The sequence below is a fragment of the Brevundimonas sp. FV2ps16 genome (genome assembly GCF_058681075.1).
The window spans coordinates 1,964,039-2,072,317 of record NZ_CM178728.1; the positions used below are offsets into that span (position 1 = coordinate 1,964,039).

Consider the following 108,279-nt stretch of genomic DNA (forward strand, 5'->3'; position numbering starts at 1 on the left):
TGCCTGGTCCGCCTGGACCAACGCCGTCAAGGCCGAGACCGGCGCCAAGGGCAAGTCGCTGTTCATGCCGTTGCGTCTAGCGTTGACGGGTCAGGCGCATGGCCCCGACATGGCGGCCATGGCGCCGCTGATCGGCCGTGAAACCATCCAGCGGCGTCTGAAAGGCGAGGCGGCCTAAGCCGCCTCGACCTGGATCAACCGTTGCAGACGGCCAGTTCTTCGGCGCGGAGTTCGACGCCCTTGTAGGAGAAGGCCGTCACGCGGCCGAACTTCTGCACCACGCGACGGCAGGCGCGCGTCGCCGGCTGTTCCGTCCCGCCGGCGGCGGTGCAGGTCGCGCCTTCGCAGGACCAGCGCGCGCCGTCGATGATGGTGGCGCGAGCGGGCGCGGTGGCGGCGTCAGCCAGGGTCAGGCGGGTGGCGGCGGGGGCTTCGGCCATCGCGGGGGCGGCGGCGAACAGGGCTGCGGCGACGAGCAGGACGCGCATGATAACTCTCCGGATTGAAGAACGGCGTCGTGCCGTCGCGGCCAATGTCAGTTTTCGATAAAAACTGTCAACCCGACCTGAAAAATATTTATGAGCGGCGATAACCTATCGACGATCATATTTCCTTTCGGTTGCGGTGTCATTGGCCTGGATCTGAACCATCGCCTCCTCGACCGTATCGGCGACGGTCCAGGCGTCCAGGAAGGCGGCGGGGGTCATGCCCTCTTCGACACTGTGGCGCATCAGGGCGAAGAAGCCATCCCAGAAGCCGTTCAGATTGAGGAAAACGACTGGCTTCTGATGCAGGTCCAGCCGCTTCCAAGACAGAAGCTCAACGACCTCTTCCAGGGTGCCGATGCCGCCGGGCGCGACCACGAAGGCGTCGGATTGATCGTACATCAGCTGTTTGCGCTCGTGCATCGAGGTGACCACGACGGTCTCGACCTCGTCGAACAGGCGTTCGCGGCTGCGCAGGAAGGCGGGCATGATGCCGACCACGCGGCCGCCGGCCTCGTGCGCGCCGCGCGCCGAGGCGCCCATCAGTCCGACCCCGCCGCCGCCATAGACCAGTCGCCAACCCGCTTGCGCCGTCGCCCTGCCGAAGGCGTGCGCGGCCTCTGTGTAGGCGGGGTCGGCGCGGTCGGAAGAGCCGCAGAACAGGCAGACGGACGGGCCGTCGAAGGGAAGGAACGAAACGGGTGGCAGGGACATGGAGCCTCGGACTGAACGATTGCGCGGTCGACCCATGGCCAAACCGGCGGCGGGCGGGGTAACAGATTCCCGAGCCGCTTGGCTGTCAGCCATATATCGTTGAGGCCCAGGATGAAACGCCGGATCACAGCCACGGTCGTCTTGGCCGCGACCCTGGTCGCGGCGGTGACCGCCTGCTCCAGACAGGGCGAAGGCGCAGCCACGGCCGTGGACGAGCCGACGGCGTCCGTCTGGGTCCAGCCGCCCCAGGTCGATGCGGCGATGCGGGATGGGACCGGCGTCGTCGTGCGCGGGCGGGCCGGGCCGGACGCCCGCGTCGTCTTGCGCGGAGGCGACGGCGCCGCCGTGGCCGTCGCCGCCGATGCGGCGGGGCGTTTCGAACTGCGCGTTCCGGCAGGGACGGGCGATATTCGCCTGACGCCCGAGGTTCAGGTGGGCGAGGACGCCGCGCCATCTCCGGAGACGCTTGTGCTTATTGGGGGCGGAGCCGGCCCGCTGTTACTGATCGCGTCAGGCGAACCGACGCGGCGTCTGGACGGCCTGGGCGTTCTGGATGCTGTCGATTCGGACGGGGCGGCCGTCATTCTGTCGGGGCGAACCGCCGGTGATCTGCCGAGTGTATCGATCGACGGGGCGCGCACCTCTGTCATGCGGGGGCCTGCGGGCGCCTGGCGCGCCATGGCGCCGGGCGGCGGCGCAGCCGTCATCGAAGTGAACGGCGCCCGGTTCGCCTTTCCCGGTTTCGGGTCGCAGTCGGACTATGCGCCGGTCCGCGCCGGCGACGGCTGGCGGCTGACCTGGCCCACCGGCCCGAGCGGCCGTCAGACCGTCTGGCTGCCGGATCGACGTTCGTAAGACATTGTTAACCGAAGCGCCCAATGAAGGAACTGTCCCTTTTTGGGACGCACCATCACCGAACCTTTTCAAAACCCGGCGTTCGCGTCGGGTCTTTTTTTGACCCGTTCAGACGCCCATGTTGTCGATCAGCCGGGTCTTGCCCAGCCAGGCGGCGGCCAGAATTCGCGCGGGGGCGTCAACGACGCCGTCGCGGAACGGCGACAGATCCTCGGCGTGGCGAACCGCCACATAATCGATCCGCTCGAACCCGGCTTTGAGGATGGCGGAATAGGCGTCCCGTTCCACGCCGGGCAGGGGACGGCCGGCGGCTGCGGCCGCGGCGGCCTCGGCCAGAATCTGGTTCAGGCGGCGCGCGACGCCCAACTCGGTCTGGGACAGATAGTCGTTGCGTGAAGACAGGGCGAGGCCCGTCTCGTCCCGTTCGGTCGGGGCGGCCACGATCTCGACCGGCAGGTCCAAGTCCCGGACGAAACGCCGAATGACCATCAGCTGCTGGTAGTCTTTCTCGCCAAACACGGCGAGGTCCGGCTGAACCTGGTTGAACAGCTTGGTCACGACCAGAGCGACCCCGCCGAACATCTGAGGCCGGAAATCGCCTTCCAGCCCAAGCGCCGGCCCGGCCATGGCGATGCTGGTGGCGAAGCCCTCCGGATACATTTCCTCCGGCGTCGGGGCGAACATCAGATGGCAGCCCGCCCCGGACAGCAGACGGGCGTCCTCCTCCTGGCGGCGGGGATAGCGACCCAGGTCCTCGTGGGCGGCGAACTGGGTGGGATTGACGAAGTTGGAGGCCACCACGCGGTCCGCCCGGCGGCCGGCCTCGCGCACCAGAGTCAGATGCCCTTCGTGCAGCGCCCCCATGGTCGGAACCATGCCGACGGTCAGGCCTTGTCTTTTCCAGTCGCGCACGACGGCGCGCAGATCCGCCACGGTGCGGACGACGGGGAGGGACGCAGGCTCGGTCATGGTGAAGCGGTTAACCCTTCAGCTTAAGCGTGTTGATGCACCAGACCTCAAACCCTGGCGGCTAGGGTCGTGCTTATGACGCCAGCACGAGCGACCCGTCCAGTTCTGATCACGCTCGCCCTCGCCCTTGCAGGATGCGGGGCCGGTGAAGGCGCGCCACAGAGCTTCCGCGCCATGGCCGAGCACGTCGCCGCCATCGACATTCCGATGGATCCTCAAGCCGCGAAGTCGGGCGGCGCACGCCGTCCCACGCGCGAGGAACAGGGGCTGCGACAGGTCAAATTCTCTCCCGCCCATGTCGCCGTGATGACGCCTCATGAAATGTGGGACGCCCGCGACGCGCTCAGCGGCGGGACCCCCATAATCTCGACCGATTCCGACGGTGATGGGCTTCGCAACGCCGTGGTGCGGATGGCCCGACCGGCAGTCGAAACCGCTGTGCAAGCGGCCCCTGCTGTCGTGACTAAGGCGGTCGCCGAACGCGGGGGGGGCGCTGAAACGCCCCGGCTTCGTCCCGCCGTGGTTCGGACCGAGCCTCGCCCTGTCGGAAGAATGATCCAGCTGGGCGCCTTTTCTACCCCCGCCGGGGCTCAGGCGGCCTGGACCCGGCTGAAGGCCAGGGCCGACCTGTCCAATCTGTCGCCGGTGTTCGAGCGTGTTGACGTCGACGGCCGCAGCCTGACCCGTCTGAAGGTCGGCCCGATCCCGACCGAGGCGGCCTCTGCTCTGTGCGCCGCCGCCCAGGTGGCGGACCCCTGGTGCCGCCGCGCCGGTTAAGCCGCCGGACCGAAGTCCACAGATACGCGTTAACGCCTCGTTGACCTTTGGCCTTGGTGGGCCGACTCTGACCCGTCCAAGGGCCGCGCTGTGTTGAGTCGCGTCGGTCGCCAAAGAGGGTTTCCTCCATGACGCAGCCTCACGTGATCGTCCTCGGCAACGAAAAGGGCGGGGCAGGCAAGTCCACCCTGGCGATTCACATCGTCACGGGCCTGCTGCATGCGGGCCGGACGGTGGCGATTATCGACCTGGATCTGCGCCAGCGGTCGATGCAACGGTTCTTCACCAATCGCCTGGCTTGGCTGGCCGCTAACAATCAGCAACTGCCCCAGCCGTTCATGCCTGACATGGGCGACGGCAAGGCCTTGGCCAAGGGCGGGACGGCCGAGCAGATCGCCGCCTTCGAACGCGCCTTCGACGAGGCCGTGGCGGCGGGCGTGGACGCGATCCTGATCGACACCCCCGGCGGAGACACCGCCGTGTCAAACGCCGCTCACGCCCGCGCCGACCAGATCGTCACGCCGATGAACGACAGTTTCGTCGACTTCGACCTGCTGGGCGAGGTCGATCCGGTGACCCTGGATCTGCTGAAACCCTCGATCTATTCCGAAAGCGTCTGGGAGGCGCGCAAGGTCCGGGCGATCAGCCAGGGCCGGAACGCCACCATCGACTGGCTGGTGGTGACCAACCGCCTGGCCGTCGCCGAGGCGCGCAACCGCAAACGCCTGGAAGAGCGGATGAACAAGCTGGCCAAACGGGTCGGTTTCCGCGTCGGGCCGGGCCTGCGCGACCGGGTCATCTATCGCGAGCTGTTCCCGTTCGGCTTGACGGTGGCGGATCTGTCTAACGAAATTCGTCCGGTGGCGGTGTCACTGGCGCACGTCGCGGCGCGCCAGGAGATGCGCAATCTGATGAAGGCCATGGGTCTGGAGCAGGCTTTGGCTCCGCTGGACGTGGCGGCCTGAAAGCCCGGATGATCTCGTGGGTCTGATCGGACTGGCCCTGGCGGCCATCGCCGTCTGGGCCCTGGTGCGGCTGGGCCGTCAGACGGAGCGGCGAGGCCGGGCCCACTGGCGCGTCACCGCGACCCTTCTGGGATCGGTGCTGCTCGCCGGGGGCGCCCTTGCGGCCTTCAGGGGCGCCTGGCTGTGGGCGGCGGTCCTCGCGGCGACGGGCCTCTATCTGGCCTGGTCGTCACGCATACGGACGCAAATTCGATCCGAGCCGATCAGCGAGGTGGACGCCCGCGCCGTGCTGGGCGTCGGCCGCAATGCGACCGAGGCCGAAATCCGCGCCGCCTGGAAAAAGGCCATGGGTCGCGCCCACCCCGATCAAGGCGGCACCGAAGGCCTGGCGACCCGCGTCAACGCGGCGCGCGACCGGTTGCTGAAGAAGCCCTGACCGAACCGGCGCTGTGTGGCGTCAGCGCCCGGTTATAGCCCGCCCAAAGCTCTTCCAGCTCAGCTTGACGTCCGACAGGGCTCCGGCGCGGAAGGCCCGCCCGGCGATCCAGACCATGAAGCCTGCGGTGGCGAACATGCCGACCAGGGTCAGGACGATCTCGATCAGCGGCGGATCGCTGGGCGCCCGGGCGCTCATCAGGAAGGGCGTGAAGAAGGGGATCCAGGACAGAACCTTGACCGCCGGCGCATCGGGGCTGGTCAGGGCCATCTGCATGACGATGATCGGCACGACCAGAACCATCATGATCGGCCCCATCAGGGTCTGGGCGTCGCGGGGCGTCTCGCAGAAGGCTCCGATGGCCGCGAACAGTACAGCGTACATCAGATAGCCGCCGACCATATAGGCGATGAAATAGAAGACCAGGCCGTCATCCAGCAGGACCTGGCCCACGGTCGCCGCCGTCTCGGGCGAGGCGGACACCAGGCCGAATGTCCCGATCCCGCCCCAGACCACCAGCACGCTCAGGGTCAGCATCGCCACCCCCAGCACCTTGCCGGTCAGGATCTCGGTCGCCGAGGCCGAGGACAGAAGCACCTCCAGGATCTTGTTCGACTTCTCCTCCATCACGCTGTTCAGCAGGATGGAGGCCCCGGTGATGACCAGGGACCACAATAGGAAACCGGCCCCGAGGCCGATGAAGGAGGGGATGCGGTCGCGCATCGAGATCTCTCCCCCGCTGGCGGCGTTGGGCGAGAAGGCCTTCACCTCGGGGCGGAAATTCTGCACCTCCTGGGCCACGGCGGGCGCGACCCCGGCGGCGGTCAGCAGTTCTGTCCGTCGGGCGTCGCGCAGTGCGCCGCGGACGAAGCCGGCCACGTCCCCGTCATTGGCGCGGCTGGTCCAGACCTGGGCCGTAGGCTTGCCGTCGACGCGGCTCAGGAAGACGACGGCGTCCAGGCGGCGGTCTTTCGGCGTCTCCTTGTCCAGCGCCGTCTTGATGGCTGCGTCGCGCGCCGGGCCGGTCGCCTCGGCGATGGCGGGCGGCGGGGCGACCAGACGGATCTTGGGGCCGCTGATGGAGGCGACGGCGCGGCCCGCGCCGGCCTGTCCCTTTTCGGCGGCTTCTCGTAACCGGTCGTTCTGGCGGTCCAGATCGGATTGCAGCGAGGCGCGCACGGCGGCGGCCAGGCCAGTGGCGGCCGGACCTTCCTCGATCACAGCTACGACCTTGATGGGTTCGGCCGAGCGGATCAGCAGCGGAATGCCGCCGCCGAGCACGGCGAACAGCGGAAAGGCCAGCAGCGACAGCCAGAAGCCCACGGTCTTGGCATAGGCGACATATTCACGCCGGGCGATCAGCAGGGTGCGTTTCATTGACTCGCCTCCGAAGGGGTGGCCGGTTGATCGGGATGGTCCCCGGTCAGGCCGATGAAGGCGTCGTGCAGCGTGGGCTCCTTCAGGGCGAAGCCGCGCACGTCCAATCCGTTCAGGAAGGCCGCCTTCAGCGTCTCCTGACCGCCCGCGCCGGCCGCCAGGGCGATCTTCAGCCGCCGCACCCCGTTCGTGTCGGACAGGGTCTCGACTCCAGCCACGCCGGGCAAGGCCGCCGCCGCTTCGGGCGTGATGGCGCCGTCCAGATCAAGAAAGCGCGGCGAGGTGGCCTTGGCCTCGTCGACCGACCCCTCGAACGCCTTCTTGCCCCGCGCTAGCAGCACGACCTTGTCGCACAGCCGCTCGGCGTGTTGCATCACATGGGTCGAGAACAGGACCGTGGCCCCGTCCGCCGCCAGCCCCCGGATCATTTCTTCCAGACCCTGCTGGTTCATCGGGTCCAGGCCGGAGAAGGGCTCGTCCAGAATGACGAACTCGGGCTTGTGGACCACGGCCGCGATCAACTGGACCTTCTGGGCCATCCCCTTGGACAGCTCCTTCATCTTCTTCTTCTGCGCCGCGCCAAGGCCCTGCTGCTCCAGCAGCAGTTTCGCGCGCTTCTTGCCCTCGTGCGTCGGCACGCCCTTCAAGGCGCCGAAGAAGGCGATGGCCTCGACCGGGGTCATCTTCTTGTAGAGGCCGCGCTCCTCGGGCAGGAAGCCGATCCGATCCCGCACCGACCGTCCATTGGGCGCGCCGAGAATATCGATCCGCCCCGCCGTCGCCTCCTGCAGCCCCAGGATCATCCGCAGGGTTGAGGTCTTGCCCGCCCCGTTCGGCCCCAGGAAGCCGCAGATCGACCCCTTGGGCACCTGGAAGCTCAGATCGCGCACGGCGTCGAACCCGCCGTACCGCTTGCTCACGCCCTCAAGCGTCAACGCAGCCGTCATCTCGTCTCCCCCCACAGTTGCGGCCAGCCTAGCAAGGCCGAAGCGGTTCAGGCCAGCCGCTTCGGCGTCGCGCCCCTATTTCAGGACGGGTAGGTCGATATAGGAGGCGTCCTCGCCCGCGTGGTGGATGGCGTTGTCGGCGATCACACCCTGGGTTTCCGTCTCGTTCGGGCCGCCCGTGTTCAGGTTACGCACGAATTTCGGGAAGTTGGAGCTGGTCACTTCCACACGGATGCGGTGGCCGGGTTGGAAGGTGTTGCTGACCGTCATCGGCGTGGGCTGCACCGTCGCCACCTGGCCGGGGACCAGGGGCATCGGCCGCGCATAGCCGTCGCGGTATCGGGCCCGCATGATGGTGTCGCCCAGGATATAGGCCGTCCCGTCCGGGGCCACGTCCACCAGCTTGACCGCGAAGTCCGTGTCCTGCGCCGACGACGACACCTTCAGCACCGCATCGATGAAGCCGGTAACCTGCATGGGCGCCGTCAGCGGCTCGGACGTATAGACCAGCACGTCATTGCGCGCCTCGATGGGCCTCTGATCGAAGGCGCCGGCTGTGACCAGGCCGCCGTTGCAGCAGTCGCCGCCGCCGATGGTCTGGACCGGGTTCATCGGATCATAGCGATAGCGGTCGGCCGCTTCTCCGGCCGGCGGCGCCTCCAGGCTGAGGCGGCCGTCGCCGTTCAGGCTGTTGGCCGCGCCGGCCGAGCGCAGGTACATGCGCACCGTCTCGACCCCCTGCGGCGGCCACTGGGCGGCGGTGCGCCACTTGTTCTCGCCCATGTTGAAATACTGGACGTGCGGGGTGGTGGCGGGGAAGGCGCGCGCCTCGCCCTTCAGCCAGCGGTCGAACCAGGCGGCGACCAGGGCGTCGCTGTCGAAACTGGCGTCGCCCAGCGGCCGGTCGCCGGAGCGGAAGTTCGGCCCCAGGCCGCCGAAGGCGCAGTGGTTGTTCGGTCCGACCACCACATACTGGTTCTCGGCCGCCTCGCGGTCCTGGGTGGTGGAACGGGCGTGGTTGAACAGCTCCATGTTCGGGCCGATGGAGACGTCATACCAGCTGTTGAACCACAGCGACGGCACGCCCCAGCCCATGTCGTCGTGATACAGGCCTCCTTCGCGCCAGGCCGGATCGTCCGGCGTCCGCGCGATCAACTCCTCGAAGGTCGCCGGCGGCTCGCCCAGATTCTTCAGCAACTCGTTGACGGGCAGGTGACGGATCTGTCGGGGCCAGTTTACGTCCGGCTTCTTGGCGTCCAGATCGTTGTAGCGGACCAGCCGGGCGCGGGTTTCCTGATCGACGTCGCCAGGGATCTGGGCCCGCTGCGGATTGTCGACGCCATACAGCCAGATGAAGAACAGGTTGCGGGGCACGCCGCCGGTGTACCAGTTGCCCTGTTCCTGGAACCGGCCGACCTTGCCGATGCCCGCGCCGGACGCCTGGGGGACCATGGCGGCGTGGGCCGGGTGGTTCTGGGCGGCCAGTGCCAGCTGCCACTCTGCGGAGGAGGAACAGCCCAGGGTGCCGACCTTGCCGTTCGACCAGGGCTGGGCCGCGATCCAGGTCAGGGCGTCGTAGCCGTCTTCCTGGGGATAGCCCAGGATCTCGTAGTCGCCCTGCGAGAAGTACCGACCGCGTTCGTTCTGCATCACCAGGGCATAGCCTCGGCTGACCCAGGTCAGGGCGCTACGCGTCGTGCGCGCGTTGTAGGCTAGCTCGTTATAGGGCGTCCTGACGAAGACGGTGGGGAGGGGGCCCTTGGCGCCCTTGGGCCGATAGATGTTGGTGGCCAGGCCCACGCCGTCCCGCATCGGAACCATCACGGCCATGTCGACATCGGCGATGCGCGACAGTTCGGTCTGGGCCGCCGCGTCGCTGTAGCGGTTGTAGTTCTGCGCCGAGGCGGCCATCGGCGCAGCCGCAAGAATCCCCGCGACGACGGCGGCGACAAATCTGTTCATGCTTGGGTCCCTCCCGAAGGCGGAAGGTTAGGCCGACCCCGGCCTCTGTCGCAACACGTGTTTGGCTTCAGGTCGCCGTTTTGACCGCGACGGCGAAATGCCGACCCAGGACCTTGGTCGGATTGACCTGGCCGTCGCCGCGCCGGACTTCGAAATGCAGGTGGGGGCCGGTGGAATAGCCGGTAGAGCCGACCAGTCCGATCCGTTGGCCGTGCGCCACCGCATCGCCACTGGCGACGTCGATCCGGCTGAGATGGCCATAGACGGTGCTCAGTCCGTTGGGGTGGCGCACCTCGATGAAATTGCCATATCCGCCGGCGTCATAGCCGGTGCGAATGACCCGGCCCTCGGCTGCCGAGAAGACGGACGTTCCCTGGGGGGCGGCTATATCGACGCCCTTATGCGCGCGGGCGCGGGCCTCGATCGCCAGCTTGCGCAGGCCGAAGGGCGAGTTGATCGCATAGCCGCGTACCGGCGCCGAGAACGCGATCTGACGCATCACCGGACCGGCGGCCTCAACCTCGGCCTTGACGGGCGGGGCGACGGGGGCGGCGGCCAGGGCGGGCGGTGGAGTTTCGCGCGTTACGGCGGGCGCGGCGGCGGCGGCCAGCAAGGCCACGGCGGCGAAGGCGGCCGTCTGGCCGGAGTGGATCAAAAGGGTCTTGCAACGCGCCAGGGGCGCATCGGTCAGCACGCGTCGCATTCGGCGGCGTCTCCAGCGTGTTCACGCTCTGGAATGGCGGGAGACGGCGACCGAAGCCTGCCGGGCGTCCCGAGAGAGACCGGCTTATGCCTACAGGCTGGGGCGAGTTTTAGGCCGCTATCCGGCCATGGAGGGCCATATTTGTCAGGCCGCCGGCCGGCGCGCGATCAGATCGATCAGCGCCGACATGCCGTGATGCCCCGAACCTTCGTTCAGTTCCGCGTCATAGGCGTCCAGGGTCAGGACGTCGAAATCGCCGAAGCGCGCGTCCAGCAGTTCGGCGGTATAGAGTTGATCGACCTGCGGCGGCCCGCCCGTGCCGTACTCCAGCTGGCGCGGCGTATAGCCGTGCAGCAGGATCAACCCGCCCGGCTTCACCGCCCGCTTAATGCCGTCAAAGATCGCGTCGCGAAACGCCGGTTCCGCGAACTGAATGAAGATCGCCGCGACGACGTCATACTCCGCCTGCGGCCAGTCCCAGCCCTGCAGATCCTGGATCCTGAAGTCGACCTCCACCCCCGCGTCGTGGGCCAGTCGCCGCGCCTTGTCCTGACCGGAAGGAGAAATGTCGGTCGCCACGACCTGGTGGCCCAGAGACGCCAGATAGACGGAGTTCCGGCCTTCTCCATCGGCCGGCGCCAGAATCCGGCTGCCCGCCGGCAGGATCTTCGCGTGGTTCAGCAGGAAACGGCTCGGCGCCGTGCCGAACACATAATCCTGCGTCGCCGCGTAGCGCGCATCCCAGCCTGTGCCCGGCGTCGCCATATCGCTTCTCCCATTTTGCGAACCGCTATCAGTTGGGCTGACGCGCTTCAAGCCAAGAGAGGATTCAGGCGATGATGTCCGGCAGGATCTGGTCTTCGATCTTCACGATCTCGTCCTTGATCGCCAGCTTCTTACGCTTCAGCCGGGCGATCATCAGCTGATCGGGAATGGCGGCTTCGGACAGGGCCTCGATAGAGGCCGCGAGGTCGGCGTGCTCTAGGCGCAGCAGCTTGAGCCGAGCCTGAAGGATCGCCTCTTCCTTGCTGATTTCCGGTGCGTCGTCATTCATTGTGCAGTCCCCGGCGCGCTTATAGCCACCCGCGCCTCAGGCCGGAAGGGCGTCGGCGAGACGGATCAGCGCGGGACGCGGCGTCACCTGGGCCCACACCCGCGCAGTCCCGACCAGCGCCTCTACGAAGGGGCGGGGCGTTCCGGCGGTCTGTGGTGCGCCATCGGATGAAACCAGGGCCTCCAGCGCCTCCAGCAGATGGCGTTCCGCTTCCAGCTCCAGCGCCTTGACATGGTCCCGCACCGCTTGGCGCGGGCCGTCGTCGATGTCGGGGATCGGCGCCTTCAGGGTGCGACGGACCGCGCGCAGCGGCGCGACGACGACGCTGTCCCAGGCGCGGGCGGTGTCGCACGCCGCCTCGATTGTCTCGGCGTCCGGCTTCAAGCCGACGGCGGCGGTCCAGGCGGACCAAAGCAGCAGCGGCACGTTCTGCTCGTGGTTGTCCTGCAAGGCCACGCAGGCGTCCCCGACGCCGGGCGCGCCATAGGCCGCGACCGCCCAATCCCAGAGCCGGGTCATTTCAGGCCTTCCCACCGTCGCACTCCGCTCCAGTCCAGACCGAACAGATCCAGGGTCCGGCCGACCGACTGGTCCACCATCTCCATGATCGAATCCGGCCGGGCGTAGAAGGCGGGCAGGGGCGGGGCGATGGTCGCCCCCATCTCGGCCAGGGCGGTCATCGTCCGCAGATGCCCCAGGTGGAAGGGCGTCTCGCGCACCATCAACACCAGGGGGCGACGTTCCTTCAGCGTCACGTCGGCGGCCCGGGTCAGCAGGGACGAGGTCACGCCGGTGGCGATCTCGCTCATCGTCTTGACGGAGCAGGGGGCCACAATCATGCCCAGGGTCTTGAACGAGCCGGAGGCGATGGTCGCGCCGACGTCGGCCAGTTTGTGGACCACCGACGCCTTGGCGGTCAGGTCGGCGGGCGACAGATCCGTCTCCTGCGACAATGTGAGCAGGGCCGCCTTGGTGACGACGAGATGGCTCTCGACCCCCAGGTCCTTCAGTGCGTCCAGTACTCGCGCGCCGTAGATCGCTCCGGAAGCCCCTGAAATTCCGACCACCATTCGATAGGGAGGCTTGCGTATGGCTCCGTTCACATCATCGACCATTTTTGGGGTCAGCCTCCGTCGGGTTCGGCCAGGCGGGCCGTCACCGGAATGTGATTCCACAGCCCGCCAAACCGGGCGCTCACTCTACTGGTCCCTAACCTGAGGAGGCGCAAGCCATGACCATCGAGGCTCGTATTCGCGAACTGGGTAATCGTCATCGCATGCTGGATCAGACGATCCAGAGAGAACTCACCCGTCCGTCCGTGGACACGTTGCAGGTCAGGGAGCTGAAGCAGAAGAAGCTCCGGCTGAAGGAAGAAATCACCAGTCTGGAGGCGCGGGCCCACTAGGGCGCACGACCTCCCGAAATGACGACGGCCCCGGAGATCGCTCTCCGGGGCCGTTTTTATAAGTCGTCATCCTCGGGCTTGACCCGAGGACCGGGTCATCCGCCGCTCCTGCGAGGACGCAGTCGCACAGCCCGATCCGCACTCGGCCCTCGGGTCAAGCCCGAGGGGGACGGATAGAGATCAGTCCTTGGTGCCGAACACCGACTCTGCCGTCGGTTCCGCGCCGGGGCGTTGGCGGGCTTCCGGCACGAACTCGGGTTCGGCCTCAACCTCCTCGACGGGCTGCAGCACGCCGCCGCCCTTCTTCAGGTCGTCCTTGGTCTTCTTGTCGGCGGCCTTCTTGACAATCTCGTCCAACGCCAGCTGACCGACCAGGCCCAGGGTCACGGGATCGACCGGCTTGATGTTGGCGCTGTTCCAGTGGGTGCGGTTGCGCACGCTCTCGATGGTGGACTTGGTCGTGCCCAGCATCTTGGCGATCTGGGCGTCGGTCACCTCGGGGTGATTGCGCACGAACCAGGCGATGGCGTCCGGGCGGTCCTGACGACGCGAGACCGGGGTGTACTTCGGCGCCGGCTTGGCCGACTTCATCAGTTCGGCGTGACGGCTGACGATGGCCTTCAGACGATAGTTCTCGTTGGCCTGCGCCTTGTCCAGCTCTTCGCGGGTCAGCTGACCGCCGGTGACGGGATCGACGCCGCGGATGTCGCGGGCCACGTCGCCGTCGGCGATGCCGCGCACTTCCAGCGGGTGAAGACCGCAGAAGTCCGCGATCTGCTCAAAGCTGAGGGAGGTGTTGTCGACCAGCCAGACCGCAGTGGCCTTCGGCATCAGAATGTCGCTCATGGGGCGTTCGTCCCGGAATGGTGGGGCCGCCGAATAGGGGTTCGGCTGGCGTTGGATACGACGGCGCCCGGCCTTTCGACCGGGCGCTTATGGTTTCGATATAGGCCTATTCGCCCGAAAAGAAAACGCCGCCGAACAATCACGTACAGCCAAGGTTCATGTGAGCTGGGGCAACCTTCGCGCTAATAGAGGCTTTCGCCTTTGGGAGAGGAGAAACATCATGTCCATTCTGCTTGGGGCCGCCATGGCCGCAGCCCTGGCTTCGGGCCAGGATATCACCGCCCAGCGTGTCGCGCCGCGTGGCAGCTACGCCCGGTCCTGCACCGAGGCCTATACCCATCGCGGTCGCCTCTACGCGGATTGCCGCGACATGCGGGGGCAGATTCGCGGCACCTCCATCGAGCTTGCGCGCTGCGGCAATGAAGAGATCAACAATGACAACGGCCTGCTGGTCTGCGGTCGGTTCCGCGGCGACTATGAAGACCGCCAGCCGGGACGTCCGGGCAACGGCGGTGGTTGGGGCCCCGGCAACGGCAATGGCCCCGGCAATGGCAACGGCGGTGGTTGGGACAATGGCGGCGGCTGGGGTCGGTCCTCGATCATCGTCTACGAGAACTCGAGCTATCGCGGCGCCTCGCGCGAGTTCACCAGCGAGGACCGCAATCTGGGCAACACCCCGTTCAACGACCGGATCAGCTCGATCCGCGTGCGTGGCCGTTGGGAGATCTGCACCGACGCCGAGTTCGGCGGTCGTTGCCGGATCATCGACGGCGACGTCCGCAACCTGAACAGCACGGGCTTCAACGACAATATCTCGTCGCTGCGTCCGGTGCGGGGCGGCGGCCGCTACTAGGCCGTCAGTACGAACTTGCCGACGTGGTCGCCCGCCTCCAGCGCGCGATGCGCGTCGGCGGCGCGCGCCAGCGGGAAGGTCGCCTGCATCGGCGGCCGGACCGCGCCAGACGCGACCCAGGGCCAGACCGTCGCCTCCACGGCGGCGGTCAACCTGGCCTTCTCGTCCGCCGGGCGGCTCCGCAGGGTCGAACCGGTCAGCACCAACCGCTTCAGCATGATCCGCATCAGATCCACCTCGACCTTCGACCCCGACAGCGAGGCGATGACCACCCACCGCCCGCCGGGGTTCAGCGCCTTCAGGTTCAGATCGGCGTAGTCGCGCCCCACCATGTCCAGCAGCACGTCGGCGCCGCCCGCCTCGGCGATGGCGGCGGCCATATCGTCCGTCTTGGCGTCCAGGCTGATATCGGCCCCCAACGCCTTGGCCGCTGCGGCCTTCTCAGGCCCGCGCGAGGTGGCGATCACCTTGGCGCCCGCCGCCTTGGCCATCTGGATCGCCGTCACCCCGATCCCACTGGTCGCCCCATGGATCAGTAGCGTCTGACCCGCCTTCAGCTCGCCCGCCTCGAACACATTGGCGAAAACGGTGAAGACCGTCTCGGGCAGGACCGCCGCCTGAGCGTAGTCCAGACCCTCGGGAATCGGCAGCACATGCCGGGCGTCCACTACGACCCGCTCGGCATAACCGCCCCCGCCCAGCAGGGCGCAGACCCGATCGCCGACGGCCCACCGCGTCACGCCTTCGCCCACGGTCTCGATCTCGCCGGCGACCTCCAGCCCGAGTATGTCCGACGCCCCGGGGGGCGGGGGATAGCCCCCGTTTCGCTGCAACAGATCCGGTCGGTTGATCCCCGCCGCGTGAACCCGGATCGTAACCTGCCCTGCGCCGGCTGCGGGGTCCGGCCGTTCTGTGATCCGCAGCGCCTCGGCCGGTCCTGAACCGCCCTCGATCTCGATGACCCGCATAGTCGCCTCCGCTTGCAATCGTCCGTATCCGGGCGTTCAGATAGGCGTCCCGGCCGCGCGCGGCCATGACTTGACGCAGAAAGGCGATGACGATGTTCGAGGACCTCGAGCCCCGCCCCCGGCGCGGAGACGCCCTGACCGCCCTGGGCCGCGAAGATCTGGACGCCTATTCGATCGAGGATTTGCAGGAACGGATTCAGGCCCTGGAAGACGAAATCCGCCGCGCCCGCGCCGCCATAGACTCCAAGACGGCCAAGAAGAGCGCCGCCGACGCCCTGTTCAACTTCCGCTCATGAATCGCGCCCGCGCCAAATCCATGGCATGACGGTTGCAGTCGGCACGACAAAGGCCGCGTCTTGGCCCAAAGTCGTAACGAGCGTCCAATTCTCATGATGATGTCCACCATGACCCTGAGCGACAACCAGAGCACGGGCTCCACGCCTGACAGGGCCCGCGTCGTTCGGGACTTTTCCCGCTCGGAGCTGTTCGACCGCACCTTCCGTGAGGGCATGGACCTTGTCGAGGAAACCGCCGCCTATCTGGACGGCGAAGGCCGCCGCGATTCCAAGATGCTGTCCCGCAGCGCCGCCCTGGCCTATGCGGCCGAGAGCATGAAGCTGACCACGCGCCTGATGCAGATCGCGTCCTGGCTTTTGGTCCAGCGGGCCGTGCGCGAGGACGACATGACGCCGGAAGCCGCCTGCGAGCCGCGCTATCGCCTGAACGACCGCAAGATCGAGAGCGAGCCCAGCCACGCCGAACTGCCCATCGCCCTGGTCGAATATCTGGTCCGGTCCGAGAAACTGTTCGACCGCACCCTGTACCTGGACCGCCGCATGTACCTGGACGCCCAGGAGGAGCAGCCGCAGAACCCGGTGCTCAGCCAGCACGGCCTGCTGGAAGCCGCCTTCAAAAGCTGAATCGACCAACTTCTCCCTCCCCCGCAGGGGGAGGGAGAAGATTGTCCCCCTACGGCCCGACGTCGTTGGCGTCGCGGCGTCCGTCGTCAACCGGCTTGGGCAGGCTGACGGCGATGCCCAGGGCCTGGGCCAGCTTGTCGTCGCGGCCATAGATGTCCTCGCGGAAGGCCACCCGGCCGTGTCCATCGACAAAGGCCGTCCAGTACAGCAGCCGCACCGAAATCTCGCGACCCGTCGTCACCCGCGTTGTTTCGCGGCTGTCCTGGGCCATGTCGAACTCGGCCAGTTTGACCGGGTCGGGCGACAGCAGCAGCCGGGCGAACTCCACCGCATTCTGCACCCGCACACAGCCATGGCTGCGCTGGCGCATCGACAGATTGAAGGCGGCCTTCGACGGGGTGTCGTGCAGGAAGATGGCATAGCTGTCGCGCAGCTCGAACTTCACATAGCCCAGGGCCGACTTGGGCCCCGCCCGCTGAATGACCGTGCCGTCTCGCACGAACATGTCGTTGGCGGCCAGATAGGCGGGGCCCTTGGGCAGGATCTCGCGGCGCGCAATCCCGGCCGGCACATACCAAGGCGGATTGGCGACCACCGAGGCGAAGGGCTTCTCCAGGCTGGGGGTCTGGTTCTCGGCCGATCCGACCACCACGCGGTTGGAGTGGACCGGCTTGCCGTCCTTCCAGTAGACCATGATGGCGGCGGCGGTGTTGACCTCGATCCGTTCCGGCGCGACGTCGCGCTTCAGCCAGCGACGCCGTTCCAGGTTCAGCGCGATCTGGCGGGCGCGATCCTCGGCCGAGGCCGACAGCGACCGCTGGGTGCCTGTGCCGATCCGGGCGTCGGCGCCCAGGCCGTGCCGGACCTGGAAGCCCTGAACCGCCCGTTGCAGCTCCGTCCCATAGGTCAGGCCCTGGGCCTTCAGCCGCGCGCCGTCCGCCGCCGTCAGGTCGCCTTCGGCCGTCAGACGGTCGATCAGCGCCGGTATGCGGCGATCGCTCATATCCGGTTCGATGGTGGGACCAGCCGGGAAGGGCGGCCAACCGCCCTGGGCCGCCAGGCGACGATAGCGGACATAGCCCGCCGACAGGTTCTGATAGCCGATGTCGGTCGGCGCCAGGCCCTCGAACCAGTCCAGCAGGACATTGCGCGCCAGGGCGTCGCTCATGCCGCGCGGCAGGTCCACGCGGTTCTTCTGCATCTCCCACAGATCTTCGACCGTCTCGGGCCGAACCTTGCCCTCGGCCAGGATCCGCCCATAGGCCAGGGCCGCGGCCGTGGCGCGCAGGTCCGACGAGGCGGGATCGGCGGCCAGGCCGACGAAGTCGAAATAGTCGCCGGCCGACAGGCCGTGGCGCTCGGCCCGGCCCGCGACGGCGTTCAGCGCCCGCATCCGCTCGGCGTTCCACACCGGACGCCAGCCGTTCATTTCATAGAAGGCGCGGACATCGGCCTGCTGGGTCTCGGGCAGGCGGGAAATCTGGTCGTTGAAACTGTTATAGAAGGCGGTGGCCTGCGGTGCGCGCTGCACGGTCACCTGCTGTGCGTGCGCTGTTGAGGCGAGGGCCATGGCCGCCGTCGCGACGCCCAGACCCATTTCCCGTCTATTCATAACCTGTCCGCTTCTCGATGGGTCGATCCCCGTGAATCGACGCCGGTACTGCCGTATCCGAACGCCGGCTACGTTACCGACGTTCCGGGCAAACAAAAAGCGCCGGTCATCCGACCGGCGCTCTTCGTGATCCGATTGCCGCGATGTGTCGCAGCCAGGACGCGCTTACTTCTTGATGAAGCCGGCGAACTTGTTGTTGAAGCGCGAAACGCGGCCGCCGCGGTCCATCAGATGGGCGTTGCCGCCCGTCCAGGCCGGGTGGGTGGTCGGATCGATATCCAGGTTCAGCGTGTCGCCTTCCTTACCGTAGGTCGAACGGGTCTGGTAGGAAGTGCCGTCGGTCATCACCACATTGATGAAGTGGTAATCGGGGTGCGTATCCGCTTTCATGGTCGTCGTCCGGTCTCTGGCGCGATGACGATGCCGACCGTCGCTGCGCATGAAATGAGAAACCCGCCAGAAAATCCGGCGGGAATGAGGGGCGGCGTTTACACCGGGGGGCGTTCCGGGGCAAGAGGCTGGCGAAATGACCGATCAGACCGCCGCATCCGCCCGCTCCGCCAGCCTTCCAGCGGGGCGCGCTTCAGGCGTGGAAACGGCCGAAGGCCGCCCCAGCGCCGGCGCCCTGCTGATGGAGCAGATGTCCGAGGCGGGCGAGAAACGCGCCAAACGCCGCGACATCCGTCCCCTGGCCCGCCTGATTCCCTATGCCCTGCGCCACAAGGGCCACGCCCTGATGGCGGTCTTCTGGCTGCTGCTGTCCACCACCGCGTCTCTGGGGCTGACGGTCCTGGCGCGCGGAGCCATCGATCACGGGTTCGAGGCCGGGGGCGCCAATCTGAATCTGTGGTTCCTGCTGCTGGGCGCCAACGCCCTGTTCCTGGGCCTGGCCACCGCCGCCCGCTATTTCTACGTCACCCGCACGGGCGAGCGCGTCATCGCCGATGTGCGCAAGGGCCTGTTCGGCCGCATCCTGACCCTGGACCCGTCCTTCTACGCCCAGATGCGCACCGGCGAGGTGCTGTCGCGTCTGACCACCGACATCGCCCTGGTCGAGACCCTGATGACCACCTCGGTCTCCTATGCGCTGCGCAACTTCCTGACCCTGATCGGCGGGGTCGCCCTGCTGTTCTTCGTCAGTCCCAAGTTGACGGGGCTGGTTATGCTGATCGTGCCCTTCCTGCTGGGTCCGATCTTCATCTTCGGCCGCCGGGTCCGCAAACTGACCGTCGCCTCCCAGGACCGGTTCGCCAACGCCGTCGGCTTCGCCGGCGAGAGTGTGGACGCCATCGAGACGGTCCAGGCCTTCGGTCGGGAACGCAGCGCCATCGCCCGCTTCGGCGCGGCGGTCGAGGACGCCTTCTCCGCCTCGCTGACCCGGATGCGGGCGCGGGCCTGGATGACCGCCCTGATCATCGTCGTCATGTTCGGCGGCGTCACACTGGTGCTGTGGCTGGGCGCCCAGGACGTGGTCGCCGGCGTCATGACGCCGGGCGCCCTGCTGCAGTTCGTGCTGCTGTCGGTCTTCGCCGCCGGCGCCGTGGGCGCCCTGGGCGAAAGCTGGGGCGATGTGCAAAAGGCCGCCGGCGCCATGGAGCGGATCGAGGAGCTGATGCGCGCCACGCCCGACATCGCCCCGCCGGCCGAGCCTGTCGCCTTGCCGTCGCCGCCGCGGGGCGAGGTGTCGATGTCGGCCGTCGGCTTCTCCTATCCTGGCCGTCCCGACCTGCCGGCCCTGAAGGGGTTCAGCCTGACCGTGCGGCCCGGCGAGACCGTCGCCCTGGTCGGTCCGTCCGGCGCCGGCAAGTCGACCGTCTTCCGCCTTCTGCTGCGCTTCTATGATCCGCAGACCGGCGTGGTCTCGGTCGACGGCGTCGATGTGCGTCAGGCCGATCCCGTCGCCGTGCGCGACCGTTTCGCCTGGGTGTCGCAGGAAACGCCGCTGTTCTCGGGTTCGGCGCTGGAGAACATCCGCTTCGGCCGTGAGACCGCCACTCTGGAAGAGGCCCGCGCCGTCGCTGAAAAGGCCCAGGCCCTGGGCTTCATCGACGCCCTGCCGGAAGGCTTCGACACCCCGCTGGGCGAACGCGGCAAAAGCCTCTCGGGCGGTCAGCGCCAGCGTCTGGCCATCGCCCGCGCCCTGGTCCGCGACGCCCCCATCCTCTTGCTGGACGAGGCCACCAGCGCCCTGGACGCCGAAAGCGAACGTCTGGTCCAGATCGCCCTCGACCAAGCCATGCAAGAACGCACCACCCTGGTCATCGCCCACCGCCTGGCCACGGTGCTCCGCGCCGACCGCATCGTCGTCATGGACGACGGCCGCGTGGTGGAGGAGGGAACGCACGACCAGCTGGTGGCCAAGGGCGGCCTCTATGCGCGCCTGGCGGAGTTGCAGTTCCGGGCGGGTTGAGGCTTCCACCTTCCGTCCTCGGGTTCGCCCCAAACTTCCGTCGTACTCGGTCCCGCCGTAGCTCAGCACGTTTTTACACGGCCTCGACCCGTTGCGGACTTTGGAAAGCGATGCTCAGATCGCCGCCATGTCGTGGCTCCTCAGCACTTTGGCGATATCGCCTTTCCTTCTGGCGTTTCTCGCCTATTGGCGGGGAGCGCACATCGCAGCGAGGCTCCTTCCGAAGGAACGCTTGAAGCACGGTGACTACCGCGTCGTTCCGGATCTCTACAGCCCAGAGTCCTCACATAGATGGTTCGGTATCATCGTGGGCGAAAAGGCAGATAACTACAGCCAGAGGCTCAAGCGCGCGCTTACCTTGGCTCGTGTCTCTATCATTCTACTGCCCTTTGCCTTCATGGCGAGCGTGGCGCTCCTCGGAAGTATGAGGATCGAGGCAACTGAGGACGCCGGGAGCAGCATGCCTGCCGTAACAATTTCGCTTGAAAACTAGGTCCGCTAACCACCCCAAACCGACCTTCGGGATGTCCGCTTTCCGCGCCAGGGACCGGCTTTGTCGGTAGCGGTCTATCCCCCTCATTTCAGGGCTTGACCCGAGGATGACGGGAGAAGGGGAGGTCCAACAGCCTGCCTGCGCTACCAATATTTCTCCCGAATAACTGACTTTTCAATGTCTTGACGTCCGAAAACGCCGCTCAAGTCAGCGCGCTCCAAAACCGTGAGATACTGTCGGCACGGTCTTTGAAAACCAAATCCCCGCTCAGTCCCGCGCCGCCTGGAAATTGCACTCTTTTGCACATTGCACCGCCTTTTCCGGCCTGTGCAATTTCACCGCCCGCGTAGAATAGACGAAAATAGTCTCTCTTTTTTCGCAGTGGATTGAGTCTATTTCTCAGCCGCGCCCTGTCGCGCCAGGGCTGGAAAGTCGCTGAACACCGCGTCCACCTCGGCCTCGGCGAAGGCTGCGGCGTAGCCCGCCATGTCGCCGTGCTCCGCAAAGCCTTCGCCTCGCCGCCGCTCGGCCGGCAGGAAGGCGTTCTCGGCCCGCAGGGTCCAGATCACGACCTTCAGCCCTGTGGCGTGGGCCTCCGTGACCAGGGCGCTGGGCGCAGTCGTGCGGCCCTCGGCGTCGCGCGGCAGGACCAGGGTCATCTCCGGCGCCACCCAGTCGGCATAGGCGGCCATGGCCTTCAGCCCCTGCGGCGTGATCATCTGGGCATAGGTCACGTCCGGCCGGTCCGCCGGTCCGCCCGCGCTGCTGACCAGCTGGGCCAGGGGCGCCTCGATCCGCGTCGCCAGCCGCTCCAGCGGCCCGACCTCGAAACACTGGATGATGATGGGCGCATCGGCGCCGGTCAGGCCCAGTCGCTCAAGCTCCGCGACGAAGCGATCCTCCATCGGCAAGCCGATCCCGGCGAAATAGGTCGGGTGTTTCAGCTCGGGCGCCACCGCGATGGCCCGCCCCGTCCGGGCCGAGGCCTCGCGGGCGATGGCCACGACCTCGTCGAAGGTCAGGATCGGCTCGCGCCCGTCATAGGTCGCGCTGCCGGGCCGAAAGGCGGGCAGCCGCTCCTTGGCTCGCAGCGTCTTCAGCTCGGCCAGGGTGAAGTCCTCGGTGAACCAGCCTGTGGTCGGGACACCGTCGATGGTCTTGGTGGTCTTGCGATCCGCGAACTCCGGCCGCTCGCCCACGTCGGTCGTGCCGCCGATCTCGTTCTCGTGCCGGTCGATGAAGACCCCGTCTTTCGACAGGACCAGGTCCGGCTCGATCACGTCCGCCCCCTGTTCGACCGCCAGTTCATAGGCCGCCCGCGTATGTTCTGGCCGTTCGCCCGAGGCGCCGCGATGGGCGATGATCAGCGGCTGGGCCACGGCAGGCGTTCCGGTCAGCAGGACAAGGGCGGTGACGATGGCGCGGATCATGTCCCTTGGATAGGGCGGCCGCGCGACAGCACCATGACTGTCTCCTCCCCACGCAGTGGGGAGGGGGACCGCGAAGCGGTGGAGGGGTTCTTGACGCCCCACCGGCCGCTGGTGATGCGGCAAGAGCCCCTTCGTCACGGCGCTGAAGAAGCGCCGCGCCACTTCCCCGCAAGCGGGGAAGAGACAGAAGCGAGTTTCAGGACGCCTGAAGCACCTTGCGCAGCTGCGGATGAAGCTCGCTGTTGCTGGCCAGGATCGACACGCCGGTCTTGGGATCGCCGTCCGCCTCGATGGTCGTCACCGAACCCCCGGCCTCGGTGACGAACAGGATGCCCGCCGCCACGTCCCAAGGCTTCAGGCCCCGCTCATAGAAGGCGTCATAGCGGCCGGCCGCGACCCAGGCGAAGTCCAGGGCGGCCGAGCCCAGGCGGCGGATGCCGGCGACGCGCTGGCCGATGGCGTGGATGTCCTTGATGGCCTGGGCGTGGCCCGACTTGCCGATGAAGGGCAGGCCGGTGGCGATCAGGCTCTCCGACAGGTCGCGACGACCGGCGACGCGGATCCGCTGGTCGTTCAGATAGCAGCCCTTGCCCTTCTCGGCCCAGAACAGCTCGTTCATGACGGGGTTGTAGGTCACGCCCGCGACGATCTCGCTCGACCCGTCGGGCGCGCGCCGCTCCAGCCCCACCGTGATGGCGAAATGGGGCATGGCGTGCATGAAGTTGGTCGTGCCGTCGATCGGGTCGACGATCCAGGTGTGGGACTTGTCCGTCCCCTCGATCATGCCGCGTTCCTCGCCCAGGAAGCCATAGCCGGGGCGGGCCTTCATCAGCAGTTCGTACAGGGTGTCCTCGGCCTTCAGGTCGGCGGCCGTGACGAAGTCGCCGGGCCCCTTCCTCGACACCTGAAGCTGGGAGACTTCACCGAAGTCGCGCAGCATGGGACGGGCGGTCTTGCGCACCGCGTCGAGCATGACTTGGAGCAGGGCGGAAGCGAGGGCCATCGGCGGATCTCCTGGTCCGCATGTCCTGAAAAGGCCCCTTCTGTGGGGCCCGGACATGCGGAGAAGTTCAAGAAGGGAACCGACCCTGGGCCAGGGCCGGCTTTAGGGGGCTTAGTCGGCGCGGCGGACGTATTCGCCGCTGGTCGTGTCGACGATGATGCGTTCACCGGCCGACATGTAGGGTGGGATCATGATCCGCACGCCGTTCGAGGCGATGGCGGGCTTGTACGATGACGAGGCCGTCTGACCCTTCACGGTCGGCTCGGTCTCGGCGACTTCCAGCACGACCTGATCCGGCAGTTCCAGGCCGATCGGACGCTCTTCGTGCATCTCGATGACGACCTTCATGCCTTCCTGCAGATAGGGGATGCGCTCTTCGCCGACCCAGTCCTTCTGCAGCTCGATCTGCTCATAGGTGGCGTCGTCCATGAAGACCAGGCTGTCGCCGTTGTCGAACAGATAGGAGAAGTCCTTCTGCTCCAGCGTCACGCGCTCGACCTTGTCTTCCGACCGGAAGCGTTCGTTCAGCTTGTTGCCGGTCTCGAGGTTCTTGGCCTCGACGTTGGCGAAGGCGCCGCCCTTGCCGGGTTTGACGTGGCTGGCCTTGGTGACGACCCACAGGCCGCCATTGTGCTGCAGGACCATGCCGGGCTTGATGGTGTTGCCGTTGATCTTCATGGGGTCACATCGGGAATGGAGTTGCGCCCACGCGCCCGGTTGGGGCGTGGCGAATAGGGCGCGATCCCTAGAGGAAGCCCCGGCAAAGGGCAAGGCGGCCTAATTCCGGGTGCGGTCGTCCGACGCCTCGTCCATCTTGCGGTGCAGCCGGTTGCCCAGCCGCACGCCGCCCCCGGTTGGCGCGGCCATCTTGCCCGCTCTCTCGTCCAGCTTGCGGGCTTCGTGCGCAAACGCGGCCGCCAAGCCTGCCGACGACATGGCGGCCGCCACCTGTTTCCACATCGAGGAAGGGCGCAGACCCAGCCAGACTGCGTTCACTGTCTGCGCCGCCAGCCACAAGCCCATGGCCCGCGTTCGCTCGCGCTGGGGCGGCGCGTTCCACACCCGCACAGCCGACAGGGTCGTAGCCGAAAACACCGCCGGCAGGATCAGGCTGAAGGCGCCGTGCGGCTTCTCGGTGATCGGCAAGTCCTTGTCGCGGACATGTTTCAGCCTGCGCTTCGGCGTCAACGCGCCCGATGCGATCCCGGTCGCCAACAGGGCGAAACCCACCGTCAGCGCCACCCCCATGGCCACATGCGCCGTGCTCCGCCCCTCGCTGTTCAGCAAGTCTACGGCGGCGTCGCGCACGTCGTCGATGGCCTCGTCGATATCGGTCATGGTCCGCTCCAGCTTGCCGTCGGAATCAAATGGGCGGCGCCGGACGCGGTTCCGTCAGACCTCGTCCGGCACCACCGGTTCTGTCTCGCGCGGATCGAAATCATAGTCCAGCAGATCGCCGGGCCGGCACTCCAGCACGGCGCACAGCCGCGCCAGGGTGCTGAATCTTATCCCCTTCACCTTGCCGGATCGGAACAGCGAGAACTGTGTCTCGCTGAGGCCCACCTGGGCGGCGACATCGCGCGCCTTCAGACTTTTACGCACCATCAGATCGTTCAGGGTCACGCGAACGGGCATTCAGATCATCTCGTCCATCTCGGCCTGTATCCGCGTCGCCTGATCCAGAACCCTACCGAGCAGGAACAAGGCGCCGCCGATCATGCCCATGGTCATTCCCGCCACATCGAAATAAGCCCAACTGCTCCGCTCGTCGCCCAGAAGCCGCATCAGGTTGGTGACGCCGAAGACGCTGAGCACCCCGCCAAAGCCCAGCGCCAGCCCCACGCGACGCAGGGCGGACGACAGGGTCGGCCGGATGAGCCGCCCCTTGGCCAACTGCCCCAACGCCGACCCGATCGACCAGACGGCGAATAGGTAGAGAAGCGAAGGCGACGCCCAAACGATCTCCCGGAGCAGCAGCGTGAGATCTCTGTGTTCTCCGCGTGCCGCAAACACCGCCGGCACAATCACATACATCAGCGCCAAGATCGCGCCCACGCTGCAAACCATGAAGATCGCGAGCCAACGAAACTGGCGGCACATGTGGCGGAAACGGGCGAGATCGTCGGCGGCCATCGGTCTGTCCGGGGATAGGAATCTGTCTTGTCTTTAATCTTGACTTAAAAATCAGTCGCTCGCAACTTTATCTCTGAGTTAAATGGAGGGCGGTGAGATGGCGGCGATCGAGACGGAGGGGCTGACGCGATTTTTCGGGCGTCGGCGGGTGGTGGACGCGGTGTCGATGTGTGTGCCGGACCGGGCCGTCTACGGCTTCCTGGGGCGAAACGGAGCCGGCAAGACCACGACGATGAAGATGCTGATCGGCCTGCTGCGCCCGACTTCGGGCGTGGCGCGGGTCTGCGGCGTCGATGTGGCGCGGGACCGGATCGGCGCCGCGCGCAGGATCGGGGCCTTGCTTGAGGCGCACGGCTTTTATGTCCATTTGACCGGCCGTGAGAACCTGGACCTGACGCGGCGTCTGCTGGGTCTGCCTGCGATCGAGATCGACCGGGTGCTCGAGGTGGTGGATATGCTGCGGGACGGCGGTCGCCGGGTGTCCGACTATTCGCTGGGCATGCGCCAGAGGCTGGGTATCGCCCGCGCCATGCTGGGCGCGCCGCCGGTGCTTATGCTGGACGAGCCGACCAACGGCCTGGATCCGGATGGGATCGCCGACATGCGGCGATTTTTGCGCGCCCTGCCGGAACGGGCGGGGGCGACGGTCCTCCTGTCCAGCCACCTGTTGAGTGAGATCGAACAGACCGCCAGCCACGTGGGCATCATCCATGAGGGGCGGCTGGTCGTGGAGGGCGAACTGGGGCGCTTGAAGGCCGAACTGGCGCCCGAGATCGGTCTGCGGGTCGACGACCCCGACCGGGCTCGCGCCGTTCTGCGGGGCCGGGATCTGACCCTGGTCGAGGACGCCGACGGTCTGGTGGTCCGGCTGCGGCCAGGCGACGACCATGACATCGTCTCCGCGGCCCTCAACCGCGATCTGATTGAGGCCGGGATGTCGGTCTTCGCCATCGCGCCGCGCGCCCGTTCCCTCGAGGGGATCTATCGCGCCGCCTCCGCCACCAAGTCCCGCCGTCAGGAGACCGTCTGATGCTCGCCGTCCTTTCCATCGAAATCCGCAAGTTGAACCGTTCCCTGGCCCTGCTGCTGGCCGCCGCCGCCCCCACGCTGATCGCCGTCTTCGCCTTCGCCATGGTGCTGCGGTCGGAGCAGCCGTCAGAATGGTCGATGTGGCTCGGGAGCGGCACGGCGATCTGGGCCTATTTCATGCTGCCCATGTGCGTCACAGCCCTGACAGCCCTGGTCGCTCACATGGAGCACGCCCCCCGCAGTTGGGACCACTTGCGCGCCCTGCCGGTTCCGCGCTGGACTCTCTATGCGTCTAAAGCCATCTGCGTGATCGGCTTGGTGGTGATCATGAGCGCGGCTGTGCTGGCCATGACAACAGGGGCCGTGGCGCTCGGCGGCCTCATTAAGCCGGAGGCGGCGGCGGTGGGCCGGCTTGATCTCCCGACCCATGCCTGGGCCTTGGCCCAGATGGCCGTCGCAGCCGTTTTGATGATCGCCCTGCAGTTCTGGACAGCGATCCGCTTCGCCAGTTTCGTGCCCGGCCTGGTGCTGGGTATAGGCGGAACCTTCTTCGCCGTCGTGGCCACGTCGGCGAAACAGGGCGTCTTCATGCCTTGGCAGATGCCGGTGAACATCCTGGCCACGGAGGCGTGGCGCGCTCAGACAGCCTTGATGCTGGGCGGCGGCCTAGGACTGGTCGTGCTCGCGGCGGCGGTGATCCACCTGGCCCGCCGCGAGGGCTGAGGATGGATCAGCCGCCGGTGGCGGCGCTGTCGGTGACGATTTCCTTCATGGCCGACTGCAGATAGTTCTGGGCGCCCAGCAGTTCGATCAGCTTGTGCTGGTTCTCGAGGAAGTCGATATGCTCCTCGGTGTCGGCCAGGATCTTCATCAGCAGGTCGCGGCTGACGTAGTCACGGGCTTCCTCGCACTGGGTCACGGCGGCGGCTGTGGTGGCGCGGCTGTCGATTTCCAGCTGAAGGTCAGCGCCCAGGCATTCGATCGGATCTTCGCCGACCTTCAGCTTGTGCAGGTCCTGCAGATTCGGCAGGCCGTCGAGGAAGAGGATGCGCTTGATCAGCATGTCGGCGTGCTTCATCTCGCCGATCGACTCTTCGTAGATTACGTTGCCGAGGTGGGCCAGCCCCCAGCTTTCGAACATGCGGGCGTGCAGGAAATACTGGTTCACCGCCGTCAGTTCGTTGGTCAGCACCGCGTTCAGCGTACGGAGGATTGCGGGGTCGCCCTTCATGGCCATGGTCCTTAGTCTCTCGGCGGCGCCTTCGCCGTCCTTCGAGCTCTGCGATACCACAGTAAAACTCGCATTGTTTATTTGCGAGTTTTTATCACCGCATTGATAGTGCGAGTGATTTCCAGACGCTCAAAACAAGACCTATTCAGCCGCGATGGCGAAGGCTTCGCGGCTGTCCTGGATCATCTGGCGCATTTCACACACGCATTTAGCGCACTGCGGCTGGCATTGGTGATTGGCGAAGATGTCGCGCGGTCTGCAAGCGCCGGCCTCGATGGCCTGGGCGACGTCACGCTGGCGAAGACCGTTGCAGTTGCAGACGTACACGAGAATCTCGAACTCATCGACTGAGAATGGTTCGCTATAGCAGCCCTTAAGGTGATTGCAAGTCGTTCGCACGGCGGTTCCGCCATTGGGCCGTTGACGAATGGTCGCAGGGGGGGGAAGTCAGCCTATGGCCAGACCTCCCGCTGTTTCCGCTCGTCCGCCCTGCCGGCTGTATCTGATCACGCCTTCCGCGATCCCCGATCTGGACGCGTTCGCCGCCACGCTGGATGAGGCCCTGGGCGCGGGCGATGTCGCTGCTCTGCAGATAAGGCTCAAGCCCGCAGACGACGCCGCTATTGTCGCCGCCGTCGAACGACTGGCGCCGATCGCGCGCCGTCATGACGTGGCGGTGCTGCTGAACGATCGACCCGACCTGGCTCGGGCGACCGGCTGCGACGGCGTCCACATCGGTCAGCAGGACGGGTCTCTGGCCGAGGCGCGGCGTGTCATGGGGCCTGACGCCATGATCGGCGTCACCTGTCATGACGACCGCGACCTTGCGTGGGACGCGGCCGAAGGAGGCGCTGACTACGTGGCGTTCGGTGCTTTCTATCCAACCGGGACCAAGGAAACGGCGCACCGGCCGGACTTGGACATTCTCACTGTCTGGCAGGAAACGGTGGAAGTCCCCTGCGTCGCCATCGGCGGCATCACCGTTGAAACGGCGGAGGAGGTCGCCCGCGCGGGCGCAGACTTTGTGGCCGTGAGCGCGGGGGTGTGGACTTATAAGGGCGGTCCAGCAGCTGCGATTAAGGCGTTCAATCTTGGATTGAAAATCTAACCTATCCGCATATTTCAGGGGATATTAGGAACCGTATGGTTTGATCGTACGAACAAATCGTACTGAGACCCTGCATGACCGTGAGCCGCGCGCTCGACATAGATGCCGCGAAGCCGCCAACGCCGCCAACGCCGCCAACGCCGTCGTCGCGCATAGCTCTGCGCAAGGGGGCGCCAGGGTGGAGCGGCGAGGCCGTCTTTTCGCATCCGCTGGTTCCTGTGATCGCGGGAGTCTGCATTGCTATTCTCGCGGCGAGTTCGATCGGGTGGGCGCGCAGTCTGGGCCTTATTTCGGGGCTTTGGGGCGTGTGCGGTGTGGCCGTCGCCGTGTGGCTGCGCACGGGATGGGGACGGCGTCACGACGCAGCCTTCGCCGTTGTGCTGAGCATCAGTATTCTGATCGGAGAACTGATCGCGGGTTATAACCCGGCGCTGGCGCTAACGCTCGCCTTGGCGAATATGGTGGAGATCATCGGGGCGATCCTGCTGGCGCGTCGGTTCGTCCCAAACTTGGATGTGTCGAGTCTGGGCGGCGCGGCACGCTTCCTGATCTTCGCCGCAGTTCTTGCCCCTATCCCGGCCGGTCTGTTTGCTGCTGCGGCCCTCTCGCCGTTCGGTTCGGGCGACGTCGTCGAAACCTTCAAAACCTGGTGGTTTGGCCACGCCTTGGGGTTGGCCGTGATTGGCACGCTCGGGCTGTCGCTGACCTCGGCTACATTGGCGCGCTTCGCTCGCCCTGGCGCACTTTTGGAGGCGGGCGGCTTGTTCGCCGCCGTACTGGCTGTTCAGTTCATAGGGCTCGTGGGGCAGTCGGCCGTCGGCGTTGTCATGATCCCCGTGTTGCTGTGCGTGGCCGTCCGGACCGGAGTCGCGGGAACAGCCTTCAGTCTTTTGGTGGTCACCCTGCTGTCGGTGGGCGGGGCGATGATGGGGTATGGGCTTCACATCAATGACTTGACCCGCACGCAGCATGTGACGATGGCTCAGATACAGGTCTTGGCCGGCTATATGCCTATCCTTCTGGTCGCGGCCCTGCTGGAAGAGCGCGACCGGCTTGCTGATCGTGCTCGCACGGGTCAGATTCGTGCTGAGCAGGCGTCCGAATCCAAGTCGCGACTGCTGGCCAACGTCGCGCATGAGATCAAGAGCCCGGTCGCCGGCGTGATCGGGATCGGCAATCTTTGGTCAACCGGTCAACTGGGTCCGGTAACGCCACAGCAGACAGAAATGGCGGATATGCTGGTCAAGACGGCGCGGCAGGTCGAAGCCTTGGCTCATGACCTTTTGGACTTGGCGCGGGCAGAGTCAGGTGCGGTCAAGGTCGACTTGCGGCCGACAGACATATCAGGCTTGCTTGAGGATGTCCGACGTGCGGCCAGGCTCAGGCCGGAGGCTCAGGCTATCGACCTGCAAGTGGTCTGTGAGAGCGACGACTTGATCGCGATCGCGGACTCTCAGCGCCTCATGCAGGTGATAGACAACTTCGCCAGCAACGCCTTGAAATACGGGGCTTCAGGTGGACGAGTGGTGCTCCGGGCGCTGAGTGTGGACGACAATGTCCGGATCGAGGTGACCGACTTCGGGCCCGGCCTGTCCCTTGCGAAACAGGCCCAACTCTTTGAACCTTTCAACCGTCTGGGTCTGGAACGCTCAAGCATCGAAGGCCACGGGGTTGGGCTCGCCATCGCCAAGCGGCTGGTGGAGCTACAGGGCGGCGCGATTGGGGTGGATTCCGCGCCAGGGCAGGGCGCGACCTTCTGGCTGACCTTGCCGCACGCCTGACCACTCTTGCGGTTCCTCTGGCGCCGCGTAATGGTCCCGACATGTTTGTCATCGCCCTAGCCGTCGTCCTCTTGTCCGGACAGGACACGTCAAGCCAGCGTTCGGCTTCGGACCTGACACGCGACCTCAACAGCGGCCCGCCGTTCAAGCCTGCGTCGCCGGTTCAGCAGCCCACGCCGGTACAGACCATAGCGCCGGCGCCGGCGCCCCCTCCGGTGACCCAGAGCCAGAACGCGGCTCCGCCGGCGCAAGCCGCTACCCTTCCTTCCTCGTCTTTGACGCGCGATCTGAACAGCGCGCCGCCTTCGGCCGTGAGGCCCGCCGCGCCTGCAGCAACCCCCGTGCCGTCGGCTTCAACACCGCCTGCTGCGACGCGGCCTCTGGCGGCCCCATCCGAGACGACGACCAGGCCTGTCGCACCCCAGCCGGCCCCTTCGCGTCCGACCCCGGCCCCAACCCCGTCTCCCATCCCGCGCCTGACACCGTCTCAGACCCAGACGCCTCCAGCCTCATCCCCCAGGTCGGTCCCGACGCCGGCGACGCCGGCTCCCGTTGCGCCGGCCAAAGCGCCGCAAGGCCTGGACGCCGCAGCGATAGCGGCCTTGCCCTTTGCGCTGGAGCTTCCATCCGGAACGGTGTTGACCCAGTCACGCGCCGGCGCAGACGCCCGAATCTACGCCGTCCGTCGCGGGCAGACCGCCTTGGTCATGATCTATGCCGGCCCGGCTTCGCAGTTTCCCGTTTACGATGGGCAGGTCGTTCAGGCAGGGGGGCGCGCCTCGATCGTCGTGACTGAGGGCGGACGTCGTCTGGCGCTTGAGCATCTGTTCAAGCGGTCGTCCTCGCCAGAGGAGATCCACGTCTGGGTCTCCGCCGCCGACGGCGCCGACCGGGATCTTGGTGAGCGGATCGCCCAGTCGGTCGACGCGCGCTAGGCGCTCAGTCGGTCGACCAGACCGCCATCTCGGTGCCGGCTGGATCGGCGAAATGGAAGCGACGTCCGCCCGGGAAGGCGTAGATCGGCTTTAGGATCGCGCCGCCGGCCGCCTCGACCTTGGCCTGCATGGCCTCCAGGTCGTTCGCGTAGAGAACGGGCAGGGGCGTCTTGGTCCGATCAGCCTGATCGGCGTCGAAACCTCCGTCCAGCCCCTGGTCGAAGGCGGCGTAGGACGGGCCGTAGTCTATGAAGGTCCAGCCGAAGGCCTGGCTGTAGAATTCCTTGGTGGCGGGCAGGTCTGCGGCGGGCAGTTCGAGGTAGTCCAGTTTTCCGTCTTCACGCACGGTTGATCTCCTGGGATGCGGCGCCACCGACGAACCTCTCTTGCACGCCGCCCGGATGTGCGCAAACCTGCAAACGGTTCGCAGTTGCAGGAGTCGGGTGATGATCGTGATGACGACGGGTCTGACCCGCCTGATGGCCCTGATGCGGCAGGACGAGAAGCCCAAAGACCCGACGGACGCCGCCGGTCACCTGTCCAGCCTACGGCCCAACACGACTACGTCCTGCCACCCCAAGCCCAGCCGCTGATAGAAACCTAGCGCCGCACCTTGTTCGCCTAAGGCGGATATCCTCATCCGACCTGGGCGCGGTGCCGCAGGAAGGCGTCGGCCAGGACGCAGGCGGCCATGGCCTCGACCACGGGCACGGCGCGCAGGGCGACGCAGGGGTCGTGGCGGCCCTTGGTGCGCAGGTCGGTCTCCTCGCCGTCGCGAGTGATGGTCTGGCGCGGCGTCAGGATCGAGGAGGTGGGCTTGAACGCGACCCGAGCCGTGACCGGCTGGCCCGTGGAAATCCCGCCCAGCACCCCGCCCGCATGGTTCGACAGGAAGACGGGCTGCTTGTTCAGGTCCAGCCGCATCTGGTCGGCGTTGTCCTCGCCCGACAGTTCTGCGGCGCCGAAGCCGGCGCCGATCTCCACACCCTTGGCGGCGTTGATCGACATCAGGGCGGCGGTCAGTTCTGAGTCCAGCTTGCCGTAGAGCGGTGCGCCCCAACCTGCCGGGACGCCCGTGACCTCCAGGGCGACGACGGCGCCGATGGATGAGCCGGCCTTGCGGACCTCGTCCAGATAGGCCTCCCATTCCGCCACGACGGCGGCTGAGGCGGCGAACAGGGGGTTGTCGTGCACGGCGTCGAAGTCGACGGCTTCCGGCGCGATCCGGTGTGGGCCAATCTGGACCACGCCCGCGCGGATCTTCACATTTTCACCCAGCACCTTGCGCGCGACAGCGCCCGCCGCCACCCGGCTGGCGGTCTCGCGCGCTGACGACCGTCCGCCGCCGCGCGGATCGCGCACGCCGTATTTGCTCTGATAGGTGAAGTCGGCGTGGCCGGGACGATAGGCGCGGGCGATCTCGCCATAGTCCTTGGACCTCTGGTCCTCGTTCTGGATCAGGATCGATATGGGCGTGCCGGTAGTGACCGGGCCGTCGCCGTCGTCGAACACGCCCGACAGGATCTGCGCCGTATCGCTCTCGCGCCTCTGGGTCACGAAGCGCGACCCGCCGGGCTTTCTCTGGTCCAGCCAGGGCTGAAGATCGGCCTCGGTCAGTGGGATCATCGGCGGGCAGCCGTCCACGACGCAGCCGATAGCCGGCCCATGGCTCTCGCCCCAGGTGGTCACGCGAAACAGATGGCCGAAAGTATTGTGCGACATGGCCGACCCTAATGGTCGAGGACGGCGGCGAGGTCCAGTGTCTGCGCGGGAAACCAGGCGCAGCGTGCGGTGTTCAGGCCGCCAGCCGCTCCGGCGCCCAGGCGCGGGTGAACCGGACCAGCAGGTCTTCGGCGGGGGAGGGCGCTTCCGACGACGGGGTCAGCGTCACGAAGAGGTGGCCCTGTGGGCGTGCGCCTCGTGCGGGCAATCCCAGACCCCTGAACCGCACGCGCGCAGGTGCGGCCATTTCCGGAGTGATCCAGGCGGATCGCGGCCCCGCATGGGTCTCGACTTCCACTCGGCCGCCTTCCTGAAGCAGCCGCGACGAGGTTGGCCAACTCATGAACAGGTCGTCGCCCAAGACCGAAATTCCGTCTTCAGGCCGGATCAGAACGGCCAGATAGAGGTCCGCGCCGTCCGCCCCGCCGCCCCGCAGGCGCAGATGCTCGCCCGTCCGAAGGCCGGCGGGCGCTGCGACCCTTATGGTGCGCTCGCCCAGCTTCAGATCCAGTTTGGCCCCGGCGACCGCCTGCATGGGACTCAGAACCAGGACCGGCGCGGGGGCGGGAGCCTGCTCGGGCGACGCCAGGCTGGGCCGCGCCGGGGCGTGCGCCTGGATCAGGCGATAGGCGGCGATGACGCGTCGGAACCGTTCCGCGTCCCCGCCGGGCTGGTCAGGGCGCGCCTCTTTCACCGCCGCGCGGAAGGCGGACTTCAACGCCTCGGCGTCGGCCGCGCCGTGCAAACCCAGCGTGGCCAGGGCCTCGCGAATGGCGGCGGCGTCGGATGTGGGGCGGATGGCGCTCATTCCCCTACCGTTCGCGCGATAGGGTCAATGCGCGGTTAACTGCGATTCGATCTTGGCGGTTTTGATCCCGATCATTTCCTCGTGCCGCGCTGCGGGCTAGACAACTGTCATGAACGCCCCTGTGATCCCGCCCAGCCCGTCTCGCGAAGAATACGCTCGCGATTATGCCGCCGCCCTGGCCGCCAATGGCGACGAAACCATCTTCGATCGCTCCGAGCCCGTCGGCTTGTTTGTCGAATGGCTAGCCGAGGCGAGGGCGCACGAAGTCAACGACTCCAACGCCATGACCCTATCGACGGTCGATGGCGACGGCATGCCCGATGCGCGGATCGTCCTGCTGAAGGATGTCGATGATCGCGGCTTCACCTTCTATTCCAACAGTCAGAGCGACAAGGGTGTGGAACTGGCCCAGCGTCCGGTCGCCGCCTTGACCTTCCATTGGAAATCCCTGCGGCGTCAGGTGCGGGTGCGGGGACGGGTCGAGCCGGTGACGGTCGAGGAGGCCGACGCCTATTTCGCCAGCCGGGCCCGCGAAAGCCGGATCGGAGCCTGGGCCTCGGATCAGTCCCGACCACTCGACACGCGCGACACTCTTGAGGTCGCCGTGGCCCGCGAAACCGCGCGGTTCGAGGGGGTCGAGGTGCCGCGCCCTGAACACTGGACCGGCTGGCGCGTCGTGCCGCAAAGTGTGGAGTTCTGGCGCGACCGGCCCTTCCGTCTGCACGACCGGCTGCGCTTCACGCGCGACGGAGACGCCTGGACTCGCCAACGTCTCTGGCCTTGATGTCGCGGCCGCCAGGCGCGAACGAAACGCTCCGGCGTCGGCGGCGTTAAGCCCGTCTCGCCACGGCCAAGGTTTTCGATGCGTCTTCTCTCGCTGCTGTTCGCGTCCCTGCTGTTGGCCGCCTGCGTCACCCATCCCGGCAAGGTCGATCATGTCCGGTTCGCGCCGGACGCCGCACCTGTTCTGGCGACGACGGAAGCTGGAACCGTGCGGGGGGTCGAGGGGGCGGGCGTGCGCGCCTTTCTGGGCGTGCCGTTCGCCCAGGCTCCAGTGCGGGGCCTGCGTTGGCGGGCGCCACAGCCGGTCGAGCCTTGGACCGGCGTGCGCGATGCGACCCGGCTCGGTTCGGACTGCACCCAGGCCATCGGCCGCCAGGCCATTCTGGGCGGTGGCGGCGGGCTGGTCGTCGGATCCGAGGACTGCCTGTATCTGAACATCTACGCCCCAGCGGGAGAGACGACACAGCCACGACCGGTGATGGTCTATATCCCAGGTGGGGCCTTCACCATCGGGTCGGGGGCCAACTACGACGCGTCGAAACTGGCGGCCGAGCAAGGTCGGGTGGTCGTGACCCTGAACTACCGCCTCGGCGCCTTGGGCTGGCTGGCCCACCCGCAGTTCCAGGCGGCCGGCGAGGGGTTCGGCGGCAATTTCGGCCTGATGGATCAGCAGGCCGCCTTGCAATGGGTTCGCCGGAACATCGCGGCCTTCGGCGGCGACCCGGCGAATGTGACCCTGTTCGCCGAGAGCGCGGGGGCCTGGTCGGCCTGTTATCTGATGGCGTCGCCTGGGTCCGAAGGTCTGTATCAGCGCGTCATCCTGCAAAGCAGCGGCTGCCTGGAGCCGTCATCCCTCGTCAGTGCGCAGGATGCGGCGGCGTCGGGCCCCTTGTTTGCAGAACGCCTCGGCTGCACCGGCGCAGATCAGGTCGCCTGCCTCAAGGCCCTGCCGGCCTGGCGGCTGTCGCGCGCACCGTCCGTCAGGGCGGGGATCAACGGACCGGGGTCATGGGGACCGGTCCATACCGACGCGACGGTGCCCGAGAACCTGGCCCTGGCGATCCACGAAGGCCGGTTCACCCGCGTGCCCGTCATCGTCGGCACGAACCTGGACGAAGGGCGGCTGTTCGCCAATGAGGTCAAGGACATGGATCGCTACCAGAAAGAGACGATCTGGATGTACGGCGACGTAGGGCCGCGCGTGTTGGATCGCTATCCGGTCGGCCCCGACGGCCCGGCCTACGCCATCGCCGCCAACTTCACCGACCAGAGGTTCGCTTGTCCTTCACAGGCCCTGCGTCGCCAGCTGTCCCGCTATGTCCCGGTCTGGGGTTACGAATTCGCGGATCGTGGCGCGCCCTTCGTCCTGCCCGACTGGATCGTGGGGCTGGATCTCGGCGCCTATCATGCCAGCGAACTGGCCTATGTGTTCGGGACCAGCTGGGTGTTCGCCGATGTGAAGCGGTTCACGCCGGAGCAGAAGGCCTTGTCCGAGCGGATGCAGAGCTTTTGGGCCGGCTTTGGTCAAAGGGATTTTGGCCCCGACTGGCCCCGCGTCGAGGTTTCCGGGCCGGTACGGGTGTTCAGCCCCCACGGCGACAGGCTGGACGCCGACTTCTTCGACCGCCACCACTGCGACTTCTGGGACGGCACCGTCTTCGGCGCCGTCCAATAGTCAGAGAAACCGCACCGTCACACCCGGCTTGACCTTGTCGGCCAGGGTCCAGGCGTCCCAATTGGTCAGGCGCACGCAGCCGTGCGAGGCGGTCTTGCCCACCAGATGCGGGTCAGGCGTGCCGTGAATGCCGTAGCTGGGCTTGTTCAGGTCGATCCAGACCACGCCGACCGGATTGTTGGGCCCCGGCTTGACCACCACCTTGCTGTCCACGTCGCCGAAGCTGAGCTTGGACGGGTCATAGGTATAGTCGGGATTGCGGGCGACGCCGTTGACCTTGACCGTGCCGGTCGGCGTGGGGTTTTCGCCGCTGCCGATGGTGGCCGGGAAATAGGCGATCAGTTTGCCGTCGGCGTCGAAAGCCTTGACCGCCCCCTCGGCCTTGTCGACGTCGATATGATCCACCTCGGCGGGCAGGGGCGTGGTGTTCACCGCCGGAACCAGCAGGGCCTGCCCAGCCCGATTGAAATCCGCGCCGGGGTTCATGGCTCGCAGCAGGTTCTCGGTGACATGGAAGCGTTCCGCCAAGGCCTCCACGACATTGGCGTAGCCCATGAAGGACGCCTCGCTCTGCGCCTTCAGGTCCGTCGGAACTTGGCCCAGATACGGCCCGGCCAGATCCTGCTGCGTGATCCTGTAGGTCGAGGTCACGGCGCCGATGCCGGCCGCCCGTAGACGGCCCATTACGTCCGCGTCCAGCTCGCCCGTCGCCGGCAAACCCTGGGCTTTCTGAAACGCGGCGACCGCCTGGCGCATGTTGGATCCCGCCAGACCGTCGATGGCGCCGGGCGAAAAGCGCGCCCGTTCCAGCAGGATTTGGGCGCGGATCAGCGCGGGGTCGGGACGGGCGGGGTTTTGTGCGCTGGTCGGGGCGCCGTCGGGAGGCGGCGGCGAATAGGCGCTGTTCTCAATGGCGTCGCGAGACAGCGGGCCTTCGTTTCGCACCTCGGCGGTCGGCGCGGACGTTCGCTCTTCAGCCGGCGGCGAACAGGCCGCCAGACCTAGGACCAGCAGACTGGGGGCAAGGCAGATGAAGCGGTTCAAGTTTCAGTTCTCTTCGCCGGTTGCCGGGTCGGTCGCGGTTTCGCCGGAGTTGCTGGAGCCTTCTGCGCCCTTGGGTTCGGTGGCGGGGCGCGGTGGCTCGCCGTCCCGGTCGGGACGCAGGTTTTCGTTCTCGACCTTGCGGTTGTCTGGTCGGGCGTCGGTCATGTGCATGTCTCCAGCGAAGCAGGTCTCCGCCCTCAGCCAACGCATGCGAAGCCGCAGGGCTCCGCTTGATCAATGGTTTCAACGTCCGTTCACCATTCCGATGAACCGTACCGCAACGGGACGGGGTGCAGGGTCGCGTCTGGACCGGGCCTTGCTGCACAAGGCCCCATGAGGACGCGCATGCCCGAAACGCTACAGGTCGAGATCATCAAGGCGGAGGCGATGGACGCTGTCGCTATCGCCCTGTGGCGCGACTGGACGGCGACCAACCCGTCTCTGCAAAGCCCGTATTTCCGGTGGGACTATACGCAGATCGCGGCGCGGGTCTGCCCCGGCGCCGCGGTTGCGGTCTTTCGGCGCAGCGGCAGGATCGTCGGCTTTTTCCCGTATCAGAAGCGCGGCGGATCGGTGCAGCCGTTGGGCGCGCCGATGAACGACTATCACGGCGTGATCGCCGCCGAGGACGAGGTCATCACCCTGGAAGAGGTGGCGCATCTGCTGAAGGCGCGCCGGCTGAACGTGCCGGGATGGATCGGCGCCGGCGAGACGGGGCAGGCGCGCGAGACTGTGCAAGTCGCCATGCCGGAAACGGGCTTCGACGCCTGGTACGCCGAGCGCCGCTCGACCTTCGGCAAATACTTCAAGGACAAGGAGCGGGCGCGGCGCAGCCTGGAGAACGAACTGGGCCCAGTGCGGGTCGAACACGGCCTGCGGGATCCGGCCCTGCTGGATCATTTGATCGACCTGAAGGCGGCGCAGTACCGCCGCTCAGGGCTGCACGACATTTTCGCCTGTGGCTGGACCCGCGATCTGCTCCACGCCCTGATGGGGACGCCGACGTCTGATTTCGGCGCCTCGATGGCGGCCATGTACGCGGGCGAAAAACTGGTGGCGGTCGAGTTTTCCCTGCACGCCGGTCGTCACCATCATTTCTGGTTCCCGGTTTACGAGCCCAGCCTGTCGCGCTGCTCACCGGGGATTCTGTTGAGCATGGACACGATGCGGCTGGCGGCGGCGGACGGTTTCCGCGTCTTCGACTTCGGCTTCGAAGGCGAGAGCTACAAAAAGTATTTCGTCAACGCCCGGCAGACGGTGCGTGAGGCGGTGGTGATGCGGCCGGGCCTCGCCCAGGTTCTGGGTGAGGCGGCCGTCGGCGTGCTGGATCGGACCGGGACGCGCGGCGAGGCCTTGCGCGCGTCGCTGCGACGCCGCTGGTCCACCATTGAAGCCTGCGAGGCGTCTTCGGTAGGGCGTCTGCGCGGCGCGGCCGTCGCCGTCCGCTCGGCCGTTCACAAGGTCGCCGCCCGCAAGAGGACGCCGGCGCGCGTCGCTCACGTCTAGGCTTGAACATGAGCGCCCGCCGCACCCGCTATCCCGGCCCCGTCGCGGAGGCCCAGATCCATTCGCACAGCCTGGTCGATCAGGGCTTCGCCGAGGATGCGGCTCTGGCCGCTGTGCTGGATCGCTACCCGGCCGAACTGTTCGACATCAACCTGTACGACTACGACGACGCGGGCCAGGTGTCGCTGCGGACGGGCGCGCGCGGTGGTCTGTCGGGCGATGAATTGCTGGAGGCGATCAAACAGGGCCGCCTCTGGGTGAATTTGCGCGGGGTCGAGACCGGGTGGCCCGAGCTGTGGCAGGCGGCGATGACAGACTTTCGCGCGATCCAGGCGACCTATCGGGGTATGCGCGCCGTCCGCAACGCGGGCCAGTTGATCCTGTCGTCGCCGAAGGCGCGGGTGCCGTATCATTTCGACGCCGCCGGCGTGGTGCTGTTCCATCTGCGCGGTCGCAAGCGGCTGTTCGTCTATCCGGGCGACGAGGGGCATCTGCCCGAGCGCAACATGGAACAGGTCGTCGCCCGTCAGACGACCGAGGAACTGCCCTATAGGCTGGCATTCGAGAACGACGCCCAGGTGATGGATCTCAAGCCGGGCCGCGCCCTTACCTGGCCGCTGTACGCCCCGCACCGGGTAGAGAACCTCGACCGCTTCTGCGTCAGCCTGTCGATGGATTTCCAGACCTGGCCTTCGCGGTTCAGAAACGGGGCGCTGTTCACCAATGCGGTGATCCGCGGTCTGGGTGGGCGACCGCGCTTCACCGACCGTATGACCAACCCCGAACTGGCGGCTCGCTGGGCGGCGTCGCTGGCGCTGAAACGGGCGGGGGCGATGAAGAGTCGGATCGCCACCTTCCAGCGAGATTTCGAGCCTCGCCTTGGCGTCGCCGACGGCGCGGGGGCGCTGGCAGGCCCCGTTAATTCGAGTTCATGACCTCGAGTTAAAATGACTCGGGGCGACCGGGCGCGCACCCTTCTCTCGTAATCGGGAAAGGGAAGGCCGCACATGAAGACCGCATTGATCGCCGCCGCCGGAGTCTCCGCATTGATCGGATTGGCGGCCGCTGCGCCCGCCTCCGCCGGCGAGGTTGAGATCCGCAACGCCGTGGCGCGCGTGATCGTCATCGTCGAAGATCGTCAGGATGTCGGCGTCGAGGTGACGCAAGGCCGTTCGCGCCTGCCCGCCATCCAGGTGCGCCGTAACGGCCGCGACGTCGAGATCGACGGCGGGCTTCGCCGCAACGGCCTCTGGGGCCGAAGCGACGGCATACGTAACTGTAACTCGGGACGGTCGGACGCCGCCCAGCCGGGTCAGGGCGCCACCGTCGAGGTGCGGGATCTGGGTCGCATCCGTCTGGAGGACGCCCCCATGATCGTGGTGCGGACCCCCCGTAATGTGGACGTCAGCGCGGGCGGCGCCGTCTTCGGCTCCGTGGGACGCGGCGCGCGTTCTGTTGAACTCGACAGCGGCGGATGCGGGACTTGGACCATCGCCAATGTGGACGGCCCCCTCGAACTGAGCGTCGGCGGGTCAGGGTCGGTTCGCGCCGGCACGTCCCGTTCGCTCGAAGCCAACGTCGACGGATCGGGTTCGATCTCCGCCGGGGCGACCGGAAACCTCAAGACGGCGGTCGGTGGTTCCGGCAGCGTCGAGGTGGCCGGCGTCAACGGTCGCGGCGACGTCTCCATCGGCGGTTCGGGGGGCGTCAACATCCGGCAGGGCCGAATGGACAAGCTGTCGGTGGCCATCGGCGGCTCTGGCGACGTCCGTTTCGGCGGAACCACGCGAGACCTCAGCGTCGCCATCGCGGGATCGGGCGATGTCCGCGTCGCCGCCGCGACCGGCGCTGTGTCCCGCTCCATCGTCGGATCCGGAACGGTTCATATCGGGCGTTAAGACCCGTCTCTCGCCGCGAGAGGAAAGGCCCCCGGTCGTGGAACCCCGGGGGCCTTTTTCGTGTCCGAAGCAAAGAAAATGCCCCGGCGGATCGCTCCGCCGGGGCCTCTGCTTTCAGGAAAACCTGAAGGGCTTAGAAGGCGCCCAGGACGCTCGTGATCGACGAGACGTTCAGGCCGGCGCCGGCGCGGTCACGCGCTTGCAGACCGCCGCCGAAGCTGTAGCGCAGGCCCAGCGACCAGGTGTCGACGTCGATCGAGTCGACGTCGGCGCGGGTGTAGGAAGCGCCGACCGAGAACGGGGTGTTCTCGATTTCGTACTCGGCGCCCACGCCGTAGGTCCAGGCGTCCACGTCGCCGCCGGTGACGTCGACGTTGTTGTAGCTGACGCCGGCGTTCAGGCGCAGGTTCGGCATGACGTAGAAGGCGGCGTCGCCGCCGACGGTCCAGATGTCGGCGTCGACATCGTCAGCCGTGGTGTAGGCGACCAGGCCGGTCAGGGTCGCGTTGGACAGGTACTTCTGGGCTTCGGCGCCGACGGTCCAGACGGGATCGTTGCCCGAACCGATGTCGTTGGCGGCGACGAAGGCGCCGGCGCGGACGTCTGCGGTCCACATCTTGGTCAGGTGGGCGGCGGCGACGCCGGTGACGTCTTCTTCACCAAAGGCCTTGGTGTAGTCGACGGCGCCGTTCAGGGTCACGGTCCAGTCAGCGGCCGGCAGGGCGACGGCGCCGTCCACGGTCCAGACGTCGGCGTCGACGTCATTGCCTGCGACCTCGATCGAAGGATTGGAGTAGGTCACGCCGACCGAGCCGATGGCGTCTTGGGCGAAGGCCGGGGCGGCGAACAGGGCGGCGGCGGCCGTGGCGAGGAGGATCGTCTTCATTTTCTTTTGTCCTTAGCGGTCTCGACCCGGATGGGGGTCCGGGGAGGGCGGCTGCTATCAGGACGCGGCCAAGCTGAGCGTTAAATCGCCGTTATATAAGTGTCTTGAAACTGCCATGTGGCCCATCTGCCACGCCTTGTGGCTGCAATGTGTCAGGGGTGCGCGTATCTCGAGGCAAAGGGTTAAGATCGAGCAATCACATAATCATATAAGCATATCCTTATATGTATTGACGAAGCTGGGTTTATGCCGTTCTTTGCATCCGTCGTGGTCTCTGTGCGTCGTTTGGCGCCCAGAGCTAAGAGGGAAGTCGGTGTGAAACCGGCGCTGCCCCCGCAACTGTAAGCGGCGAGTCGAGGGTCCATCTCGTGTCACTGGCGTCCGCGCCGGGAAGGCCGGATCCGAGGCGTCGACCCGTGAGCCAGGAGACCTGCCCCGACAGATAACGTCCTCCGGCGGGGTGTCCGGTCAGGCCGCATGCGCGCCGCCGGACCCTGCACGTCCGCGTCGGCGTCCGCGCGACCCTGTCCGAAACCTGGCCACAACACAGGTTTCGAACGTCATGACCCGCCACACCGTCCAGGTCGCCACCCTCGGCTTTCCCCGCATCGGCCCCAAGAGAGAACTGAAGACCGCGCTTGAGTCTCATTGGGCCGGCAAGACCGACGCCGATGCCCTCCTGTCCACTGCTGCCGAGCTCCGCGGCCTGACCTGGGCGCGACAGCGCGACCTGGGGGCCGACATCGTGCCTTCCAACGACTTCTCTCTTTATGATCAAGTGCTCGACCTGACCGCCATGGTCGGGGCGGTGCCGCCCGCCTACGGCTGGAGCGGGGATCGGGTCGATCTGGCCACCTATTTCGCCATGGCCCGCGGCTCGCGCGGCGACGACGAGGTCTGCGCACACGGCCATGTCCATGCGAGCGGCGAGGGGACGCCGGCGATGGAGATGACCAAATGGTTCGACACCAACTACCATTATCTCGCGCCCGAGTTCACGGCTGACCAGCTGTTCCGCCTGGGCTCGACCAAGGCGCTGGACGAGTATCTGGAGGCCAAGGCCCAGGGGATAGAGACCCGGCCGGTGCTGCTGGGGCCGGTCAGCTATCTGCTGTTGGGCAAGACGCGGGGCGAGGCGTTCGACGTGCTCAGCCTGCTGCCACGCCTGCTGCCGGTCTATGCGGAGGTGCTGCGGTCGTTGGCCCGCGCGGGCGCCACCTGGGTCCAGATGGACGAACCCTGCTTGGTCACCGACCTGAGCGACGAGGCGAAGGCCGCCTATGACCATGCCTACCGCGTGCTGGCCGATGTCACGCCGCCGATCAAACTGATGCTGACCTCCTATTTCGGGGCCTTGGGCGACAATCTGGAGACGACGCTGCGTCTGCCGGTTCACGGCCTGCACATCGATCTGATCCGGGCGCCGGAGCAACTGGCGCAAGTCGCATCGGCGACGCGGGTCGATCAGGTGCTTTCGTTGGGCGTCATCGACGGCCGCAATGTCTGGAAGGCCGATCTCAACGCCGTGCTCGACAAGGTCGAGCCTTTGGTCGCTGCGGGACGTAAGGTGGTGATCGCCCCGTCCTGCTCCTTGCTGCACACGCCGATCGATTTGGAACGCGAGACTGCCCTCGATCCCGAGATCAAGGACTGGCTGGCCTTCGCCGTTCAGAAGGTTGGCGAGCTGGCGACCCTGGCGCGGGCGTTGAACGAAGGACGCGCTGCGGTAAAGGCGGCGCTGGACGCCTCGACCGCTTCCGTCGCCTCGCGTCGCACCTCGCCCCGTATCAATGATCCGAAGGTTCAGGCTCGTGCGGCGGATGCCGACCAGGCCCTGGCGCGCCGGACCTCCTGCTTCGAAATCCGTCGCCAGGTCCAGCAGCGGCGTCTGAACCTGCCCGCCTATCCGACCACCACGATCGGCTCCTTCCCCCAGACGGCCGAAGTCCGCAAAGCCCGCGCCGACCACGGCAAGGGCGTCATCGACGATGCGGCCTACGCCCAATTCCTGCGTGAAGAGACGGCGCGGACGGTGAAATGGCAGGAGGAGCTAGGCCTGGACGTGCTGGTCCACGGCGAGTTCGAGCGCAACGACATGGTCCAGTATTTCGGCGAGCAGCTGTCGGGGTTTGTCTTCACCAAGGCCGCCTGGGTGCAATCCTATGGCTCACGCTGCGTCCGCCCGCCGATCATCTACGGCGACGTATCGCGGCCCAAGCCGATGACGGTGGAATGGTGGCGCTACGCTCAATCCCTGACCGACCGCCCGATGAAAGGCATGCTGACCGGCCCAGTGACCATCCTGAACTGGTCCTTCGTGCGTGACGACCAACCGCGCAGCACCACCTGCCGCCAGATCGCCTTTGCCATCCGCGACGAAGTGACGGACCTGGAGACGGCCGGGGCGGCCGTGATCCAGATCGACGAGGCGGCCCTGCGCGAGGGCCTGCCCCTGCGCCGCGCCGACTGGGCGGCGTACCTGGAATGGGCGGTGGAGAGCTTCCGCGTCACGGCCTCGGGCGTCCGGGACGAAACCCAGATTCACACCCACATGTGCTATTCCGAGTTCAACGACATCATCCAGTCCATCGGGGCGATGGATGCGGACGTCATCTCCATCGAGACCTCGCGGTCGAAAATGGAGCTGCTCGACGCCTTCTCCGACTATCGCTATCCGGCCGAGATCGGACCGGGCGTCTATGACATCCACTCGCCGCGCGTGCCGTCGGTGGATGAGATGGCGGCCCTGCTGACGGCGGCGGCGGGCAAGTTGCCCGCAGATCGGCTGTGGGTGAACCCGGACTGCGGCCTGAAGACTCGCGCTTGGCCGGAAACCAAGGCGGCGCTGGCCAATATGGTGTCGGCGGCGAAAGCCGCGCGCCAGGAGGCCGTCGCGGCGTGAGCGTCACGCTTATAGATATGGTCTTCCCTGGGGACGCCAATCACCACGGGACATTGTTCGGGGGCGTCGGTCTGGCGCACCTGGACAAGGTCGCCTTTCTGGCCGCCGCGCGTCATGCGCGGCGGCCGACCGTGACGGCCGGATGCGAACGGATCGACTTCGCCGCCCCCGCCCGGATCGGCGAGATGGTCGAGGCGACGGGTCAGATCGTGCGTGTGGGGCGCACCTCGATGGGTGTCGAGGTCGAGCTCTGGGCTGAGGCGCCGGTCAGCGGGGAGCGGCGGCTGTGCACGCGGGGCGTCTTCAACATGGTGGCGCCGCGAGAGGAAGGGCAGGGCGACCTGCCGCCTCTGATGGAGGGCACGCCTCGGGACGACGGCTGGCTGCGGGCGGTGGAGATGGTCTTCCCGACCTGGACCAATCACTACGGCACCCTCTACGGCGGCGACGCCCTGAAGCTGATGGGCAAGGCGGCCTTCGTCTGCGCCACACGCAAGGCCAGGGCCGTCATGGTCATGGCGGCGTCGAACCGCATCGATTTCTCTTCTCCCATAAGAGAAGGCGACATGATCGAGCTGGCGTCGCGCGCGACGCGGGTCGGCCGTTCCTCCGTTACTATAGAGGTGGAACTGTGGGCCGAGGACCTGCTGACGGGCGACCGGCGACGGTCTGCAGCGGCGGAGTTCGTCATGGTGGCGGTCGATGAAGCCGGGCGCCCCCGGGCGATTTCCGGGGCGTCGCCGGCGCTGGAACCCGCGTGACGAAATCCTGTCTCAGCCGGGGTTTGCGCGCTTGACGAAATCAGAATCGATAGGCATAAGCCACCACTCTTGTTGGACCGGCTGTGCAGTTCGCTGCAAACGCGGTTCGCAGGAACGACCTAAGTCACTGTTCTTTGCAGCTTCTTGGGATTTCAACGGCCTTCGCGGGCAACTGCGTGGGCCGATCGTTTTTGCGGATTTGCGTTCCCTGAGGGCTATATGCCCGAAGGCCTTCGGTCTTTGAAATGGTTCACAGGGACGCGGTCCTCCGACCGCATTGGAAGTAAGCACCGATATGGATCAAAGCATCCGCATCAGGCTCAAGGCCTTTGATCACCGCGTCCTCGATTTCTCGACGCGCGAGATCGTTAATACCGCCAAGCGCACCGGCGCGACCGTTCGCGGTCCGATTCCGCTGCCGACCCTGATCGAGAAGTTCACCGTGAACCGCTCGCCGCACGTCGATAAGAAGTCGCGTGAGCAGTTTGAAATCCGCACGCACAAACGCGTGCTCGACATCATCGACCCCACCCCGCAGACCGTGGACGCGCTCATGAAGCTCGACCTGTCCGCTGGTGTGGACGTCGAGATCAAGATTTAAAGTAGAAAGAGGCGGGATCCGATGCGCACGGGCGTGATCGCCAAGAAGCTGGGCATGACCCGCGTGTTCGCCGATGACGGCGCGCACGTACCGGTCACTGTGCTGCAGCTCGACGGCTGCCAGGTCGTCGGCCAACGTACCCAGGAGCGTGACGGTTACGTCGCTCTCCAGCTGGGCGCTGGCACGAAGAAGGCTAAGAACACCAACAAGGCTCAACGCGAGACCTTCGCCAAGGCGGAAGTCGAACCGAAAGCCTATGTGACCGAGTTCCGCGTCGATGCGGACGGTCTGCTGGACGTGGGCGCCGAACTGTCGGCTGAACACTTCCTGGTGGGCCAGAAGGTCGACATCCAGGGCGAGACCATCGGTAAGGGTTTCGCCGGCGCCATGAAGCGCTGGAACTTCGGCGGCCTTCGCGCCACCCACGGCGTTTCGGTCTCGCACCGTTCGCACGGTTCGACGGGTAACCGTCAGGACCCGGGTCGCACCTTCCCTGGCAAGAAGATGGCCGGTCACTACGGGACCGAAACCGTCACCACCCAGAACCTGACCGTCGTCCGCGTGGACGCCGAGCGTGGCCTGATCCTGATCAAGGGCGCTGTCCCCGGTCATGACGGCAGCTACGTCAAGGTTCGTGACGCCATCAAGAAGGCTCGTCCGGCCGACGCTCCGTTCCCCGGTGCGCTGAAGTCGAGCAAGTCTGCTGCTCAACCCGCCTCGACCCCGGCTGAAGAAGCCCCCGTCGAAGCGACCGAAGGCGGTGAAGCGTAATGAAACTCTCTGTCATCCAACTCGACGGCAAGGCCGCCGGCGACGTGGAACTGTCGGACGCCGTCTTCGGCATCGCTGACATCCGCGGCGACATCCTGGCCCGCACCGTCAACTGGCAACTGGCCAAGCGCCGCGCCGGTACGCACAAGGTTCAAACCCGCAACGAGAATTCTCGTACGGGCAAGAAGATGTACAAGCAAAAGGGCACCGGCGGCGCTCGTCACGGTTCGCGCCGTGCACCGCAGTTCGTCGGCGGTTCGCGCGCCTTCGGTCCGGTCGTTCGCGACCACGGCTTCTCGCTGCCGAAGAAGATCCGCGCGCTCGCTCTGCGTCACGCCCTGTCCTCCAAGGTGAAGTCGGGCGACCTGATCGTCGTCGACACCGTCTCGGTCAAGGAAGCCAAGACCGCCTCGCTGCGCGAGACGCTCGGCAAGCTGGGCTGGACCAAGGCTCTCATCATCGCGGGTCCGGAAGTCGACACGAACTTCGGCCTGGCCGCACGCAACATCCCGCACATCGACGTGCTGCCGAACGCCGGCCTGAACGTCTATGACATCCTGCGGGCTGACAAGCTGGTGCTGACCAAGGCCGCCATCGAGGCGATCGAAGCCCGCTTCAGCGATAAGGAAGCCGCGTAATGGCCGCTCAACCTACCGCCAAGCACTACGACACCATCCTGGCTCCGGTGATCACCGAGAAGGCCACGATCCTGTCCGAGCAGAACAAGGTCGTCTTCCGCGTCGCCGACACGGCGACCAAGGACGAGATCGCCGCAGCGGTCGAAAGCCTGTTCAAAGTCAACGTCCTGAAGGTCAACACCCTGGTTCAAAAGGGCAAGACCAAGCGCTTCCGGGGTATCCTGGGCCGTCGCGTGGACATCAAAAAAGCAATCGTGACCCTGGCCGACGGCCAGTCGATCGACGTGACCACGGGGCTCTGATCAGATGGCCTTGAAACATTACAATCCGACCTCGCCGGGCCGTCGCGCCCTCGTGCTGGTCGACCGTTCGGAGCTCCACAAGGGCCGTCCGGAAAAGTCGCTGACCGAAGGCCTGACCAAGTCGGGCGGACGCGGGCAGGGCGGTCGCATCGCGGTCCGCTTCCGTGGCGGCGGCGCCAAGACCCTGTACCGCAAGATCGACTTCAAGCGTCGCAAGTGGGACATGGTCGGCACGGTCGAGCGTCTGGAATACGATCCGAACCGCACGGCCTTCATCGCCCTCGTGACCTACGAAGACGGCGAGAAGACCTACATCATCGCGCCGCAACGCCTTAAGGCCGGCGACGTGGTGATCGCGGGCGAAAAGACCGACGTGAAGCCGGGCAACGCCATGCCGCTTCGTTCGATGCCGGTGGGTACGATCATCCACAACATCGAGATGAAGCCGGGCAAGGGCGCTCAGCTGGCCCGTTCGGCCGGCGCCTATGCCCAGCTGGTGGGTCGCGATCAGGGCTACGCCCAGATCCGCCTCGGCTCGGGCGAGCTTCGCATGGTCCTGGACGGCTGCATGGCCACTGTGGGCGCGGTTTCGAACCCCGACCACATGAACCAGAACCTCGGCAAGGCCGGTCGCAAGCGTCACATGGGCTTCCGCCCGCACGTCCGCGGCGTCGCCATGAACCCGATCGACCACCCGCACGGTGGTGGTGAAGGCCGGACCTCTGGTGGTCGCACCCCCGTTACGCCGTGGGGTAAGGACACCAAGGGCACCCGTACCCGCAAGAACAAGGCTACGGACAAGTACATCATCCGTACCCGCCACGTTAAGAAGGCTCGCTAAGAATGGCCCGCTCCTCCTGGAAAGGCCCGTTTGTCGACGGGTATCTGCTCAAGAAGGCCGACGCCGTTCAAACGTCGGGCCGCAAGGACGTGATCAAGACCTGGTCGCGCCGCTCCACCATCCTGCCGCAGTTCGTCGGTCTGACGTTCGGCGTCCATAACGGTCAGAAGCACGTGCCCGTGTCGGTCTCGGAAGAGATGGTCGGCATGAAGCTCGGCGAGTTCGCCCCGACCCGGAACTTCCCGGGTCACGCGGCGGACAAGAAGGCCAAAAGGAAGTAACTGATGGCCCAGACCAAGAACATTCGTCGGGTCGCCCCGACCGAGGCCCGCGCCAAGCTGGTCAACGTGCGCATCAGCCCGCAAAAGCTGAACCTGGTCGCCGCATCGATCCGCGGCATGCCGGTTCAGAAGGCGCTGAACGAGCTGGAATTCAGCCGTAAGCGTATCGCGACCGACGTCCGCAAGGTCCTGTATTCGGCGATCTCGAACGCTGAGAACAACCACAACCTCGACATCGACAATCTTGTCGTCGCCGAGGCCTTCGTGGGCAAGAACCTGGTGATGAAGCGTTTCGCGAGCCGTGCTCGTGGCCGTTCGTCGCGCATCCTGAAACCGTTCAGCGAGATCACCATCGTGGTCCGTGAAGCCGGCGAGGCCGCCTGATGGGTCAGAAAATCAATCCGATTGGTCTGCGCCTCGGCGTGAACCGTACGTGGGACAGCCGTTGGTTCGCCGCCGGCGCCGACTATTCCCGCCTGCTGCACCAGGACCTGAAGCTGCGCGAGTGGCTGCGGGAACGTCTGGCCGCCGCCGGCGTGTCGCGCATCATCATCGAGCGCCCTCACAAGAAGTGCCGCATCACCATCTACGCCGCCCGTCCGGGTGTCGTGATCGGTAAGAAGGGCGCTGACATCGAGAAGCTCCGCAAGGACATCTCGGCGCGCACCGAGGGTGAAGTTCACCTGAACATCATCGAAGTCCGCAAGCCGGAAACCGATGCGCAGCTGATCGCCGAGAACATCGCGCAGCAGCTGGAACGTCGTGTTGCATTCCGCCGCGCAATGAAGCGGTCGATGCAGTCGGCGATGCGTTTGGGCGCCAAGGGCATTCGGATGAATGTCTCGGGTCGTCTGGGCGGCGCTGAAATCGCGCGGATGGAATGGTATCGCGAAGGTCGCGTGCCGCTTCACACCCTGCGGGCCGATATCGACTATGGCTTCTACGAAGCCAAGACGACCTACGGCATCATCGGCGTGAAGGTCTGGGTGTTTAAGGGTGAAGTGCTCGAGCACGATCCGATGGCCCAGGACAAGCGTTGGGCCCAGGAAGCGTCGGGTCCGTCCTCGAACGAAGGCCGCGAACGCGGCGGCCCCCGTGGCGACCGCGGTCCGCGTCGCGACCGGGGACGTGAGAACTAAGTCATGTTGCAACCGAAGAAGACCAAGTACCGCAAGGCCTTCAAGGGCCGCATCCACGGCTCGGCCAAGGGCGGCTTCTCGCTGAACTTCGGGTCGTACGGCCTGAAGACGCTGGAGCCGGAACGCATCACCGCGCGTCAGATCGAAGCGGCTCGCCGCGCGATCACCCGCCAGATGAAGCGCCAGGGCCGCGTCTGGATCCGCGTCTTCCCCGACCTGCCCGTCACGGGCAAGCCGGCCGAAGTCCGGATGGGTAAGGGCAAGGGCGCCGTGGACCACTGGGCCGCGCGCTGCCACCCGGGCCGCATCCTGTTTGAAATCGACGGTGTCACGGACGAAGTCGCCCGTGAAGCCCTCCGTCTCGGCGCCGCCAAGCTGCCGGTCCGCACCAAGGTCGTGACCCGCATCGACGCCGGCATCGCCCATGTCGAGGTAGCCGCCTAATGACCAAGATCGCCGATCTGCGGTCGCAAACGACCGACCAACTGTCCGACGAGCTGCTGAAGCTCAAGAAGGAACAGTTCAACCTGCGCTTCCAGGCGGCCACCGGCCAAATGGAAAAGACTCACCGCGTTGGTGAAGTCCGCAAAGACATCGCCCGCATCTCGACGCTTCTGCGCGAGAAGCGTGCGGCCTCGTAAGGAAACGAATATGCCCAAGCGAATTCTTGAAGGCGTGGTCGTGTCCGACAAGGGCGACAAGACCGTCGTCGTGAAGGTGGAGCGCACGCTGCTGCACCCGGTTCTGAAGAAGATCGTTCGTCTTTCGAAGAAGTATCACGCCCACGACGAAGCCAACGCGCTCAAAGTCGGCGACATTGCTCGCATCGTCGAGTGCGCCCCGAAGTCCAAGTTGAAGCGCTGGGAAGTCCTTTCCAACGCCTCCGCCTCGTAATCAGAAGGATCTGATCTTATGATCCAGATGCAAACTAACCTGGAAGTGGCCGATAATTCGGGCGCCCGCCGGGTCATGTGCATCAAGGTGTTGGGCGGCTCCAAGCGCCGCTACGCCTCGATCGGCGACACAATCGTCGCCTCCGTGAAGGAAGCCATCCCGCGTGGCCGCGTGAAGAAGGGCGACGTTGTTCGCGCCATCGTCGTGCGCACCGCCAAGGACATCCAACGCAAGGACGGCTCGGTCATTCGTTTTGACAAGTCGGCCGCCGTCATCGTCAACAAGCAGAACGAGCCTGTCGGCACGCGGATCTTCGGCCCGGTTCCCCGCGAACTGCGCGCCAAGAACCACATGAAGATCATCTCGCTGGCTCCGGAGGTCCTGTAACATGGCCGCCAAGATCAAGAAGGGCGACCGCGTCGTCGTCCTCACCGGCAAGGACAAGGGCCGCACGGGCAACGTGCTGAAGGTCCTGCCCTCCGAAAACCGCGTCCTGGTTGAAGGCGTCAACATGGTTCAGCGCCACACGCGCCCGAGCCAGGCTGACCCGCAGGGCGGCATCAAGAACAAGGAAGCCTCGCTTCACCTGTCGAACGTCGCGATCGCCGACGCCAACGGCAAGGCGACCCGCGTCGGCTTCAAGATCGATGGGGACACCAAGGTCCGCATCGCCAAGACGACGGGAGACGTCATCTGATGGCTACCGAGAAGTACACTCCGCGCCTCAAGGGCGAGTACCAGGCGCGTATCCGCCAGGTGCTGAAGGAAAAGTTCGGCTACACGAACGAAATGCAGGTGCCCAAGCTGGACAAGATCGTCCTGAACATGGGCATCGGCGAAGCCGTCGCGGACTCCAAGAAGGCGAACGCCGCCCTCAAGGATCTGACGGCCATCGCCGGTCAGAAGGCCGTCGCCACCAAGGCCCGTAACTCCATCGCCGGCTTCAAGCTGCGTGAAGGCATGGTCATCGGCGGCAAGGTCACCCTGCGCGGCGACCAGATGTACGAGTTCCTGGACCGGTTCATCACGATCGCGCTGCCGCGCGTGAAGGATTTCCGTGGTCTGAAGGGCACGTCGTTTGACGGTCGCGGCAACTACGCCACCGGTCTGAAGGAACACATCGTGTTCCCGGAAATCAACTACGACCAGATCGACCAGATGTGGGGCATGGACATTGTCGTCTGCACCACGGCCAAGACCGATGAGGAAGCCAAGGCTCTCCTCACCGAGTTCAAGTTCCCGTTCGTGAAGAACTGAGCGGGAAGGGAAGAGAACAATGGCTAAGAAGAGCGCCGTAAACCGCAACGAAGCCGTCAAGGCCCTGGTTGCGAAGTATGCCGCGAAGCGGGCCGCCCTGAAGGCGACCGCCAACGATGAAAACCTGCCGCTTGAGGAGCGTTTCGACGCGCGCCTGAAGCTGGCTGAACTGCCGCGCAACTCCGCGCCGACCCGTATTCGCAACCGTTGCGAAGTCACCGGTCGTCCGCGTGCGTTCTATCGCAAGCTCAAGATGAGCCGGATTGCGCTGCGTGAACTCGGCAACCAGGGCCAGATCCCTGGCCTGACCAAGTCCAGCTGGTAAGGGGAGCGAACAGACATGATGATCAACGATCCCCTGAGCGACATGATCGCTCGCATCAAGAACGCGGCGACCCGCAAGCGTTCCAAGGTGCTGACCCCCGCTTCCCGTCTGCGCCAGCGCGTCCTCGACGTGCTGCAGGACGAAGGCTACATCCGCGGCTACAACCTGGTTCAGAACCCGGGTGAGTTTCCGCAGTTCGAGATCGAGCTGAAGTACTTCGACGGTCAGCCCGTCATCGCCGAGATCGCGCGCGTGTCCAAGCCGGGCCGCCGCGTCTATTCGGCGATCGGCGATCTGAAGCCCGTCAAGAACGGCCTCGGCATCTCGATCCTCTCGACTTCGAAGGGCGTCATGTCCGACGCCGCCGCTCGCGACGCTAACGTCGGCGGCGAAGTCCTCTGCAGGGTCTACTGATATGTCCCGTATTGGCAAGAAAACCATCGCTGTGCCGAAGGGCGTGACTGTCACGCTCAACGGTCAGACCGTCTCCGTGAAGGGCCCCAAGGGCGAGAGCTCCTGGACCGTCGCCGAGGAAATCGAAGTCACGCAAGAAGGCGACGAGCTGTCGCTGGGCCTGCGCACGGACACGCAACGCGGTCGCGCGATGTGGGGCCTGTCGCGCACCCTGGTCGACAACATGGTCACCGGCGTCACCACCGGCTTCGAGAAGTCGCTTGAGCTGGTCGGCGTTGGTTACCGCGCCGCGATGAAGGGCAACGCCCTGTCGCTGCAGCTCGGCTTCTCGCACGAAGTCGACATCGATCCGCCGGCCGGCGTCAGCTTCGCGGTTCCGAAGCAAACCGAGATCAAGATCCTCGGTTCGGACAAGCAAGCCGTTGGTCAGATCGCCGCGGTCATCCGCAAGCTGCGTCCGCCTGAGCCTTACAAGGGCAAGGGCGTCCGTTACGCGGGCGAAAAGGTCCGTCGCAAGGAAGGCAAGAAGAAGTAAGTCATGGCTCTTTCTCTTCGACAACAAGCCAAGCGCCGCTCGGAGCGCACCCGTCGCCGCCTGAAGGCCGTCGCCAACGGCCGTCTGCGCCTGTCGGTGTACCGTTCGGACAAGAACATCTCGGCCCAGATCATCGACGACGCCCAGGGCGTGACCGTCGCGTCGGCCTCGTCGCTGGAAGGCGGCAAGGGCAAGCGCGGTTCGGACACGGCTGCGGCCGCCGCAATCGGCAAGCTGGTCGCCGAACGCGCCATCGAGAAGGGCGTCAAGGACGTCGTCTTCGACCGTGGCGAGTACATCTATCACGGCCGGGTCAAGGCGCTGGCGGAAGCCGCGCGCGAAGCCGGCCTGAACTTCTAAGGGACGCGAAGCATGGCGCATCAACCCCAGCGCGGCGGCGGCGGCAACGATCGCAACCGTCGTGACAACCGCAACGGTCCCGCTGTCGATGGTCCGGATTCCGACATCGTCGAGAAGCTGGTCCACATCAACCGCGTCGCCGCCACCGTCAAAGGCGGTCGCCGGTTCTCGTTCGCAGCCCTGATGGTCGTCGGCGACGGCAAGGGCCGCGTCGGCTTCGGTCACGGCAAGGCGCGCGAAGTGCCGGAAGCCATCCGCAAGGCGACCGAAGAAGCCAAGAAGACGATGATCCGCGTTCCGCTGCGCGAGAACCGCACCCTGCACCACGACGGCAACGGCCGTTGGGGCGCCGGCAAGATCATGATGCGCGCCGCCCCTCCCGGGACCGGCGTCATCGCGGGCGGTCCGATGCGCGCCGTGCTCGAAACCCTCGGCGTCCAGGACGTCGTGGGCAAGTCGACCGGCTCGTCGAACCCCTACAACATGATCCGCGCGACGTTCGAAGCGCTGAAGGTCCAGTCCTCGCCCCGTCAAGTCGCGTCCAAGCGCGGCAAGAAGGTCGCGGATCTGATGGGCCGTCGCAACGACGGCGCCTCGGCGCCCGAAGCTGTGGAGTCCTAATCATGGCCGAGCAAAAGACCGTCACCGTCAAGCAGACCGGTTCGCCGATCCGCCGCAAGAACGACCAGCGCGCCACCCTGGTGGGCCTGGGTCTGAACCGCCTGGGTCGTGAATCGACCCTGGAAGACACCCCCTCGGTTCGCGGGATGATCGCCAAGGTCGCCCACCTGACCGAGATCGTCGAAAAGTAAGCCGTTTCGCCCTCTCCCGAACCCGGGGGAGGGCGTTTCTGCACTTGCGAATACCCGAGGGGCCGCCTAGAAGCGGCCCTTCATTTTTTCACCGCCGAGTCCGGACGATGTCCGGGCGCTAGCACCCGAAAGGATCAGGCATATGAAACTGAACGAAATCCGCGACAACGAAGGCGCGCACAAGAAGCGCATGCGTGTCGGCCGTGGCCCCGGTTCGGGCAAGGGCAAGACCTCGGGCCGCGGCGTCAAGGGTCAGAAGTCGCGTACCGGCGTCAGCCTGCTGGGCTTCGAAGGCGGCCAGATGCCGCTGTACATGCGTATGCCCAAGCGCGGCTTCAACAACCCGAACGCCCTGAAGCTGGCCGAAGTGAACCTGTGGCGCCTGCAAGACGCCATCGACGCCGGCAAGCTGGACGCCAAGTCGGAACTGAAGGGCGACGCCCTGGTCGCCGCCGGCGTGATCCGTCGCGTCAAGGACGGCGTGCGTCTGCTGGGCACCGGTGAAGTCAAGCAAGCCCTGAACCTGGTCGTCTGGTCGGCCACCGCCGGCGCCAAGAAGGCCATCGAAGCCGCTGGCGGCACCGTGCTGGAACAACGTATCGAAGCCGAAGCCAAGGCCGCTGCGCGCGTCGAGAAGCGCAACGCCGCCAAGGGCAAGGCTCCGGCTCCGAAGGCCCCGCGCGGCGACGAGAACAAGATCTCGGCCCGCACCAAGCGCGCCGCCGCCAAGGCCTAAGCAACGCGTCGTCGCGGCTGGACTAGGCCGTGGCCTGATTACACCTGCGACGACGAAACAACGGAAGCGGCCCTCGCATGAGGGCCGCTTTCCGCCTATCTGACGACTCAGTCAGTCGTGGGGACGCATAATGGCTTCGGCCGCAGAACAACTCGCCGCCAATATGAACATGGGCTCGTTCGCGAAAGCGACCGAGCTGCACAAGCGCCTGCTGTTCACGCTGGGCGCCTTGCTGGTTTATCGCATCGGCACCTATGTGCCGATCCCGGGCATCAATTCGCAGGCCTTCCTGCAGTTCTTCCAAGACCCGTCGGGTCAGCGCGGCATCCTGGACATGTTCAACATGTTCTCGGGCGGCGCGGTCGAGCGGATGGCCATCTTCGCGCTGAACGTCGCGCCCTACATCTCGGCGTCGATCATCGTGCAGCTGATGGGCACCGTGTATCCGCCCTGGGAGAAGCTGAAGAAGGAAGGCGGCGAGAGCGGCCGCAAGCAGCTGAACCAGTACACCCGCTATCTGACGGTGTTCCTGGCCCTGGCCCAGTCGCTGGGCATCGCCGCGGGCCTGAACGCCCAGCCGGGTCTGGTCGACAATCCGGGGATCTTCTTCCTGGTCTCGACCGTCGTGACCCTGACGGGCGGCACCATGTTCCTGATGTGGCTGGGTGAGCAGGTGACGGCGCGCGGCGTCGGCAACGGCATCTCGCTGATCATCTTCGCCGGCATCGTGGCGGTTCTGCCGTCCACCATCGCCCGGATGCTGGGCCTGGCCCAGCAGGGTCAGATGTCCGCCTTCGCCCTGTTCTTCATCGCCGTTCTGGCCGTGGCGACCGTGGTCTTCATCGTCTTCATGGAACGGGCCCAGCGTCGTCTGCTGATCCAGTATCCGAAGCGCCAGGAAGGCAACCGCATGGCCGGGGGCGAGCGTTCGTTCCTGCCGCTGAAGGTGAACACCGCCGGGGTCATCCCGCCGATCTTCGCCTCGTCGCTGCTGATGCTGCCGACCACGGTGGCCAGCCTGACCGCCAATGCGGACCTGCCCGGCTATCTGAGCTGGCTGCCGCTGGTGACGTCGCAGCTGACGCACGGCCAGCCGCTGTTCATGGCCCTGTATGCGGCCCTGATCATCTTCTTCTGCTTCTTCTACACCTCGATCACCTTCAACCCGGAGGACACGGCCGAGAACCTGCGGAAATACGGCGGCTTCCTTCCGGGCATCCGTCCGGGCAAGCGCACGGCCGAGTATCTGGACTATGTCCTGACCCGTCTGACGGTGATCGGCGCGGCCTATATCACCGCCGTCTGCCTGCTGCCCGAGTTCATGGTCGCCCAGATGGGCAACAGCCTGTACTTCGGCGGAACGTCTATCTTGATCGTGGTGTCGGTGACGATGGACACTGTGGCCCAGATCCAGTCCCAACTGCTGGCGCACCAGTACGAGGGCCTGATCAAGAAGGCCAAGCTGCGCGGTCGCGGCGGTCGTGGCGCGCCCACGCCCGTTCGTCGCTGACCCGGGCGTCGCTGAGTTGATAAGAAAAAGCCTGGGGAGGGCTTGCGCGTGAACTTGATCCTGTTCGGACCGCCGGCGGCGGGCAAGGGGACACAGGCCAAGCGGCTGGTCGAAGAGAAGGGCATGGTCCAGCTCTCGACCGGCGACATGCTGCGGGCCGCCATCGCCTCGGGCTCGGAGCTGGGGCTCAAGGTCAAGGACGTGCTGGCGCGCGGCGATTTGGTGACGGACGAGATCGTCATCGCCCTGATCGAGGACCGCCTGCCCGAGGCCGAGGCCGCCGGCGGCGCCATCTTCGACGGCTTCCCCCGCACGGTCGCGCAGGCCGAGGCCCTGGACGCCATGCTGGCCAAGCGCGGCGCCCAGATCGACGCCGTAGTGCGGCTGAAGGTCGACGACTCGGCCCTGCTGGAGCGGATCGCCAAACGCTATGCCGAACAGGGCCGTCCCGACGACAATCCCGACACCTTCGTGGTGCGGCTGGACGCCTACAACCGCAACACCGCCCCGCTGCTTCCCTATTACGAAGCCCAGGGCAAGCTGACCGAGGCGGACGGCATGGGCTCGATCGAGTCCGTCGCCAAGGCGATCGACGAAGCCCTGGCGTGACCAAACCGGACGTCGGGCGTTAGACGACCGATGCCCGACGCCGAAACCCCCAATGACAGAAGGCGCGTCCGCAAACGCTGGCGCGCCTTCGCCGTTTTCGTCGGTGTGGCCGGCGCCGAGCTGGGCCTAGCCCTCCTGCTGGGCCAGGTGAAGGGCAGGGCGCCGGAGGCCTCGGGCGCGCAGCCCCGGCCGGTCGAGGTCCTGCTCTATCAGCCGCCGCCGCCGATCTCGCTTGAGCCGCCTGCGCCGGAGACGGGCGGGGGCGCCCCGGCGGCGCCCTCGCGCATTCACACGCCCCCGCCGCCGAAACAGGTGCGCCCCGTCGAACTGCCCGCTCCGCCCAAACAGGCGCCTGAACCCGCTCCGGTCGTCGGGATCGCGCCCGCGCCATCGCCTGCGCCCGGTTTCGGCCAGGGCGGGCAGGGGAGCGGCAGCGGGTCCGGCGTGGGATCGGGATCAGGGCCGGGCGCCGGCTCGACCCGGGCGCGGGTGCTCCGCTCCCCGCCCGTGTCGGAAATCCGCGCCAACCACCCGCGTGCGGCGCGCAGCCGATACGGCAATGCGGCCCTGTCCTGTGTCGTTCGCCTGGACCAGCGGCTGGAAGACTGCCGGGTGATCAGCGAGACGCCGGCGGGTCTGGGCTTCGGCGAGGCGGCCCTGCGCCTGGTAGATCAGTTCCGCGTCCAGCCGCCGACAGAGGGCGGCCGTCCGGTGGAGGGCCAGAGGCTGGTGGTGGGAATCGACTTCGGCAATCGGCCGCGTTGACGTCCTCGCGCACACCGGGCATTCAAGTCGCAGCGGCCTTCGCTTGTCTTCGATCCACCCAGGCGTTGACGCGATGTGAATCATCTGTATAAGGGCGCCTTCCCGCGAAGGGCGCCACGCTCCTGGTTTGTTAACCGGAGCGTTTGTTGCGTCTGACTAACGCGTATCTGGAGAATTTCGTGGCCCGTATTGCTGGCGTCAACATCCCGACCAACAAGCGCGTTGAAATCGCGCTTCAGTACATCCATGGCATCGGCCCCGCCGCCGCCAAGGACATCACCGAAAAGGTCGGCATCGAGCCGGCTCGCCGGGTGAACCAGCTGACGGACGCCGAAGTCCTGTCGATCCGTGAAACCATCGACAAGGATCACACCGTCGAGGGCGACCTGCGCCGCGAGACGTCGATGAACATCAAGCGCCTGATGGACCTGGCTTGCTACCGCGGCCTGCGTCACCGTAAGGGCCTGCCGGTCCGCGGTCAGCGCACGCACACCAACGCCCGCACCCGCAAGGGTCCCGCCAAGCCGATCGCCGGCAAGAAGAAGTAAGACAGACACATGGCCAAGGAACCGGGTCGCGTAAAGAAGCGCGAGCGCAAGAACATCACCTCGGGCGTCGCCCACGTGAACGCCAGCTTCAACAACACCATGGTGACCATCACCGACGCGCAAGGAAATGCGATTTCCTGGTCGTCGGCCGGTCACATGGGCTTCAAGGGCTCGCGTAAGTCGACCCCGTATGCGGCTCAGATGGCCGCTGAAGACGCCGGCAAGAAGGCGCAGGAACACGGCGTGAAGACGCTGGAAGTGAACGTCTCGGGGCCGGGTTCCGGCCGTGAATCGGCCCTGCGCGCGCTGCAGTCGGTCGGTCTGACGATCACGACCATCCGCGACGTCACCCCGATGCCGCACAACGGTTGCCGTCCGCCCAAGCGTCGTCGCGTCTAAGCGACACCGCCTAAAGCACCCCCATCTCCGTCGGCTCCACCATGGCCTCGTCGACAAGGCCGGAGCCGACGAAACCCGTTCGAGGGACAAAATGATCGAAAGAAACTGGCAAGAGCTGATCCGTCCCGAGAAGCCGCAGATCGAGATCGGTTCCGACGCCCAGCGCAAGGCGCGCCTGGTGGCCGAACCCCTCGAGCGTGGCTTCGGCGTGACGCTCGGCAACGCGCTCCGTCGCGTTCTGCTGTCCTCGCTGCAAGGCGCGGCTGTCACCGCCATCCAGATCGACGGCGTCGTTCATGAATTCTCGTCGCTGGAAGGCGTTCGGGAAGACGTGGTCGACATCGTCCTGAACATCAAGCAACTGGCGCTGCGCATGCACGCCGAAGGCCCCAAGCGCATGACCCTGCGCGCCACGGGCCCCGGCGTCGTGACGGCCGGCCAGATCGACGTGCCGGCGGACATCGAGGTTCTGAACCCCGATCACGTCATCTGCACCCTGGACGACGGCGCGTCGGTCCGCATGGAACTGACCGTCCAGAACGGCAAGGGCTATGTGGCTGCCGAGCTGAACCGTCCGGAAGATGCGCCGATCGGCCTGATCGCCGTCGACGCCCTGTATTCGCCGGTCAAGCGCGTCGCCTATCGCGTCGAGCCGACCCGTCAGGGCCAGTCGCTGGATTACGACAAGCTGCTGCTGGAAGTCGAAACCAACGGTGCGGTCACGCCGGTTGACGCCGTGGCCTATGCCGCGCGCATCCTGCAAGACCAGCTGCAGATCTTCATCACCTTCGAAGAGCCCAAGAAGGCTGTCGAGCAGTCGGACGGCAAGCCCGACCTGCCCTTCAACCCGGCCCTGCTGAAGAAGGTGGACGAGCTGGAGCTGTCGGTCCGTTCGGCCAACTGCCTGAAGAACGACAACATCGTCTACATCGGCGACCTGATCCAGAAGACCGAGGGCGAAATGCTTCGCACCCCGAACTTCGGCCGCAAGTCGCTGAACGAGATTAAAGAAGTTCTCGCGACGATGGGCCTCAGCCTCGGCATGGACGTGCCGAACTGGCCGCCCGAAAACATCGAAGACCTGGCCAAGAAGTTCGACGACCAGATCTAAGTTCAACCCTCCGCCCGTCTCCTCTCGGGGAGAATGACGGGGCGGTTAGAAGATTACGAGCCTAGGTCTTCCTCAACGAAGATACCGGGCTCGGAGTAGGAGAGACCCAGATGCGCCACGGCGCCGCCCATCGTAAACTCGGTCGCACGACCAGCCACCGCACCGCCATGTTCGCGAACATGGCCGCCTCGCTGATCAAGCACGAGCAAATCACCACGACCCTGCCCAAGGCGAAGGAACTGCGTCCCTTCGTCGAGAAGCTGGTCACCCTGGCCAAGAAGGGCGATCTGCACGCGCGTCGTCAGGCCATCAGCCAGGTTCGCGACGTGCCGCAGGTCGGCAAGCTGTTCGAAACGCTCGGCCCGCGCTACAGCGAGCGTAACGGCGGCTATATCCGCATCATGAAGGCGGGCTTCCGCCACGGCGACAACGCCCCGATGGCCGTGATCGAGTTCGTCGATCGCGACGTCGAAGCCAAGGGCAAGGACTCCGGTCCGGTCCTGGCCTTCGAAGGCGACGACGAGGCTTAAGCCTCGCGTCTCTGACGAGACTGATGTTCGAAAGGGCGGCCGGAGCGATCCGGCCGCCCTTTTGCTTTGACCGGACATGGGGCAAGAGGCGGGAATGACCGTCGCCATCGTCGAATACCGCCCCGACCACGCCGCCGCCTGGGCGCGGCTGAACGAGGCCTGGCTGGCCGAGGGTGGATTCGCCGTCGAGGCCAAGGACCGGCGGTCCATCGACGATCCGCACGGGGTCTTCATCGCCGGCGGCGGCCGGATCTTCATTGTGGAACGGGACGGGGAGGCGGTCGGCTGCTGCGCCCTGATCCGTATTGCCGACGGCTTCGAAGTGTCGAAGATGACGGTGACGCCCGCCGTGCGCGGTCTGGGCCTGGCGCGGCGTCTGCTGGAGGCCTGCGAGGCGGCGGCCCGCGCGGCGGGCGCGACCCTGCTGTATCTGGAGACCAACAGCGCGCTGAAGCCGGCGATCGCCCTGTACGAGAGCTTCGGCTTCATACACCTGCCGCCCCGCCCGACCCCCTACGCCCGCGCCGACGTCTTCATGGAGAAGCGGCTCTAGCCCGAGAAGGCCTCGCCCAGGGCCAGGATCCATATGAGCAAAACGCACAGGCCGTAGGCGATTTTGTCCAGGCGGGTGCGTCGGGGCGGGCGCGGCGGCGGGTCGAGCTGAGGCATGACCAGTTTGGAGCCGATTTCCCTGGACGCCGAAATCGATTAAGCGGGCAGGGGTCTGTGAGGGGAAGTCACATGAAGCCCGCCGCGCCGCCGCCGCTGAACGCCCTGCGCACCTTCGAAGCCTTCGCCCGCCACGGCAGTATGACTCGCGCCGCCGCCGAGCTTTGCGTGACCCATGGCGCGGTCAGTCGCCAGATCGCGGCCCTGCAGGCGTCCCTGGGCGTGGTGCTGGTGTCCGGCCCCCGCCACGCTCTGGTCCTGACCGAGGCGGGGGTGCAGTTGGCCGAGCGGCTGACCCCCGGCCTTCGGCGCGATATCCGACGCGGTCCAGTCCACCCGCCACGGCGCCGCGCGAGAGATCGAGATTTCGTGCCTGGGCACCTTCGCGCTGAAATGGCTGATTCCCCGCCTGCCGGATTTTCTCGAGGCCCATCCCGAGGTTCGGGTGCGGCTGTCGGAATCCTATTCGCCGGTCGATTATCGGCGGGATCGATTCGACGGGGCGATCCGCATCATCGAGCCGGACGAGGTTCATCCGCGCGCTCAGGCGACACGCTTTCTACCCCAGCATCAGGGGCCGGTCGGGGCGCCGGATCTGATGGCGCAGTTTGCGACCCTGGCGGCGGTGGCCGGCGCTCCACGCCTGCGATCCGCCACCTTCCGCCGGGCCTGGCCGGCCTGGGCCGCGCTGGTGGGGCTGGACCTGCCGCCGGCTAAGGTGGAGCGCGAGTTCGCGCATAATCACTCGATGGTCGAGGCCGCCGTCTCCGGCATGGGCGTGGCCATTGCGCCTTGGGCCTTCGTGGCGCCGGACGTGACGGCGGGTCGTCTGGCCGCGCCCTTCGGCTTTGTCGAACGTCCGTCCTGGTTCGCCTTCCTGCGCCCGGAGGGACGCCGGGATCCCGCCGTGGACGCCTTCCGGGATTGGCTGGTGGAGCAGGGGGAAATCAGTCCCCCGCCGCCGGGGGATGCCTCTGGTCGTCTGAGCGAAGACGCCGGCCAGCGCGCCAAATTTCTGGAGTGAAGTCCAAGACGTTCAATGCCTTGGCTCCGTGGTTCCTCTTCTTCTCAGCACGCTCGCGACAGGGCCCATACTGGGCGTGTGATGAATGCGCCCGTCTGCGTCCTAGGGAGAATGTACGAAAATAGACTCCAAAAAATTGGGGTGGATTGAGTCTATTCCCACCAAGGTTCCCGCGCGCCGTATCGCGACCGAAATGGGTTGCAATTGAGAGTCGTTCGCGGCAATTGGGCGCCCACGGTCAAGGTTTCGCGGATGTCGCGCCGCCCTGGTCGCGCCGCAGCGCTCCCCGCGCGGCAGTTTCCAGATCTGGAGTTCATCCCGTGCGCAGTCGCCATCCCCTTGTCGCCGCCCTTGTGATCAGCCTGGCCCTGCCGGCTTCCGCCGCCCTGGCTCAGGCGGCCAGCGGCCCGATCCGCCCCGCAGGCGGCCATAGCCGCTCGGCCTTCATCCAGGGCTATGACGCCGATCGCGACGGCCGTGTGGCCCGGGCCGAGTACGACGCCCTGCGCGAGGCCCGCTTCAAGGCCGCCGACGCCGATGGCAACGGCGTCCTGACCGAGGAGGAGTATGTGGCGGAATACGCAGGCCGCTTGCGGTCCCAATACGCCGCCGCCTCGCGCCCCTCGGACGAGATGTTCGAACGCCAACTGAAGCAGGCGGTCGTGCGCTTCTCGGTCATCGACCGTGATCGCGACGGCCTGCTGACCGTCGAAGAGAACCAGGCCGTGGCCCTGCGCACCTTCGAGGAGCATGACACCGACCATGACGGCGTGGTGTCGCCTGAGGATCCCGAGCCCAAGCCCGAGACCGATGGGGACGCCGCACCCGCCGCGCCCCGGTCATGACCAGGGTTTCGCTCGGCGTCGGGGCGGCGGTCGCCGTCCTCGCCGCGACCGGCGCGTCTGCGGCGGACCTCAGCGTCGAACTGGATGTGCCGACCCAGACCTCGGCCGCCTATCACAAGCCCTACGTCGCCCTGTGGATCGAGCGCGCCGACGGCGCCCCGGTCGGGACCTTGTCCGTCTGGTACGATGTCCGCGTCCGGCATGGCAACGGCACCGTCTGGCTGCGGAACCTGCGCAGCTGGTGGCGCAGCGGGGGGCAGTCCCTGACCCTGCCGGCGGACGGCGTCAGTGGCGCGACCCGCGCGCCGGGCAGACAGACCCTGCGTTTCAAGGGCGACCAGGGCGTTCTCGCGGGACTGCCTGACGGCGACTATCAGCTGGTCGTCGAGGCGGCGCGAGAGCAGGGCGGCCGCGACGTGATCCGGGCGCCGTTCCAGTGGCGGAGCAGGGCGCGTGCGGCTCCAACTGAAACGCGGGCCGCCGGCTCGAGCGAACTCGGCGCCCTGACGGTCGCCGTTCTCCGATGACCTGAGCTGGCCGCTGCTCAAGGCCCTATTCTACTCAACAAATGCAAATGCGACGCAAAACTAGTCGGTGCAACCGGCAACTGAAGGACCAACTTCGATGACCTCTCCTCTCGCCAACTCCCTGAACCGCCGGCTGCTGGGGGCCTCCGCCATGGCGCTGGTCCTGTCCCTCTCCGGTCAGGCCTTCGCCCAGACGACGCCGCAAACCGATGACGCCGACGCCGCGACCCAGCTGTCCCTGGGCAAGATCGTGGTCTCGGCCGGCGTCGAGAAGATCGCGACCGACACGCCTCAGGCGGTCACCGTGCTGAACCAGGACGATATCGACGATACCCAGGCCTCGACCATCGGCGACCTGCTGGACGATGTTCCCGGCGTCTATACCGCCGGCGGCGCCAGCAATCTGGGCCAGACTTTCAACATCCGCGGCATGACCAGCAACCGGGGCGAGGTCCTGATGCTGGTAGACGGGGTCGAGAACTATTTCGAGGGCTACCGCATGGGCGCCTTCTTCTCGGAGCCCGAACTTTACAAGCGGGTGGAAGTGCTGCGCGGTCCCAGTTCCTCGACCCTCTACGGCTCGGGTGCCCTGGCCGGGGTGATCAACTTTACGACCAAGGACGCGTCGGACTTCCTGAAAGGCGACGACACTTTCGCGCTTCGGACGCGGTTCGGTTATGAGTCGAACGGGGATGGGAAGCTGGGCTCCATCATCATGGCGACCCGTCCGACGGAGAACCTGGACCTGCTGATCGCCCTGAACGGCCGCACCAGCGACGACTACAAGGACGGCAACGGCGACGTCGTTACGCCTTCGGACGCCAGCGCCAACTCCGTCCTGGCCAAGGCGCGCTACTATATCGGCGGCGATCGCAAGCACAGCGTCTGGGCTTCGGCTCAGGTGTGGGAGACCGACAGCTATCAGCTGTATGACCAGATCACCGGCTTTACGGCATTTGGCACGGTGCGCCGCCGCACTCGGGACGAGGCCTTTGTGCTGGGTTACGACAACGGCTTCGAGGGCAATGATCTGCTGGACCTGAAGGCGCAGGTCTCCGTCTCGGAAACTCTGACGGATCAGGACGGCATCGCCCTCGCAAGCAGCCTCGGCTATGCGTCGGAATACAGCTATTCGACCGTTCAGGCCCGACTGGAGAACACCTCCAAATTCACCCTGTCGCCGGATTGGAACGCCTTCGTCAGCGCCGGTCTGCAATACTACAGCCAGGAACGTCGCAACCCCCGCTACAGGGCGGACGGCAGCCCGCTGAGCAATGGGGCGACCACCCACCCGGAAGGCGACACCACCCGGTACGGCGGCTTCGTCCAGGCCGAGATTCTGTGGCGCGACAAGCTGGTGATCACGCCCGGCCTGCGGATCGACCATACCGAACTGAGCCCCGGCGCCGGCGTCGTGATCGGCGGCGGATCGACCGCCGTGCCGGAGGAGGCGACCAACACCGGCTATTCGCCCAAGCTGGCCGTGCTCTATAGTCTGACCGACTATCTGAACGTCTTCGGCTCGGTGGCCCATACCGAGCGGATGCCGATCCTCGACGAGGTCTACAGCCGCTCGGGAACCGCTCCGGTCAACCTGAACCTGGATCCGGAGAAGTCGGACAACTATGAGCTGGGGGCCTCGCTGACCTTGCGCGGTCTGGCCACCTCGTCGGACCGCCTGAACGCCAAGCTGACGGCCTTCAACAACACAGTGGAGAACCTGATCACCTCGGCCTCGGCCACTTCGGGCTATTTCATCAATGTCGGCGAGGCCAAGTACGAAGGCTTCGAGGTCGAGGCCGAGTATGCGACGCGCAGCCTGTTCGGCCGGGCGTCCTACGCCACGGTGGACGCCACCAACGAGACGACCGGCGTCCTGCTCAACACCCGTCCTGCGGACGAACTGAACCTGAACCTGGGCTATGTTCTGAACAGCCTGGATCTGACGGTCGGCTGGCGCGGAGAGTTCGTCAGCGGGATCAAGAACTACAACGCCACCACCGGCGCTGTGTCCTCGACGGTGGACAGCTACAATGTCCACGACCTCTATGCGACCTGGCGGCCGCGCAGCGGCAGCCTGGCGGGCCTGGATGTTCGTTTCTCGGTCGACAACGTGCTGGACGACTATGTGAAGAACAATCTGGCCTCGTTCGCGGGTCAGGGGCGCAGCTTCAAGCTGAGCCTCGGCAAGACCTTCTGACGCCAGTGGTCCTGTCGCGAAAAGGGCGTCTGGGCGCCCTTACGGCCTCCGTTCTGTTGAACGGAGGCCTGCTGCTGGCCGCTGTCAGCCAGCCGATGGAGCGAAGCCTGGTCATCGAGCCCCAGGCCATGGTCGTTGAGCTGATCGGGCCGGAGCACGGGATCGCCGTGCCGGACAGCCTGAAGTCCGATACGCCCAAGGATCAACCGACCAAGACGGCGGCGTCGGCTCCCCCGACGCCGCCGACGCCTGTACCCACGCGCCTCAGTCCTGTTCCGGCGGCCGACCCCATCGTGTTTAGGCCGCAGGAGGTCACGACGGCGGCGTCGCCGACGCCAGCGCGTCCCATCGCCGCCGAGAGCGCGCCTCCGCCGCCGTCGGCGGGACGCTCAGCCGACGCTCCGCCCAGTGCGGTCGTCGCGCCGCCGTCCAAGCCCGCCTCGCCTGCTGGCGGAACCGTGAACGCCCCCGTATCGCTGAGCGGCGCTCAAGGCGACGCCTATGGCGCCCGCGTCCGCGCCCATTTGGAGGCGCACAAGATCTACCCGCGCGGCGCGAAGCGGCTGCGCCAGACGGGCGTGGTCACGGTGCGGTTCGTGATTGATCGGGAGGGGCGGGTGATCTCGTCCCGTATCGTTTCGCCGTCGGGCGTACTTGCCCTGGATGAGGAGGCGATAGACATGCTGGCGCGAGCCAGCCCGGTGCCGCGTCCCCCGGCGGGCGTGCCTGGGGCGCGGATCGAGATGCGGACGCCGGTCGAGTTCTCGCTGGAGAACTGACCGGCGTCTGCAGACGACTATTCCTTGGACAAATCCTGGCGCTGGAACCAGGCGATCGCCGCCGCGACCGGCACGACGCACCACAGGACCAAGCTGGTGATCGCCTTGGTGACCACGCCCTCCGGCAAGGGCATGGGGCCGGGAGAAACCGCCGCCTTCAGCGTGTCATAGGCCAGTCCTGGCAAAAGCAGCTGGGAGGCCCAGTCTGCAGGCGACCAGCCTATAATGGGCATCAGCGGTCCTCCAAGGATCGTCTGGGCGAATCCCAGGGCCCAGGGCACGAACAGGGCCGCGAGCAGGGACCGGCTGACCACCGCCGCCAGAAGCGCGATGAGGCCGTACTGGACGATGCGGATATAGGACAGCAGCCAAGTCAGCAGAAACTCGACCAGTTTGAAGTCGGTCAGGTCGAAGCTCATCGGCCGGCCGGTCACCAGGGCCTGGGAGATGAAGTAGATGAAGGCCGCGACCAAGGTCGTCAGCATGGCGATCATGGCCAGGGCCTTCATCACGCCGATCTTGCCCATGATCAGCCAGGGACGCGCGTTGCGGGCGCTGATCAGTCGCCAGGTCTCCCAGCGATAGTCGCCGGCATAGACCGCCGCCGCCGCCAGCAACATGAAGACCAGCAGCACGCCGTTGGCGCCGTTGCCGGCCGCAAAGCCGAAGGCCTCGGCCAGATTGACCGGCTGATTCCCCAGCTCGGCCGGCAGATTGGCCTTGGCCGCCAGGGCGTCGCCCTTGGCCTTGGTCATAAGCAGATAGATCAAGCCGCCGACGATTATGAGAAGGGGCGTCAGCAGGACGCTGCAGAAGATCGCGGTCCGGTTCCGCGAGACGCGATAGGCCTCGGATTTCAGCGCATCAACCAGCATGGTCGGCCCCCTTCGCAGGCGTGCCCTGCACGCCGGTCCAGCCGGTCTCGCTCATGAAGACGTCTTCCAGGTCGGCGCCGATCCAGCGGGCTTCTTCGATATCCACGCCAGCCTCGACGAGGGCGCGGATCGTCGCCGCCGCCTCTGTGCGCGGCACGGCGGCGACCAGGGCGTCGCCGTCCAAGGTCGCACGGTCGCCCAGCACCCCCATGGCCTTGGCCAGGGGCGTGACCGACAGGCGCAGGCGTTCGCCCGAGGCGGTCAGGTCCGAGACCCGCCCTTCGGTGATCACCTTGCCCTTGTTGAAGATGGCGACGCGGTCGCAGACGCGCTCGACCTCTTGCAGTTGGTGGCTGGCCAGGATGACGGTGACGCCGTCATCGTCGGCCAGGCTGCGGATCAGGGCGCGCATCTCCTGAATGCCGGGCGGATCCATGCCGCTGGTCGGTTCATCCAGAATGACCAGATCCGGCTTGGTCATTAGGGCGGCGGCAACGCCCAGACGTTGCAGCATGCCGACCGAGAAGCCGCGAACCCGACGGTCCGCCGCCTCGGTCAGGCCCACCCTCTTCAGCCAGGCCTCGATGTCCGCAGTCGCCACGCCGCCGTGGGCGTGGCCCAGCCAGACCAGCACCTGCCGCGCGGTCATGAAGGGCGGGAAGCGCGGCGTCTCGATCATCGAGCCCATCCGCCGCGTCGCCGCCGGATCGCCGATCCGGCCGCCCATGACCGTGGCCTCGCCCTCGGTCGGGCGGATAAGGCCCAGCAGGGTGCGGAACAGGGTCGATTTGCCGGCGCCGTTGGGGCCCAGGATGCCATAGACCCCTCCGCGCGGGATCGACAGGGTCAGGCCGTCCAGGGCCTTCACCGTGCCATAGGTCTTGGTGAGGCCGCGGATCTCGATAACGGTTTCCATGGGCGCAAGCTTGGCGTGAGAACGGTGTTCCCACAAGGCGTCGCGGGGTTGTCGCGGATTAAGTTTACGCAATGATTCCATGTCGCTTCGGAGTTCGCTCATGTCCCGCTTCCTGGTTTCCAGCCTGATCCTCGCCGCCGCACTGGCGGTTGCGTCCTGTGCGGGCGTGCGGGTCTCCACCCCGCCCGCCACACAGTCCATGGTTGTCGCGCCGGTTTCGCCTGAGGACGGGCGGCCGGAGCAGGTGATTCTGATTTCGATCGACGGCTTCCGTCCCGACTATCTGGGTCAGGGCGCGACGCCGGTCATGGACGGTCTGGTCGCGGACGGCGCGTTCGGTCCGATGCGCCCCTCTTTCCCGAGCGTGACCTTCCCCAATCACTACACCGTGGTGACGGGGCTGCACCCGGACCATCATGGAATCGTCGGCAATCGGTTCACCGACTCTCGACTGGGCGTCTTCACCATGGCCAGCAAGGAGAGCGGCTTCTGGGATCAGGCCGAACCCATCTGGGTTTCGGCCGAGAAGGCGGGCGTACGAACCGGGACCCTGTTCTGGCCCGGCTCGGAGGTGGAAATTGCTGGTGTCCGCCCCAGCCGCTGGCTGCCATTCGACCAGTCCATGTCAGGCGACGCCCGCGTGGATCGGGTCTTGGCTTGGCTGGACCTTCCGGCCGACCAGCGACCGAAGTTCGAGACCCTCTATTTCGACATCGTCGATACGGCCGGCCATCGGCACGGCCCTGCTGCGCCTGAAACGCGCGCCGCTGTCGCGGCAGTGGACGCGTCCCTGGGCCGACTGGTCGAGGGGCTGAAGGCGAAGGGCCTGTATGAGCGCACCCTGCTGGTTCTGGTTTCCGATCACGGCATGGCCGCTACCTCGCCTGACCGGGTGGTGTGGATCGACGACATCATCGACCCGAAGGCGCTGCAGATCGGCTATGGCGGCGCCGTCCTGACCGCAGATCCCGCGCCGGGCCGAGAGGCCGAGGTGCAGCAGAAGCTGATCGGCCGTCATCCGCACATGGAGTGCTGGAACAAGGCCGACGTCCCCGCTCGCCTGGTCTATGGCTCGAACCCCCGCGTCGCCCAGATCGTCTGCCTGGTCGAGACCGGCTGGTTGACGGCCACCCGCGACCGGCCCGTCACACGGCCCGGCGGCGCCCACGGCTATGATAACCAGGCGCCCGAGATGCAGGCCCTGTTCATCGCCCATGGACCCGGCGTCGTCCGCGGGCGCCGGCTGAGCGACCTCGACAGCGTGGATGTTCAGCCCTTCCTGGCCCGCATGTTGGGGATCGCTGCGCCGGAGGGCGACGGCCGGCCGGAGGACACGCTGCCGATCACCGCGCCTTGAGGCGGTTCAGGCATAGTTGAAGCTGATCGAGATGCGGTCCGACTTGGCCTGATTGGTCGGCACCTCGTGCCGTAGCCAGCTTTCCCACATCAGGATCGTGCCGGCCTGGGGCCTTAGATAGACGAAGGGGCGTTCGGCCTCGGGGGCGTCATCGGTGACGCCGGGGCGGGCCATCATAAAGGGCAGGCGAGGGTCTTCCAGTTTCAGCGACGAGGCGCCGTCGGGCACGTCGATATAGACGGTGCCCGACAGATAGGCGTGGGGATGGATATGGCCGGTGTGGCCGCCGCCGGGCTTGAGGATATTGACCCAGAGATTGTCCAGACGCGGCTTGCGCGCCAGGTCGAAGTTCAGGGCCTGGGCATAGGCCAGGGCGTGACGGTCCAGGTGACGCTTCAGATCGGCGAACTCGGGGAAGCGCTGGGGCAGGTCGTTCAGCGAGGCGTAGGAGGTGTAGCCGCGATAGGCGTTGTCGCGACACCAGCGGCGGCCGGCCGCGTCCTCTTCCGCCATCATGCGGACGACGTCGATCAACTGTTCATTGAGGTCGGTCCAGCCTCGGCTGTCGGCGAGGGTGGCCTCATAGACCTGGGTGATGAAGAGGGGGCGCAGTGACATCAGAGGGGCTTAGAGCTTGTGGAGCCGGCTGAAAACTCTCCCTCCCCATTTTGGGAAGGGGTGATCGCGGAGCGATCGGGGTGGGGCCCGAAACGGTGTGAGCGAAATGGCCATGACCGCCCCACCCGGGCTCCGCTGCGCTCCGCCGTCCCTCCCCATGAAGGGGAGGGAGAACGGCTGTGCAGGCGTGCACGATCCGGCTAAGACTTCGGCATGTTCAAGTCCGTCCTTGTCGCCAATCGCGGCGAAATCGCCTGTCGTGTCTTCCGCACCGCCAAGCGGATGGGAATACGCACCATCGCCGTCTATTCCGAGGCCGACGCGAACGCCCTGCACGTGCGCGAGGCGGATGAGGCGGTGCTGATCGGGCCGGCGGCGGCGCGCGAATCTTATCTGGACGGGGCCAAGGTGCTGGCGGCGGCCAAGGCGGCGGGCGCGGAGGCGATCCACCCCGGTTACGGTTTCCTGAGCGAGAACGCGGACTTTGCGGAAGCCGTCGCCGCGGCGGGCCTGGTCTGGATCGGGCCGGATCCGCAGTCGATCCGGGCCATGGGGCTGAAGGACGCGGCCAAGGACTTGATGATCCAGGCCGGGGTGCCGGTGACGCCGGGCTATCAGGGCGCGGACCAGTCGGAAGAGACCCTGACGGCCGAGGCGGCGCGGATCGGCTATCCGGTGCTGATCAAGGCGGTCGCGGGCGGCGGCGGCAAGGGGATGAAACGGGTCGATGATCCGGCCGATTTCGCCGCCGGTCTGGCCAGCGCCAAGCGGGAAGGGGCGGCGGCCTTCGGCGACGACCGGGTGCTGATCGAACGCTACATCACCCGGCCGCGCCATATCGAGGTGCAGGTGTTTGGCGATAAGCACGGGGATGTCGTGCATCTGTATGAGCGCGACTGTTCCCTGCAACGCCGCCACCAGAAGGTGATCGAAGAAGCGCCGGCGCCGGGCATGAGCGAGGCCGTGCGGGCCGCCGTGACCGGAGCCGCGATCAAGGCGGCCAAGGCGGTCAACTATGTCGGGGCCGGGACCATCGAGTTTATCGCCGACGCCTCGGACGGGCTGAAGGCGGACGGGATCTGGTTCATGGAGATGAACACCCGGCTGCAGGTCGAGCACCCGGTGACCGAGAGCGTGACCGGCGTCGATCTGGTCGAATGGCAGTTCCGCGTCGCGGCGGGCGAGCCCCTGCCGCTGAAGCAGGATCAGATCCGCCTGAACGGCTGGGCCATGGAGGCGCGCCTCTATGCCGAGGATCCGGCGAACGGGTTTCTGCCGTCGATCGGGCGGCTGGAGCATTTCGTCATGCCGGACGGAATTCGCGTCGATACCGGCGTGGAACAGGGCGGCGAGGTCAGCCAGTTCTACGACCCGATGATCGCCAAGCTGATCGTCCATGCCGATACGCGAGAGGCCGCTGCAGAACGGCTGGCGCAGTCCTGCGGCGAGGTCGAGGTCTGGCCGGTGAGGGCCAACGCCGGCTTCCTGGCGCGATGCCTTGAGCATCCGCGTTTCGTGGCGGGGGATGTGGATACCGGCTTCATCGCGGCGGAACAGGCGGCTCTTGTCCCTTCAGCTTCCGATGAAGCTGTTGCGGCCGGCGCGGTGTTGGTGGCGGAAGAAACGACTTGGCGGTTCGTCAATCGTGACAACGCCGACGCTTGGGATACGCGCGTCAGCGACTTGTTCGGGTTCCGCCTCAACGCGTCTCCGTCGTCTCTTCTGGTGATCGACGCGGATGGCGTCCGCCGCTCTGCCACGATTTCGCCGGGTGCGGAGCAATGGTCTTATGCGGTCGATTTCGGTGATGGCGCTCTACGAGTGAAGCAGGTGCCCGGCAACCGGCTGAAAGGAATTCGATCTGGCATGGAAGTCGGTCCTGACCGTCGCCGCCTTGGCTTCCGGCTCGGTGAGGGGGAGGGGGATGCCGTCCTCTTCGACAATGGCCTGTCGGTGAATGTTCGTCCCCACAAGGCCGCCTCGGCGACAGCGGGCGTCACCTCCGACGGCTCCCTCCGGGCCCCCATGCCCGGCAAGATCGTCGCCGTACCCGCGAAGGCGGGTGACGTCGTCGCCAAGGGCCAGCCTATCGTGGTGCTGGAAGCCATGAAGATGGAGCACGCCTTGACGGCGCCCTTCGACGGGGTGGTCGAAAGCGTCGCGAGCGTTGGAGATCAGGTGGTGGAGGCGGCCGTGTTGGCGGTGGTGAAGGCGGCGGATTAAAGCCCGAGACCGCCCAGCGGTCGCGTCTGGATCGAGTCGTCCATCTTGGCCATCAAGCCGTAGATCGGACGCCAGGCGCCGCTTTCACGCAGACCGTCGCTCCATGCTTGATGGGTCGGCTGATCGACCCAGACTTCCGAAACCCAGAGCACGTCGGCGTCGGCCAGATCGTGCGCGACGATATAGGCGTGGCAGCCGTGTTTCTTGACGGCGGGGTCCATCAGCAGAAGCGCAAGTTCGTCGCGACGGCCGGGGTAGGCCGTCAGGCGCGTGATCAATCCGTACATGCTGGTCCCGTGGCGTCCGGTGGAGCGACGCGTGAACAATGTCTACCGTCCCACAGATTAAAGAATCTGGCCAAGGCGCCTAAGGGCGACTACGTGGGCGCCATGCCGCTTCATATGATCAAACTGGGCGTCGGGGTGCCGGACGTCGAATGGTTGGAGACCCGCGCCGCCAAGGGCGGTCCGCTGGTGGTTCACACGCGAATGACGCCGAAGCGAGCGCCCGAAATCGAGGATGGCGGCTCACTGTACTGGGTGGTGAAGGGGACGATCGTCTGCCGCCAGCCGGTGCTGGACATCGCCACCCTGGGCGAGGGCAAGGAGAGCCGGTGTGAAATCACCCTGGCGCCCCAGGTGATCCGCACCGCCCCAATGGCGCGCCGCCCCTTCCAGGGCTGGCGCTATTTCGAGCCCAAGGACGCGCCGGCGGACCTGACCGAACTGGATGCGGGCGAGGCGCCGGAGGACCTTGTGCGGCAACTTCGCGAACTGGGCGCCTGGTAGCCAAAACCTCCAAAGTTTTTGGGAGTTGACCCGGCCTCGCGCGCATGGCCTGTGCCGCGTCCGATGATCGCGCTCAGCCCCCAGACCCGCACCGCCTTCCACGACCTGCTGCACCTGGCCTGGCCGGTGATCCTGGCGCGGATCGGCATCATGACCATGGGTCTGACCGACGCCATCGTGGTGGGGAATTTCTCCAGCCGCGAACTGGCCTTCCACTCCCTGGCCTGGGCGCCGACGTCCATCGTCGTGACCACGGCGGTCGGCCTGATGCTGGGCGTCCAGGTGATGACCGCCCGGATGCTGGGCGAGGGGCGGCGGCACGCGGTCGGCTCGGTGCTGCGCCGGGGCATGACCTATTCGCTGCAGATCGGGGTCGTGTCGATGATCGCCCTGATCGTGGTCGGACCCTGGGGGCTCGGCCGTATCGGCCTGGAAGACGGTCTGGCCGAAGGCGCAGGGCCGGCCCTGATCGTCTTCGCCCTGTCCATGCCCTTCTATCTGATCTCGGTGACGGGCCAGTTCTTCCTCGAGGCCTTGGGGCGGCCCAAGCCGGGCATGGTCGCAATGTGGGTGGCGAACGGGGTCAACCTGGTGCTGAACATCGTGCTGGTGCCCGACCTGTTGGGCATCGGCTTCGACGGCGCCTTCGCCTCGGCCTGGGCGACGTTCGGAGCGCGGGCGGCGCTGGCCCTGTTTCTGGTGATCTATATCCTGCGCCTGCCCGAGGCGCGGGCGCTGGGTATCTTCGACAAGCCTGAGCGTGACCCAAAGGCGGCGCGTGAACAGGTCAAGGTCGGCCTGGGCGCCGGCGCATCCTATTTCATCGAGGTCGGGGCCTTTTCGGGCTTCACCTTCTTCGCCGGCCAGATCGGCACGGCGGAGACGGCGGCCTGGGCGGTGGTGCTGAACGTCTCCGCCATAGTCTTCATGCTGCCCATGGGTCTGTCGTCGGCGACGGCGGTTCTGGTGGGGCGCAGCTATGGCGCCGGGGATGGACGAGGGGTGTTGAGGGCCGGTTTGGTCGGACTGGGCGTGGTGACGGCCTTGACCTTGATGGTCGCCCTCATCGTCTGGCCAAGCGCACATCTCATCGTTGGCGCCTACAACCGCGATCCGGCATTGCTGGCCATCGCCGCGCCGGCCCTGGTTCTGGCGACCCTGTTCTTCGTCGCGGACGGAATCCAGGTCGTGGCGGCCCAGGCGAACCGGGCGGCGGGCGATGTCTGGTGGCCCACCATCATGCATTTCGCCGCCTATGGCGCCGTGATGATGCCGCTAGGCTGGGTGCTGGCGCACCGGATGGGAATCGACGGCCTAGTCTGGGCGGTGGTGATCGCCAGCCTGGCGTCCTCGACTCTGCTGACGGGGCGTTTCATCCGTATTGCGCGCCGTCTGCCGCAAGGCGTTTGAGGAAACGGCCTCGCCGCTCTATATCCCTGCGCTTCCCCGAACTCCTGGACGATCATGGCCCGCATCCTCATCACCTCGGCGCTGCCCTACATCAACGGCATCAAGCACCTGGGGAATCTGGCGGGCTCGATGTTGCCGGCCGACGTCTGGGCGCGGTTCAAGCGGGCCCAGGGTCATGAGGTCCTCTATATCTGCGCTACCGACGAGCACGGCACCCCGGCCGAGCTGGCCGCCGCCGCCGCCGGCCAGGACGTGCGCACCTATTGCGACGAGCAGCACGAGATCCAGAAGGCCGCCGGTCAGGCCTTCGGCCTGAGCTATGACTGGTTCGGCCGGTCGTCCAACCCGCAGAACCATCGCCTGACCCAGCATTTCGCCGAGGCGCTGGAGAAGAACGGCCTGATCGAGGAGCGGGTGGATCGGATGATCTATTCGATCGACGACGCCCGCTTCCTGCCCGACCGCTATGTCGAGGGAACCTGCCCCCACTGCGGCCACGTCGGCGCGCGCGGCGACCAGTGTGACAACTGCGGCCGGTTGCTAGATCCGACCGACCTGATCGATCCCTATTCGTCGGTGTCGGGGTCCAAGAACCTGGAGGTGCGCGATACGCGTCACCTCTATCTGCTGCAGACCAAGATCGAACCCCAGATCCGCGCCTGGGTCGACGGCAAGACCGGCTGGCAGGTGCTGGCCAAGTCCATCGCCTACAAGCATCTGGACGAGGGGTTGATCGACCGGGGCATCACCCGTGACCTGGCCTGGGGCGTGCCGGTGCTGAAGGACGGCTTCCCGCGCCCAGGCATGGAGGACAAGGTCTTCTACGTCTGGTTCGACGCCCCCATCGAATATATCGCCGCGACCGAGGAATGGGCCGAGGCGACCGGCGGGTCTTGGCGCGATTGGTGGCGTCTGGACGAAGGGGCCGAGGACGTCCGCTATGTCCAGTTCATGGGCAAGGACAATGTCGCCTTCCACACCGTGTCCTTCCCGGCGACCATCATCGGCTCGGGCGAACCGTGGAAGACGGTGGACCAACTGAAGGCCTTCAACTGGTTGAACTGGTACGGCGGCAAATTCTCGACCAGCCAGAAGCGCGGCGTCTTCATGGACCAGGCGCTGGAGCTGCTGCCGGCCGACTACTGGCGCTGGCGCCTGACCGCCTATGGGCCTGAACATGCGGACTCGGCCTTCACCTGGGAAGATTTCCAGGCCTCGACCAACAAGGACCTAGCCGATGTGCTGGGCAATTTCGTCAACCGGATCGTCAAGTTCGCCGAGTCGAAGTTCGACGGCGTGGTGCCTGAGGGCGGCGAGGCCGGACCGGTCGAGATCCAGCTGGAGGCCGACATCAAGGCGGGCATCGCGGAGGCGACCGAACAGTTCGAGGCCATGGAGTTCCGCAAGGCGGCCCAGGCCCTGCGCGCCGTTTGGGTGCTGGGCAACGAATATCTTCAGGTCGCCGCCCCGTGGACCGCGCTTAAGACCGACCGCGACCGCGCGGCCGTCGGCGTGCGCACCGGGTTGAATCTGGTGGCCCTGTTCGCCCGTCTGGCGGCGCCGATACTGCCGTTCTCGGCGGAGAAGATCGCCGCCTCGGTCGGCGCGACCGACCTGAGCTGGCCGGGCGCGGACGAGGCTGTGCTGAACAGCCTGGCCGTCGGTCAGACGGTGGCCGCTCAAGGCGTACTGTTCGCCAAGATCGAGGACGCCCAAGTGGCGGAATGGTCCGAACGGTTCGGCGGGGCGGAACAGACCTGATTCATCCAACACCCCACAGGGGAGGCGGGATGAAAACTACTCCGCGACCACCACCGGCAAACCTGCCGCATGCCAGTCCTGGATGCCGCCGGTCAGGTTGAACAGGGGCTGGCCTTCAGGGCCGGTGGGGCCGACGAAGGCGCAGACCTGATGGCTGCGGCCGCCCTTGAGACACATGACGATGATCTTCCGATCAGCCGGCAGGTTCAGCGCCTCCCAGGCGGCGGGCATCTGGCTGAGCGGGGCCAGGATCGCGCCGTCGATGCGGGCGGCGGCGAACTCGTCAGGCTCGCGCACGTCGATCAGGATCGCCTCGCCTGATTGCAGCCAGACGGCGGCTTCCTCGACGGTGACGGCGGCGACCGTCATGCTGCGGGCGCCGTCGGTTCTGCCGGGGCAGGGGTCGGGCTGTCCTCGGTGCGCTTCTGGCCCAGGTGTTTGGCCGCTTCCTTCGGGCTGATCTCGATGAAGGCCGGGGCCGAGGCGTTGAACTCATCCATATTGCCGGTGCGGACCACGACCTGGCGGGCGCCGTCCCAGATCATGTGCAGGGCGACATACAGGACGACGACCAGGCCGACATAGCCGATCCAGCGATAACGGTGCAGCAGCTTGGCGATGTAGGTGGCGGCCAGGCCCATCAGGGCGATCGACAGGATCAGGCCGAAGACCATGATCCAAGGATGGTCGTGGGCGGCGCCGGCGACGGCCAGCACATTGTCCAGCGACATGGTGATGTCGGCGATCATGATCTGGAGCAGGGCCGCGCCGAATGATTTGCGCTTGATGCCCAGTTCCTCGGGAGAGGGACCGGTGCCGTGCTCGATGCTCATGGCCAGCTCGAGTTCCTTCTCGGCCTCGGCCTGGTCGTGGGTGCGCTGCTCCTGCAGTTCGCGCCACATCTTCCAGCAGACCCAAAGCAGCAGCAGCCCGCCCGCCAGCAGCAGGCCGACCAGGGCCAGCAACTGGACCGTGATCAGGGCGAAGCCGATGCGCATGACGACGGCGGCGGCCAGGCCGATCAGAATGGCCTTCTTGCGCTGTTCCTGGGGCAGGGCGGCGGCGGCCAGGCCTACGGCGACGGCGTTGTCGCCGGCGAGGACCAGGTCCATCAGCAGGACTTGGCCCAGCGCGGTGGCCTGGCTGGCGAGTTCGGGAGACGAGAGGAATTCCATTTCCGCTACTTAGCGCCGGTGCGGCCGTCTGTCAGCCGCGTTGCGCGCGCGCCGCTTCATAAAGTGCGACTGCCGCCGCATTGGAGACGTTCAAGCTCTCGAATCCGCCCGGCATGGGGATCTTGGCCAGGACGTCGCAGTGTTCGGCCACCAGCCGGCGGATGCCGTCGCCCTCTGATCCCATGACCAGGACGGTCGGTTGGCGGTCCAACGCCTCTTCCAGCGTCTGTTCCCCGGATCCGTCCAAACCGACAGCGCGCCAGCCCAGGTCAGCGAGGCGCTCCAATGCGCGCGACAGATTCGTCACGCGGGCATGCGGAAGGCGTTCGGTGGCGCCGACCGCCGCCTTGGCCAGGGCCCCGGCCAGGGCGGGGGCGTGGCGGTCCTGAACGATGATTCCCCGCGCACCAAAGGCCAGGGCTGAACGGAAGATGGCGCCGACATTCTGGGGATCCGTCAGTTGGTCCAGCATGACGATGACGCCCTGGGCCGGCTCGGCCAACTCCTCCAGCGACACCCCTTCCAGCGGCTGGACCTTGAAGGCCAGCCCCTGATGGACGGCGCCGGCGGGCAGCATCCGGTTCAGGGCGACGGCGTCCACGACCTCGATCTTGTGGCCATGGGCCAACTTGCCCTCTTCGATCTCTGCGGCGCGATCCGGCGTGGCCAGAAGACGGCCCATGCCTCGACGCGCGGGATTCGCCAGCGCAGCCAAAACCGGGTGACGCCCCCAGAGAAAATTATCGGCGTCCGCCTTGCCCCGATCAGGCGAACGGGGCGGACGGGGCGCGTCCTCGCGTCCGGAAAACCCTTGCGTCACGGGCTTTTGGCCCTTTTCGCGAGGGCCGGAAGCCCGGCTTCCAAAGATTGGTTTTTTACCGCTTTTACGGTCGTTGCGTTCTGTTTTCGACGACACTATAAGACGCCCTCCGATTTGGAGCCCCAAGGGCTTTCGGGTCTGGGCGCCCCCTCTATCCTAGAGGAGGCGACAAGCCGAAGGCTTTTGTTTCGTCCCGCTTGATTAAGGGCGGAACGAGGGGTCCATCGGTTCGACAAGGCGCGCTGGGGGAATGTCCCGAGTGGCAAAGGGGGGGGACTGTAAATCCCCTGCGTAAGCTTCGAAGGTTCGAGTCCTTCTTCCCCCACCACGCGCCTTATCGGATACGATGGATCAGGACGACGGAGAGGAACCGGCTGCGGCGTTCCCAAAGAACTTCCGCAGTCTCCGCGCGGGTATAGCACAATGGTAGTGCAGCAGCCTTCCAAGCTGAGGATGTCGGTTCGATCCCGTCTACCCGCTCCAGGTTTTTTGATCAGCATCGCGCCCCTCAACCCGGGCCATCAGGAGTTTGGCCATGGCCAAGGAAAAGTTCGAACGCACGAAGCCGCACTGCAACATCGGCACGATCGGTCACGTTGACCACGGCAAGACGACGCTGACGGCGGCGATCACGATGACGCTGGCGAAGGCCGGCGGCGCGAAGGCGATGGCCTATGCGGACATCGACGCTGCGCCGGAAGAAAAGGCGCGCGGCATCACGATCAACACCGCGCACGTGGAATATGAGACGGCCAACCGTCACTACGCCCACGTCGACTGCCCCGGCCACGCCGACTATGTGAAGAACATGATCACCGGCGCGGCGCAGATGGACGGCGCGATCCTGGTGGTTTCGGCCGCTGACGGCCCGATGCCGCAGACCCGCGAGCACATCCTGCTGGCCCGTCAGGTCGGCGTGCCGGCCCTGGTGGTCTTCATGAACAAGGTCGACCTGGTCGACGACGAAGAACTGCTCGAGCTGGTCGAGATGGAAGTGCGCGAGCTGCTCTCGTCGTACCAGTTCCCGGGCGACGATATTCCGATCACCAAGGGCTCGGCCAAGGCCGCGACCGACGGCGTGAACCCGGAAATCGGCGAACAGCGCGTTCTGGCCCTGATGGAAACCGTCGACGCCTACATTCCGCAGCCGGAACGTCCGGTCGACCTGCCCTTCCTGATGCCGGTCGAAGACGTCTTCTCGATCTCGGGCCGCGGCACCGTGGTCACGGGCCGCGTCGAAAAGGGTATCGTCAAGGTCGGTGAAGAAGTCGAAATCGTCGGCATCCGCCCGGTCCAGAAGACGACCTGCACCGGCGTCGAAATGTTCCGCAAGCTGCTGGACCAAGGTCAGGCGGGCGACAACGTCGGCGTTCTGCTGCGCGGCACCAAGCGTGAAGACGTCGAGCGCGGTCAGGTTCTGTGCAAGCCGGGTTCGATCACCCCGCACACCAAGTTCCTGGCTGAAGCCTACATCCTGACCAAGGAAGAGGGCGGCCGTCACACCCCGTTCTTCACCAACTATCGCCCGCAGTTCTACTTCCGCACGACCGACGTGACCGGCATCGTGCAGCTGAAGGAAGGCGTCGAAATGATCATGCCCGGCGACAACGCCGAGCTGAACGTCGAACTGATCACCCCGATCGCCATGGACCAAGGCCTGCGCTTCGCCATCCGTGAAGGCGGCCGCACCGTCGGCGCCGGCGTCGTCGCCAAGATCATCGAGTAATCATTCTTTTGGCCTAACGCGCTCACGCGCTACTTGAGGCCAGACGGATGTAGTCTGCGTAACAGAACGGCCCCCGGAGACATCCGGGGGCCGTTTTGCTGTCTTGGGGGGATCGGGCGGTCAGATCAGCGCTTGGCCGCCTCGATCATGCTGTTGATCTCAGCGGGGTCGATGCTGGCGGCGGCCTTGCCGTTGACGAGGAAGGTGGGGGTGCCTTGCAGTTTCAGGGTCGCCGCCGTGGTGTGGATGTCGGCGATGTGGCGGGTGGTCTCGGGGGCGGCCAAGGTCGCCTTGGCGCGGGGCAGGTCCACGCCGTGCTCGGCCAGGATGCGGTCGATGGCCTGGGGCGTCAGGGCCCGTTCGCGCATCAGGGCGTCATAGACCTCGAGATACTTGCCCTGTTGATGCGCGGCGAGGGCGGCGCGAGCGGCGTACTGGGACGTGATCTCCTCGCCGCGATCCAGGATGGGCCAGTCCTTGAAGACGAAGCGCACGTCGGGATGGGCCTCCATCAGGGCGCGGAACTGGGGCGCCACGGCCTTGCAGCCGGGGCAGCGGAAGTCAAAGAACTCGATCACTGTCACCTTGGCGTCGGCGGGGCCGAAGGCGGGATCGCGATTGTCGGGGGCCAGCAGGGCGGCGTTGGCCGTGGCGGCGGCGTTGGTGTCCTCGACGCGGGCCTGTTCCGCCTTGGTCTGCAGCGCCAGGCTTGCCTCCTGCAGCACCTCGGGGTGTTCCAGCAAATAGGCGCGGACATCGCCGCCTGAACCGCCGCCGAAATAGGGGGCGGCGGCCAGGCCGAGGGCCACGACCGAGACGCCCAGGGCCACATAGCTGGCGACGGCGCCGGTGAGGCGGCTGCTTTGGGCGGGCGGCGGGGTCTGGGGCTCAGGCGCGGGGGCGTCGTCGGTCATGATGGCTCGCGGTCAGGAAGGGCAGGGCGTCAGTTCAGCGTGGTCGGCTTGCGTGCGGCGTCGCGGCGGTCGAGGTCCAGCAGATCGTCAGGCGTGGCCCCGGACGCCAGGACAATGTCCACGGCCCGGCGCCATTCCATGGAGTTGGGATCCAGCATGCTGCGGGCCCGCAGGGCGAACTGGGTGGCCTCACGCTCCTGGCCGGCGGCGAAATAATACTCGGCCGTCGCGAGACGGGCCTCGCCCTCCTTGCCCTGGGCGGCGTAGGCCTGACCCAGCAGACGCCAGGCCATGGTGTTCTCACGCTCGGCCACGGTGGCGTGCTTCAGCTGGTCAATGGCCTCGTCCAGGTTCTTGGGATCGTCGGTGCCGATCAGGGCGTGGGCCAGGTTGACGCGTAGCAGGGGGGCGTCGGGCTTGAGCCGCACAGCCTCGCGGTGCGCGGCCACGGCCTCGACCGGACGGCCCTCCTCGAAGAAGATCTGGCCCTTCAGCTCGGCGAAATAAGGGTTCTGCGGGTCTTCGGCGATCAGGGCGTCGACGGCGGCCAGGGCCTTGTCCGTCTGGCCGTCGCGGTACCAGGCGATGGCCCGGGCGTAGCGGCCGGGCAGGCTGGCGTCGGTCGAAGGATAGGCGCGCAGGGTGGTGTTGGGCGGGTCCATGAAGGCATGGATCTTGGCCAGGATCAGGGCGTGCTGGGCCATCCGTTCGGGACTGTCGCGGTGACCATAGTGGGGCTGGTCCTGGACGTAGCGGCGCATCGATTCGATCCGCTGCGACGACAGGGGGTGGCTGCGGAAATAGGGATAGCGACGCGCGTCGGAGAAGACTTCCTGGGCGCGGAAATTCTCGAAGAAGGACACCAGGCCCGCGCCGGATTCGCCGGCGCCTTCCAGCGCCCGTGCTCCGGTCAGGTCGGCCTCGCCTTCCTGGCTCTGCATATATTGAAGGGCGCCGATCGTGCCGAAATACTGGCTGGAGCCCAGCAGGGCGACGCCGGCGTCCGGGGCGCCGGCGGCGATGGCCAGGGCCCCCAGGGCCATGGTCATGAACATCGGCTGTTTGGCGGCGTTTTGGGCCCCGTCGCGCAGGGTGTGGCGGTTCTTGATATGGCCCGCCTCGTGCGCCATCACGCCCAACAGCTCGTTGGCGTTCTTGGTCCGCAGGATCAGGCCGGTGTTGACGCCCATGATCCGCCCGCGCGTGGCGAAGGCGTTTAGTTCGTTGTCATTGACCAGCAGGACTTCGACATCCGCCGGGTTCAGACCCATGGAGACGAAGACCGGGTCGGCCCAGTCGCGGATGATCCCTTCGATCTCGGTGTCGCGGATCAGGCTCTGGGCCGAGGCCTGGCTGGCGGCGACGAGGGCTGCAAAGCCCACCGCCGCCGCCGTCAGAACGCGGGATGCGGATCGGGGAAGCCACGTCATGGCGTACTCCAAAAACGACCGACCCCCCGCCGGTATCCTGACAGTCTAATCGTGACCGATCAGCGGCGCCACCACCCGCGCTTGGGCTTTGCGGGCGGGGCGACGATCTGGTTGGGATCTTCAGCGATGATCGCCTGGACATCAATTTCGGGCGTCGGGGCGACGACGGGCTCGGCCAGAACGGCGGGCTGAGGTTCGGGCGCAACCGTCGGCTTGGGCTGTTCGACCGGGGCGAGCTCGACCGGCTCGGCGGCCAGGGCTTCCTCGGGCGTAATGTCCAGTTTGACCGGGCCGCCTTCGACGGAGGCCTCGTTCGGCTCGATCGCCGTGTCCGGGTGCGGTTCGACGTGGGCCTCGACCTCGACGGTCGGCGCGGGCTGAGCCACGGCGTCGGCCGACTTGCGGCGGACGCGACGACGTTGGGGCTCCGGCGCAACAGCGGGGACGTCAACCTCGACCGTGTCGGCGGCGGGTTCATCGATCACCGCCATAGGCGTGTGGGGCGAGCCGTCGGGCGGCATGCCTTCGTTGGTGGCGCGGTTCTCGACCTTGATTTCTTGGCCGACGGTGTCACCGCCCCGACCCCGGCCGCGACGACGACGGCGACGCGAACGACCGCCTTCCTCGCCGGAGCCTTCGCCTGCGACAGCGTCCAGGCCCTCAATCTCGGCTTGAGCCCCTGCAGCACGTTCAGCGCGTTCGGGACGTTCGTTGCGCGGCTCGGGCCGGCCCGGGTTCAGCGGGTCGAACCAGACGTAAGGATCGTCCAGCGACGGGGTGCGGCCGCGGACCCAGGTGTAGACGTCGCGTTCGCCATCCTCGCGGACGCGGCGGCCGCCCCGGCGGCCTCGGCGACGGCGGCGGCCGTTCTCGTCTTCTTCGTCGTCCGAGGCGTCGTCGATATTCAGCGTATCGGCGGCGTCCGAGGCGTCGGAGACCTCGGCGGTTTCCTCGTCGCGACGACCGCCGCGACGGCGGCGATTGCGACCACGACCCCGATCACGCCCGCCCGACTCGCTGCGTTCAGCCCGTTCGCGCGGCTCGTCGTCGTCGCTGTCCTCGCGGTCCAGCGCCTCGATGTCGTCGTCATCGTCGTCGCTGACGATTTCCTCGTCGTCGTCTTCATCCTCGTCTTCGTACAGGGACGGATTGAAGTCGTCGTCGAGGTTGGGCATCTCGATCTCGGGCGCGACGAAGTCCTCGTTCGTCTCGGTGCGATCGATGTTGTGCTCGCCCTGGCCCAGGCTGTCGTCGATCTGGACGATGACGTTCAGGCCGCGACGCTCCAGCAGCGACTGCAGATAGGCGCGCTTGTGGTTCAGGATATACAGGCCGACGGCGGTGCAGACTTTCAGCACCACGACGCCCGCGCCATTCTTGCCGGCTTCGATGTCGACCGCGCGCAGCGTCATCAGGGCGGCGGATTCGGCGGAGCGGATGCGGCCGGTGCCTTGGCAGTGCGGGCAGGCCTCGGTCGCGCCCTCGATCACGCCCAGGCGACGGCGCTGACGGCTGATCTCCATCAGGCCGAAGGGCGAGATACGGCCCATCTGGATGCGGGCGCGGTCGGCCGACAGGGCCTCTTTCAGCACGCGTTCGACCGCGCGGTTGTTCTTGCCCTCATCCATGTCGATGAAGTCGATGACGACCAGGCCGGCGAGGTCACGCAGACGCAGCTGGCGGGCGGCTTCTTCCGCCGCTTCCATATTGGTCTTGAACGCCGTCTGCTCGACGTTGCGTTCCTTGGTGGCCCGCCCCGAGTTGACGTCGATGGCCACCAGGGCTTCGGTCTGGTTGATGACCAGATAGCCCCCGGACTTCAGCGGCACGACCGGCTGATGGATCTGGGTCAGCAGTTCTTCGATGCCGTTGGCCGCGAACAGGGGCCGCGAGCCGCGATACAGGTGAACCTTCTTGGCCTGGGCGGGCATCAGCACGCGCATGAAGTCGCGCGCCTCCTTGAAGCCCTCGACGCCCTCGACCTGGATGCCGTCGAAATCCTTGTCGAACATGTCGCGCACGGCGCGGCGGACCAGGTTCTCTTCCTCGTAGATCACCGAGGGGGCGTGAGAGGCGAGGGTGGTCTCGCGGATCGTCTCCCACAGGCGCAGCAGATATTGGTAGTCGCGCTTGATCTCGGCCTTGGTGCGCTTGGCGCCGGCCGTGCGGATGATCAGGCCCATGCCCTTGGGCACTTCAAGGGCCGAGACAGCGCTCTTCAGGCGGCGACGGTCGGAGGTGTTGGTGATCTTGCGGCTGATGCCGCCGCCCTTGCCGGTGTTGGGCATCAGGACGCAGTAGCGGCCGGCCAGCGACAGCCAGGTGGTTAGGGCCGCGCCCTTGGCGCCGCGTTCGTCCTTGACGACCTGGACCAGCAGGATCTGGCGACGCTTGATGACGTCCTGGATCTTGTAGCGGCGCATCAGGCGGCGCTTCAGCCGCTCTTCGTCGGCCAGGGCGGCTTCGGGATCGGCGTCGTCGTCGGATTCGCGACCCAGATCGTCCTCATCGTCGTCGTCGTGCGCTTCGGCCATGATGGCTTCGCGGTCGGCGACCGGGATCTGGTAGTAGTCCGGGTGGATTTCGTTGAAGGCCAGGAAGCCGTGGCGGTTGCCGCCGTACTCGATAAAGGCGGCCTGCAGGCTGGGCTCTACGCGGGTGACCTTGGCGAGGTAGATGTTGCCGCGAAGCTGGCGCTTCGCACGGGACTCGAAATCGAATTCCTCGATCTGGCGTCCGTCAACGATCGCGACCCGGGTTTCTTCCGGGTGGGCCGCGTCGATCAGCATGGTCTTTGACATGGAAAGTCTCTCTCTGGCGCGCACAGGCCGACCGTCCCGGAACACCGGGTAGGGTCATGGCGGCTCGCCGAACGGGGGGAAGGGCCGGCGCACGCGACATCCCTTCGCCGGGGAGGGCGAAGCAGGCTTGATCAAGCCGTTGGGGAGCGCAGGCGGAAAGGCCCATGGAGGTCGTCGGTCCTGAACCGGGCGCGCCAATCCCTGGGGAAGGCCGCGACCCTGGTCCGCTCTTCGAACCACCGGCGGCGCCGGAACGGTTCTAGGATTGGTGAAAGTCAGCGCCGCGAGGAGGGCGCGCCGGGATTCGCAAAGGCGAAAAGGCGCGATCGGTTCGCGGACGGTTCACAGCATAGTCACGCTGTACGCGAATTAAAAGGTGTTCGGCCTTAACCCCCTGAATACGAGCCTCTGGCATTATGAGGTTCAAGTTCGCGTAGGATGGGTTCGACGGCGTTATGGGTGGTCGCTTTTTGACAGATGTGGTGCGCTGGGGCGCGAGGGAATGGGCGATGACCGCCCTGGCCTTCGTCGTCATATGCGCCGTGGCGCTGTTCGCGACGCGTGGTTTCGCCTGGGGCGCCCAGGGCGATGTCCGGGGAATTCGCTTCGGCGCCGACGGCGACCGGACCCGGGTGGTCATCGATCTGGACAAGTCGACGCAGGGTCGGGTCATCGATTCAGGCGCAGACGGCCGTGTCACCCTGGCCTTGAACGGCGTCGCGCCCGGCAGGGGTCTGAACGGCGGCGGGTCGGGGCTGGTCCGGTCTTATCAGGTCAGCGCGGCGGGCGGCGCCTCGCGCGTTCAGCTCGAGCTGGCGCGCGGAAGCGAGATCGAGCGCCGCTTCCTGTTGCCCCCCGGCGACGGAGTGGCCCATTATCGCTATGTCGTGGACCTGAAGGCCGTGGGCGGGGCTGTGCCCGCGCCGCGAGCCACGCCGCGTTCGACGCCGACGCCGCGTCGCGCCGAACGGCCGCTGATCGTTATCGACGCCGGCCATGGCGGACGCGACCCCGGCGCCAGCGGGGCCAAGATCAGCGAAAGCCAGGTCACCCTGGCCGCCGCCCTGGCCCTGAAGGCCGAGTTGGAGCGGACCGGCCGTTATCGCGTGCGTCTGACGCGCGAAACCAACACCTATGTCGATCTGTACCGCCGCGTCGCCATTGCGCGTCAGGCGGACGCCGACCTGTTCATCTCTCTGCACGCCGACGCCGGAAGCGATCCGGCCGTGCGCGGCGCCAGCGTCTATACTCTTTCCGAACAGGGCGCCGGCCGGGCGGTGCGTGAGTTCACGCGGACCGACAACTGGCACCGCGAGTTGCACCTGCCGGGCCGCGATCCCTCGGTGGACCGGATACTGCTGGACATGACCCAGCGCGCCACCCAGAACCGCTCCGCCCAGTTCGCGCGCGTCCTGCTGACCCATCTGGAAGGCTCGGACCATCCGCTGCTGCGCCGCAGCCACCGCGATGCGGGCCTGGCTGTGCTGCTGGCGCCCGACGTGCCGGCGGTGCTGCTGGAAATGGGCTTCATCACCAATCCCGAGGATGAGCGGCTGCTGACCGACGAGCGCGCGCGTCGTCGTCTGATGAAGTCGGTCGCCGACGGCATCGATCGCTATTTCCGCGAGCCGGCGGCCCCGCTGATGACCGCGTCGAACGATGGAGCGGGACAGCCCTGAGGACGTCCCGCTCGGCCTGTTCAGGATCGGGCTTCAGGCAGCGATGACGGCGCCTGTTCTTTGGGTGGCTGGTGTTGAGACGCTGCGGATCACAGCGCGGGGCGTTCTGATCCAGCGTTCCAACATGGGAAGAACGTCCGGGCAGGTCTCCTGGTCGAACTTGCGCGCGAACAGGGAGGGGCTGGCTTTCAGCGCCGCCGAATCCGCGATCGTATAGGTCCGGGGCCGCAATTTGATGTCGCCGTCGGGGATCCAGTCGATCATCCGCATGTCGTCGTTGACCATCGGCCCGTGGACCTCGGTATTCTTCATCACGGTCTGGAAGAAGCCTTCGTCGGCGATGAAGGTGTGGCGGTAGAAGGCCTTGAACCGGTCCGCCGCCTTGTCGTGGCAGACGAATTCGCAGAAGCGCCGGCTCACCATCATCCACTGATTGCCGATATAGGGGGTCGCGCCGCGCAGGAACGGACGGCGCAGCAGGGTTCGGACAATGCCCTTGGGGCGTTCAAAGACCAGATTGCGCACCCGGTTCATGGTGTCGGGCCGGACCTTCTTCTGATCGACGGCGCGGATAAACTCCTGGCCGGGATGGCGAGCCAGGAAGGCCTTGATGTCGGCCTGGGATTTGAGCGGAAAATCCTGGCCGCTGAGATTGATGAACACCGACCAGTCGTCGCTCATCTCCAGCAGACGTTTCATCCCGCGCAGCTCCGCGTCGATCAGGCTGTAGCCGCCCCAAAGCGCGCGGCGGCTCTCGATCACGGCGGCGTTGGCGTAGGGCGCCAGGAGGTCGCGGATCTGCTGCTCCAGCTCTGGGCCTGAGTTTCGATCAACGTGGATGACATAGTGGTTGGCGGGGTCATAGACGGCTTCGAACAGGCGTTTGAACTGTTCGGGGTAGCGGTGGACCAGGATCAGATAACCGATCATGCTTTTTCGCTCCCCTCGAGTGAGAGAGAAAGCGCCGTCGCGACGTGCGTGACGGACAGCTCGATGAGCCATGTCATGGGGAGGACTGGTTTCGCATGGTGGTCAAACCGGATCCGATCAACCGCCTGTCGGCGGTTCGCGCCTCGGCGACCATCCTCCTATTTGGGAAGTCTTGGCGAAAACGCCATGGGCGCGAACGCGCCTCGGCCTCATTTGCCGGTCCAGCGGCTGTTAGGGTGGGTCTTTGAACAGGAAGACCGATCCGCATGAAAGAGAGCAAGGGCAAGACCAAGAAGGCGGCGCCGCCCAAGAAGAACGCGTCGCAGCCCAGCCTGAAAAACCTGACGCCCGTGCCCGGGCGGCCGTCGAAATAGGCGCGACGCCGCCTTAGGCCAGCCCGGCCTTTTTCAACGTCTTCCAGGCCTTGATCACGCGTTGCAGCTTGGCCTCGGCGCCGCGGTCGCCGCCGTTAGTGTCGGGGTGAAAGCGTTTCAGCAGGCCATGGTACTGGGCCTTGATCCTGGCCTTATCGGCGCCGGGTTCCAGATCCAGATCGGCGAGGGCGGCGCGTTCCAGCTTGCCGATACGGCGATCCTCGGTCGGCGATTGCGGCGCCTGATCGCCCTTGCGCCCGAACAGGCCGAAGCTGTCACGCCACGAACCGGCGCCGGTATTGTTCGCCGTGCCCATCTTGGCGGAGAAGGCGGCGGCCTCGCGCGTGAACTTGCCGGCCTTCATCTCCCAGGTCGGGCGGCCGCCCGTCATGGCCTCGTTTTCCTGAATGCTGCGAATCTGGCCTTCGCTCATACCCGCGTAGAAGTTCCAACCCTTGTTGTACTCGCCCGCGTGGGCCTGACAGAATTCATAAAAGTCGTTCAGCCGCTCGCGCGACTTGGGCGCCTTTGCCGTCGCGGCCTTGCGGCAGTCAGGCCATTGGCAAGGCTTCTCGCCGGGCTTGAGGTGCAGGACGTCCGCCTGGGCGGCTTCCTCCTCCTGAGCCTTCGGCGGTTTCACCCGGATGTCGGTGAAGCGCGGCTTGTATTGAAAGGAGGCGGACATCACACGAAGTGTAGTGCGGATTTGGACCTCTTCAAGGAAACGATCATGTCAGACGGCCCCGTGGCGAAGATTATCCGCGAAAAACTGAGCGCCGCGCTATCGCCGCAACGGCTGGAGATCGAGGACGACAGCTGGCGGCACGCCGGCCATCACCATGAAGGCGGCATGGACGCCCAGCCGGGAGGGGAAACCCACTTCAATCTGACGGTCGTGTCCGCCGCGTTCGAGGGGCAGTCCAGGGTGCTCCGGCAAAGAACGGTCAACGGGCTGCTTAAGGATGAACTGGCGGGGCCGATTCACGCCTTGTCGATCAAGGCGCTGGCGCCGAGCGAGATTGTCCACAGCGTGTGATTGCGCAAAAACCAGCGTTCACTCCGTCTTAGAACCTTCGTCCTAGCGTCATGCGACCAAACAGAACGTGGGGACGGCTGGGACATGGTGGAATCTGACGGGGTGGCTAAGGCCTTTGCCGGTGATCGACGCGCGGGCGATCCCGCCCAGGCCCTGACGGCGATCCTGCAGACGCAGTATCTGCGCTACATCATCATCGCCACATGGGCCCTGGGTTTGCTGGGGACTGTGGCGTGGTGGCAGGCCATGCTTTGGTTCGTCATCACAGTCGCCGCCGGTTCAATCCGTGGCGTCGTCGAACATAAGCTGAGCCATAGGGTTGATGTCGGCTGGGGCATGGTTTTCCCGGCCGTCGGCGCCGCTACGACCGCGGCATGGGCCATCGCCCCACTGATGGCCTGGTTCTCCGACGCTTCGTTCGGCCGTCCACTCGCCATCGCCCTGATCATTTCCGGCTTCGTGCTGGTCTTCGCCCAGCTACGCAGTTCGCCTCGTCAGGCCATGATCATCTCGTCGCCCTATGCCGGCGCGGCGGGGATCATCCTGCTCAGCCTGTGGGGCGAGCCCGAGTTCTGGTCGATGCTGGCGGTCTTGCCGTTCACCGCCGCCTGCCTGTTCGTTCTCGTCACCATGACCATGCTGAGGGAGGGGCGGATTGACGCCTTCCAGGCCCATCAGGCCCATCTGATCGAGGAGCTGGAGGCGGCGCGCGACAAGGCGAACGCCGCCAACGACGCCAAGTCGAACTTCCTAGGCGTCATTTCGCATGAACTCCGCACCCCGATGAACGGGGTGCTGGGCGCCGCCCAACTGCTCAGCGCGACCCGTCTTGAAGGTGCGCAGCGCGAGTACCTGTCGATTATCCGCAATTCCGGCGACAACCTTCTGTCGCTGCTGAACGACATTCTCGACATGACCAAGATCGAGGCCGGCAAGATGACCTTCGAGGTGGTCGATGTCGTCGTGGAGGATCTGCATCGCCGGATCACCGGTCCGTTTGAAGCCCAGGCCGAGGCCAAGGGCCTGACTTTCGTGTCGGAATGGGAAGGTGAAATTCCCTCGGTCGTGCGCGGCGACCCCCTGCGAGTTTGCCAGGTGGTGCAGAACCTTCTGTCCAATGCCGTCAAGTTCACCGACGTGGGCGAAATTCGTTACTTGGTTCGCGGGCATCGTATTTCCGACCGGAGGGTTGGTTTCGAGTTTTCCGTGAAAGACAGCGGAGCGGGCATATCGCCGGCCGATCTGGAGCGGCTGTTCCAACCCTTTACCCAGGTCGATGCGTCCTCGACACGCCGGTTCGGCGGCACGGGGCTGGGCCTCACCATTGCGCGACGAATGGCCAACATCATGCACGGCGACATCGCTGTGACCTCGACGGTCGGCGAGGGCTCATGCTTCACACTGACCGTTGAAGCGGACGTCGTCGAATGGGCCCGTCCCGCAACCGCCGAAGTCGTCGAAGCCCCGGCTGAATGCGTCGAGTGCCTGCGGGTGCTGGTGGTCGAGGACCACCCGGTGAACCGCATGATCCTGGAAGCCTGGATGAGCACGGCGTCGCATGTCACCGTTACGGCGGAGGACGGCCAACTGGCTGTCGAGGCGGCGCAGACGCAGCCGTTCGACCTGATCATCATGGACGTCAATATGCCCGTGATGGACGGCCTGACGGCGACTCGTCTGATCCGCGAGGGCGGAGGAGCCAATGCCGAGACTCCGATCGTCGTGCTGTCCGCCTCGGCCCGCAAGGAAGACCATCAGGCGGGGCTGAACGCCGGCGCGGACGCCTATCTGACCAAGCCGATCGACTTCGGCGCCTTGGCGGAAATGATGAGTCGGGTTCCCGGCGGGCGAGAAGCCGTGGGGCGGTCGGGCTCAAACGCGGAGCATTCGGTCGCTGCCTGATTGAGGCTGAAACTCGGTCCTGGTCTGAATGGCGGACGACTAGGCTGGTTCAGACCGTCCTCAGCCGCAGATCTCCATAGTGCGGGCAAGTCGAATGGTTCGACCGCAGATGGAGACATCCCGATGAAGAAGATTCTCACCGCCACCATGGCCGCGGTTCTGGCCACCAGCGCATTGGGCGCAGCCGGCGCCGCATCGGCACAGTCCCGCGACGACCGCCGTTACGAGCAGCGTCAGGACAGACGCGACGATAGGCGAGATGACCGTCGCGACGAGCGGCGCGACTATCGCCAGCACCAGCGCCAGGAAGCGCGTCAGGATCAGCGTCAGTATGCCCGCTGGCAGCAGGCCCAGCGTCGCTATAATGCGCCGCGATACGCGCCTCCGCGGGGCTATGCGGTCCGGACCTGGAGCTACGGCCAGCGGATGCCGTCCTACTATCGTTCCAACGCCTATGTGGTGAACGACTACGGCCGTTACGGTCTGCGCGCGCCGCCGCGCGGCTATCAATATGTCCGCAGCGGCAATGACGTGGTGCTGGCGGCCGTCGCCGGCGGGCTGATCACCGCCGTTATCGCCGGCCTGTTCAACTGAACCCTGCCTGATCGAAGACGCCCCGGAGGGAAACCTCCGGGGCGTTTTTCGTTCTGGGCTGACGGCGACGCTGCGGACGCCCAAGATGGATCATCATGCGCGCCTTCGCCGAGCTTCTGGATCGTCTGTCGCTGACCGCCTCGCGGAACGCCAAACTGGTGCTGCTCAGGGATTACCTGAGCGCGACCCCCGATCCCGACCGGGGCTGGGCCTTGGCGGCCTTGACTGGCGACCTGACCTTCGACGCGGCCAAGCCCGCCATGATCCGCAAGGCGGTCGAGGCGCGGGTGGATGGAGTGCTGTTCGGCTGGTCCTATGACTACGTCGGCGACCTGGCGGAGACGGTCGCTTTGATCTGGCCGGCCCCGCCCGACCTCCGGCCAAACCGCGAGCCGGGACTGGCGGAGGTGGTCGAGGCGCTGCGCACGGCAGGCCGGTCCGAGGTCAAGGGGCTGCTGGAGGGCTGGCTCGACACGCTGGAGCCCAAGGGACGATGGGCGCTGCTGAAGCTAATGACCGGCGGCCTGCGCGTCGGCTTGTCGGCGCGGCTCGCCAAGACGGCGGCGGCGATGATCCGGCCCACGGAAATCACCGGAGCTCCCTCGCCGGATGGCTCCGAGGCGACTGTGGTGCTCGAGTCGGTTGATGTCTCGGCTATAGAAGAAGTCTGGCACGCGGTCCCGCCGCCCTATGGCGATCTGTTCGCCTGGCTGGAGGGCAGGGCGGAACGACCCAGCCCGGATGCGCCGGGACGTTTCCGCCCCGTGATGCTGGCGGTCGCCGTGGACGAGGCGGTCGATTTTCCGAAGATGAACCCGGACGACTATGCCGCAGAATGGAAATGGGACGGCATCCGCGTTCAGGCGGTGGTCGAGGGCGACGTTCGCAAGCTGTGGTCCCGCACCGGCGATGAAATATCGGCCGCCTTTCCCGACGTGGTGGAGGCGCTGACGTTCGAAGGCGCGCTGGACGGCGAACTTGTGGTCTGGCGCGACGGCGCGATCGCGCCGTTTGGCGATTTGCAGCAACGGCTGAACCGCAAGACGGTTGACGCCAAGGCCATGGCGGCCTTCCCGGCGGCGGTGGTCGCCTACGACATCCTGGCCGAGGGGGGCGAAGACCTGCGGGCCTTGCCTTTGCGGGCTCGGCGGGCGCGCCTCGAGGCGCTGGTCCAGGGACATTCCGGAACGCGCCTGCACTTGTCGTCCCTTGTGCACTATCGCGATTGGGAAGAATTGGCCCGGCTGCGCGCCGATCCACCGGTCGGCGCGGCCGCCGAAGGGCTGATGCTGAAGCGGTGGGACAGCGCGTATCTGGCGGGGCGTCCCAAGGGGCCGTGGTTCAAGTGGAAGCGCGATCCCCACGTCATCGACGCCGTGTTGATGTACGCCCAGCGGGGGCACGGCAAACGATCCAGCTTCTATTCCGACTACACCTTCGGCGTCTGGACCCCAGAAGGCGTGCTGACCCCGGTGGGCAAGGCCTATTTCGGGTTCACCGATGAGGAACTGAAACAGCTGGACAAGTTTGTGCGTGACCACACGGTCGAGCGGTTCGGGCCTGTGCGATCCGTTCGGGCTGCGCGCGATTTCGGCTTGGTGCTGGAGGTCGCCTTCGAAGGCTTGCAGAGATCGACTCGGCACAAGTCAGGCGTCGCCATGCGCTTTCCCCGGATCAGCCGGATCCGCTGGGACAAGCCGGCGCGCGAGGCGAACACCATCGAGGACGTGATGGATCTGCTGGACGCCATAGAAGGCGGCGGCGGCCGGATCGCCAAGGCCTGAGACTTAGTCCGGTCGAACGACCATACAGGTGACGCGGCGCTGGGACAGGGCGTCGCAGGCGGCCTTGGCGGCGTCCTCGGTCAGGCCCGTGAAGCGCGACCGGTACCAGTCGCCGGCCGTCTGAACATTGCGTTCGGCGCTGGCGAACTGGGTGCGGAAGCGGCGATTGACCTCGGTCAGCCAGTCCGTGGCGACCTTCTCATCCCTGAAGGCGCCGACCTGGACCGCCCAGCGGCCGGCAGGACGGGCGGCGCGCGCCGGCTCGCGTGCGGGCGAGGGCGTCGCGCGGCGTGGGGGGGTGGAGGCGGCGACCGCGGCGCCGGTAGGGGCGCCGTTCAGAGAGGCGGTGACGTTGCCGGGCGCGCGTTGGGTCGTTCCGGCCGCCTGGGCCGTTGCCGCCGCGCGCTGGCTCGCGGCCGCAGTGCGTTCGGACGGGGAGGGGGCGACCCGGTTCGGCAGAACCGCCGGCGCCGCGGCCGCCGTGTAGGCGACGGCGCTGGACTCCGCCCCCATGCCGTCCTCGTCGTCATTGCCGAGCGAAGCATAGGCGATCGGCGCGCTGGTCTCGCCCAGGCCGAAGCCGCGTTGCTCGAAGAAGGACTGGGCGATCTGAATATTTTCGCCCTGGCTGCGGCGGCGTTCGACCTCGAAGCCCGTGTCCATCAGTTCGGCGACATGGGCGTTGCGGCTGGCGCTGGAGCGACCCCCAAGCACGATCGTGATCAGGCGACGGCCGTCGCGCACCGCAGAGGCCGCCAGATTGTAGCCGGAGGCGTTGGTATAGCCGGTCTTCATGCCGTCATAGCCGTTTCCGGTCGGCAGCAGGCCGTTGGTGTTGCGATAGTTGCGACCGTTGTAGGCCCAGTCGTGCAGGCCGAAATAGCTGTAATACTGGGGGAAGTCGCGCATGATGGCCCGCGCCAGCATGGCCTGGTCGCGCGCCGTCGTGACCTGCCGCGCGTCGGGCAGGCCGTTGGCGGTGTAGTAGCGGGTCTGGGTCATGCCCAGCTGCGACGCCTTCTGGGTCATCAAGGTCGTGAAACGGGCTTCCGACCCGCCGACATGTTCGGCGATGACGACGGCCATGTCGTTGGCGGACCGCACGGCTGTGGCGCGCATGGCGTCGTCAAGGGTGATGGTCTGGCCCGCCGCCAGTCCCAGTTTGGACGGCGGTTCCGAAGCCGCCCGTGAGGACACGGTCAGAACATCGTCCGCCTTGACCTTGCCCTGAGAGAGAGCCTCGAAGGCCAGATACAAGGTCATCATCTTGGTCAGGGACGCCGGATAGCGACGGCTGTCGGCGTGGCGCGCAAACAGGACCTCGCCCGAGGCGGCGTCGATGACAATGGCGGCGTAGCGGCTATTTTCTTGCGACTGCGCCTCGATCGAGCGGACGTTGGCGCCCAGGGCTATCGAAAGCGCGAGCAGGGCGAATAGGCCACGACGGACGAAGGAAATCATGGGCGGTTACGACCCTCGCTTGGAACTCAGGGTGCGACAGGCCCCCCGGCCTACGCGATTGAAGACCTAGCATAGGAACTGGGGGTTTCATGGTGGTTAACCGGTCGTCAACGCGAATTTGAAGCGAAGAACCGGGTTATCGCCGCTTATATGGTGCGATGCACAAAATTAACTTGATTGCTCTTCGCGCCTGCAGCATAAGGACGACCGAACGAGGTTCGCCTCGTGATTGAATGCCGCCGTGCCTTATTCCCCCGCAGGCTCACAACTTCGGAGACACGACCATGGCCGACAGCGCCGAAACCGTGAAGAAGACCGTCGAACAGACCGCCGCGAAGGCGAAAGCCCAGGCTGAGACCTTCCAAGTCGCGGGCGCCAAGGCGCTGCGCGAAGGCATCGACAAGTCGGTGGCCTCGCTGAGCGAACTGAACGCCCACGGCAAGAAGAACCTGGACGCCATGGTCGAGTCGGCCACGGTCGCCCAAAAGGGCGCCGAAGCCCTGTCGCAGCAGGCTCTCGGCTTCGCCAAGACGTCCTGGGAAGACGGCGTCGCCGCCAGCAAGGAACTGTCGACCGCGCGCTCGGTGCAGGAGTTCTTCGAACTCCAGACCACCTGGGCCAAGAAGTCCATGGAACGCTACATGGCTGAACTGACCAAGACCAACGAGATCCTCACCTCCACGGTCAAGGACAGCCTGAAGCCGATCAACGAACGCGTGACCGAGTCGGTCGAGACCTTCCAGGCCGCTCGCTGATCGCCACATCATTAATGATCTGAAAGGCCCCGGGGTTCGCCCCGGGGCTTTTTTCGTTTTGGCGACAGGGTTTGGGTTTCACGAAACCTGTGACTGGACGCCGCTTCAATTCAGGCCATCATTCCCTATCTGATAGCCAAGACGACTCCCCGATCACGGAATACGAATGCCCATACAAAGGCCCGGTGAAACCGGGGGCGGCGCAGGCGCCGCCACCATCACCGAAACCAAGCCGAAGCTTCAGAAGCCCTCGTTGTACCGGGTGCTGATCCTGAACGACGACTACACGCCGATGGAATTCGTCGTCTACGTGCTGGAGCGGTTCTTCCAGAAGAGCCGTGAAGAGGCCACCCGCGTCATGCTGCATGTGCATCAGCACGGCGTGGGGGTTTGCGGCGTCTTCACCTACGAGGTCGCCGAGACCAAGGTCGCGCAGGTCATCGAAACCGCGCGCCGCCATCAGCACCCGCTGCAATGCACGATGGAAAAGGACTGAGAGGAACCTTCCGATGCCTTCATTTTCCCGTCCTCTCGAAGAAACCCTGCACCGCGCCGTCGGCTACGCCAACGCGCGCAGGCATGAGTATGCGACGCTCGAGCATCTGCTGCTCGCGCTGATCGACGATCCTGATGCGTCGGGCGTCATGCGCGCCTGCAACGTGGATCTTACCGCCCTGAAGGCGGCCCTGACCCTTTATGTCGACAATGACCTCGCCGCCCTGGCCACCGCCGATGGTGAGGACGCCAAGCCGACGGCCGGCTTCCAACGGGTGATCCAGCGCGCCGTCATCCACGTGCAGTCGTCCGGCCGCGAAGACGTGTCCGGCGCAAACGTTCTGGTCGCCATCTTCTCGGAGCGCGAGAGCCACGCCGCCTATTTCCTGCAAGAGCAGGACATGACGCGGTATGATGCGGTCAACTTCATAGCCCACGGCATCGCCAAGAAGGCAGGCGGCGGGGAAACCCGTCCGGCCAAGGGCGCTTCGCCCGAGGAGTCCGAAGACGCAACCGCGGTCAAGTCGGGCGGCGAGGCGCTGGAAGCCTATTGCGTCGACCTCAACGAGAAGTCGCGCCAGGGCAAGGTCGATCCGCTGATCGGCCGTCAGGCCGAGGTCGAACGCTCGATCCAGATCCTGTGCCGCCGGACCAAGAACAATCCGCTGCTGGTCGGCGATCCCGGCGTCGGCAAGACGGCCATCGCTGAAGGTCTCGCCCGCAAGATCGTCAACGGCGAAGTGCCCGACGTCCTGAAGGACGCCACCATCTATTCGCTGGACATGGGCGCCCTGCTGGCCGGCACCCGCTACCGCGGCGACTTCGAGGAACGTCTGAAACAGGTGGTCAAGGAGTTGGAGAACCACGACAACGCCGTGCTCTTCATCGACGAAATCCATACGGTGATCGGCGCGGGCGCGACCTCGGGCGGGGCCATGGACGCCTCGAACCTGCTCAAGCCGGCCCTGGCCTCGGGTTCGCTGCGGTGCATGGGTTCGACGACCTACAAGGAATATCGCCAGCACTTCGAGAAGGATCGCGCCCTGGTGCGTCGCTTCCAGAAAATCGACGTCAACGAGCCGACGGTCGAGGATACGGTGAAGATCCTGAAGGGGTTGAAAACCTATTACGAACAGCACCATAAGGTCCGCTACACCGACAGCGCCATCCGCACGGCGGTCGAACTGTCGGCGCGGTACATGACTGACCGCAAGCTGCCGGACAAGGCGATCGACGTGATCGACGAGGCCGGGGCGTCGCAGATGCTGGTGGTTGAATCCAAGCGCAAGAAGGTGATCGGCCAGAAAGAGGTCGAGACCGTCATCGCCAAGATGGCGCGTATCCCGGCCAAGTCGGTGTCCAAGTCCGACACCGAAAGCCTGCGTGAGCTGGACGTCGATCTGAAGCGGGCGGTGTTCGGCCAGGAGCAGGCCATCGAACAGGTCTCGGCGGCGATGAAGCTGGCGCGGGCGGGTCTGCGTGATCCGAACAAGCCCATCGGCAGCTTCCTGTTCAGCGGTCCGACCGGCGTCGGCAAGACCGAGGTGGCCAAACAGCTGGCTTCGACCCTGGGCATCGAGATGCAGAGGTTCGACATGTCGGAATATATGGAGCGCCACACGGTCAGCCGTCTGATCGGGGCGCCTCCCGGCTATGTCGGCCATGACCAGGGCGGGCTTTTGACCGACGCCGTCGATCAGCACCCGCACTCGGTGGTGCTGCTGGACGAGATCGAGAAGGCTCACCCGGATGTCTACAACATCCTGTTGCAGGTGATGGACAACGGCATGCTGACCGACGCGGTCGGCAAGAAGGTCGATTTCAGGAACGTCATCCTGATCATGACCACCAACGCCGGCGCCGCCGACAACGCCCGCGCCTCCATCGGCTTCGGTCGGGGCAAGGTCGAGGGCGAGGACGACAAGGCCATCCAGCGTCTGTTCGCGCCGGAGTTCCGCAACCGCCTGGACGCCATCGTGGCCTTCAAGCCCCTGCAGGCCGACACGATCCGGTCGGTGGTGACCAAGTTCATCCTTCAACTGGAAGCCCAGCTGGCGGACCGGAACATCACCATCGAACTGACTGACCAAGCGGCCGACTGGCTGGCCAAGAACGGCTTCGACGAACTGTACGGCGCGCGTCCGCTGGCGCGGGTCATCCAGGACTCGATCAAGAAGCCGTTGGCCGACGACATCCTGTTCGGGCGTCTGACGCGCGGCGGGCACGTCAAGGTCCAGTTGAAGGACGGCAAGATCGACTTCGACATCAAGAGCGCCGGCGGCGCTCCTGCGAAGTCGGAGGAAGAAGAGACGGCCTGATCGGGCCTGATCCAGAATGAACTGAAGGCCCGGGTGGAGACGCCCGGGCCTTTTTTCATGCGCGTGGCGTTCTGGGGCGGCATACTGGACCGATGGGGCAGACGGAACAGGTTGATCAGGCGGCGGCATGGCTCGTTCAGGCGGAGCGGCGGCTGGCGGATGGGGATCTGCGCGGCGCCTTCGCGGCCTACAAGGCGTGCCTGAAGGCGGCGCCCGATTCTGCGCCCGGACTTGCGGGCATGGGCCTGTTCCTGGCTGAGCACGGCGATCCGGGAACTGCGGCCCAACTGTTGAGCCAGGCGATGGCGGACGGGGATGCGGCGGTCCGGTTGCGGGTCGCGCCGGCGTTCGCGCGCCTGCTGGAAGGGCTAAAGCCCAGCGCCTGGGATCCGGCGCTCGACCGCGATCTGCTCGTTTGTCTGACCTCGCCCACCGTAGATCCGCAGACCCTGGCGCGCGTCACGGCGGAGACCCTGTTGTTGAAACAGGGGCGCTTCGACGGAACGGCGGTGATGCTGGAAGCCATGGGAGGTGACCCCTTGTGGCTGGCCTTCCTGTCACGGTGCGTGAACGTCAGCGCCGCCATGGAGATGCGTCTCGACGCAGTGCGAACGGCGGTGGTCGAGGCGACCGGCGCATTTGAATCTCCTGTCGGAGACTTGGTCGCCGCCCTTGGGATCAGCGGCCGCGCGTCCGAATATGTTGCACCGGTACAGGCAACTGATGGCGCGGTCGCCCTGCTGTTCCGGTCGCCGACCTGGTCAGAGGCCGCGGCCTTGGGGGAGGGCGTACTTCAGGCGCGACTGATCCGCCGAGCTATTGGGGAACCCGCGCGGGAGCGCGCCCTGGCCATGTCCGTGCCAGCTTTGACGCCCGACGGCGCCGACGCCATTTCCGAAGCGGTCAAGGATCAGTACGAGGCCAACCCCTATCCGCGCTGGTCAGCGCCTCCCGCGCCAACGCCGCGAAGACTCTCAGATGCGATCGCGGCCCTGCCGGGGCTTGACGGCAAGGCTTTCGGAGGCCGCGCGGAGTCTGTCCTGGTCGCGGGGTGCGGCACGGGGTTCGAGCCCATCGACATGGCGCGGATGGACCCCTCGCTTGCGATCACCGCTATGGACCTGAGCCGCGCCAGCCTGGCCCACGGCATGCGGGTGGCGGAAGACCTCGGGCTGACGCGGGTGCGGTTCGTCCAGGGCGACATACTGGCCTTGGACCAGGTTCAGGCGCGGTTCGATGTTGTCACCAGCACCGGGGTGATCCACCACATGGCGCGGCCCGAGCACGGGTTGGCGCGGCTGGCGGGCGTCTTGCGGCCCGGTGGCGTGGTGCGGCTGGGGCTCTACAGCGAGCGGGCGCGGGCTGTGGTGCGGGCCGCGCATCAGCTGATCCGGGCGCAGGGCTGGACGCCGGTCGAGGCGGACATCCGGGCGTTTCGCGCCCATGTTCTGGCCCTGCCCGACGGGGAGCCCGTGGCCGCGCTGAAGGAGAGTGCGGACTTCTACAGCCTCAGCGGCTGTCGCGACCTGGTCTTCCATGTGCAGGAACACCGCTATACGCCGCCGGAAGTGGGCAGGCTGATCGCTGGGGCAGGACTGCGGTTGGTGGGTTTCGAAGCTTCACCTGAGGCGAGGGCTGCCTTCAACTCGGCGTTTGGGGCGGCCGACCCTCTGGATCTGAGCTTGTGGGACACGCTCGAGGCGCGACGCCCCACTCTTTTCCACGGCATGTACCAGGTCTGGGCCCAGGCAGGCGGCGCGCATTGACAAACCATAACCTTGAAGTTATCGGTTAACTCATCACCGTCGAGTTATGGGTTTCATGTCTGCATCGCACGAACTGCTTTTCACGACCTTGGCTGATCCGACCAGACGCGGACTTTTCGAAAGCCTGTGTCGCGAGGGAGAGCAGACGGTGCACGCGCTTACTGCACGGTCCGGCGTTTCCCAACCTGCAGTCTCAAAACACCTCGGCGTCCTCAAGCTGGCAGGCCTGGTGCGCGATCGTCGCCAAGGACGAGAAACCCATTACAGCGCGCGCGCCGACGCCCTTGCGCCGCTGAACGACTGGACAGGGAGAATGACCGACTTCTGGCGAGGTCGGTTCGACGAGCTCGATAATCTACTCCAGAGGATGGACCAATGACCGAGGTTGCAACCCAAATTCGCTCTGTCGTCATCGAGAGGGAGTTTCCCTATCCGCCGGAGAAGATCTGGCGCGCACTGACGCAGCCCCACCTGATCGCAGAGTGGCTGATGAAGAACGATTTTCAGGCCGAGCTCGGCCACGCCTTCGAGTTCCGCGGAGACTGGGGGGCGGTTTCCTGCAGGGTTCTGGAAATCGAACCGAACAGAACCCTGACCTACAGCTGGTCCGCCCATGGTCTTGAAAGCGTGGTGACCTGGACGCTTTCGCCTTCGGCGACAGGCGTGAGCTTGCGGCTGGAGCATTCGGGCTTTCAGGACGGCCAAGACCAATTTTATCAGGGCGCAAAGACAGGATGGGCGCATTTTCTCGCCTCGCTCGATCCGGTGCTGGCGAGATTGGACTGAGTCCCGACGCCGGGACGTCAAATCCGCGCAGAGGGCAGGACTCAGCCATTTCCTTTGAATGGCGAAAGCTCGTCGGTCATCTCACACCTCTGCGCCTCCACCGCCGGGCCTTCGCGTCGAAGATAGTCGGCCACCGGACCGCGCAACGCCGGGTCGGCGATGAAGTGGGCGGAATAGACAGGCGAGGGCAGATAGCCGCGCGCGATCTTGTGCTCGCCCTGGGCCCCGGCCTCGACGCGGGACAGGCCGCGCGCAATGGCGAACTCTATCGCCTGATAATAGCAGAGCTCGAAATGGAGGAAGGGCACCTCTTCCAGCGTGCCCCACTGGCGGCCGTACAGGGCGTCGCGACCGATGAAGTTCAGGGCGCCGGCGATGGGCATCCCGTTGCGGAAGGCCATGACCAGGGCGATGCGGTCCGCCATCGTCACGCCGACACGGTCGAAGAAGTCCCGCGTCAGATAGGGGCGGCCCCATTTGCGGTCGCCCGTGTCCAGGTAGAAGGCGAAGAAGGCGTCCCAGTGGGCCTCGGTGATCTCGGCGCCGGTCAGAACGCGGATGTCCAGATCCGCCTGGGCGTCGCGGCGTTCGCGGCGGATCGTCTTGCGCCGGTTGGCCGAAAGGGCCGCCAGGAAATCGTCGAAGGTCTGATAGCGGTCATTGCGCCAGATGAACTGGATGTCCTGGCGCGGCAGCAGGCCGGCCTGCGCCATGTCCGTCCACTCGACCTCGGTCGGGAAGTTGACGTGCAGGGATGAGACGCCCAGCCGCTCGACCAGGGTCAGGGCGCCTTGAAGGAGGGCCTGGCGCACCGTCGCTGCGTCTGTGTCGGGATGATTGAGGAAACGCGGGCCGGTCGCCGGGGTGAAGGGCACGGCGCCCAGCAGCTTGGGATAATAGCGGCCGCCGGCGCGTTCATAGGCGTCTGCCCAGCTGTGGTCGAAGACGTATTCGCCCTGGCTGTGGCCCTTCAGATAGAGGGGCATGACGCCGAGAACGGCGTTGTCTTCGTCCCGCAGGGCCAGATGGCGCGGCGCCCAGCCTTCTTGGAGGGATGCGCTGCCGGAGGCTTCGCAGGCGTGCAGGAAGTCGTAGGAGACAAAGGGATCGCCGGTGGGACGCGCGCAGGCGTCCCAGGCCTCGCGGCCGATGTCTGCTATGGCGTCATGGACGGAGAGCTGGAAACTCACGCCCTGCCCCCAAAGTCCGTCATCCTCGGGCTTGTCCCGAGGATCCATAGACTCAGCCCATCGACGGTACGCACGCCGTAGACACCAGGAGTATGGATCCTAGGCGCGAGGCCTAGGATGACGGGGAATGAGGTGGAGCTGACGGTCAACGGATCTCCACGATGGCGTCGATCTCGACCGCGAAGCCGAGGGGCAGTTTGTAGACGCCGACGGCCGAGCGGGCATGGCGGCCGGCGTCGCCGAACACCTCGACCATCAGGTCCGAGCAGCCGTTGATGACGGCGGGAATGGCTTCAAAGTCCGGACCGGCCTGAACGAAGCCGCCCAGTTTCACGATCCGCACCACCCGGTTCAGGTCGCCGTCGCAGGCGGCCTTGATCTGGGCCAGCAGGTTGACGCCGCACAGGCGGGCGGCGGCGTTGGCCTGTTCCGGCGTCACGTCGACGCCGACCGTGCCCTTGATCCCGCCCGACGCGTCATTCGACAGCTGGCCGGAAATATGGATCACCGCGCCCGTCTGCACGAACGGCACATAGTTGGCGACCGCCTTGGCGGGTTCCGGCAGGGTGATGGCCAGTTCGGCGATGCGGGATTCGATGGTCATGGGGGCTCCTTGATCTGGTCGCGGTTTAGCGCGGCGCAAGGGCGGCGTCACCCGTCGGCGTCTTAAGTCTTCGCCAATCGCGCCGTCGTATGATCGTCGCCATGGATCTGCACCTGACCCCCGACGTCGCCGCCTTCCAGGCCGTGCTGGCGCGCCTTTCCTCCGAGGACTGGGCGCGTGTCGACGCCGCCGCCACGATCGCTGCGGCCAAGGCCGCAGAGGCCGCGCCGCACTGGGATTTCGAAATGCCGGCCAAGGCCGTGGACGCCGTGCTGGGGGCAGGGGCTTCGGACGAGGTTCGGCGCGGCCTGATCGCCTCCTGGGCCTTGCAATTGCCCGATCGGGTCGCGGCCATGGCGCTGCCGGCTGAGGTTCTGGCTCTCTATCCCTATTGGATCGAACAGCTCGCCGCCTTCCTAACCAAGGCCGAGGGCGGCTATGACTTCGATCACTGGGCCAAGGATGTCCGCTTCACTCTGGCGCTCAGCGTGCCGGCGGCCAAGAGCCAGGTCATCGACCTCAGTTCCCCGGTGGGGCCGGGCCAGATCGTCAAACATGTGCGCGACGGCTGGGGCTTTGGTCCTCTGTTTCGCTATCTGGCGGCGGGCGCCAAGCGGGAGCCGTGGCTGGAGGTTCATACCGAGAGCCGGTGGCTGCGCGGCTTTAATGAAGAGGGCTGGAACGAGGCCTGGGCCACCGCGTCGGAACTCTGCCGGACGCGACCGGAACTGGCGGGCATGATCGGCTCCAGCTGGTTCTATGACCCGCCCCTGACCGAGATCAGTCCGCGCTTGGCGCACCTGCGGCTCAATCCGTTGAAGGGCGGCGCCTTCATGGTTCACCAGGGGCCGGGTGATATCCACACGGAAAGGGCCGGCACGGCCTCGGCGTCGCGCAAGGCGCTGATCGACAGCGGCGAATACACCGCGCGGTCGTGGCTGATGGTCTGGCCGAGGAAGGAACTCATCGCCTGGGCAGACAGGCGAAAGGCGGAAACAGCCGCGTCCCATCAATCGTGATCCCGGGCACAAGCCTAGGATGACACGGGCTGTTAGGCGGGTGCGGGTGCCAGCCTCATTTCCGCGCCAAATCCTTGCAGAAGCCCCCGAGCACCTGTGGATACAGCGTGTGTTCCGCCGTCTTGACCCGTTCGGCCAGACTGGCGGGCGTGTCGTCGGCCAAGATGGGCAGGCGGGCTTGGCCCAGGATCGGGCCTTCATCGACGCCTTCGGTGACCAGGTGGACGGTGCAGCCGGCCTCGGCGTCGCCGGCGGCGATGGCGCGGGCGTGGGTGTCTAGGCCGGGATAGAGGGGTAGCAGGCTGGGGTGGATGTTCAGCATCCGACCGTCCCATGCGCGCACCAGCCAGGGCGTCAGGATGCGCATATAGCCGGCCAGGGCGATGACTTCGATCCTGGCGGCGCGCAGAGCCTCGTCCACGACGCGCTCGTGCGCCTCGCGGTCCTTGCCGAACGGCTTGTGCGGAACGGCGACCGTTTCGACGCCCCTGGCGGCGGCGATGGCCAGGCCGCCCGCGCCCTCGACGTTCGATAGGACCAGGGCGACCTCATAGCCGCTGTCTGCGGCCTGACCGGCGTCGATCAGGGCCGCCATGTTAGAGCCTGTCCCGGAGATCAGGACGGCGACGCGCATCTTCACGAGATCAGGCCGCTTCCAGCTGTCCGCAGACGAAGGCGACCTCGCCCGCGTTGAGCAGGGCGGCGAGGACGGGTTCGGCATTCTCGGGCGAGACGATCAGCATGAAGCCGACGCCGCAGTTGAAGGTGCGGCGCATCTCGTGGTCGCTGATGCCGCCGGTTTCGGCCAGCCACTGGAAGACGTGGGGCATGGGCCAGGCGTTCCAGTCGAAGCTGGCCTTCAGCCCCTCGGCGATGCAACGGGGCGGGTTTTCGATCAGGCCGCCGCCGGTGATGTGGGCCGCGCCCTTGATCAGGCCCGCCTTCATCAGGGGCAGGACTGGCTTCACATAGATGCGGGTCGGCTCCATCAGGGCCTGGGCCAGGGACCGGTCCTTGGCGAAGGGGGCGTCGTCGCCCCAGGCCAGACCGGACTTCTCGACCACCTTGCGGACCAGTGAATAGCCGTTCGAGTGCGGGCCGGTGGAGCCCAGGCCGATGATGATGTCGCCGGCCGCCTGACGATCCAGATAGGGCAGGGCGTGGCCGCGCTCGACCGCGCCCAGGCTGAAGCCGGCCAGATCATAGTCCCCGTCGGTGTACATGCCCGGCATTTCGGCGGTCTCGCCGCCGACCAGGGCGCAGCCGGCCTGGCGACAGCCCTCGGCGATGCCGGCGACGACGCGTCGGGCGGCGTCGATCTCCAAGCGGCCGGTGGCGTAATAGTCGAGAAACAGCAGGGGCTCCGCTCCTTGCGCCAACAGATCGTTGACGCACATGGCGACGAGATCGATCCCGACGCCGTCATGACGGCCCGTTTCGATGGCGATCTTCAGTTTGGTGCCCACGCCGTCGGTGGTGGTGACGATCAGCGGATCCTGGAACCCGGCAGCCTTCAGGTCGAACAGGGCGCCGAATCCGCCAAGCGAAGGCTCGGATCCGGGACGCGCCGTGGACTTGGCCAGGGGCTTGATGTGTTCGACCAGCATCTCGCCTGCGTCGATGTCCACGCCTGCATCGGCGTAGGTCAGGCCGTTTTCGAGAGGCTTTTGGGTGTCGCTCATGGTGTTCGGGCCTGGAATCGGGGCGGAAATGCAGCGCGGCTCTTGCCACAGGTGGGTTGCGGGGGGCTATAGCATCGGAATGACGCCGATCACCACCAATGAGGCGCTGGCCGATTTTTGCGCCCGCCTCGCCACCGCCCCGTTCATCACGGTCGATACCGAGTTCATGCGGGAAACGACCTACTGGCCCAGGCTGTGCCTGATCCAGGCCGCATCCGCCGATCACGCCGGGATCATCGATCCGATGGCGGAAGGCCTGGACCTGGAGCCTTTCCTGGACCTGTTGCGCGATCCCAACATCATCAAGGTGTTCCACGCCTGTAGACAGGACGTCGAAATCTTCGTGCGTCTGGGCGCCATGCCCAAGCCGATGTTCGACACCCAGGTCGCGGCCATGGCGGCCGGGTTCGGCGAACAGGTCGCCTATGATTCGCTGGTGCGGCAGATGCTGCGCGTCGAACTGGACAAGGGCAGCCGCTTCACCGACTGGGCGCGACGCCCGCTGTCGGACAGCCAGCTGGTCTATGCCCTGGGCGACGTGACCCATCTGGCGGCCCTGTATCCCAAGCTGCGCGACCGTCTCCAGAAGGAGGGCCGGCTGGACTGGGTGATGTCCGAGATGGAGAGCCAGGTCGATCCGGCCCTTTACGACACCAACCCCGAGAACGCCTGGAAGCGTCTGAAGCCCAAGAAATTCTCGGCCAAATATCTTGCGGCCTTCAAGGCCGTCGCGGTCTGGCGCGAGCGTGCGGCCCAGGAACGCGACCAGCCGCGCGGCCGCATCCTGAAGGACGAGGGCATCGACGAGGTCGCGCAACAGACCCCGACCGACCCCGAGGCCTTCAACCGCCTGCGCTCGGTGCCCAAGGGCTTCGGCGGCTCGCGCCTGGGTCTGGAACTGGCCGATGAGCTTAAACGCGTCCTGGCCGATCCCGAATCACACGCCCCCGATATGGAGCGCCCGGCCCACCGCCAGCCGGCGCCGCCTTCGGTGGTGGAGCTTCTGAAGGTGTTGCTGAAGGCCAAGAGCGACAACGCAGGCGTGGCGTCCAAACTGATCGCCACCGTCGCCGATCTGGAGAAGATCGCCGTCAGCGACGACGCTGATGTGGATGCGCTTAAGGGCTGGCGGCGCCAGATCTTCGGCGAGGATGCGCTGAAGCTGAAGCGGGGCGAGATCGCCCTGGTGCTGAGCGGCGCGCGAGTCGAGGTCGTCGAGATCGAGGGGTAGGCCTTTAAGACCCGTCATCCTCGCCCTTGTGGCGAGGATCCATAAACTCGGACGTATGAGCTTGGATCCGGTGTTGATGCAGGTCCCGCCGATCAAGCGAGACCGGATGCATCGGGCGTATGGATCCTCGCCACAAGGGCGAGGATGACGACCGTTAAGAGAGCGCGCTCCTACTAACCGGCCGGCGGCTCCCACAGTTCGATGGGATTGCCTTCGGGGTCATGGATGCGGGCGAAGCGCCCGACCTCGGGGCTGGCGTCCCAGTCGTCCTTGGTGACGACCTCCACCCCGGCGGCTTTCAGCGAGGCGAGCAGGGCGTCCAGGCCTTCGACGCGCAGGTTCAGCATCCAACGCTTGTCTTCGGCGAAATAGTCGGTCGTCTCCTTGAAGGGCGAGAAGACGGTCGGTCCCGCCTGCTGATCCCACAGGAACTGGCCCTCGGGGGCGCCGACGCCCAGGTGTTTCAGATACCAGGCCGAAAGCGCCTGAGGGTCTTGAGCGCGGAAGAAGAAGCCGCCGATTCCGGTCACAGGCATGAGTGTTCCTCTCGTTCAATGAGAGGCTGAACCCTGTTCGGTCAGCTGTCTAGATCGACAGGCCCAGTCCCATGGCCTCGGCCAGCGCCTTGGCGCGCTTCTTCGTCTGGTCGCCCAGAAGGAGGTCGGCGTAGCCGTCGGTCGCGGTCAGGGTCAGGTCGCCGCCCTTCACCGTCGCCGTCGCATTGGCCAGCAGTTGCGATGACCGGCCCGACAGGTCGCAGGCCAGGCGGATGGCCAGGCCCAGAGCGCGGGCGCGTTTGACGGCGTTCTCGTCCAGCAGCCGGTTGATGATGTCTGGTTGAGGCGTGGCCGGGCCGCCGCCGTAGCGAGCGTTCATCACGGCGGCCAGGAAGGCGCGTTCCGCATGGCTGACGCCGGCGACGGGTGCGCGCAGAACCTGATCGAAGGCCAGTTCAAGTCGGTGGTCGGGGTGCAGCCGGGCGCCCAGGTCGGACAGGCGGCAAGCGGCGGCGGTCAGGACCGAGTCGCGCTTTTCACCGAAAGCCTCTGGC

General features: G+C 66.2%; 125 protein-coding genes, 2 tRNA genes, 1 pseudogene and 1 riboswitch (2 of these 129 only partly in view). Of the genes and pseudogenes, 80 read left to right on the forward strand and 48 right to left on the reverse strand.

The features are described from left to right. A protein-coding gene (gene gltX / locus ACW170_RS09465; RefSeq protein WP_492086471.1) for a glutamate--tRNA ligase crosses the window boundary here: on the forward strand, positions 1-178 show its 3' end. The gene continues 1,157 nt to the left of window position 1, outside the view; only the last 178 of its 1,335 coding nucleotides appear in the window; its start codon lies beyond the left edge, outside the window; its stop codon occupies positions 176-178. 16 nt (positions 179-194) lie between these two features. Here gltX and ACW170_RS09470 read toward each other — a convergent pair whose 3' ends face one another. Continuing rightward, complete coding sequence (locus ACW170_RS09470) at positions 195-488, reverse strand: DUF8200 family protein (RefSeq protein WP_492086472.1); 294 nt, start codon at positions 486-488, stop codon at positions 195-197. Between the two features lie 105 nt (positions 489-593). Further along, complete coding sequence (locus ACW170_RS09475; RefSeq protein ID WP_492086473.1) at positions 594-1,199, reverse strand: LOG family protein; 606 nt, start codon at positions 1,197-1,199, stop codon at positions 594-596. A gap of 111 nt (positions 1,200-1,310) precedes the next feature. On the opposite strand from ACW170_RS09475, the gene ACW170_RS09480 reads away from it, so the two are divergent. Next, the gene (locus ACW170_RS09480) at positions 1,311-2,054 is read left to right on the forward strand and encodes a hypothetical protein (RefSeq protein ID WP_492086474.1); all 744 of its coding nucleotides are present in this window, start codon (positions 1,311-1,313) and stop codon (positions 2,052-2,054) included. Positions 2,055-2,162: 108 nt separating this feature from the next. On the opposite strand, the gene panC is transcribed toward ACW170_RS09480, so the two are convergent. Beyond that, on the reverse strand, positions 2,163-3,023 hold the full coding sequence (gene panC / locus ACW170_RS09485; RefSeq protein ID WP_492086475.1) for a pantoate--beta-alanine ligase: 861 nt from the start codon (positions 3,021-3,023) through the stop codon (positions 2,163-2,165). A gap of 174 nt (positions 3,024-3,197) precedes the next feature. On the opposite strand from panC, the gene ACW170_RS09490 reads away from it, so the two are divergent. The 3 genes from ACW170_RS09490 (at position 3,198) to ACW170_RS09500 (ending at position 5,201) form a co-directional block, all read left to right on the forward strand. Further along, a complete protein-coding gene (locus ACW170_RS09490) occupies positions 3,198-3,800 on the forward strand; it encodes an SPOR domain-containing protein (protein ID WP_492086476.1) in 603 nt (200 codons plus the stop codon). 128 nt (positions 3,801-3,928) lie between these two features. Beyond that, positions 3,929-4,765 (forward strand): division plane positioning ATPase MipZ, encoded by an 837-nt coding sequence (locus tag ACW170_RS09495; protein ID WP_492086477.1) that lies wholly within the window; start codon positions 3,929-3,931, stop codon positions 4,763-4,765. 16 nt (positions 4,766-4,781) lie between these two features. Next, on the forward strand, positions 4,782-5,201 hold the full coding sequence (locus tag ACW170_RS09500; RefSeq protein ID WP_492086478.1) for a J domain-containing protein: 420 nt from the start codon (positions 4,782-4,784) through the stop codon (positions 5,199-5,201). Positions 5,202-5,222: 21 nt separating this feature from the next. On the opposite strand, the gene ACW170_RS09505 is transcribed toward ACW170_RS09500, so the two are convergent. The 8 genes from ACW170_RS09505 to ACW170_RS09540 form a co-directional block, all read right to left on the reverse strand. Continuing rightward, positions 5,223-6,578, reverse strand: a complete 1,356-nt coding sequence (locus tag ACW170_RS09505; protein ID WP_492086479.1) for an ABC transporter permease — start codon at positions 6,576-6,578, stop codon at positions 5,223-5,225. Beyond that, entirely contained in the window at positions 6,575-7,525 is a 951-nt protein-coding gene (locus ACW170_RS09510; protein WP_492086480.1) for an ABC transporter ATP-binding protein, read from the reverse strand. The genes ACW170_RS09505 and ACW170_RS09510 overlap by 4 nt, the downstream gene beginning before the upstream one ends. 75 nt (positions 7,526-7,600) lie before the next feature. Continuing rightward, on the reverse strand, positions 7,601-9,487 hold the full coding sequence (locus ACW170_RS09515) for a CocE/NonD family hydrolase (protein ID WP_492086481.1): 1,887 nt from the start codon (positions 9,485-9,487) through the stop codon (positions 7,601-7,603). Between the two features lie 67 nt (positions 9,488-9,554). Then, the gene (locus tag ACW170_RS09520; RefSeq protein WP_492086482.1) at positions 9,555-10,190 is read right to left on the reverse strand and encodes a M23 family metallopeptidase; all 636 of its coding nucleotides are present in this window, start codon (positions 10,188-10,190) and stop codon (positions 9,555-9,557) included. A gap of 144 nt (positions 10,191-10,334) precedes the next feature. Continuing rightward, entirely contained in the window at positions 10,335-10,955 is a 621-nt protein-coding gene (locus tag ACW170_RS09525; protein ID WP_492086483.1) for an SAM-dependent methyltransferase, read from the reverse strand. A 64-nt stretch (positions 10,956-11,019) separates the two neighbouring features. Further along, positions 11,020-11,244 (reverse strand): YdcH family protein, encoded by a 225-nt coding sequence (locus ACW170_RS09530; protein WP_492086484.1) that lies wholly within the window; start codon positions 11,242-11,244, stop codon positions 11,020-11,022. A 36-nt stretch (positions 11,245-11,280) separates the two neighbouring features. Further along, positions 11,281-11,763 (reverse strand): TIGR02444 family protein, encoded by a 483-nt coding sequence (locus ACW170_RS09535; RefSeq protein WP_492086485.1) that lies wholly within the window; start codon positions 11,761-11,763, stop codon positions 11,281-11,283. After that, a complete protein-coding gene (locus ACW170_RS09540; protein ID WP_492086486.1) occupies positions 11,760-12,359 on the reverse strand; it encodes a UbiX family flavin prenyltransferase in 600 nt (199 codons plus the stop codon). The genes ACW170_RS09535 and ACW170_RS09540 overlap by 4 nt, the downstream gene beginning before the upstream one ends. Before the next feature lie 116 nt (positions 12,360-12,475). Between ACW170_RS09540 and ACW170_RS09545 the strand changes: the two genes are divergently transcribed. Beyond that, positions 12,476-12,649 (forward strand): YdcH family protein, encoded by a 174-nt coding sequence (locus ACW170_RS09545; RefSeq protein WP_492086487.1) that lies wholly within the window; start codon positions 12,476-12,478, stop codon positions 12,647-12,649. 180 nt (positions 12,650-12,829) lie between these two features. Here the strand turns inward: ACW170_RS09545 and ACW170_RS09550 are convergent, their stop codons facing one another. Next, a complete protein-coding gene (locus ACW170_RS09550) occupies positions 12,830-13,495 on the reverse strand; it encodes a DUF1013 domain-containing protein (RefSeq protein WP_492086488.1) in 666 nt (221 codons plus the stop codon). A gap of 220 nt (positions 13,496-13,715) precedes the next feature. On the opposite strand from ACW170_RS09550, the gene ACW170_RS09555 reads away from it, so the two are divergent. Continuing rightward, positions 13,716-14,348, forward strand: a complete 633-nt coding sequence (locus ACW170_RS09555; protein ID WP_492086489.1) for a beta/gamma crystallin-related protein — start codon at positions 13,716-13,718, stop codon at positions 14,346-14,348. Here the strand turns inward: ACW170_RS09555 and ACW170_RS09560 are convergent. Next, positions 14,345-15,316 carry an NAD(P)H-quinone oxidoreductase gene (locus tag ACW170_RS09560; RefSeq protein ID WP_492086490.1) on the reverse strand — a complete coding sequence of 324 codons (972 nt, stop codon included), beginning with the start codon at positions 15,314-15,316 and terminating at the stop codon, positions 14,345-14,347. The two genes, ACW170_RS09555 and ACW170_RS09560, sit on opposite strands and share 4 nt — an antisense overlap. A gap of 92 nt (positions 15,317-15,408) precedes the next feature. Between ACW170_RS09560 and ACW170_RS09565 the strand changes: the two genes are divergently transcribed. Both ACW170_RS09565 and rcdA read left to right on the forward strand, forming a co-directional pair. After that, a complete protein-coding gene (locus ACW170_RS09565; protein ID WP_492086491.1) occupies positions 15,409-15,612 on the forward strand; it encodes a DUF1192 domain-containing protein in 204 nt (67 codons plus the stop codon). 108 nt (positions 15,613-15,720) lie between these two features. Then, entirely contained in the window at positions 15,721-16,236 is a 516-nt protein-coding gene (gene rcdA / locus ACW170_RS09570; protein WP_492086492.1) for a protease adaptor protein RcdA, read from the forward strand. A 49-nt stretch (positions 16,237-16,285) separates the two neighbouring features. On the opposite strand, the gene ACW170_RS09575 is transcribed toward rcdA, so the two are convergent. Together ACW170_RS09575 and rpmE are read right to left on the reverse strand one after the other, a co-directional pair. Continuing rightward, positions 16,286-17,848 carry a L,D-transpeptidase family protein gene (locus ACW170_RS09575; RefSeq protein ID WP_492086493.1) on the reverse strand — a complete coding sequence of 521 codons (1,563 nt, stop codon included), beginning with the start codon at positions 17,846-17,848 and terminating at the stop codon, positions 16,286-16,288. A 165-nt stretch (positions 17,849-18,013) separates the two neighbouring features. After that, positions 18,014-18,238, reverse strand: a complete 225-nt coding sequence (rpmE, locus tag ACW170_RS09580; RefSeq protein WP_271164754.1) for a 50S ribosomal protein L31 — start codon at positions 18,236-18,238, stop codon at positions 18,014-18,016. 136 nt (positions 18,239-18,374) lie between these two features. On the opposite strand from rpmE, the gene ACW170_RS09585 reads away from it, so the two are divergent. Together ACW170_RS09585 and ACW170_RS09590 are read left to right on the forward strand one after the other, a co-directional pair. Then, complete coding sequence (locus tag ACW170_RS09585; protein ID WP_492086494.1) at positions 18,375-20,258, forward strand: ABC transporter transmembrane domain-containing protein; 1,884 nt, start codon at positions 18,375-18,377, stop codon at positions 20,256-20,258. 127 nt (positions 20,259-20,385) lie between these two features. After that, a complete protein-coding gene (locus ACW170_RS09590; protein WP_492086495.1) occupies positions 20,386-20,751 on the forward strand; it encodes a hypothetical protein in 366 nt (121 codons plus the stop codon). A gap of 392 nt (positions 20,752-21,143) precedes the next feature. Here the strand turns inward: ACW170_RS09590 and ACW170_RS09595 are convergent, their stop codons facing one another. The 6 genes from ACW170_RS09595 to ACW170_RS09620 form a co-directional block, all read right to left on the reverse strand. After that, positions 21,144-22,181: a glycerophosphodiester phosphodiesterase gene (locus ACW170_RS09595; RefSeq protein ID WP_492086496.1), complete on the reverse strand. Its 1,038-nt coding sequence runs from the start codon at positions 22,179-22,181 to the stop codon at positions 21,144-21,146. Between the two features lie 196 nt (positions 22,182-22,377). Then, positions 22,378-23,184: an inositol monophosphatase family protein gene (locus ACW170_RS09600; RefSeq protein WP_271164749.1), complete on the reverse strand. Its 807-nt coding sequence runs from the start codon at positions 23,182-23,184 to the stop codon at positions 22,378-22,380. Between the two features lie 111 nt (positions 23,185-23,295). Beyond that, complete coding sequence (gene efp, locus ACW170_RS09605; RefSeq protein WP_492043184.1) at positions 23,296-23,862, reverse strand: elongation factor P; 567 nt, start codon at positions 23,860-23,862, stop codon at positions 23,296-23,298. Between the two features lie 99 nt (positions 23,863-23,961). Beyond that, a complete protein-coding gene (locus ACW170_RS09610) occupies positions 23,962-24,522 on the reverse strand; it encodes a tryptophan-rich sensory protein (protein WP_492086497.1) in 561 nt (186 codons plus the stop codon). A 54-nt stretch (positions 24,523-24,576) separates the two neighbouring features. Then, on the reverse strand, positions 24,577-24,819 hold the full coding sequence (locus tag ACW170_RS09615; protein ID WP_492086498.1) for a helix-turn-helix domain-containing protein: 243 nt from the start codon (positions 24,817-24,819) through the stop codon (positions 24,577-24,579). Beyond that, positions 24,820-25,317, reverse strand: coding sequence for a DUF2975 domain-containing protein (locus ACW170_RS09620; RefSeq protein WP_492086499.1), 498 nt, complete (start codon positions 25,315-25,317; stop codon positions 24,820-24,822). A 97-nt stretch (positions 25,318-25,414) separates the two neighbouring features. Between ACW170_RS09620 and ACW170_RS09625 the strand changes: the two genes are divergently transcribed. Then, positions 25,415-26,347: an ABC transporter ATP-binding protein gene (locus ACW170_RS09625; protein WP_492086500.1), complete on the forward strand. Its 933-nt coding sequence runs from the start codon at positions 25,415-25,417 to the stop codon at positions 26,345-26,347. After that, entirely contained in the window at positions 26,347-27,069 is a 723-nt protein-coding gene (locus ACW170_RS09630) for an ABC transporter permease (RefSeq protein WP_492086501.1), read from the forward strand. Before ACW170_RS09625 ends, ACW170_RS09630 begins: the two co-directional genes overlap by 1 nt. A 7-nt stretch (positions 27,070-27,076) precedes the next feature. Here the strand turns inward: ACW170_RS09630 and bfr are convergent, their stop codons facing one another. Then, on the reverse strand, positions 27,077-27,577 hold the full coding sequence (gene bfr / locus ACW170_RS09635; RefSeq protein ID WP_492086502.1) for a bacterioferritin: 501 nt from the start codon (positions 27,575-27,577) through the stop codon (positions 27,077-27,079). Between the two features lie 141 nt (positions 27,578-27,718). Further along, on the reverse strand, positions 27,719-27,904 hold the full coding sequence (locus ACW170_RS09640) for a (2Fe-2S)-binding protein (RefSeq protein ID WP_492086503.1): 186 nt from the start codon (positions 27,902-27,904) through the stop codon (positions 27,719-27,721). Positions 27,905-28,031: 127 nt separating this feature from the next. On the opposite strand from ACW170_RS09640, the gene thiE reads away from it, so the two are divergent. From thiE to ACW170_RS09655, 3 genes are all read left to right on the forward strand, one after another. Further along, a complete protein-coding gene (gene thiE / locus ACW170_RS09645) occupies positions 28,032-28,685 on the forward strand; it encodes a thiamine phosphate synthase (RefSeq protein ID WP_492089164.1) in 654 nt (217 codons plus the stop codon). A 74-nt stretch (positions 28,686-28,759) separates the two neighbouring features. Next, positions 28,760-30,466, forward strand: a complete 1,707-nt coding sequence (locus tag ACW170_RS09650; protein ID WP_492086504.1) for a sensor histidine kinase — start codon at positions 28,760-28,762, stop codon at positions 30,464-30,466. Positions 30,467-31,104: 638 nt separating this feature from the next. Then, positions 31,105-31,401: a hypothetical protein gene (locus ACW170_RS09655; RefSeq protein ID WP_492086505.1), complete on the forward strand. Its 297-nt coding sequence runs from the start codon at positions 31,105-31,107 to the stop codon at positions 31,399-31,401. 4 nt (positions 31,402-31,405) lie between these two features. Here ACW170_RS09655 and ACW170_RS09660 read toward each other — a convergent pair whose 3' ends face one another. Beyond that, on the reverse strand, positions 31,406-31,747 hold the full coding sequence (locus ACW170_RS09660) for a VOC family protein (protein WP_492086506.1): 342 nt from the start codon (positions 31,745-31,747) through the stop codon (positions 31,406-31,408). Between the two features lie 100 nt (positions 31,748-31,847). Between ACW170_RS09660 and ACW170_RS09665 the strand changes: the two genes are divergently transcribed. After that, a complete protein-coding gene (locus ACW170_RS09665; RefSeq protein WP_492086507.1) occupies positions 31,848-31,994 on the forward strand; it encodes a hypothetical protein in 147 nt (48 codons plus the stop codon). Between the two features lie 43 nt (positions 31,995-32,037). Here the strand turns inward: ACW170_RS09665 and aroC are convergent, their stop codons facing one another. Further along, on the reverse strand, positions 32,038-33,123 hold the full coding sequence (gene aroC / locus ACW170_RS09670; RefSeq protein ID WP_492086508.1) for a chorismate synthase: 1,086 nt from the start codon (positions 33,121-33,123) through the stop codon (positions 32,038-32,040). A 73-nt stretch (positions 33,124-33,196) separates the two neighbouring features. After that, a complete protein-coding gene (locus ACW170_RS09675; RefSeq protein WP_492086509.1) occupies positions 33,197-33,931 on the reverse strand; it encodes a DnaJ C-terminal domain-containing protein in 735 nt (244 codons plus the stop codon). Between the two features lie 109 nt (positions 33,932-34,040). Here ACW170_RS09675 and pdxH point away from each other — a divergent pair, with 109 nt between their 5' ends. Both pdxH and ACW170_RS09685 read left to right on the forward strand, forming a co-directional pair. Further along, positions 34,041-34,715 carry a pyridoxamine 5'-phosphate oxidase gene (pdxH, locus tag ACW170_RS09680; RefSeq protein ID WP_492086510.1) on the forward strand — a complete coding sequence of 225 codons (675 nt, stop codon included), beginning with the start codon at positions 34,041-34,043 and terminating at the stop codon, positions 34,713-34,715. 78 nt (positions 34,716-34,793) lie between these two features. Then, positions 34,794-36,389, forward strand: a complete 1,596-nt coding sequence (locus ACW170_RS09685) for a carboxylesterase/lipase family protein (RefSeq protein ID WP_492086511.1) — start codon at positions 34,794-34,796, stop codon at positions 36,387-36,389. On the opposite strand, the gene ACW170_RS09690 is transcribed toward ACW170_RS09685, so the two are convergent. Then, a complete protein-coding gene (locus ACW170_RS09690; RefSeq protein ID WP_492086512.1) occupies positions 36,390-37,433 on the reverse strand; it encodes a L,D-transpeptidase family protein in 1,044 nt (347 codons plus the stop codon). 3 nt (positions 37,434-37,436) lie between these two features. Next, positions 37,437-37,598, reverse strand: coding sequence for a hypothetical protein (locus ACW170_RS09695; RefSeq protein WP_492086513.1), 162 nt, complete (start codon positions 37,596-37,598; stop codon positions 37,437-37,439). Between the two features lie 180 nt (positions 37,599-37,778). On the opposite strand from ACW170_RS09695, the gene ACW170_RS09700 reads away from it, so the two are divergent. The 3 genes from ACW170_RS09700 to ACW170_RS09710 all read left to right on the forward strand — a co-directional run bounded on the left by ACW170_RS09700 (position 37,779) and on the right by ACW170_RS09710 (position 40,837). After that, positions 37,779-38,939 (forward strand): GNAT family N-acetyltransferase, encoded by a 1,161-nt coding sequence (locus tag ACW170_RS09700; protein WP_492086514.1) that lies wholly within the window; start codon positions 37,779-37,781, stop codon positions 38,937-38,939. A gap of 8 nt (positions 38,940-38,947) precedes the next feature. Further along, positions 38,948-39,874, forward strand: a complete 927-nt coding sequence (locus tag ACW170_RS09705; RefSeq protein WP_492086515.1) for a transcriptional regulator — start codon at positions 38,948-38,950, stop codon at positions 39,872-39,874. A gap of 72 nt (positions 39,875-39,946) precedes the next feature. Then, positions 39,947-40,837 carry a head GIN domain-containing protein gene (locus ACW170_RS09710; protein WP_492086516.1) on the forward strand — a complete coding sequence of 297 codons (891 nt, stop codon included), beginning with the start codon at positions 39,947-39,949 and terminating at the stop codon, positions 40,835-40,837. Between the two features lie 133 nt (positions 40,838-40,970). On the opposite strand, the gene ACW170_RS09715 is transcribed toward ACW170_RS09710, so the two are convergent. Then, entirely contained in the window at positions 40,971-41,723 is a 753-nt protein-coding gene (locus tag ACW170_RS09715) for a porin (protein ID WP_492086517.1), read from the reverse strand. A 251-nt stretch (positions 41,724-41,974) separates the two neighbouring features. Then, a riboswitch (cobalamin riboswitch) is annotated at positions 41,975-42,175 on the forward strand. 110 nt (positions 42,176-42,285) lie between these two features. Here ACW170_RS09715 and metE point away from each other — a divergent pair. The 37 genes and pseudogenes from metE (at position 42,286) to ACW170_RS09900 (ending at position 66,808) form a co-directional block, all read left to right on the forward strand. Further along, a complete protein-coding gene (gene metE, locus ACW170_RS09720) occupies positions 42,286-44,625 on the forward strand; it encodes a 5-methyltetrahydropteroyltriglutamate--homocysteine S-methyltransferase (RefSeq protein ID WP_492086518.1) in 2,340 nt (779 codons plus the stop codon). Beyond that, on the forward strand, positions 44,622-45,386 hold the full coding sequence (locus ACW170_RS09725) for an acyl-CoA thioesterase (protein ID WP_492086519.1): 765 nt from the start codon (positions 44,622-44,624) through the stop codon (positions 45,384-45,386). Before metE ends, ACW170_RS09725 begins: the two co-directional genes overlap by 4 nt. A 295-nt stretch (positions 45,387-45,681) precedes the next feature. Continuing rightward, positions 45,682-45,987, forward strand: coding sequence for a 30S ribosomal protein S10 (gene rpsJ / locus ACW170_RS09730; protein ID WP_105563630.1), 306 nt, complete (start codon positions 45,682-45,684; stop codon positions 45,985-45,987). 21 nt (positions 45,988-46,008) lie between these two features. Continuing rightward, entirely contained in the window at positions 46,009-46,758 is a 750-nt protein-coding gene (rplC, locus tag ACW170_RS09735) for a 50S ribosomal protein L3 (protein WP_055753390.1), read from the forward strand. Further along, positions 46,758-47,396, forward strand: coding sequence for a 50S ribosomal protein L4 (rplD, locus tag ACW170_RS09740; protein ID WP_492027846.1), 639 nt, complete (start codon positions 46,758-46,760; stop codon positions 47,394-47,396). Before rplC ends, rplD begins: the two co-directional genes overlap by 1 nt. Then, positions 47,396-47,698, forward strand: coding sequence for a 50S ribosomal protein L23 (locus tag ACW170_RS09745; RefSeq protein WP_008260292.1), 303 nt, complete (start codon positions 47,396-47,398; stop codon positions 47,696-47,698). Before rplD ends, ACW170_RS09745 begins: the two co-directional genes overlap by 1 nt. 4 nt (positions 47,699-47,702) lie before the next feature. Then, a complete protein-coding gene (gene rplB / locus ACW170_RS09750) occupies positions 47,703-48,539 on the forward strand; it encodes a 50S ribosomal protein L2 (protein ID WP_267516094.1) in 837 nt (278 codons plus the stop codon). Positions 48,540-48,541: 2 nt separating this feature from the next. Beyond that, complete coding sequence (rpsS, locus tag ACW170_RS09755) at positions 48,542-48,820, forward strand: 30S ribosomal protein S19 (protein WP_008262211.1); 279 nt, start codon at positions 48,542-48,544, stop codon at positions 48,818-48,820. Positions 48,821-48,823: 3 nt separating this feature from the next. Further along, a complete protein-coding gene (gene rplV, locus ACW170_RS09760; RefSeq protein ID WP_008262904.1) occupies positions 48,824-49,204 on the forward strand; it encodes a 50S ribosomal protein L22 in 381 nt (126 codons plus the stop codon). Then, a complete protein-coding gene (gene rpsC / locus ACW170_RS09765; protein WP_183194940.1) occupies positions 49,204-49,959 on the forward strand; it encodes a 30S ribosomal protein S3 in 756 nt (251 codons plus the stop codon). Before rplV ends, rpsC begins: the two co-directional genes overlap by 1 nt. Positions 49,960-49,962: 3 nt before the next feature. After that, positions 49,963-50,403, forward strand: coding sequence for a 50S ribosomal protein L16 (gene rplP / locus ACW170_RS09770; protein WP_267516103.1), 441 nt, complete (start codon positions 49,963-49,965; stop codon positions 50,401-50,403). Beyond that, a complete protein-coding gene (rpmC, locus tag ACW170_RS09775; protein WP_008263673.1) occupies positions 50,403-50,600 on the forward strand; it encodes a 50S ribosomal protein L29 in 198 nt (65 codons plus the stop codon). Before rplP ends, rpmC begins: the two co-directional genes overlap by 1 nt. A 10-nt stretch (positions 50,601-50,610) precedes the next feature. Beyond that, the gene (gene rpsQ / locus ACW170_RS09780; protein WP_267516110.1) at positions 50,611-50,853 is read left to right on the forward strand and encodes a 30S ribosomal protein S17; all 243 of its coding nucleotides are present in this window, start codon (positions 50,611-50,613) and stop codon (positions 50,851-50,853) included. A gap of 18 nt (positions 50,854-50,871) precedes the next feature. Then, positions 50,872-51,240, forward strand: coding sequence for a 50S ribosomal protein L14 (gene rplN, locus ACW170_RS09785; RefSeq protein ID WP_003164378.1), 369 nt, complete (start codon positions 50,872-50,874; stop codon positions 51,238-51,240). A 1-nt stretch (position 51,241) separates the two neighbouring features. Next, positions 51,242-51,550, forward strand: a complete 309-nt coding sequence (gene rplX, locus ACW170_RS09790) for a 50S ribosomal protein L24 (protein WP_292148863.1) — start codon at positions 51,242-51,244, stop codon at positions 51,548-51,550. After that, complete coding sequence (gene rplE / locus ACW170_RS09795; RefSeq protein WP_154726240.1) at positions 51,550-52,110, forward strand: 50S ribosomal protein L5; 561 nt, start codon at positions 51,550-51,552, stop codon at positions 52,108-52,110. Before rplX ends, rplE begins: the two co-directional genes overlap by 1 nt. Positions 52,111-52,129: 19 nt before the next feature. Next, the gene (gene rpsN, locus ACW170_RS09800; protein WP_008259854.1) at positions 52,130-52,435 is read left to right on the forward strand and encodes a 30S ribosomal protein S14; all 306 of its coding nucleotides are present in this window, start codon (positions 52,130-52,132) and stop codon (positions 52,433-52,435) included. A gap of 15 nt (positions 52,436-52,450) precedes the next feature. Next, entirely contained in the window at positions 52,451-52,849 is a 399-nt protein-coding gene (gene rpsH, locus ACW170_RS09805; RefSeq protein WP_054765468.1) for a 30S ribosomal protein S8, read from the forward strand. A 1-nt stretch (position 52,850) separates the two neighbouring features. Then, positions 52,851-53,384: a 50S ribosomal protein L6 gene (gene rplF, locus ACW170_RS09810; RefSeq protein ID WP_492086520.1), complete on the forward strand. Its 534-nt coding sequence runs from the start codon at positions 52,851-52,853 to the stop codon at positions 53,382-53,384. A 3-nt stretch (positions 53,385-53,387) separates the two neighbouring features. Next, the gene (rplR, locus tag ACW170_RS09815; RefSeq protein WP_492086521.1) at positions 53,388-53,744 is read left to right on the forward strand and encodes a 50S ribosomal protein L18; all 357 of its coding nucleotides are present in this window, start codon (positions 53,388-53,390) and stop codon (positions 53,742-53,744) included. Positions 53,745-53,756: 12 nt separating this feature from the next. Next, positions 53,757-54,365 (forward strand): 30S ribosomal protein S5, encoded by a 609-nt coding sequence (rpsE, locus tag ACW170_RS09820; RefSeq protein WP_008262674.1) that lies wholly within the window; start codon positions 53,757-53,759, stop codon positions 54,363-54,365. Positions 54,366-54,367: 2 nt separating this feature from the next. Next, entirely contained in the window at positions 54,368-54,556 is a 189-nt protein-coding gene (rpmD, locus tag ACW170_RS09825; RefSeq protein ID WP_183194946.1) for a 50S ribosomal protein L30, read from the forward strand. A 142-nt stretch (positions 54,557-54,698) separates the two neighbouring features. Further along, the gene (gene rplO, locus ACW170_RS09830; protein ID WP_008260404.1) at positions 54,699-55,292 is read left to right on the forward strand and encodes a 50S ribosomal protein L15; all 594 of its coding nucleotides are present in this window, start codon (positions 54,699-54,701) and stop codon (positions 55,290-55,292) included. Between the two features lie 130 nt (positions 55,293-55,422). Next, a complete protein-coding gene (gene secY / locus ACW170_RS09835) occupies positions 55,423-56,802 on the forward strand; it encodes a preprotein translocase subunit SecY (RefSeq protein ID WP_492086522.1) in 1,380 nt (459 codons plus the stop codon). A gap of 48 nt (positions 56,803-56,850) precedes the next feature. Then, on the forward strand, positions 56,851-57,411 hold the full coding sequence (locus ACW170_RS09840; protein WP_492086523.1) for an adenylate kinase: 561 nt from the start codon (positions 56,851-56,853) through the stop codon (positions 57,409-57,411). A 30-nt stretch (positions 57,412-57,441) separates the two neighbouring features. Continuing rightward, positions 57,442-58,176 carry an energy transducer TonB gene (locus tag ACW170_RS09845; protein ID WP_492086524.1) on the forward strand — a complete coding sequence of 245 codons (735 nt, stop codon included), beginning with the start codon at positions 57,442-57,444 and terminating at the stop codon, positions 58,174-58,176. Between the two features lie 179 nt (positions 58,177-58,355). Continuing rightward, positions 58,356-58,724, forward strand: a complete 369-nt coding sequence (gene rpsM / locus ACW170_RS09850; protein ID WP_026108555.1) for a 30S ribosomal protein S13 — start codon at positions 58,356-58,358, stop codon at positions 58,722-58,724. A gap of 9 nt (positions 58,725-58,733) precedes the next feature. Continuing rightward, a complete protein-coding gene (gene rpsK, locus ACW170_RS09855) occupies positions 58,734-59,123 on the forward strand; it encodes a 30S ribosomal protein S11 (RefSeq protein ID WP_008264180.1) in 390 nt (129 codons plus the stop codon). 91 nt (positions 59,124-59,214) lie between these two features. Next, positions 59,215-60,234: a DNA-directed RNA polymerase subunit alpha gene (locus tag ACW170_RS09860; RefSeq protein WP_267516149.1), complete on the forward strand. Its 1,020-nt coding sequence runs from the start codon at positions 59,215-59,217 to the stop codon at positions 60,232-60,234. A 110-nt stretch (positions 60,235-60,344) separates the two neighbouring features. Then, a complete protein-coding gene (gene rplQ, locus ACW170_RS09865) occupies positions 60,345-60,764 on the forward strand; it encodes a 50S ribosomal protein L17 (protein ID WP_035307159.1) in 420 nt (139 codons plus the stop codon). A gap of 94 nt (positions 60,765-60,858) precedes the next feature. Beyond that, positions 60,859-61,317 carry a GNAT family N-acetyltransferase gene (locus tag ACW170_RS09870; RefSeq protein ID WP_492086525.1) on the forward strand — a complete coding sequence of 153 codons (459 nt, stop codon included), beginning with the start codon at positions 60,859-60,861 and terminating at the stop codon, positions 61,315-61,317. Between the two features lie 257 nt (positions 61,318-61,574). After that, positions 61,575-61,646, forward strand: a pseudogene (locus ACW170_RS09875) (hypothetical protein); the annotation flags it as partial. A 187-nt stretch (positions 61,647-61,833) separates the two neighbouring features. Further along, positions 61,834-62,457 carry a LysR substrate-binding domain-containing protein gene (locus ACW170_RS09880; RefSeq protein WP_492089165.1) on the forward strand — a complete coding sequence of 208 codons (624 nt, stop codon included), beginning with the start codon at positions 61,834-61,836 and terminating at the stop codon, positions 62,455-62,457. A gap of 320 nt (positions 62,458-62,777) precedes the next feature. Next, positions 62,778-63,302 carry an EF-hand domain-containing protein gene (locus ACW170_RS09885; RefSeq protein ID WP_492086526.1) on the forward strand — a complete coding sequence of 175 codons (525 nt, stop codon included), beginning with the start codon at positions 62,778-62,780 and terminating at the stop codon, positions 63,300-63,302. Beyond that, positions 63,299-63,829 (forward strand): DUF2271 domain-containing protein, encoded by a 531-nt coding sequence (locus tag ACW170_RS09890; RefSeq protein ID WP_492086527.1) that lies wholly within the window; start codon positions 63,299-63,301, stop codon positions 63,827-63,829. The genes ACW170_RS09885 and ACW170_RS09890 overlap by 4 nt, the downstream gene beginning before the upstream one ends. A 97-nt stretch (positions 63,830-63,926) precedes the next feature. Continuing rightward, positions 63,927-66,029: a TonB-dependent receptor domain-containing protein gene (locus ACW170_RS09895; RefSeq protein ID WP_492086528.1), complete on the forward strand. Its 2,103-nt coding sequence runs from the start codon at positions 63,927-63,929 to the stop codon at positions 66,027-66,029. 56 nt (positions 66,030-66,085) lie between these two features. Then, on the forward strand, positions 66,086-66,808 hold the full coding sequence (locus tag ACW170_RS09900) for an energy transducer TonB (protein ID WP_492086529.1): 723 nt from the start codon (positions 66,086-66,088) through the stop codon (positions 66,806-66,808). A 17-nt stretch (positions 66,809-66,825) separates the two neighbouring features. On the opposite strand, the gene ACW170_RS09905 is transcribed toward ACW170_RS09900, so the two are convergent. Together ACW170_RS09905 and ACW170_RS09910 are read right to left on the reverse strand one after the other, a co-directional pair. After that, positions 66,826-67,683: a DUF2705 family protein gene (locus tag ACW170_RS09905; RefSeq protein WP_492086530.1), complete on the reverse strand. Its 858-nt coding sequence runs from the start codon at positions 67,681-67,683 to the stop codon at positions 66,826-66,828. Beyond that, positions 67,673-68,599: an ABC transporter ATP-binding protein gene (locus tag ACW170_RS09910; protein WP_492086531.1), complete on the reverse strand. Its 927-nt coding sequence runs from the start codon at positions 68,597-68,599 to the stop codon at positions 67,673-67,675. Before ACW170_RS09910 ends, ACW170_RS09905 begins: the two co-directional genes overlap by 11 nt. A 100-nt stretch (positions 68,600-68,699) precedes the next feature. On the opposite strand from ACW170_RS09910, the gene ACW170_RS09915 reads away from it, so the two are divergent. Then, the gene (locus tag ACW170_RS09915) at positions 68,700-69,956 is read left to right on the forward strand and encodes an alkaline phosphatase family protein (protein ID WP_492086532.1); all 1,257 of its coding nucleotides are present in this window, start codon (positions 68,700-68,702) and stop codon (positions 69,954-69,956) included. A 6-nt stretch (positions 69,957-69,962) separates the two neighbouring features. Here the strand turns inward: ACW170_RS09915 and ACW170_RS09920 are convergent, their stop codons facing one another. Beyond that, the gene (locus tag ACW170_RS09920; RefSeq protein ID WP_492086533.1) at positions 69,963-70,574 is read right to left on the reverse strand and encodes a TIGR02466 family protein; all 612 of its coding nucleotides are present in this window, start codon (positions 70,572-70,574) and stop codon (positions 69,963-69,965) included. Between the two features lie 213 nt (positions 70,575-70,787). Between ACW170_RS09920 and ACW170_RS09925 the strand changes: the two genes are divergently transcribed. Next, on the forward strand, positions 70,788-72,797 hold the full coding sequence (locus ACW170_RS09925) for an acetyl/propionyl/methylcrotonyl-CoA carboxylase subunit alpha (protein WP_492086534.1): 2,010 nt from the start codon (positions 70,788-70,790) through the stop codon (positions 72,795-72,797). Here ACW170_RS09925 and ACW170_RS09930 read toward each other — a convergent pair. Further along, on the reverse strand, positions 72,794-73,084 hold the full coding sequence (locus ACW170_RS09930) for a putative quinol monooxygenase (protein ID WP_492086535.1): 291 nt from the start codon (positions 73,082-73,084) through the stop codon (positions 72,794-72,796). The two genes, ACW170_RS09925 and ACW170_RS09930, sit on opposite strands and share 4 nt — an antisense overlap. A 102-nt stretch (positions 73,085-73,186) precedes the next feature. Here ACW170_RS09930 and ACW170_RS09935 point away from each other — a divergent pair, with 102 nt between their 5' ends. The 3 genes from ACW170_RS09935 to metG all read left to right on the forward strand — a co-directional run bounded on the left by ACW170_RS09935 (position 73,187) and on the right by metG (position 76,756). Then, complete coding sequence (locus ACW170_RS09935) at positions 73,187-73,585, forward strand: DUF1489 family protein (protein WP_492086536.1); 399 nt, start codon at positions 73,187-73,189, stop codon at positions 73,583-73,585. Between the two features lie 63 nt (positions 73,586-73,648). Next, positions 73,649-74,995 (forward strand): MATE family efflux transporter, encoded by a 1,347-nt coding sequence (locus ACW170_RS09940; protein WP_492086537.1) that lies wholly within the window; start codon positions 73,649-73,651, stop codon positions 74,993-74,995. Positions 74,996-75,049: 54 nt separating this feature from the next. Beyond that, positions 75,050-76,756, forward strand: coding sequence for a methionine--tRNA ligase (metG, locus tag ACW170_RS09945; protein ID WP_492086538.1), 1,707 nt, complete (start codon positions 75,050-75,052; stop codon positions 76,754-76,756). Positions 76,757-76,792: 36 nt separating this feature from the next. Here the strand turns inward: metG and ACW170_RS09950 are convergent, their stop codons facing one another. From ACW170_RS09950 to rlmB, 3 genes are read right to left on the reverse strand one after another with little or no spacing between them, the layout of a single operon-like run. Next, on the reverse strand, positions 76,793-77,125 hold the full coding sequence (locus tag ACW170_RS09950; protein WP_492086539.1) for a rhodanese-like domain-containing protein: 333 nt from the start codon (positions 77,123-77,125) through the stop codon (positions 76,793-76,795). Continuing rightward, the gene (locus ACW170_RS09955) at positions 77,122-77,931 is read right to left on the reverse strand and encodes a YjbE family putative metal transport protein (protein ID WP_492086540.1); all 810 of its coding nucleotides are present in this window, start codon (positions 77,929-77,931) and stop codon (positions 77,122-77,124) included. Before ACW170_RS09955 ends, ACW170_RS09950 begins: the two co-directional genes overlap by 4 nt. Positions 77,932-77,962: 31 nt before the next feature. Beyond that, positions 77,963-78,847, reverse strand: coding sequence for a 23S rRNA (guanosine(2251)-2'-O)-methyltransferase RlmB (rlmB, locus tag ACW170_RS09960; RefSeq protein ID WP_492086541.1), 885 nt, complete (start codon positions 78,845-78,847; stop codon positions 77,963-77,965). Between the two features lie 148 nt (positions 78,848-78,995). Here rlmB and ACW170_RS09965 point away from each other — a divergent pair. The 3 genes from ACW170_RS09965 to tuf all read left to right on the forward strand — a co-directional run bounded on the left by ACW170_RS09965 (position 78,996) and on the right by tuf (position 80,477). After that, positions 78,996-79,079 (forward strand) — tRNA-Tyr (locus ACW170_RS09965). Between the two features lie 81 nt (positions 79,080-79,160). Continuing rightward, positions 79,161-79,234, forward strand: a tRNA-Gly gene (locus ACW170_RS09970). 52 nt (positions 79,235-79,286) lie between these two features. Continuing rightward, a complete protein-coding gene (tuf, locus tag ACW170_RS09975) occupies positions 79,287-80,477 on the forward strand; it encodes an elongation factor Tu (RefSeq protein ID WP_008260274.1) in 1,191 nt (396 codons plus the stop codon). A 125-nt stretch (positions 80,478-80,602) separates the two neighbouring features. Here the strand turns inward: tuf and ACW170_RS09980 are convergent, their stop codons facing one another. The 3 genes from ACW170_RS09980 to ACW170_RS09990 are packed head-to-tail and all read right to left on the reverse strand — an operon-like array spanning position 80,603 to position 85,622. After that, positions 80,603-81,391, reverse strand: coding sequence for a DsbA family protein (locus ACW170_RS09980; protein WP_492086542.1), 789 nt, complete (start codon positions 81,389-81,391; stop codon positions 80,603-80,605). A gap of 29 nt (positions 81,392-81,420) precedes the next feature. Beyond that, on the reverse strand, positions 81,421-82,821 hold the full coding sequence (locus tag ACW170_RS09985) for a M48 family metalloprotease (RefSeq protein ID WP_492086543.1): 1,401 nt from the start codon (positions 82,819-82,821) through the stop codon (positions 81,421-81,423). Between the two features lie 59 nt (positions 82,822-82,880). Next, positions 82,881-85,622, reverse strand: a complete 2,742-nt coding sequence (locus tag ACW170_RS09990; RefSeq protein WP_492086544.1) for an Rne/Rng family ribonuclease — start codon at positions 85,620-85,622, stop codon at positions 82,881-82,883. A gap of 509 nt (positions 85,623-86,131) precedes the next feature. Here ACW170_RS09990 and ACW170_RS09995 point away from each other — a divergent pair. After that, on the forward strand, positions 86,132-87,301 hold the full coding sequence (locus ACW170_RS09995; protein ID WP_492086545.1) for an N-acetylmuramoyl-L-alanine amidase family protein: 1,170 nt from the start codon (positions 86,132-86,134) through the stop codon (positions 87,299-87,301). Positions 87,302-87,334: 33 nt separating this feature from the next. Here ACW170_RS09995 and ACW170_RS10000 read toward each other — a convergent pair whose 3' ends face one another. Both ACW170_RS10000 and ACW170_RS10005 read right to left on the reverse strand, forming a co-directional pair. Continuing rightward, positions 87,335-88,231, reverse strand: coding sequence for a beta-1,6-N-acetylglucosaminyltransferase (locus tag ACW170_RS10000; RefSeq protein WP_492086546.1), 897 nt, complete (start codon positions 88,229-88,231; stop codon positions 87,335-87,337). Between the two features lie 387 nt (positions 88,232-88,618). Beyond that, positions 88,619-89,290 (reverse strand): J domain-containing protein, encoded by a 672-nt coding sequence (locus ACW170_RS10005; RefSeq protein ID WP_492086547.1) that lies wholly within the window; start codon positions 89,288-89,290, stop codon positions 88,619-88,621. Positions 89,291-89,335: 45 nt separating this feature from the next. Between ACW170_RS10005 and ACW170_RS10010 the strand changes: the two genes are divergently transcribed. The 4 genes from ACW170_RS10010 (at position 89,336) to ACW170_RS10025 (ending at position 93,921) form a co-directional block, all read left to right on the forward strand. Beyond that, the gene (locus tag ACW170_RS10010; protein WP_492089166.1) at positions 89,336-89,641 is read left to right on the forward strand and encodes a BolA family protein; all 306 of its coding nucleotides are present in this window, start codon (positions 89,336-89,338) and stop codon (positions 89,639-89,641) included. 102 nt (positions 89,642-89,743) lie between these two features. Then, the gene (locus tag ACW170_RS10015) at positions 89,744-91,543 is read left to right on the forward strand and encodes a response regulator (protein WP_492086548.1); all 1,800 of its coding nucleotides are present in this window, start codon (positions 89,744-89,746) and stop codon (positions 91,541-91,543) included. Positions 91,544-91,666: 123 nt separating this feature from the next. Next, a complete protein-coding gene (locus ACW170_RS10020) occupies positions 91,667-92,137 on the forward strand; it encodes an RcnB family protein (protein ID WP_492086549.1) in 471 nt (156 codons plus the stop codon). 95 nt (positions 92,138-92,232) lie between these two features. Further along, positions 92,233-93,921 (forward strand): cisplatin damage response ATP-dependent DNA ligase, encoded by a 1,689-nt coding sequence (locus tag ACW170_RS10025; RefSeq protein WP_492086550.1) that lies wholly within the window; start codon positions 92,233-92,235, stop codon positions 93,919-93,921. Positions 93,922-93,924: 3 nt separating this feature from the next. Here ACW170_RS10025 and ACW170_RS10030 read toward each other — a convergent pair whose 3' ends face one another. Continuing rightward, positions 93,925-95,382, reverse strand: a complete 1,458-nt coding sequence (locus ACW170_RS10030; protein ID WP_492086551.1) for a D-alanyl-D-alanine carboxypeptidase — start codon at positions 95,380-95,382, stop codon at positions 93,925-93,927. Positions 95,383-95,666: 284 nt separating this feature from the next. Here ACW170_RS10030 and ACW170_RS10035 point away from each other — a divergent pair, with 284 nt between their 5' ends. From ACW170_RS10035 to ACW170_RS10060, 6 genes are all read left to right on the forward strand, one after another. Next, on the forward strand, positions 95,667-96,137 hold the full coding sequence (locus ACW170_RS10035; RefSeq protein WP_492086552.1) for a phasin family protein: 471 nt from the start codon (positions 95,667-95,669) through the stop codon (positions 96,135-96,137). A 166-nt stretch (positions 96,138-96,303) separates the two neighbouring features. Further along, complete coding sequence (gene clpS / locus ACW170_RS10040; protein ID WP_267516200.1) at positions 96,304-96,633, forward strand: ATP-dependent Clp protease adapter ClpS; 330 nt, start codon at positions 96,304-96,306, stop codon at positions 96,631-96,633. 13 nt (positions 96,634-96,646) lie between these two features. Beyond that, positions 96,647-98,950: an ATP-dependent Clp protease ATP-binding subunit ClpA gene (gene clpA / locus ACW170_RS10045; protein WP_492086553.1), complete on the forward strand. Its 2,304-nt coding sequence runs from the start codon at positions 96,647-96,649 to the stop codon at positions 98,948-98,950. Between the two features lie 92 nt (positions 98,951-99,042). Continuing rightward, positions 99,043-100,716 carry a methyltransferase domain-containing protein gene (locus tag ACW170_RS10050; RefSeq protein ID WP_492086554.1) on the forward strand — a complete coding sequence of 558 codons (1,674 nt, stop codon included), beginning with the start codon at positions 99,043-99,045 and terminating at the stop codon, positions 100,714-100,716. A gap of 55 nt (positions 100,717-100,771) precedes the next feature. Further along, positions 100,772-101,095: an ArsR/SmtB family transcription factor gene (locus tag ACW170_RS10055; protein ID WP_492086555.1), complete on the forward strand. Its 324-nt coding sequence runs from the start codon at positions 100,772-100,774 to the stop codon at positions 101,093-101,095. Beyond that, complete coding sequence (locus ACW170_RS10060; protein ID WP_492086556.1) at positions 101,092-101,502, forward strand: SRPBCC family protein; 411 nt, start codon at positions 101,092-101,094, stop codon at positions 101,500-101,502. The genes ACW170_RS10055 and ACW170_RS10060 overlap by 4 nt, the downstream gene beginning before the upstream one ends. Before the next feature lie 41 nt (positions 101,503-101,543). Here the strand turns inward: ACW170_RS10060 and ACW170_RS10065 are convergent, their stop codons facing one another. Next, the gene (locus ACW170_RS10065) at positions 101,544-102,692 is read right to left on the reverse strand and encodes a GNAT family N-acetyltransferase (RefSeq protein ID WP_492086557.1); all 1,149 of its coding nucleotides are present in this window, start codon (positions 102,690-102,692) and stop codon (positions 101,544-101,546) included. A 145-nt stretch (positions 102,693-102,837) separates the two neighbouring features. Continuing rightward, positions 102,838-103,296, reverse strand: a complete 459-nt coding sequence (locus ACW170_RS10070; RefSeq protein ID WP_492086558.1) for a RidA family protein — start codon at positions 103,294-103,296, stop codon at positions 102,838-102,840. A gap of 89 nt (positions 103,297-103,385) precedes the next feature. Here ACW170_RS10070 and ACW170_RS10075 point away from each other — a divergent pair, with 89 nt between their 5' ends. Further along, positions 103,386-104,315, forward strand: coding sequence for a hypothetical protein (locus ACW170_RS10075; RefSeq protein ID WP_492086559.1), 930 nt, complete (start codon positions 103,386-103,388; stop codon positions 104,313-104,315). A 55-nt stretch (positions 104,316-104,370) separates the two neighbouring features. On the opposite strand, the gene purN is transcribed toward ACW170_RS10075, so the two are convergent. Next, on the reverse strand, positions 104,371-104,910 hold the full coding sequence (gene purN / locus ACW170_RS10080) for a phosphoribosylglycinamide formyltransferase (RefSeq protein WP_492086560.1): 540 nt from the start codon (positions 104,908-104,910) through the stop codon (positions 104,371-104,373). A 49-nt stretch (positions 104,911-104,959) separates the two neighbouring features. Then, positions 104,960-105,997, reverse strand: coding sequence for a phosphoribosylformylglycinamidine cyclo-ligase (gene purM / locus ACW170_RS10085; RefSeq protein ID WP_492086561.1), 1,038 nt, complete (start codon positions 105,995-105,997; stop codon positions 104,960-104,962). Between the two features lie 79 nt (positions 105,998-106,076). On the opposite strand from purM, the gene rnd reads away from it, so the two are divergent. Beyond that, positions 106,077-107,228 (forward strand): ribonuclease D, encoded by a 1,152-nt coding sequence (gene rnd / locus ACW170_RS10090; protein ID WP_492086562.1) that lies wholly within the window; start codon positions 106,077-106,079, stop codon positions 107,226-107,228. Positions 107,229-107,401: 173 nt separating this feature from the next. Here rnd and ACW170_RS10095 read toward each other — a convergent pair whose 3' ends face one another. Both ACW170_RS10095 and ACW170_RS10100 read right to left on the reverse strand, forming a co-directional pair. Continuing rightward, entirely contained in the window at positions 107,402-107,764 is a 363-nt protein-coding gene (locus tag ACW170_RS10095) for a VOC family protein (RefSeq protein ID WP_492086563.1), read from the reverse strand. Positions 107,765-107,813: 49 nt separating this feature from the next. After that, on the reverse strand, positions 107,814-108,279 hold the 3' portion of the coding sequence (locus tag ACW170_RS10100) for a Ppx/GppA phosphatase family protein (RefSeq protein ID WP_492086564.1). The gene runs 1,022 nt beyond the window's last position; only the last 466 of its 1,488 coding nucleotides appear in the window; its start codon lies off the right edge, out of view; its stop codon occupies positions 107,814-107,816.

Bases quoted from the DNA above. Each gene is read 5' to 3' on its own strand.
- ACW170_RS09610 (WP_492086497.1), bottom strand. From the start codon at position 24,522: ATGACCGATATCGACGAGGCCATCGACGACGTGCGCGACGCCGCCGTA.
- rpsC (WP_183194940.1), top strand. From the start codon at position 49,204: ATGGGTCAGAAAATCAATCCGATTGGTCTGCGCCTCGGCGTGAACCGT.
- ACW170_RS09995 (WP_492086545.1), top strand. From the start codon at position 86,132: ATGACCGCCCTGGCCTTCGTCGTCATATGCGCCGTGGCGCTGTTCGCG.
- ACW170_RS09535 (WP_492086485.1), bottom strand. From the start codon at position 11,763: ATGACCCGGCTCTGGGATTGGGCGGTCGCGGCCTATGGCGCGCCCGGC.
- pdxH (WP_492086510.1), top strand. From the start codon at position 34,041: ATGAACGCCCCTGTGATCCCGCCCAGCCCGTCTCGCGAAGAATACGCT.
- ACW170_RS10005 (WP_492086547.1), bottom strand. From the start codon at position 89,290: ATGTCCGCCTCCTTTCAATACAAGCCGCGCTTCACCGACATCCGGGTG.
- ACW170_RS09745 (WP_008260292.1), top strand. From the start codon at position 47,396: ATGGCCGCTCAACCTACCGCCAAGCACTACGACACCATCCTGGCTCCG.
- ACW170_RS09650 (WP_492086504.1), top strand. From the start codon at position 28,760: ATGACCGTGAGCCGCGCGCTCGACATAGATGCCGCGAAGCCGCCAACG.
- purN (WP_492086560.1), bottom strand. From the start codon at position 104,910: ATGGCGGCCCTGATCGACGCCGGTCAGGCCGCAGACAGCGGCTATGAG.
- ACW170_RS09475 (WP_492086473.1), bottom strand. From the start codon at position 1,199: ATGTCCCTGCCACCCGTTTCGTTCCTTCCCTTCGACGGCCCGTCCGTC.
- rplN (WP_003164378.1), top strand. From the start codon at position 50,872: ATGATCCAGATGCAAACTAACCTGGAAGTGGCCGATAATTCGGGCGCC.
- ACW170_RS10030 (WP_492086551.1), bottom strand. From the start codon at position 95,382: ATGATTTCCTTCGTCCGTCGTGGCCTATTCGCCCTGCTCGCGCTTTCG.
- ACW170_RS09615 (WP_492086498.1), bottom strand. From the start codon at position 24,819: ATGCCCGTTCGCGTGACCCTGAACGATCTGATGGTGCGTAAAAGTCTG.
- rpsJ (WP_105563630.1), top strand. From the start codon at position 45,682: ATGGATCAAAGCATCCGCATCAGGCTCAAGGCCTTTGATCACCGCGTC.
- ACW170_RS09870 (WP_492086525.1), top strand. From the start codon at position 60,859: ATGACCGTCGCCATCGTCGAATACCGCCCCGACCACGCCGCCGCCTGG.
- ACW170_RS09935 (WP_492086536.1), top strand. From the start codon at position 73,187: ATGCCGCTTCATATGATCAAACTGGGCGTCGGGGTGCCGGACGTCGAA.
- ACW170_RS09550 (WP_492086488.1), bottom strand. From the start codon at position 13,495: ATGAGCGACATTCTGATGCCGAAGGCCACTGCGGTCTGGCTGGTCGAC.
- ACW170_RS09695 (WP_492086513.1), bottom strand. From the start codon at position 37,598: ATGACCGACGCCCGACCAGACAACCGCAAGGTCGAGAACGAAAACCTG.
- ACW170_RS09845 (WP_492086524.1), top strand. From the start codon at position 57,442: ATGCCCGACGCCGAAACCCCCAATGACAGAAGGCGCGTCCGCAAACGC.
- aroC (WP_492086508.1), bottom strand. From the start codon at position 33,123: ATGTCGCACAATACTTTCGGCCATCTGTTTCGCGTGACCACCTGGGGC.
- ACW170_RS10025 (WP_492086550.1), top strand. From the start codon at position 92,233: ATGCGCGCCTTCGCCGAGCTTCTGGATCGTCTGTCGCTGACCGCCTCG.
- metG (WP_492086538.1), top strand. From the start codon at position 75,050: ATGGCCCGCATCCTCATCACCTCGGCGCTGCCCTACATCAACGGCATC.
- ACW170_RS09620 (WP_492086499.1), bottom strand. From the start codon at position 25,317: ATGGCCGCCGACGATCTCGCCCGTTTCCGCCACATGTGCCGCCAGTTT.
- ACW170_RS09490 (WP_492086476.1), top strand. From the start codon at position 3,198: ATGGCCGAGCACGTCGCCGCCATCGACATTCCGATGGATCCTCAAGCC.
- rcdA (WP_492086492.1), top strand. From the start codon at position 15,721: ATGACCCTGAGCGACAACCAGAGCACGGGCTCCACGCCTGACAGGGCC.
- rplE (WP_154726240.1), top strand. From the start codon at position 51,550: ATGGCTACCGAGAAGTACACTCCGCGCCTCAAGGGCGAGTACCAGGCG.
- rnd (WP_492086562.1), top strand. From the start codon at position 106,077: ATGACGCCGATCACCACCAATGAGGCGCTGGCCGATTTTTGCGCCCGC.
- ACW170_RS09950 (WP_492086539.1), bottom strand. From the start codon at position 77,125: ATGACGGTCGCCGCCGTCACCGTCGAGGAAGCCGCCGTCTGGCTGCAA.
- ACW170_RS10035 (WP_492086552.1), top strand. From the start codon at position 95,667: ATGGCCGACAGCGCCGAAACCGTGAAGAAGACCGTCGAACAGACCGCC.
- rplF (WP_492086520.1), top strand. From the start codon at position 52,851: ATGTCCCGTATTGGCAAGAAAACCATCGCTGTGCCGAAGGGCGTGACT.
- ACW170_RS09675 (WP_492086509.1), bottom strand. From the start codon at position 33,931: ATGAGCGCCATCCGCCCCACATCCGACGCCGCCGCCATTCGCGAGGCC.
- ACW170_RS09685 (WP_492086511.1), top strand. From the start codon at position 34,794: ATGCGTCTTCTCTCGCTGCTGTTCGCGTCCCTGCTGTTGGCCGCCTGC.
- ACW170_RS09665 (WP_492086507.1), top strand. From the start codon at position 31,848: ATGATCGTGATGACGACGGGTCTGACCCGCCTGATGGCCCTGATGCGG.
- ACW170_RS09505 (WP_492086479.1), bottom strand. From the start codon at position 6,578: ATGAAACGCACCCTGCTGATCGCCCGGCGTGAATATGTCGCCTATGCC.
- ACW170_RS09980 (WP_492086542.1), bottom strand. From the start codon at position 81,391: ATGACCGACGACGCCCCCGCGCCTGAGCCCCAGACCCCGCCGCCCGCC.
- efp (WP_492043184.1), bottom strand. From the start codon at position 23,862: ATGAAGATCAACGGCAACACCATCAAGCCCGGCATGGTCCTGCAGCAC.
- ACW170_RS09915 (WP_492086532.1), top strand. From the start codon at position 68,700: ATGTCCCGCTTCCTGGTTTCCAGCCTGATCCTCGCCGCCGCACTGGCG.
- ACW170_RS10095 (WP_492086563.1), bottom strand. From the start codon at position 107,764: ATGCCTGTGACCGGAATCGGCGGCTTCTTCTTCCGCGCTCAAGACCCT.
- ACW170_RS09590 (WP_492086495.1), top strand. From the start codon at position 20,386: ATGTCGTGGCTCCTCAGCACTTTGGCGATATCGCCTTTCCTTCTGGCG.
- ACW170_RS09920 (WP_492086533.1), bottom strand. From the start codon at position 70,574: ATGTCACTGCGCCCCCTCTTCATCACCCAGGTCTATGAGGCCACCCTC.
- ACW170_RS09560 (WP_492086490.1), bottom strand. From the start codon at position 15,316: ATGCGGGTCATCGAGATCGAGGGCGGTTCAGGACCGGCCGAGGCGCTG.
- rplD (WP_492027846.1), top strand. From the start codon at position 46,758: ATGAAACTCTCTGTCATCCAACTCGACGGCAAGGCCGCCGGCGACGTG.
- ACW170_RS10020 (WP_492086549.1), top strand. From the start codon at position 91,667: ATGAAGAAGATTCTCACCGCCACCATGGCCGCGGTTCTGGCCACCAGC.
- ACW170_RS09480 (WP_492086474.1), top strand. From the start codon at position 1,311: ATGAAACGCCGGATCACAGCCACGGTCGTCTTGGCCGCGACCCTGGTC.
- rplP (WP_267516103.1), top strand. From the start codon at position 49,963: ATGTTGCAACCGAAGAAGACCAAGTACCGCAAGGCCTTCAAGGGCCGC.
- ACW170_RS09925 (WP_492086534.1), top strand. From the start codon at position 70,788: ATGTTCAAGTCCGTCCTTGTCGCCAATCGCGGCGAAATCGCCTGTCGT.
- ACW170_RS09890 (WP_492086527.1), top strand. From the start codon at position 63,299: ATGACCAGGGTTTCGCTCGGCGTCGGGGCGGCGGTCGCCGTCCTCGCC.
- ACW170_RS09940 (WP_492086537.1), top strand. From the start codon at position 73,649: ATGATCGCGCTCAGCCCCCAGACCCGCACCGCCTTCCACGACCTGCTG.
- ACW170_RS09910 (WP_492086531.1), bottom strand. From the start codon at position 68,599: ATGGAAACCGTTATCGAGATCCGCGGCCTCACCAAGACCTATGGCACG.
- ACW170_RS09955 (WP_492086540.1), bottom strand. From the start codon at position 77,931: ATGGAATTCCTCTCGTCTCCCGAACTCGCCAGCCAGGCCACCGCGCTG.
- rplQ (WP_035307159.1), top strand. From the start codon at position 60,345: ATGCGCCACGGCGCCGCCCATCGTAAACTCGGTCGCACGACCAGCCAC.
- rpmE (WP_271164754.1), bottom strand. From the start codon at position 18,238: ATGAAAGCGGATACGCACCCCGATTACCACTTCATCAATGTGGTGATG.
- ACW170_RS09710 (WP_492086516.1), top strand. From the start codon at position 39,947: ATGAAGACCGCATTGATCGCCGCCGCCGGAGTCTCCGCATTGATCGGA.
- rplC (WP_055753390.1), top strand. From the start codon at position 46,009: ATGCGCACGGGCGTGATCGCCAAGAAGCTGGGCATGACCCGCGTGTTC.
- ACW170_RS09630 (WP_492086501.1), top strand. From the start codon at position 26,347: ATGCTCGCCGTCCTTTCCATCGAAATCCGCAAGTTGAACCGTTCCCTG.
- ACW170_RS09585 (WP_492086494.1), top strand. From the start codon at position 18,375: ATGACCGATCAGACCGCCGCATCCGCCCGCTCCGCCAGCCTTCCAGCG.
- purM (WP_492086561.1), bottom strand. From the start codon at position 105,997: ATGAGCGACACCCAAAAGCCTCTCGAAAACGGCCTGACCTACGCCGAT.
- ACW170_RS09525 (WP_492086483.1), bottom strand. From the start codon at position 10,955: ATGGCGACGCCGGGCACAGGCTGGGATGCGCGCTACGCGGCGACGCAG.
- ACW170_RS09470 (WP_492086472.1), bottom strand. From the start codon at position 488: ATGCGCGTCCTGCTCGTCGCCGCAGCCCTGTTCGCCGCCGCCCCCGCG.
- clpA (WP_492086553.1), top strand. From the start codon at position 96,647: ATGCCTTCATTTTCCCGTCCTCTCGAAGAAACCCTGCACCGCGCCGTC.
- ACW170_RS10075 (WP_492086559.1), top strand. From the start codon at position 103,386: ATGATCGTCGCCATGGATCTGCACCTGACCCCCGACGTCGCCGCCTTC.
- rpsK (WP_008264180.1), top strand. From the start codon at position 58,734: ATGGCCAAGGAACCGGGTCGCGTAAAGAAGCGCGAGCGCAAGAACATC.
- ACW170_RS09625 (WP_492086500.1), top strand. From the start codon at position 25,415: ATGGCGGCGATCGAGACGGAGGGGCTGACGCGATTTTTCGGGCGTCGG.
- rpsS (WP_008262211.1), top strand. From the start codon at position 48,542: ATGGCCCGCTCCTCCTGGAAAGGCCCGTTTGTCGACGGGTATCTGCTC.
- metE (WP_492086518.1), top strand. From the start codon at position 42,286: ATGACCCGCCACACCGTCCAGGTCGCCACCCTCGGCTTTCCCCGCATC.
- tuf (WP_008260274.1), top strand. From the start codon at position 79,287: ATGGCCAAGGAAAAGTTCGAACGCACGAAGCCGCACTGCAACATCGGC.
- ACW170_RS10070 (WP_492086558.1), bottom strand. From the start codon at position 103,296: ATGACCATCGAATCCCGCATCGCCGAACTGGCCATCACCCTGCCGGAA.
- secY (WP_492086522.1), top strand. From the start codon at position 55,423: ATGGCTTCGGCCGCAGAACAACTCGCCGCCAATATGAACATGGGCTCG.
- panC (WP_492086475.1), bottom strand. From the start codon at position 3,023: ATGACCGAGCCTGCGTCCCTCCCCGTCGTCCGCACCGTGGCGGATCTG.
- ACW170_RS10000 (WP_492086546.1), bottom strand. From the start codon at position 88,231: ATGATCGGTTATCTGATCCTGGTCCACCGCTACCCCGAACAGTTCAAA.
- ACW170_RS10055 (WP_492086555.1), top strand. From the start codon at position 100,772: ATGTCTGCATCGCACGAACTGCTTTTCACGACCTTGGCTGATCCGACC.
- ACW170_RS09985 (WP_492086543.1), bottom strand. From the start codon at position 82,821: ATGACGTGGCTTCCCCGATCCGCATCCCGCGTTCTGACGGCGGCGGCG.
- rpsN (WP_008259854.1), top strand. From the start codon at position 52,130: ATGGCTAAGAAGAGCGCCGTAAACCGCAACGAAGCCGTCAAGGCCCTG.
- ACW170_RS09905 (WP_492086530.1), bottom strand. From the start codon at position 67,683: ATGCTGGTTGATGCGCTGAAATCCGAGGCCTATCGCGTCTCGCGGAAC.
- clpS (WP_267516200.1), top strand. From the start codon at position 96,304: ATGCCCATACAAAGGCCCGGTGAAACCGGGGGCGGCGCAGGCGCCGCC.
- ACW170_RS09595 (WP_492086496.1), bottom strand. From the start codon at position 22,181: ATGATCCGCGCCATCGTCACCGCCCTTGTCCTGCTGACCGGAACGCCT.
- rpsH (WP_054765468.1), top strand. From the start codon at position 52,451: ATGATGATCAACGATCCCCTGAGCGACATGATCGCTCGCATCAAGAAC.
- rpmC (WP_008263673.1), top strand. From the start codon at position 50,403: ATGACCAAGATCGCCGATCTGCGGTCGCAAACGACCGACCAACTGTCC.
- rplV (WP_008262904.1), top strand. From the start codon at position 48,824: ATGGCCCAGACCAAGAACATTCGTCGGGTCGCCCCGACCGAGGCCCGC.
- ACW170_RS09540 (WP_492086486.1), bottom strand. From the start codon at position 12,359: ATGGTCGATGATGTGAACGGAGCCATACGCAAGCCTCCCTATCGAATG.
- rpsQ (WP_267516110.1), top strand. From the start codon at position 50,611: ATGCCCAAGCGAATTCTTGAAGGCGTGGTCGTGTCCGACAAGGGCGAC.
- ACW170_RS09705 (WP_492086515.1), top strand. From the start codon at position 38,948: ATGAGCGCCCGCCGCACCCGCTATCCCGGCCCCGTCGCGGAGGCCCAG.
- thiE (WP_492089164.1), top strand. From the start codon at position 28,032: ATGGCCAGACCTCCCGCTGTTTCCGCTCGTCCGCCCTGCCGGCTGTAT.
- ACW170_RS09860 (WP_267516149.1), top strand. From the start codon at position 59,215: ATGATCGAAAGAAACTGGCAAGAGCTGATCCGTCCCGAGAAGCCGCAG.
- ACW170_RS09930 (WP_492086535.1), bottom strand. From the start codon at position 73,084: ATGTACGGATTGATCACGCGCCTGACGGCCTACCCCGGCCGTCGCGAC.
- rpsE (WP_008262674.1), top strand. From the start codon at position 53,757: ATGGCGCATCAACCCCAGCGCGGCGGCGGCGGCAACGATCGCAACCGT.
- ACW170_RS09545 (WP_492086487.1), top strand. From the start codon at position 12,476: ATGACCATCGAGGCTCGTATTCGCGAACTGGGTAATCGTCATCGCATG.
- rplR (WP_492086521.1), top strand. From the start codon at position 53,388: ATGGCTCTTTCTCTTCGACAACAAGCCAAGCGCCGCTCGGAGCGCACC.
- rplB (WP_267516094.1), top strand. From the start codon at position 47,703: ATGGCCTTGAAACATTACAATCCGACCTCGCCGGGCCGTCGCGCCCTC.
- rplX (WP_292148863.1), top strand. From the start codon at position 51,242: ATGGCCGCCAAGATCAAGAAGGGCGACCGCGTCGTCGTCCTCACCGGC.
- ACW170_RS09495 (WP_492086477.1), top strand. From the start codon at position 3,929: ATGACGCAGCCTCACGTGATCGTCCTCGGCAACGAAAAGGGCGGGGCA.
- ACW170_RS09530 (WP_492086484.1), bottom strand. From the start codon at position 11,244: ATGAATGACGACGCACCGGAAATCAGCAAGGAAGAGGCGATCCTTCAG.
- ACW170_RS10050 (WP_492086554.1), top strand. From the start codon at position 99,043: ATGGGGCAGACGGAACAGGTTGATCAGGCGGCGGCATGGCTCGTTCAG.
- ACW170_RS09520 (WP_492086482.1), bottom strand. From the start codon at position 10,190: ATGCGACGCGTGCTGACCGATGCGCCCCTGGCGCGTTGCAAGACCCTT.
- ACW170_RS09700 (WP_492086514.1), top strand. From the start codon at position 37,779: ATGCCCGAAACGCTACAGGTCGAGATCATCAAGGCGGAGGCGATGGAC.
- ACW170_RS10010 (WP_492089166.1), top strand. From the start codon at position 89,336: ATGTCAGACGGCCCCGTGGCGAAGATTATCCGCGAAAAACTGAGCGCC.
- ACW170_RS09565 (WP_492086491.1), top strand. From the start codon at position 15,409: ATGTTCGAGGACCTCGAGCCCCGCCCCCGGCGCGGAGACGCCCTGACC.
- ACW170_RS09515 (WP_492086481.1), bottom strand. From the start codon at position 9,487: ATGAACAGATTTGTCGCCGCCGTCGTCGCGGGGATTCTTGCGGCTGCG.
- ACW170_RS09715 (WP_492086517.1), bottom strand. From the start codon at position 41,723: ATGAAGACGATCCTCCTCGCCACGGCCGCCGCCGCCCTGTTCGCCGCC.
- ACW170_RS09510 (WP_492086480.1), bottom strand. From the start codon at position 7,525: ATGACGGCTGCGTTGACGCTTGAGGGCGTGAGCAAGCGGTACGGCGGG.
- rpmD (WP_183194946.1), top strand. From the start codon at position 54,368: ATGGCCGAGCAAAAGACCGTCACCGTCAAGCAGACCGGTTCGCCGATC.
- ACW170_RS09575 (WP_492086493.1), bottom strand. From the start codon at position 17,848: ATGAATAGACGGGAAATGGGTCTGGGCGTCGCGACGGCGGCCATGGCC.
- bfr (WP_492086502.1), bottom strand. From the start codon at position 27,577: ATGAAGGGCGACCCCGCAATCCTCCGTACGCTGAACGCGGTGCTGACC.
- ACW170_RS09895 (WP_492086528.1), top strand. From the start codon at position 63,927: ATGACCTCTCCTCTCGCCAACTCCCTGAACCGCCGGCTGCTGGGGGCC.
- ACW170_RS09990 (WP_492086544.1), bottom strand. From the start codon at position 85,622: ATGTCAAAGACCATGCTGATCGACGCGGCCCACCCGGAAGAAACCCGG.
- ACW170_RS10060 (WP_492086556.1), top strand. From the start codon at position 101,092: ATGACCGAGGTTGCAACCCAAATTCGCTCTGTCGTCATCGAGAGGGAG.
- ACW170_RS09555 (WP_492086489.1), top strand. From the start codon at position 13,716: ATGTCCATTCTGCTTGGGGCCGCCATGGCCGCAGCCCTGGCTTCGGGC.
- ACW170_RS09600 (WP_271164749.1), bottom strand. From the start codon at position 23,184: ATGGCCCTCGCTTCCGCCCTGCTCCAAGTCATGCTCGACGCGGTGCGC.
- rplO (WP_008260404.1), top strand. From the start codon at position 54,699: ATGAAACTGAACGAAATCCGCGACAACGAAGGCGCGCACAAGAAGCGC.